General features: G+C 59.4%; 105 protein-coding genes and 1 pseudogene (2 of these 106 only partly in view). 85 read left to right on the forward strand and 21 right to left on the reverse strand.

The window, feature by feature from the left end:
• Nucleotides 1-1470, reverse strand: partial view of a ribonuclease E gene (gene rne / locus LCH64_RS05060; RefSeq protein WP_226499653.1) — the beginning only. It extends 1773 nt beyond the left edge of the window; only the first 1470 of its 3243 coding nucleotides appear in the window; the start codon lies at nucleotides 1468-1470; its stop codon lies off the left edge, out of view.
• Nucleotides 1471-2169: 699 nt separating this feature from the next.
• Here rne and rluC point away from each other — a divergent pair.
• From rluC to sppA, 3 genes are read left to right on the forward strand one after another with little or no spacing between them, the layout of a single operon-like run.
• A complete protein-coding gene (gene rluC, locus LCH64_RS05065; RefSeq protein ID WP_007950779.1) occupies nucleotides 2170-3132 on the forward strand; it encodes a 23S rRNA pseudouridine(955/2504/2580) synthase RluC in 963 nt (320 codons plus the stop codon).
• The gene (locus LCH64_RS05070; protein WP_226499654.1) at nucleotides 3119-3784 is read left to right on the forward strand and encodes an HAD-IA family hydrolase; all 666 of its coding nucleotides are present in this window, start codon (nucleotides 3119-3121) and stop codon (nucleotides 3782-3784) included. The genes rluC and LCH64_RS05070 overlap by 14 nt, the downstream gene beginning before the upstream one ends.
• Before the next feature lie 21 nt (nucleotides 3785-3805).
• Entirely contained in the window at nucleotides 3806-4795 is a 990-nt protein-coding gene (sppA, locus tag LCH64_RS05075; protein WP_103520747.1) for a signal peptide peptidase SppA, read from the forward strand.
• A 48-nt stretch (nucleotides 4796-4843) separates the two neighbouring features.
• On the opposite strand, the gene LCH64_RS05080 is transcribed toward sppA, so the two are convergent.
• Nucleotides 4844-5422: a nucleoside triphosphate pyrophosphatase gene (locus LCH64_RS05080; protein WP_226499655.1), complete on the reverse strand. Its 579-nt coding sequence runs from the start codon at nucleotides 5420-5422 to the stop codon at nucleotides 4844-4846.
• A gap of 105 nt (nucleotides 5423-5527) precedes the next feature.
• On the opposite strand from LCH64_RS05080, the gene LCH64_RS05085 reads away from it, so the two are divergent.
• The 27 genes from LCH64_RS05085 to LCH64_RS05220 all read left to right on the forward strand — a co-directional run bounded on the left by LCH64_RS05085 (nucleotide 5528) and on the right by LCH64_RS05220 (nucleotide 30462).
• Nucleotides 5528-6055, forward strand: coding sequence for a YceD family protein (locus LCH64_RS05085; protein ID WP_003227058.1), 528 nt, complete (start codon nucleotides 5528-5530; stop codon nucleotides 6053-6055).
• A gap of 13 nt (nucleotides 6056-6068) precedes the next feature.
• On the forward strand, nucleotides 6069-6251 hold the full coding sequence (rpmF, locus tag LCH64_RS05090) for a 50S ribosomal protein L32 (protein WP_003179396.1): 183 nt from the start codon (nucleotides 6069-6071) through the stop codon (nucleotides 6249-6251).
• Between the two features lie 4 nt (nucleotides 6252-6255).
• Nucleotides 6256-7266, forward strand: a complete 1011-nt coding sequence (gene plsX, locus LCH64_RS05095; protein ID WP_080593259.1) for a phosphate acyltransferase PlsX — start codon at nucleotides 6256-6258, stop codon at nucleotides 7264-7266.
• Nucleotides 7267-7389: 123 nt separating this feature from the next.
• Nucleotides 7390-8328: an ACP S-malonyltransferase gene (gene fabD, locus LCH64_RS05100; protein WP_003227054.1), complete on the forward strand. Its 939-nt coding sequence runs from the start codon at nucleotides 7390-7392 to the stop codon at nucleotides 8326-8328.
• 16 nt (nucleotides 8329-8344) lie between these two features.
• A complete protein-coding gene (gene fabG / locus LCH64_RS05105; RefSeq protein WP_003227053.1) occupies nucleotides 8345-9085 on the forward strand; it encodes a 3-oxoacyl-ACP reductase FabG in 741 nt (246 codons plus the stop codon).
• Nucleotides 9086-9281: 196 nt separating this feature from the next.
• The gene (gene acpP, locus LCH64_RS05110) at nucleotides 9282-9518 is read left to right on the forward strand and encodes an acyl carrier protein (protein ID WP_003227051.1); all 237 of its coding nucleotides are present in this window, start codon (nucleotides 9282-9284) and stop codon (nucleotides 9516-9518) included.
• A gap of 108 nt (nucleotides 9519-9626) precedes the next feature.
• A complete protein-coding gene (fabF, locus tag LCH64_RS05115; protein ID WP_003227039.1) occupies nucleotides 9627-10871 on the forward strand; it encodes a beta-ketoacyl-ACP synthase II in 1245 nt (414 codons plus the stop codon).
• Nucleotides 10871-11686 (forward strand): aminodeoxychorismate lyase, encoded by an 816-nt coding sequence (gene pabC / locus LCH64_RS05120; RefSeq protein ID WP_226499656.1) that lies wholly within the window; start codon nucleotides 10871-10873, stop codon nucleotides 11684-11686. The genes fabF and pabC overlap by 1 nt, the downstream gene beginning before the upstream one ends.
• 3 nt (nucleotides 11687-11689) lie before the next feature.
• On the forward strand, nucleotides 11690-12862 hold the full coding sequence (gene mltG, locus LCH64_RS05125; protein WP_226499657.1) for an endolytic transglycosylase MltG: 1173 nt from the start codon (nucleotides 11690-11692) through the stop codon (nucleotides 12860-12862).
• A gap of 19 nt (nucleotides 12863-12881) precedes the next feature.
• Nucleotides 12882-13514, forward strand: a complete 633-nt coding sequence (gene tmk, locus LCH64_RS05130; protein WP_201136878.1) for a dTMP kinase — start codon at nucleotides 12882-12884, stop codon at nucleotides 13512-13514.
• Complete coding sequence (locus tag LCH64_RS05135; protein WP_003227032.1) at nucleotides 13507-14490, forward strand: DNA polymerase III subunit delta'; 984 nt, start codon at nucleotides 13507-13509, stop codon at nucleotides 14488-14490. The genes tmk and LCH64_RS05135 overlap by 8 nt, the downstream gene beginning before the upstream one ends.
• A gap of 42 nt (nucleotides 14491-14532) precedes the next feature.
• Nucleotides 14533-14889, forward strand: coding sequence for a PilZ domain-containing protein (locus LCH64_RS05140; RefSeq protein WP_003227030.1), 357 nt, complete (start codon nucleotides 14533-14535; stop codon nucleotides 14887-14889).
• Between the two features lie 15 nt (nucleotides 14890-14904).
• Entirely contained in the window at nucleotides 14905-15690 is a 786-nt protein-coding gene (locus LCH64_RS05145; RefSeq protein ID WP_226499658.1) for a TatD family hydrolase, read from the forward strand.
• A 341-nt stretch (nucleotides 15691-16031) separates the two neighbouring features.
• Nucleotides 16032-16670, forward strand: coding sequence for a TetR/AcrR family transcriptional regulator (locus LCH64_RS05150; RefSeq protein ID WP_045122584.1), 639 nt, complete (start codon nucleotides 16032-16034; stop codon nucleotides 16668-16670).
• A 137-nt stretch (nucleotides 16671-16807) separates the two neighbouring features.
• A complete protein-coding gene (locus LCH64_RS05155) occupies nucleotides 16808-17776 on the forward strand; it encodes a radical SAM protein (RefSeq protein ID WP_103484729.1) in 969 nt (322 codons plus the stop codon).
• Between the two features lie 169 nt (nucleotides 17777-17945).
• Complete coding sequence (locus tag LCH64_RS05160; RefSeq protein ID WP_003227024.1) at nucleotides 17946-18551, forward strand: DUF4823 domain-containing protein; 606 nt, start codon at nucleotides 17946-17948, stop codon at nucleotides 18549-18551.
• Nucleotides 18552-18567: 16 nt separating this feature from the next.
• Nucleotides 18568-19128, forward strand: coding sequence for a DUF1285 domain-containing protein (locus tag LCH64_RS05165; RefSeq protein ID WP_003227023.1), 561 nt, complete (start codon nucleotides 18568-18570; stop codon nucleotides 19126-19128).
• Between the two features lie 192 nt (nucleotides 19129-19320).
• Nucleotides 19321-20037 (forward strand): FadR/GntR family transcriptional regulator, encoded by a 717-nt coding sequence (locus tag LCH64_RS05170; RefSeq protein WP_045122583.1) that lies wholly within the window; start codon nucleotides 19321-19323, stop codon nucleotides 20035-20037.
• A 132-nt stretch (nucleotides 20038-20169) separates the two neighbouring features.
• Nucleotides 20170-21045, forward strand: coding sequence for an SMP-30/gluconolactonase/LRE family protein (locus LCH64_RS05175; protein WP_226499659.1), 876 nt, complete (start codon nucleotides 20170-20172; stop codon nucleotides 21043-21045).
• 270 nt (nucleotides 21046-21315) lie between these two features.
• A complete protein-coding gene (locus LCH64_RS05180; RefSeq protein WP_226499660.1) occupies nucleotides 21316-22134 on the forward strand; it encodes an SDR family oxidoreductase in 819 nt (272 codons plus the stop codon).
• A 278-nt stretch (nucleotides 22135-22412) separates the two neighbouring features.
• Nucleotides 22413-23417 (forward strand): substrate-binding domain-containing protein, encoded by a 1005-nt coding sequence (locus tag LCH64_RS05185; protein WP_103484723.1) that lies wholly within the window; start codon nucleotides 22413-22415, stop codon nucleotides 23415-23417.
• Nucleotides 23418-23450: 33 nt separating this feature from the next.
• Nucleotides 23451-24995, forward strand: a complete 1545-nt coding sequence (gene araG / locus LCH64_RS05190; RefSeq protein WP_226499661.1) for an L-arabinose ABC transporter ATP-binding protein AraG — start codon at nucleotides 23451-23453, stop codon at nucleotides 24993-24995.
• A gap of 12 nt (nucleotides 24996-25007) precedes the next feature.
• Nucleotides 25008-25976, forward strand: coding sequence for an L-arabinose ABC transporter permease AraH (gene araH / locus LCH64_RS05195; RefSeq protein WP_045122821.1), 969 nt, complete (start codon nucleotides 25008-25010; stop codon nucleotides 25974-25976).
• A gap of 186 nt (nucleotides 25977-26162) precedes the next feature.
• Nucleotides 26163-26876 carry a GntR family transcriptional regulator gene (locus LCH64_RS05205; RefSeq protein WP_045122582.1) on the forward strand — a complete coding sequence of 238 codons (714 nt, stop codon included), beginning with the start codon at nucleotides 26163-26165 and terminating at the stop codon, nucleotides 26874-26876.
• A complete protein-coding gene (locus LCH64_RS05210; protein WP_226499662.1) occupies nucleotides 26873-27871 on the forward strand; it encodes an ADP-ribosylglycohydrolase family protein in 999 nt (332 codons plus the stop codon). The genes LCH64_RS05205 and LCH64_RS05210 overlap by 4 nt, the downstream gene beginning before the upstream one ends.
• A 202-nt stretch (nucleotides 27872-28073) precedes the next feature.
• Nucleotides 28074-29540 carry a cytosine permease gene (locus LCH64_RS05215; RefSeq protein WP_226499663.1) on the forward strand — a complete coding sequence of 489 codons (1467 nt, stop codon included), beginning with the start codon at nucleotides 28074-28076 and terminating at the stop codon, nucleotides 29538-29540.
• Nucleotides 29533-30462, forward strand: a complete 930-nt coding sequence (locus LCH64_RS05220; RefSeq protein WP_226499664.1) for a PfkB family carbohydrate kinase — start codon at nucleotides 29533-29535, stop codon at nucleotides 30460-30462. The genes LCH64_RS05215 and LCH64_RS05220 overlap by 8 nt, the downstream gene beginning before the upstream one ends.
• Before the next feature lie 153 nt (nucleotides 30463-30615).
• On the opposite strand, the gene LCH64_RS05225 is transcribed toward LCH64_RS05220, so the two are convergent.
• The 3 genes from LCH64_RS05225 to LCH64_RS05235 form a co-directional block, all read right to left on the reverse strand.
• Nucleotides 30616-30870, reverse strand: coding sequence for a hypothetical protein (locus LCH64_RS05225; RefSeq protein ID WP_103484720.1), 255 nt, complete (start codon nucleotides 30868-30870; stop codon nucleotides 30616-30618).
• Nucleotides 30871-30914: 44 nt separating this feature from the next.
• The gene (locus LCH64_RS05230) at nucleotides 30915-31259 is read right to left on the reverse strand and encodes a hypothetical protein (RefSeq protein ID WP_226499665.1); all 345 of its coding nucleotides are present in this window, start codon (nucleotides 31257-31259) and stop codon (nucleotides 30915-30917) included.
• Between the two features lie 97 nt (nucleotides 31260-31356).
• Nucleotides 31357-32010, reverse strand: coding sequence for an HD domain-containing protein (locus LCH64_RS05235; RefSeq protein WP_226499666.1), 654 nt, complete (start codon nucleotides 32008-32010; stop codon nucleotides 31357-31359).
• A gap of 215 nt (nucleotides 32011-32225) precedes the next feature.
• On the opposite strand from LCH64_RS05235, the gene LCH64_RS05240 reads away from it, so the two are divergent.
• The 6 genes from LCH64_RS05240 (at nucleotide 32226) to LCH64_RS05265 (ending at nucleotide 38057) form a co-directional block, all read left to right on the forward strand.
• On the forward strand, nucleotides 32226-32705 hold the full coding sequence (locus LCH64_RS05240) for a GNAT family N-acetyltransferase (RefSeq protein ID WP_003226995.1): 480 nt from the start codon (nucleotides 32226-32228) through the stop codon (nucleotides 32703-32705).
• A gap of 198 nt (nucleotides 32706-32903) precedes the next feature.
• On the forward strand, nucleotides 32904-33893 hold the full coding sequence (locus tag LCH64_RS05245) for a 2-dehydro-3-deoxygalactonokinase (RefSeq protein WP_226499667.1): 990 nt from the start codon (nucleotides 32904-32906) through the stop codon (nucleotides 33891-33893).
• A gap of 19 nt (nucleotides 33894-33912) precedes the next feature.
• Nucleotides 33913-34533 (forward strand): 2-dehydro-3-deoxy-6-phosphogalactonate aldolase, encoded by a 621-nt coding sequence (locus tag LCH64_RS05250; RefSeq protein ID WP_226499668.1) that lies wholly within the window; start codon nucleotides 33913-33915, stop codon nucleotides 34531-34533.
• A gap of 33 nt (nucleotides 34534-34566) precedes the next feature.
• Nucleotides 34567-35715, forward strand: coding sequence for a galactonate dehydratase (dgoD, locus tag LCH64_RS05255; RefSeq protein ID WP_003226991.1), 1149 nt, complete (start codon nucleotides 34567-34569; stop codon nucleotides 35713-35715).
• 173 nt (nucleotides 35716-35888) lie between these two features.
• Nucleotides 35889-37193 (forward strand): MFS transporter, encoded by a 1305-nt coding sequence (locus tag LCH64_RS05260; protein WP_226499669.1) that lies wholly within the window; start codon nucleotides 35889-35891, stop codon nucleotides 37191-37193.
• A 60-nt stretch (nucleotides 37194-37253) separates the two neighbouring features.
• Entirely contained in the window at nucleotides 37254-38057 is an 804-nt protein-coding gene (locus LCH64_RS05265; protein ID WP_045122581.1) for an IclR family transcriptional regulator, read from the forward strand.
• Here LCH64_RS05265 and LCH64_RS05270 read toward each other — a convergent pair.
• Entirely contained in the window at nucleotides 38054-39106 is a 1053-nt protein-coding gene (locus tag LCH64_RS05270) for an NAD(P)-dependent alcohol dehydrogenase (protein ID WP_095668610.1), read from the reverse strand. The genes LCH64_RS05265 and LCH64_RS05270 overlap by 4 nt on opposite strands.
• 190 nt (nucleotides 39107-39296) lie before the next feature.
• Here LCH64_RS05270 and LCH64_RS05275 point away from each other — a divergent pair, with 190 nt between their 5' ends.
• The gene (locus LCH64_RS05275; RefSeq protein WP_003226986.1) at nucleotides 39297-40187 is read left to right on the forward strand and encodes an AraC family transcriptional regulator; all 891 of its coding nucleotides are present in this window, start codon (nucleotides 39297-39299) and stop codon (nucleotides 40185-40187) included.
• Between the two features lie 185 nt (nucleotides 40188-40372).
• Here the strand turns inward: LCH64_RS05275 and LCH64_RS05280 are convergent, their stop codons facing one another.
• Nucleotides 40373-42037, reverse strand: a complete 1665-nt coding sequence (locus LCH64_RS05280; protein ID WP_226499670.1) for an electron transfer flavoprotein-ubiquinone oxidoreductase — start codon at nucleotides 42035-42037, stop codon at nucleotides 40373-40375.
• Between the two features lie 524 nt (nucleotides 42038-42561).
• On the opposite strand from LCH64_RS05280, the gene LCH64_RS05285 reads away from it, so the two are divergent.
• The 10 genes from LCH64_RS05285 (at nucleotide 42562) to LCH64_RS05330 (ending at nucleotide 52003) form a co-directional block, all read left to right on the forward strand.
• On the forward strand, nucleotides 42562-43311 hold the full coding sequence (locus LCH64_RS05285) for an electron transfer flavoprotein subunit beta/FixA family protein (protein ID WP_003226982.1): 750 nt from the start codon (nucleotides 42562-42564) through the stop codon (nucleotides 43309-43311).
• A complete protein-coding gene (locus tag LCH64_RS05290; RefSeq protein ID WP_226499671.1) occupies nucleotides 43312-44241 on the forward strand; it encodes an FAD-binding protein in 930 nt (309 codons plus the stop codon).
• Between the two features lie 80 nt (nucleotides 44242-44321).
• Nucleotides 44322-45143, forward strand: coding sequence for a transporter substrate-binding domain-containing protein (locus LCH64_RS05295; protein WP_103521832.1), 822 nt, complete (start codon nucleotides 44322-44324; stop codon nucleotides 45141-45143).
• Nucleotides 45144-45152: 9 nt separating this feature from the next.
• Nucleotides 45153-45509: a DUF4398 domain-containing protein gene (locus LCH64_RS05300; RefSeq protein ID WP_226499672.1), complete on the forward strand. Its 357-nt coding sequence runs from the start codon at nucleotides 45153-45155 to the stop codon at nucleotides 45507-45509.
• Nucleotides 45506-46318, forward strand: coding sequence for an OmpA family protein (locus tag LCH64_RS05305; protein WP_103484710.1), 813 nt, complete (start codon nucleotides 45506-45508; stop codon nucleotides 46316-46318). The genes LCH64_RS05300 and LCH64_RS05305 overlap by 4 nt, the downstream gene beginning before the upstream one ends.
• 201 nt (nucleotides 46319-46519) lie before the next feature.
• A complete protein-coding gene (locus tag LCH64_RS05310) occupies nucleotides 46520-47959 on the forward strand; it encodes a PLP-dependent aminotransferase family protein (RefSeq protein ID WP_003226969.1) in 1440 nt (479 codons plus the stop codon).
• A gap of 78 nt (nucleotides 47960-48037) precedes the next feature.
• The gene (locus LCH64_RS05315) at nucleotides 48038-48529 is read left to right on the forward strand and encodes a translation initiation factor 2 (RefSeq protein ID WP_226499735.1); all 492 of its coding nucleotides are present in this window, start codon (nucleotides 48038-48040) and stop codon (nucleotides 48527-48529) included.
• Between the two features lie 164 nt (nucleotides 48530-48693).
• Nucleotides 48694-48948, forward strand: a complete 255-nt coding sequence (locus LCH64_RS05320) for a YkgJ family cysteine cluster protein (protein WP_045122579.1) — start codon at nucleotides 48694-48696, stop codon at nucleotides 48946-48948.
• A 41-nt stretch (nucleotides 48949-48989) separates the two neighbouring features.
• On the forward strand, nucleotides 48990-49595 hold the full coding sequence (locus tag LCH64_RS05325) for an START domain-containing protein (protein WP_003226964.1): 606 nt from the start codon (nucleotides 48990-48992) through the stop codon (nucleotides 49593-49595).
• A gap of 314 nt (nucleotides 49596-49909) precedes the next feature.
• Entirely contained in the window at nucleotides 49910-52003 is a 2094-nt protein-coding gene (locus LCH64_RS05330; protein WP_226499673.1) for an LTA synthase family protein, read from the forward strand.
• A 56-nt stretch (nucleotides 52004-52059) separates the two neighbouring features.
• On the opposite strand, the gene LCH64_RS05335 is transcribed toward LCH64_RS05330, so the two are convergent.
• A complete protein-coding gene (locus LCH64_RS05335; RefSeq protein WP_169432680.1) occupies nucleotides 52060-52218 on the reverse strand; it encodes a DUF3309 family protein in 159 nt (52 codons plus the stop codon).
• 258 nt (nucleotides 52219-52476) lie between these two features.
• Between LCH64_RS05335 and LCH64_RS05340 the strand changes: the two genes are divergently transcribed.
• The 3 genes from LCH64_RS05340 to csrA all read left to right on the forward strand — a co-directional run bounded on the left by LCH64_RS05340 (nucleotide 52477) and on the right by csrA (nucleotide 54020).
• On the forward strand, nucleotides 52477-53292 hold the full coding sequence (locus LCH64_RS05340) for an SDR family oxidoreductase (RefSeq protein WP_003226958.1): 816 nt from the start codon (nucleotides 52477-52479) through the stop codon (nucleotides 53290-53292).
• Nucleotides 53293-53355: 63 nt separating this feature from the next.
• Nucleotides 53356-53688, forward strand: a complete 333-nt coding sequence (locus LCH64_RS05345; protein WP_003226957.1) for a YnfA family protein — start codon at nucleotides 53356-53358, stop codon at nucleotides 53686-53688.
• A 146-nt stretch (nucleotides 53689-53834) separates the two neighbouring features.
• Nucleotides 53835-54020 carry a carbon storage regulator CsrA gene (csrA, locus tag LCH64_RS05350; protein WP_003226955.1) on the forward strand — a complete coding sequence of 62 codons (186 nt, stop codon included), beginning with the start codon at nucleotides 53835-53837 and terminating at the stop codon, nucleotides 54018-54020.
• A gap of 5 nt (nucleotides 54021-54025) precedes the next feature.
• Here csrA and LCH64_RS05355 read toward each other — a convergent pair whose 3' ends face one another.
• The 5 genes from LCH64_RS05355 to mnmC all read right to left on the reverse strand — a co-directional run bounded on the left by LCH64_RS05355 (nucleotide 54026) and on the right by mnmC (nucleotide 61430).
• The gene (locus tag LCH64_RS05355) at nucleotides 54026-54253 is read right to left on the reverse strand and encodes a YheU family protein (protein ID WP_003192759.1); all 228 of its coding nucleotides are present in this window, start codon (nucleotides 54251-54253) and stop codon (nucleotides 54026-54028) included.
• A gap of 170 nt (nucleotides 54254-54423) precedes the next feature.
• Nucleotides 54424-55614, reverse strand: a complete 1191-nt coding sequence (locus LCH64_RS05360) for an osmoprotectant NAGGN system M42 family peptidase (RefSeq protein ID WP_003226953.1) — start codon at nucleotides 55612-55614, stop codon at nucleotides 54424-54426.
• 162 nt (nucleotides 55615-55776) lie between these two features.
• Nucleotides 55777-57525: an N-acetylglutaminylglutamine synthetase gene (gene ngg / locus LCH64_RS05365; RefSeq protein ID WP_226499674.1), complete on the reverse strand. Its 1749-nt coding sequence runs from the start codon at nucleotides 57523-57525 to the stop codon at nucleotides 55777-55779.
• 3 nt (nucleotides 57526-57528) lie between these two features.
• Complete coding sequence (locus LCH64_RS05370; RefSeq protein ID WP_226499675.1) at nucleotides 57529-59301, reverse strand: N-acetylglutaminylglutamine amidotransferase; 1773 nt, start codon at nucleotides 59299-59301, stop codon at nucleotides 57529-57531.
• A gap of 149 nt (nucleotides 59302-59450) precedes the next feature.
• Nucleotides 59451-61430, reverse strand: a complete 1980-nt coding sequence (gene mnmC, locus LCH64_RS05375) for a bifunctional tRNA (5-methylaminomethyl-2-thiouridine)(34)-methyltransferase MnmD/FAD-dependent 5-carboxymethylaminomethyl-2-thiouridine(34) oxidoreductase MnmC (protein WP_226499676.1) — start codon at nucleotides 61428-61430, stop codon at nucleotides 59451-59453.
• Nucleotides 61431-61787: 357 nt separating this feature from the next.
• Here mnmC and pap point away from each other — a divergent pair, with 357 nt between their 5' ends.
• Nucleotides 61788-63302, forward strand: a complete 1515-nt coding sequence (pap, locus tag LCH64_RS05380; RefSeq protein ID WP_003226946.1) for a polyphosphate:AMP phosphotransferase — start codon at nucleotides 61788-61790, stop codon at nucleotides 63300-63302.
• A 102-nt stretch (nucleotides 63303-63404) separates the two neighbouring features.
• A complete protein-coding gene (locus LCH64_RS05385) occupies nucleotides 63405-64589 on the forward strand; it encodes a thiolase family protein (protein WP_226499677.1) in 1185 nt (394 codons plus the stop codon).
• A 119-nt stretch (nucleotides 64590-64708) separates the two neighbouring features.
• Here the strand turns inward: LCH64_RS05385 and LCH64_RS05390 are convergent, their stop codons facing one another.
• On the reverse strand, nucleotides 64709-64903 hold the full coding sequence (locus LCH64_RS05390; RefSeq protein WP_226499678.1) for a DUF6316 family protein: 195 nt from the start codon (nucleotides 64901-64903) through the stop codon (nucleotides 64709-64711).
• A gap of 209 nt (nucleotides 64904-65112) precedes the next feature.
• Between LCH64_RS05390 and LCH64_RS05395 the strand changes: the two genes are divergently transcribed.
• On the forward strand, nucleotides 65113-66072 hold the full coding sequence (locus tag LCH64_RS05395; RefSeq protein WP_226499679.1) for a DMT family transporter: 960 nt from the start codon (nucleotides 65113-65115) through the stop codon (nucleotides 66070-66072).
• Nucleotides 66073-66185: 113 nt separating this feature from the next.
• Here the strand turns inward: LCH64_RS05395 and LCH64_RS05400 are convergent, their stop codons facing one another.
• On the reverse strand, nucleotides 66186-67580 hold the full coding sequence (locus tag LCH64_RS05400) for a class II fumarate hydratase (protein WP_003226940.1): 1395 nt from the start codon (nucleotides 67578-67580) through the stop codon (nucleotides 66186-66188).
• Between the two features lie 193 nt (nucleotides 67581-67773).
• On the opposite strand from LCH64_RS05400, the gene LCH64_RS05405 reads away from it, so the two are divergent.
• The 5 genes from LCH64_RS05405 to LCH64_RS05425 all read left to right on the forward strand — a co-directional run bounded on the left by LCH64_RS05405 (nucleotide 67774) and on the right by LCH64_RS05425 (nucleotide 72231).
• The gene (locus LCH64_RS05405; protein WP_003226938.1) at nucleotides 67774-68292 is read left to right on the forward strand and encodes a DUF2059 domain-containing protein; all 519 of its coding nucleotides are present in this window, start codon (nucleotides 67774-67776) and stop codon (nucleotides 68290-68292) included.
• A gap of 12 nt (nucleotides 68293-68304) precedes the next feature.
• Entirely contained in the window at nucleotides 68305-68604 is a 300-nt protein-coding gene (locus LCH64_RS05410) for a BolA family protein (RefSeq protein ID WP_003226935.1), read from the forward strand.
• A gap of 237 nt (nucleotides 68605-68841) precedes the next feature.
• Entirely contained in the window at nucleotides 68842-69783 is a 942-nt protein-coding gene (locus LCH64_RS05415) for a rhodanese-related sulfurtransferase (RefSeq protein WP_027612407.1), read from the forward strand.
• A 35-nt stretch (nucleotides 69784-69818) separates the two neighbouring features.
• On the forward strand, nucleotides 69819-70421 hold the full coding sequence (locus LCH64_RS05420; protein WP_171061881.1) for a DsbA family protein: 603 nt from the start codon (nucleotides 69819-69821) through the stop codon (nucleotides 70419-70421).
• Complete coding sequence (locus LCH64_RS05425) at nucleotides 70414-72231, forward strand: ABC transporter ATP-binding protein (protein WP_003226931.1); 1818 nt, start codon at nucleotides 70414-70416, stop codon at nucleotides 72229-72231. Before LCH64_RS05420 ends, LCH64_RS05425 begins: the two co-directional genes overlap by 8 nt.
• Here LCH64_RS05425 and LCH64_RS05430 read toward each other — a convergent pair whose 3' ends face one another.
• On the reverse strand, nucleotides 72232-76854 hold the full coding sequence (locus LCH64_RS05430; protein ID WP_226499680.1) for a deaminase domain-containing protein: 4623 nt from the start codon (nucleotides 76852-76854) through the stop codon (nucleotides 72232-72234).
• 175 nt (nucleotides 76855-77029) lie between these two features.
• Between LCH64_RS05430 and LCH64_RS05435 the strand changes: the two genes are divergently transcribed.
• A complete protein-coding gene (locus LCH64_RS05435) occupies nucleotides 77030-79489 on the forward strand; it encodes an EAL domain-containing protein (RefSeq protein ID WP_003226926.1) in 2460 nt (819 codons plus the stop codon).
• A gap of 46 nt (nucleotides 79490-79535) precedes the next feature.
• Nucleotides 79536-80330: an iron-containing redox enzyme family protein gene (locus tag LCH64_RS05440; protein WP_045122577.1), complete on the forward strand. Its 795-nt coding sequence runs from the start codon at nucleotides 79536-79538 to the stop codon at nucleotides 80328-80330.
• Between the two features lie 139 nt (nucleotides 80331-80469).
• Here LCH64_RS05440 and LCH64_RS05445 read toward each other — a convergent pair whose 3' ends face one another.
• From LCH64_RS05445 to LCH64_RS05465, 5 genes are all read right to left on the reverse strand, one after another.
• Nucleotides 80470-81396 carry a GGDEF domain-containing protein gene (locus tag LCH64_RS05445; protein ID WP_226499681.1) on the reverse strand — a complete coding sequence of 309 codons (927 nt, stop codon included), beginning with the start codon at nucleotides 81394-81396 and terminating at the stop codon, nucleotides 80470-80472.
• A 362-nt stretch (nucleotides 81397-81758) separates the two neighbouring features.
• A complete protein-coding gene (locus LCH64_RS05450; RefSeq protein WP_226499682.1) occupies nucleotides 81759-82499 on the reverse strand; it encodes a YciK family oxidoreductase in 741 nt (246 codons plus the stop codon).
• A 181-nt stretch (nucleotides 82500-82680) separates the two neighbouring features.
• Nucleotides 82681-83352: an N-acetylmuramic acid 6-phosphate phosphatase MupP gene (gene mupP / locus LCH64_RS05455; RefSeq protein WP_003226921.1), complete on the reverse strand. Its 672-nt coding sequence runs from the start codon at nucleotides 83350-83352 to the stop codon at nucleotides 82681-82683.
• Nucleotides 83353-83356: 4 nt separating this feature from the next.
• The gene (gene ubiG / locus LCH64_RS05460) at nucleotides 83357-84055 is read right to left on the reverse strand and encodes a bifunctional 2-polyprenyl-6-hydroxyphenol methylase/3-demethylubiquinol 3-O-methyltransferase UbiG (protein ID WP_003226919.1); all 699 of its coding nucleotides are present in this window, start codon (nucleotides 84053-84055) and stop codon (nucleotides 83357-83359) included.
• A 58-nt stretch (nucleotides 84056-84113) separates the two neighbouring features.
• The gene (locus LCH64_RS05465) at nucleotides 84114-85448 is read right to left on the reverse strand and encodes a TRZ/ATZ family hydrolase (RefSeq protein ID WP_226499683.1); all 1335 of its coding nucleotides are present in this window, start codon (nucleotides 85446-85448) and stop codon (nucleotides 84114-84116) included.
• A gap of 108 nt (nucleotides 85449-85556) precedes the next feature.
• Between LCH64_RS05465 and mtnA the strand changes: the two genes are divergently transcribed.
• From mtnA to LCH64_RS05585, 25 genes and pseudogenes are all read left to right on the forward strand, one after another.
• A complete protein-coding gene (gene mtnA / locus LCH64_RS05470; protein ID WP_003226912.1) occupies nucleotides 85557-86633 on the forward strand; it encodes an S-methyl-5-thioribose-1-phosphate isomerase in 1077 nt (358 codons plus the stop codon).
• A 425-nt stretch (nucleotides 86634-87058) separates the two neighbouring features.
• Nucleotides 87059-89713 (forward strand): DNA gyrase subunit A, encoded by a 2655-nt coding sequence (gene gyrA, locus LCH64_RS05475; protein ID WP_103484385.1) that lies wholly within the window; start codon nucleotides 87059-87061, stop codon nucleotides 89711-89713.
• A gap of 231 nt (nucleotides 89714-89944) precedes the next feature.
• Entirely contained in the window at nucleotides 89945-91030 is a 1086-nt protein-coding gene (serC, locus tag LCH64_RS05480) for a 3-phosphoserine/phosphohydroxythreonine transaminase (protein ID WP_103484384.1), read from the forward strand.
• Nucleotides 91030-92124: a prephenate dehydratase gene (gene pheA / locus LCH64_RS05485; RefSeq protein ID WP_003226907.1), complete on the forward strand. Its 1095-nt coding sequence runs from the start codon at nucleotides 91030-91032 to the stop codon at nucleotides 92122-92124. The genes serC and pheA overlap by 1 nt, the downstream gene beginning before the upstream one ends.
• Nucleotides 92125-92136: 12 nt before the next feature.
• Nucleotides 92137-93249 (forward strand): histidinol-phosphate transaminase, encoded by a 1113-nt coding sequence (gene hisC / locus LCH64_RS05490; protein WP_003226905.1) that lies wholly within the window; start codon nucleotides 92137-92139, stop codon nucleotides 93247-93249.
• A gap of 28 nt (nucleotides 93250-93277) precedes the next feature.
• The gene (locus tag LCH64_RS05495) at nucleotides 93278-95485 is read left to right on the forward strand and encodes a bifunctional prephenate dehydrogenase/3-phosphoshikimate 1-carboxyvinyltransferase (protein WP_260524992.1); all 2208 of its coding nucleotides are present in this window, start codon (nucleotides 93278-93280) and stop codon (nucleotides 95483-95485) included.
• A complete protein-coding gene (gene cmk, locus LCH64_RS05500) occupies nucleotides 95482-96171 on the forward strand; it encodes a (d)CMP kinase (protein WP_003226900.1) in 690 nt (229 codons plus the stop codon). The genes LCH64_RS05495 and cmk overlap by 4 nt, the downstream gene beginning before the upstream one ends.
• 119 nt (nucleotides 96172-96290) lie before the next feature.
• Nucleotides 96291-97979, forward strand: coding sequence for a 30S ribosomal protein S1 (rpsA, locus tag LCH64_RS05505; protein WP_003226898.1), 1689 nt, complete (start codon nucleotides 96291-96293; stop codon nucleotides 97977-97979).
• 211 nt (nucleotides 97980-98190) lie between these two features.
• Nucleotides 98191-98469 (forward strand): hypothetical protein, encoded by a 279-nt coding sequence (locus LCH64_RS05510; RefSeq protein ID WP_226499685.1) that lies wholly within the window; start codon nucleotides 98191-98193, stop codon nucleotides 98467-98469.
• Nucleotides 98470-98621: 152 nt separating this feature from the next.
• Entirely contained in the window at nucleotides 98622-98912 is a 291-nt protein-coding gene (gene ihfB / locus LCH64_RS05515; protein ID WP_039770552.1) for an integration host factor subunit beta, read from the forward strand.
• Between the two features lie 30 nt (nucleotides 98913-98942).
• Nucleotides 98943-99182 (forward strand): LapA family protein, encoded by a 240-nt coding sequence (locus tag LCH64_RS05520; RefSeq protein ID WP_226499686.1) that lies wholly within the window; start codon nucleotides 98943-98945, stop codon nucleotides 99180-99182.
• A 154-nt stretch (nucleotides 99183-99336) separates the two neighbouring features.
• Nucleotides 99337-99534: pseudogene (locus tag LCH64_RS28340) on the forward strand (GDP-mannose 4,6-dehydratase); the annotation flags it as partial.
• Nucleotides 99535-99891: 357 nt separating this feature from the next.
• Nucleotides 99892-100854: an SDR family oxidoreductase gene (locus LCH64_RS05525; protein WP_226499687.1), complete on the forward strand. Its 963-nt coding sequence runs from the start codon at nucleotides 99892-99894 to the stop codon at nucleotides 100852-100854.
• Nucleotides 100851-101861: a glycosyltransferase family 4 protein gene (locus LCH64_RS05530; protein WP_226499688.1), complete on the forward strand. Its 1011-nt coding sequence runs from the start codon at nucleotides 100851-100853 to the stop codon at nucleotides 101859-101861. Before LCH64_RS05525 ends, LCH64_RS05530 begins: the two co-directional genes overlap by 4 nt.
• A gap of 526 nt (nucleotides 101862-102387) precedes the next feature.
• The gene (locus tag LCH64_RS05535; RefSeq protein ID WP_226499689.1) at nucleotides 102388-103242 is read left to right on the forward strand and encodes an SDR family oxidoreductase; all 855 of its coding nucleotides are present in this window, start codon (nucleotides 102388-102390) and stop codon (nucleotides 103240-103242) included.
• Nucleotides 103243-103258: 16 nt separating this feature from the next.
• Entirely contained in the window at nucleotides 103259-104269 is a 1011-nt protein-coding gene (locus tag LCH64_RS05540) for a polysaccharide biosynthesis protein (protein WP_226499690.1), read from the forward strand.
• Nucleotides 104262-105383 carry a UDP-N-acetylglucosamine 2-epimerase (non-hydrolyzing) gene (gene wecB, locus LCH64_RS05545; protein ID WP_226499691.1) on the forward strand — a complete coding sequence of 374 codons (1122 nt, stop codon included), beginning with the start codon at nucleotides 104262-104264 and terminating at the stop codon, nucleotides 105381-105383. Before LCH64_RS05540 ends, wecB begins: the two co-directional genes overlap by 8 nt.
• Nucleotides 105384-105423: 40 nt before the next feature.
• Nucleotides 105424-106419 carry a class I SAM-dependent methyltransferase gene (locus LCH64_RS05550; RefSeq protein ID WP_226499692.1) on the forward strand — a complete coding sequence of 332 codons (996 nt, stop codon included), beginning with the start codon at nucleotides 105424-105426 and terminating at the stop codon, nucleotides 106417-106419.
• Nucleotides 106416-107630: a glycosyltransferase family 4 protein gene (locus LCH64_RS05555; protein WP_226499693.1), complete on the forward strand. Its 1215-nt coding sequence runs from the start codon at nucleotides 106416-106418 to the stop codon at nucleotides 107628-107630. The genes LCH64_RS05550 and LCH64_RS05555 overlap by 4 nt, the downstream gene beginning before the upstream one ends.
• Nucleotides 107627-108850 (forward strand): glycosyltransferase, encoded by a 1224-nt coding sequence (locus LCH64_RS05560; RefSeq protein ID WP_226499694.1) that lies wholly within the window; start codon nucleotides 107627-107629, stop codon nucleotides 108848-108850. Before LCH64_RS05555 ends, LCH64_RS05560 begins: the two co-directional genes overlap by 4 nt.
• Complete coding sequence (locus LCH64_RS05565; protein WP_226499695.1) at nucleotides 108847-109644, forward strand: ABC transporter permease; 798 nt, start codon at nucleotides 108847-108849, stop codon at nucleotides 109642-109644. The genes LCH64_RS05560 and LCH64_RS05565 overlap by 4 nt, the downstream gene beginning before the upstream one ends.
• Nucleotides 109645-109652: 8 nt before the next feature.
• Nucleotides 109653-111044: an ABC transporter ATP-binding protein gene (locus LCH64_RS05570; RefSeq protein ID WP_226499696.1), complete on the forward strand. Its 1392-nt coding sequence runs from the start codon at nucleotides 109653-109655 to the stop codon at nucleotides 111042-111044.
• A 7-nt stretch (nucleotides 111045-111051) separates the two neighbouring features.
• Nucleotides 111052-112098 (forward strand): acyltransferase family protein, encoded by a 1047-nt coding sequence (locus tag LCH64_RS05575; RefSeq protein WP_226499697.1) that lies wholly within the window; start codon nucleotides 111052-111054, stop codon nucleotides 112096-112098.
• 53 nt (nucleotides 112099-112151) lie between these two features.
• Nucleotides 112152-112955: a glycosyltransferase family 2 protein gene (locus LCH64_RS05580; protein ID WP_226499698.1), complete on the forward strand. Its 804-nt coding sequence runs from the start codon at nucleotides 112152-112154 to the stop codon at nucleotides 112953-112955.
• 29 nt (nucleotides 112956-112984) lie between these two features.
• Nucleotides 112985-115343, forward strand: partial view of a hypothetical protein gene (locus tag LCH64_RS05585; RefSeq protein WP_226499699.1) — the 5' portion only. 74 nt of this gene lie beyond the right edge of the window; 2359 of the gene's 2433 nt are visible here — the first part of the coding sequence; it begins with the start codon at nucleotides 112985-112987; its stop codon lies beyond the right edge, outside the window.

The raw sequence follows: 115343 nt of genomic DNA on the forward strand, positions 1-115343 counted from the left end.
CGGGCTGTCGTCACGCAGACGCTGAACTTCGAAGTGCGGGGTTTCCAGGTGATCGTTCGGCAGAATGACGATACGGGCACGGGTGCGCAGTTCGATCTTGGTGATCGAGTTGCGTTTTTCGTTGAGCAGGAACGCGGCGACCGGGATCGGCACCTGCGCGCGCACTTCGGCAGTGCGGTCTTTCAGGGCTTCTTCTTCGATCAGACGCAGGATTGCCAGCGACAGCGATTCGACGTCACGGATGATGCCGGTGCCGTTGCAGCGCGGGCAGACGATGCCGCTGCTTTCGCCCAGCGATGGACGCAGGCGCTGACGGGACATTTCCAGCAGGCCGAAGCGCGAGATGCGGCCGATCTGCACGCGAGCGCGGTCGGCTTCCAGGCATTCGCGGACTTTCTCTTCCACGGCGCGCTGGTTCTTGGCTGGGGTCATGTCGATGAAGTCGATGACGATCAGGCCGCCGATGTCGCGCAGGCGCAACTGACGGGCGATTTCTTCGGCGGCTTCAAGGTTGGTCTGCAGCGCGGTTTCTTCGATGTCGCTGCCTTTGGTGGCGCGCGCCGAGTTGATGTCGATGGACACCAGGGCTTCGGTCGGATCGATGACGATGGAGCCGCCGGAAGGCAGTTCGACGACGCGCTGGAAAGCGGTCTCGATCTGGCTTTCGATCTGGAAACGGTTGAACAGCGGCACGCTGTCTTCGTACAGCTTGATCTTGCTGGCGTACTGCGGCATCACCTGGCGGATGAAGGTCAGGGCTTCGTCCTGGGCTTCAACGCTGTCGATCAGCACTTCGCCGATGTCCTGGCGCAGGTAATCGCGGATGGCGCGGATGATCACGTTGCTTTCCTGGTAGATCAGGAACGGCGCGGAGCGATCCAGCGAGGCTTCTTTGATGGCGGTCCACAGTTGCAGCAGGTAGTCGAGGTCCCACTGCATTTCTTCGCTGCTGCGGCCCAGGCCGGCAGTGCGCACGATCAGACCCATGTCGGCTGGAGCAACCAGACCGTTCAGCGCTTCACGCAGTTCGTTGCGCTCTTCGCCTTCGATGCGACGGGAGATACCACCGGCACGCGGGTTGTTCGGCATCAGCACGAGGTAACGACCGGCCAGGCTGATGAAAGTGGTCAGGGCGGCGCCCTTGTTGCCACGTTCTTCTTTTTCGACCTGAACGATGACTTCCTGGCCTTCGCTCAGGACGTCCTTGATGTTGACGCGGCCTTCAGGGGCTTTCTTGAAGTATTCGCGGGAGATTTCTTTGAGGGGCAGGAAGCCGTGGCGCTCGGAGCCGAAATCGACAAAGGCAGCCTCAAGGCTTGGTTCGATGCGAGTGATACGGCCTTTGTAGATGTTGGCCTTTTTCTGCTCGCGTGCACCGGATTCGATGTCCAGGTCGTAGAGGCGTTGGCCATCTACCAGTGCAACACGCAACTCTTCGGGTTGAGTTGCGTTAATCAGCATTCTTTTCATGTAGTACCGTCGGTTTCCGGGCTGCCGGAAACGGCGTTCGGCACACACGACTTCTCACGGTCGGTGTCAGGTGCGTCGGGAGTGGTTGGCCATTCCCGTGTCCAGCGATGTCAGGCCAATTGGGCCGATATCGCGACGTACGCGTCCTGCTTGCTGTGGCTACTTAAGCACTCAGTCAGGAGGAGGAATCAACCAGCGGCTGTGGACGAGATGAAGCGTCTTGATAAAGCCTATTGCTACACAGTCCGGCGGTTGTGCATCTCCACCCTACACGTATCCCTGATAATTCGGGTGCTGCCGCGCGCAGAATCCGCAGCGGGTTGGCATTTACCGTGAGCTCCGAAAGGGGAGGTCACGCATCATGGCTAATTCAGGCGATGTTTCCGAAGCCTTCGCTCGGGGTCATCTGCAGCTGACTGCACTTTGTGAACTGGCCTCGAATATTTGCCTGTCAGGCGAGTGAAAACTCTGCTCGACGGTGTAATTCAGGCCTCATGTCACCTGCGCTTGTTACAACTGCAAACTCCACCGTTACGTAGCGAAAGCCCCGTAGGACGGCCTCGCGTCCTGGTGAATTGCGTTGGTCAGGGCCGGTTTTTGACCGTGGTTCCGCTGTCCAGGCCGCTTTTGGCGGCGTTCGCGACTATAGCAGCAATGATTAAGTGCTTCAATTCCATAAAAATTGTTATCATCCGCGACATGACAACTACTGCCCCTTCGACTCCAGGCGTTCAACTGCTTGAAGTCTCGCCGGAGTATGCCGGCCAACGAATCGACAATTTCCTCCTTGCCCGGCTCAAAGGCGTGCCCAAGACCTTGATTTACCGCATTTTGCGTAAAGGCGAAGTGCGTGTGAACAAGGGGCGGATCAAGCCCGAATACAAGCTGCAGGCCGGCGATATCGTGCGCGTGCCACCGGTTCGCGTGCCTGAGCGCGACGAGCCGGTGCCATTGGCCCAAGGTCTGTTGCAGCGCCTGGAAGCCTCGATTGTCTACGAAGACAAAGCCCTGATCGTGATCAACAAGCCCGCCGGCATTGCGGTTCACGGCGGCAGCGGCTTGAATTACGGTGTCATTGAAGCCTTTCGTCAGTTGCGCCCCGATGCCAAGGAGCTGGAACTGGTTCACCGTCTCGATCGTGATACCTCCGGTCTGTTGATGATCGCCAAGAAACGCAGCATGTTGCGCCACTTGCACGCCGCATTGCGCGGTGACGGCGTCGACAAGCGCTACATGGCACTGGTTCGCGGCAACTGGGCGACTTCGATCAAGCAAGTCCGTGCGGCGCTCGGCAAGAGCAATCTGCGCTCCGGCGAGCGCATGGTCGAGGTCGACGAGGAGGAGGGCAAGGAGTCGGTGACCGTGTTCAAGGTCCTGCGCCGCTTTGGCGACTTTGCCACCCTGATCGAAGCCAAGCCGATCACCGGCCGTACGCACCAGATCCGCGTCCACACGTTGCACGCCGGGCACTGCATTGCCGGTGACACCAAGTACGGCGATGACGGTTTCAGCAAGGAAATCCGTGATCTGGGCGGCAAGCGCCTGTTCCTGCACGCCTATATGCTGACCGTGCCGCTGCCTGATGGCGGTGAGCTCAAGTTGCAGGCACCGGTCGATGAAATGTGGGCCAAGACTGTGGAGCGATTGAGTGCGCCCATCTGACTACAAGCTGCTGATTTTCGATTGGGACGGCACCCTCGCCGATTCCATTGGTCGGATTGTCGAGGCGATGCATTCTGCGTCCGGGCGTTCCGGTTTCGAGTTGCGCGATGATTTTGCTGTCAAGGGCATCATCGGTCTGGGCTTGCCCGAGGCGATCCGCACCTTGTATCCGGACATCAGCGATGCCGAGATGACCTTGTTTCGCGAGTACTACGCCGATCACTACATCGCGGCAGAAGCCGTGCCTTCGCCGCTGTTCGAGGGTGTAGTCGAGTCGATGGTGTCCTTTCGTGAGCAGGGTTTTCATCTGGCGGTCGCGACCGGCAAGAATCGTCGCGGACTGGATCGGGTGCTGAAGGCCAATGGCTGGGAAGATTTTTTCGATATCACCCGCGCCGCCGACGAGACCGCGAGCAAGCCGCATCCGTTGATGCTGGAACAGATTCTCGACCACTGCGGCGTGCATCCCGAGCAGGCGCTGATGGTCGGGGACTCGTCCTTCGATCTGCTGATGGCGCGCAATGCAGGCATGGCCTCTGTGGCGGTCAGCTACGGCGCGCAGTCGATTGACTCGCTGCAGCAGTTCGAGCCGCGCCTGTCGATCGACCATTTTAGTGAGTTGCATGCCTGGCTGGGGCAGCAGGCCAAATAAGTTTTTTCTGGGGTGGACTGGATGACCGACGAATGGAAAGCACCGGCCAAGGCAAGTGCCGACGACGGTGACGCGAAAAGCTGGAAGCTGTTGGAAAAGACCTTGCTCGCCGGTGTGCAGGAGCAGCGTCGCTCGCGGCGCTGGGGGATTTTCTTCAAACTGCTGACTTTTGTTTATCTGTTTATCGCTCTGATTGCGTTCACGCCGCTGATGGACATGGAAAAGAGCGCCACTCGCGGCCCGAACTACACCGCACTGATCGACGTCACTGGTGTGATCGCGGACAAAGAGCCGGCCAGCGCCGACAACATTGTCGGCAGTCTGCGTGCAGCCTTTGAGGACAAGAAGGTCAAAGGTGTAATCCTGCGGATCAACAGTCCTGGCGGCAGCCCGGTGCAGTCGGGTTACGTGTACGACGAAATCAAGCGTCTGCGCGGTCTGCATCCGGATATCAAGGTTTATGCGGTGATTTCCGATCTCGGGGCGTCCGGTGCCTATTACATCGCCAGTGCGGCAGATCAGATCTATGCCGACAAGGCGAGTCTGGTCGGTTCGATTGGTGTGACGGCGGCCGGTTACGGCTTCGTCGGTACCATGGACAAGCTCGGCGTTGAGCGTCGCACTTACACGTCTGGCGAGCACAAGTCGTTCCTCGACCCGTTCCAGCCGCAGAAGCCAGATGAAACAGCGTTCTGGCAGACGGTGCTGGATACCACGCACAACCAGTTCATCAATAGCGTCAAGCAGGGGCGTGGCGATCGTCTGAAGGACAAGGAGCATCCGGAATTGTTTTCCGGTCTTGTCTGGTCAGGTGAGCAGGCTCTGCCGCTGGGTTTGATCGATGGTCTGGGCAATACCAGTTCGGTGGCGCGGGATGTGATTGGCGAGAAGGAGTTGGTGGATTTCACCGTGCAGGAATCGCCGTTCGATCGCTTCTCGAAGAAGCTCGGTGCCAGCGTGGCTGAGCAGTTGGCGATGTGGATGGGTTTCCACGGGCCTTCGTTGCGCTGACAGTTCGTCTGATAAACAAACCGGCCTTGATGGCCGGTTTTTTGTGCGTCACGGAATTTGCACGCCCTCGGCCAGTAGCATGTCAATCAGGCGGATGAGTGGCAGGCCGATCAGGCTGGTGGCGTCAGGCCCTTCGGTGGACTGAAACAGGCTCACACCCAGGCCTTCGGCCTTGAAGCTGCCGGCGCAGTCGTAGGGCTGCTCGAGGCGCAGGTAGCGTTCGATGCGTGCTTCGTCGAGTTGGCGCATGTGTACGGTAAATGGCACACAGTCGACCTGGCAGAGGCCGGTCTGGCTGTTGAGCAGGGCCAGGCCGGTGAGGAAGGTCACACTGGCGCCGCTGGCCGCCAGCAGTTGCTCGCGAGCCTTGTCGAAGGTGTGTGGCTTGCCGATGATCCGCTCGCCGAGCACGGCAACCTGGTCCGAGCCGATAATCAAGTGAGCAGGGTGGCTGGCAGCCAGTGCCCGGGCTTTCTGTTCGGCGAGGCGCTTGACCAGATCGATGGCGGATTCGCCGTTCTGGTGGCTTTCGTCGATATCTGGCGAGCTGCAGACGAACGGCAGGTGCAGGCGGGCGAGCAATTCCCGGCGATAAGTCGAGCTTGAGGCGAGTAATAAAGGCAGCATTGGCGTCTCCTGAGGCAGGTGCGAATTCTAGCGGAGGCACGCAAGTGACGGACAGGGCACAATTTCCTTTGACATGGGTGGGTGCATCCCTATAATGCTGCGCCTATGTTGAATGACCCGATTCCACCTCACGTTGACCCGCGCAAATTGGCTGACCGTGGCACCACCCTTCAAGGTGAACTGCTGCTGGCCGATTTGAAGAGACTCTGCGACCCGCTTTCCGACGATGTCGGTAAGGTGCAGGCCAAATTCGTTTTTGAACGAGATGAACGTAAATCTGTGGTGATCCACAGCTTTATCGACACCGAAGTCAAAATGGTCTGCCAGCGTTGTCTTGAGCTGGTCACCCTGCCGATCCACAGCGAATGCAGTTACGCTGTAGTGAAGGAGGGTGCGAATACCCAGTCGTTACCGAAAGGTTATGACGTGCTGGAACTGGGCGAAGATCCATTGGATCTGCAGTCACTGATCGAGGAGGAGCTTCTGCTCGCCTTGCCCATTGTGCCTGCTCATCATCCGGAAGAATGCCAGCAGCCGGCGGGAGCAGATGAACCCGAACCGAGCGAGGACGAGGTAACGCGGTCCAACCCGTTCAGTGTATTGGCGCAGTTAAAGCGTGACCCAAACGTTTAGGAGTTAATCAATTATGGCTGTTCAGCAGAACAAAAAATCCCGCTCCGCCCGTGACATGCGCCGTTCGCACGACGCTCTCGAGGCTAGCACCCTGTCTGTAGAAAAAACCACTGGTGAAGTTCACCTGCGTCACCACGTATCGCCAGAAGGCGTATACCGTGGCCGTAAAGTGATCGACAAGGGCGCTGACGAGTAATCACTTGTCCGCTCAAGTCATCGCGATTGACGCAATGGGCGGGGACTTCGGTCCCCGCAGCATTGTTCAGGCCAGCCTTGCTTGCCTTTCTGCTACGCCCTCGCTGCACCTGACCCTCGTCGGTCAATCCTCCCTTCTTGAAGAACTGATCCACGGCCAGTCGGCTGCCGATCGCGCGCGCCTGACGATTGTTCCGGCGTCTGAAGTCATCACCATGGACGAAAAGCCGACTCAGGCCTTGCGTGGCAAGCCGGATTCGTCGATGCGTGTCGCCCTGGAACTGGTGCGTGACGGCAAGGCTCAGGCCTGTGTCAGCGCCGGTAATACCGGTGCGTTGATGGCGCTGTCGCGTTTCGTGCTCAAGACCTTGCCGGGGATTGATCGGCCGGCGATGGTGGCGGCGATTCCGACGCAGAAGGGCTATTGCCAGTTGCTCGATCTGGGTGCCAACGTCGATTGCAGCGCCGAGCATCTGTTGCAGTTCGCGGTGATGGGCTCGGTGGCGGCGCAGACGCTGGGCATCGCCCGGCCGCGTGTCGCGTTACTGAATATCGGCACCGAAGACATCAAGGGCAATCAGCAGGTCAAGCTGGCCGCGACCTTGCTGCAGGCTGCGCGCGGCATCAACTACATCGGTTTTGTCGAGGGCGATGGTCTTTATCGCGGCGAAGCGGATGTGGTGGTCTGTGACGGGTTTGTCGGCAATATCCTGCTCAAGTCCAGCGAGGGCCTGGCGACGATGATCGCTGCGCGCATCGAGGCCTTGTTCAAGAAAAACTTCGCTTCCCGCGTGGTAGGTGCTTTGGCCCTGCCATTGATGAAGCGCTTGCAGGCGGATCTGGCGCCGGCGCGACATAACGGCGCAAGCTTTCTCGGCTTGCAGGGCATTGTGGTGAAAAGTCATGGTTCGGCCGGGGTTCAGGGGTTTCAGAGTGCGATTCAGCGTGCACTGATCGAGATTCAGGAGAATCTGCCCGAACGTCTCCATGGTCGTCTGGAGGATTTGTTGTCTTAGGCGATTTCGTCGGACAATGCTTAAATGTGACCGCCCGGTTCAAAGGGCCATCCAACTGTCAGTTTCTTGCGTCCCTCGGTGGGGCGTCATTTTCCGACGACAAGATCATTAGGGGCTTGTTACATGTCTGCTTCCCTCGCATTCGTCTTTCCAGGACAGGGTTCGCAGTCCCTCGGCATGCTGGCCGAGCTGGGCGCGGAACATCCGCTGATCCTCGAAACCTTCAAAGAAGCATCCGATGCTCTGGGCTATGACCTGTGGGCGCTGACCCAGCAGGGTCCGGAAGAGCTGCTCAATCAAACCGACAAAACCCAACCGGCCATTCTGACTGCTTCGATCGCCCTGTGGCGCCTGTGGCTGGCTCAAGGCGGTGCGCGTCCGGCATTTGTTGCCGGTCACAGCCTGGGTGAATACAGCGCGCTGGTTGCCGCCGGCAGCCTGAGCCTGGCTGACGCGGTGAAGCTCGTTGAGCGTCGCGGTCAGTTGATGCAGGAAGCCGTTCCGGCCGGGCAGGGCGGCATGGCTGCCATCCTCGGTCTGGAAGATGCCGACGTGCTGGCAGCCTGTGCCGAAGCGGCGCAAGGCGAAGTGGTCAGCGCGGTCAACTTCAACTCGCCGGGCCAGGTAGTGATTGCCGGGGCCAAGGCAGCCGTTGAGCGCGCCATCGAGGGCTGCAAGGCCCGTGGCGCCAAGCGGGCCATGCCGTTGCCGGTGAGCGTGCCTTCGCACTGCGAGCTGATGCGTCCGGCGGCCGAGCGCTTTGCCGAATCCATTGCCGCCATTGACTGGCAGGCGCCGCAGATCCCGGTGGTCCAGAACGTCAGTGCGCAAGTGCCGGCCGATCTGGAAACCCTCAAGCGTGATCTGCTCGAACAACTGTACAAGCCAGTACGCTGGGTTGAATCAGTCCAGACCCTGGCTGCCAAAGGCGCCACCAGTCTGGTCGAGTGCGGCCCGGGCAAGGTACTTGCCGGTCTGAACAAACGTTGCGCCGAAGGCGTTTCGACTTCCAACCTCAATACCCCAGACGCTTTCGCTGCCGCCCGTGCAGCGCTGGCCTGAATCAGGAGAAACTTGCATGAGTCTGCAAGGTAAAGTTGCACTGGTCACCGGTGCAAGCCGCGGTATCGGCCAGGCTATCGCACTGGAACTGGGTCGTCAGGGCGCCGTCGTCATCGGCACTGCGACTTCCGCCAAAGGCGCCGAGGCGATTGCTGCCACCCTGAAAGAACACGGCATTCAGGGCACCGGCCTGGAACTCAACGTCACCAGCGATGAATCTGTCAGCAAGGTTCTGGCGAGCATTCAGGAACAGTTCGGTGCGCCGGCGATTCTGGTCAATAATGCCGGCATCACCCGCGATAACCTGATGATGCGCATGAAAGACGATGAGTGGTACGACGTGATCGATACCAACCTGAACAGTCTGTATCGCTTGTCCAAGGGCGTTTTGCGCGGTATGACCAAGGCGCGCTGGGGCCGAATTATCAGTATTGGCTCGGTGGTGGGTGCCATGGGCAACGCAGGCCAAGTAAACTATGCAGCCGCCAAGGCCGGTCTGGAAGGTTTCAGCCGTGCGATGGCGCGTGAAGTCGGTTCGCGTTCGATTACGGTCAACTCGGTAACCCCAGGGTTCATCGACACCGATATGACTCGCGAACTGCCGGAAGCACAGCGTGAAGCCTTGCAGACGCAGATTCCGCTGGGTCGTCTGGGGCAAGCTCAAGAGATCGCCTCGGTGGTCGCTTTTCTTGCATCCGACGGTGCGGCATACGTCACTGGGGCTACAATCCCGGTGAACGGTGGGATGTACATGTAAGTAAAATGTGACGGATTGCTTCAAAAAAATGTCATACGAGCTGTCTAAAATCCGTTATAAAGCTGCAATCTATTTATAGGCAGAGGGCCGCAGGGTTTGAGGAGTGAAGCTTTCAGTTGAAAAGCTGAAAAGCCTTTCTATACACTTACCCACTGGCCAGCTGCCTGAATTTGTCCATTAGGAGTGAAAACAAGGTATGAGCACCATCGAAGAGCGCGTCAAGAAAATCGTTGCCGAGCAACTGGGTGTTAAACAGGAAGAAGTGGTCAACACTGCTTCCTTCGTTGAAGACCTGGGTGCCGACTCCCTTGACACCGTTGAGCTGGTGATGGCTCTGGAAGAGGAATTCGAGACCGAAATCCCTGATGAAGAAGCTGAAAAGATCACTACTGTACAAGCTGCAATCGACTACGTTACTAGCCACCAGGCGTAATAGTTTGTAATCGTTGTCTGCTGTCATGGAAAAACCGCACTGCCATCATGGCGTGCGGTTTTTTCTTTAGGCCTGATGCAAAGTCGTCATTTGAAAAAGGAGAGTGCTGTGTCGCGTAGACGCGTCGTAGTCACCGGTATGGGTATGTTGTCGCCACTGGGCACGGATGTGCCGAGCAGTTGGCAGGGCATTCTGGCTGGCCGCAGTGGCATTGGTCTGATCGAACACACCGACCTTTCTGCCTATTCCACCCGTTTTGGCGGCTCGGTAAAGGGCTTCAATGTCGAGGAATACCTGTCGGTCAAGGAAGCACGCAAGCTCGACCTGTTCATTCAGTACGGTCTGGCCGCGGGTTTTCAGGCTGTTCGCAACGCCGGTCTGGAAGTCACCGACGCCAACCGTGAGCGCATTGGCGTAGCCATGGGTTCGGGCATCGGCGGTCTGACCAACATCGAAGAAACCAGCCGTACCCTGCATGAGACGGGCCCGCGTCGAATCTCGCCATTCTTCGTGCCAGGCTCGATCATCAATATGATTTCCGGTTTTCTGTCCATCCACCTGGGTGCACAGGGGCCGAACTACGCCATTTCCACTGCCTGTACCACCGGTACGCACTGCATTGGCATGGCGGCGCGCAACATCATGTACGACGAGGCCGACGTGATGATCGCTGGCGGTGCCGAGATGGCCGCGTGCGGTCTGGGCATGGGCGGCTTCGGCGCGTCCCGTGCGCTGTCGACCCGCAACGACGAGCCGACCCGCGCCAGTCGTCCCTGGGACAAGGGCCGTGATGGCTTCGTGCTGTCTGACGGTGCCGGTGCACTGGTACTCGAAGAACTCGAGCACGCCAAGGCTCGTGGCGCCACGATCTACGCCGAGCTGATCGGCTTCGGCACCAGCGGTGATGCGTTCCACATGACCTCGCCACCTGCGGACGGTGCCGGTGCGGCTCGCTGCATCACCAATGCCCTGCGCGATGCGAAGATCAACATCGACCAGGTGCAGTACATCAACGCCCACGGTACCTCGACCCCGGCCGGCGACCTTGCCGAAGCCAACGCGATCAAGACCGTGTTCGGTGATCACGCCTACAACCTGGCGGTCAGCTCCACCAAGTCCATGACCGGTCACCTGTTGGGTGCGGCGGGCGCGGTCGAGGCAATCTTCAGCGTGCTGGCGATCAACAGCCAGGTGGCACCGCCGACCATCAACCTCGACGAGCCGGATGAAGGCTGCGATCTCGATTTCGTGCCGCACACTGCGCGCAACATGGACATCGACGTCGTACTCTCCAACTCCTTCGGGTTTGGCGGCACCAACGGCACGTTGGCGTTCCGCCGGTTCGCAGGCTGATGGACAGCTGGGTCGACGGTCAGCCGGCTGACGCTCTGTCGCTGAAAGATCGCGGCCTGGCTTACGGCGATGGTCTGTTCGAGACCATCGCTGTGCACGGCGGCCAGCCAGTATTGCTGGATCGTCACCTGACGCGTTTGGCCGAGGGTTGCTCGCGTCTGGCCATCGTGGCCGATATCGAGCTGGTTCGCACCGAGCTGCTGGCCTATGCCGTGGCGATGGGCGACGGCGTCCTCAAGCTGATCCTCACCCGAGGTGACGGCTTGCGCGGCTATGCGCCCGATCCTGCGGCGCAGGGCCGACGCATTCTGCAAGGCAACCCGCCCGCTGCTTATCCTGCTGTGCATGGCGAGCAAGGCGTGCGCCTGTTTCCCTGCGTCACGCGGTTGGCTAACCAGCCCTTGCTGGCTGGTCTCAAACATCTGAATCGTCTGGAGCAAGTGCTCGCCCGTGCCGAATGGCGCGACAGCGAACACGCCGAAGGCTTGATGCTCGATCAGGCCGGGCGCGTCATCGAAGGCGTGTACAGCAACCTGTTTCTGGTGCGCGACGGCGCACTGATCACCCCGGATCTGAAGCGCTGTGGCGTGGCCGGCGTAATGCGTGCGGAAATTTTGTTTCAGGCCGAGTCCCTGGGGATTCACACGCAAATCACCGACATCAGCCTCGAACAGCTGCAATGGGCTGATGAAGTCTTTGTCTGCAACAGTGTGTATGGCGTCTGGCCGGTACGCGCCTACGCTGCACTGAGCTGGCCGGTTGGCAAACTCACCCGTAAACTGCAAACCATTTCCCGCGCCCTACTGGATGCCTGATTCGTGAGACGTAAACTCTTGCTGCTGCTGGAAACCGGACTGGTTCTCGCAGGGCTTTTGCTGGGCGCCAGCGCCTGGAAAATTCATTCCGCGCTGGAACAGCCGCTGAACATCACGCAGGAAGAACTGCTGGATGTGCCAAAAGGCTCGACGCCGACCCGTACCTTTCTTGAACTCGAAACCGATGGCGTCATCAAGGACGCCTTCTGGTTACGCATCTATTGGCGCTTCAACCTGACCGGTACGCCGATTCATAGCGGTGAATACCGCATGCAGCCGGGCATGACCGTCAACGGTCTGATCGACTTGTGGAAGCGTGGTGAAGTGGTGCAATACAGCCTGACGCTGGTCGAGGGCTGGAACTTCCATCAGGTACGCGCCGCGCTGGCAAAAGATGAAAAGATCGAGCAGACCCTCAAGGGCTTGAGCGACAGCGAAGTGATGGAGAAAATCGGCCATCGCGGTCTGTTCCCCGAAGGTCGTTTCTTCCCGGACACCTACCGCTTCGTGCGCGGGGTCTCCGACGTCGAATTGCTGAAGAAGGCCTTTGATCGACTCGACGAGGTATTGGCCAAAGAGTGGGAAAATCGCTCGGCCGACGCTCCGTACAGCGAGCCTTACCAGGCGCTGATCATGGCCTCGCTGGTCGAGAAGGAGACCGGAGTGCCGCAGGAGCGTGGGCAGATTGCCGGCGTGTTCGTGCGCCGCATGGCGCTGGGCATGCAGTTGCAGACCGATCCGACCGTGATCTATGGTCTGGGCGACCGCTACACCGGCAAGCTGACGCGCGCGCATCTCAAAGAGCCGACGCCCTACAACACCTATGTGATTCCGGGGCTGCCGCCGACGCCGATCGCAATGGTCGGACGCGAAGCGATTCATGCTGCGCTGAACCCGGTGCAAGGCAACAGCCTGTACTTTGTCGCCCGTGGCGATGGCAGCCATGTGTTCTCCGATGACCTGGACGCGCACAACAGCGCGGTGCGTGAATTCCAGCTCAAGCGCCGCGCCGATTACCGCTCCAGCCCGGCACCGGCGGGGACACCGGCTGCTGCGCCAGCCACCGAAGCGACTCCTGCGGCTTCGCCCGATACTGCACCGCAGGCGCTGCCGGAGGTTCCTCCTCAGGAACCCACACCGACACCGGATGCCGCCGTTCCGCAAAACGCGCAATGACTTTGATTAAGGACTGCCTGTGACTGGCTTGTTTATTACCCTGGAAGGCCCGGAAGGCGCCGGCAAGAGCACCAACCGCGAATACCTCGCCGAGCGCCTGCGCGCCGAAGGTATCGAAGTGCTGCTGACCCGCGAACCCGGCGGTACGCCTCTCGCCGAGCGGATCCGCGATGTGCTGCTGGCCCCGGCCGACGAGGTCATGAACCCCGACACCGAGCTGTTGCTGGTGTTCGCCGCGCGTGCCCAGCATCTGGCCGAAGTGATCCGCCCGGCGCTGGCTCGCGGCGCGGTGGTGCTGTGCGATCGTTTCACTGATTCGACATACGCTTATCAGGGGGGCGGTCGCGGTTTGTCGCTGGAACGCATCGCCGCGCTGGAGACTTTCGTCCAGGGTGACCTGCGTCCGGATCTGACGCTGATTTTTGATCTGCCGGTGGAAATCGGCCTGGCCCGCGCCAGTGCCCGTGGCCGTCTGGATCGTTTTGAGCTGGAAGGTCGAGCGTTTTTCGAAGCGGTACGCAATGCGTTTCTCGAACGCGCCGAAGCCGACCCGGCGCGCTATGTGCGCATCGATGCCGGTCAGCCATTGGTCAAGGTTCAGCAATCGCTGGATACCTTGATTCCGAACTTGCTGGAGCTGATTCGTGGCTGAGGCCTATCCATGGCAGGACAGCCTCTGGCAGCAACTGGCCGGACGTAGCCAGCACGCCCACGCGTATCTGCTGCATGGCCCGGCCGGGATCGGCAAACGCGCGCTGGCCGAGCGCCTGATGGCCAGCCTGCTCTGTCAGCGTCCGACGCCCGAGGCGTGCGGCGAGTGCAAGTCCTGCCTGTTGCTCAAGGCTGGCAGCCATCCGGACAATTACATCCTCGAGCCGGAGGAGGCCGACAAGGCGATCAAGGTCGATCAGGTGCGCGATCTGGTCAGTTTCGTGGTGCAGACTGCGCAACTGGGCGGGCGCAAAGTGGTGCTGATCGAACCGGTGGAGTCGATGAACATCAACGCCGCCAACGCACTGCTCAAGAGCCTTGAGGAGCCTTCCGGCGATACTGTGCTGTTGCTGGTCAGTCATCAGCCGAGCCGTTTGCTGCCGACGATCAAGAGCCGCTGTGTGCAGCAGGCGTGTCCGCTGCCCGGTGAGGCCATGAGCCTGCAATGGCTGGCGCAGGCGTTGCCGGAGTGCTCTGAAGAGGAGCGCGTCGAATTGCTGACGCTGGCCGCCGGCTCGCCGTTGATGGCGGTCAGCCTGCAGTCCCAGGGCGTGCGCGAACAGCGGGCGCAGGTGGTCGAAGGGGTGAAAAAGCTGCTCAAGCAACAGCAGTCGCCGACGCAATTGGCCGAAGAGTGGAAAAACATTCCGATGCTGCGCCTGTTCGACTGGTTCTGCGACTGGTCGAGCCTGATCCTGCGCTATCAGTTGACTCAGGACGAAGCCGGCCTCGGTCTGACCGACATGCGCAAGGTCGTGCAGTACCTGGCGCAGAAGAGCGCACAGGGCAAAGTCCTCGATATTCAGGACTGGATTCTCGCCCAGCGGCAGAAAGTCCTGAGCAAAGCCAACCTCAATCCGGCACTGCTGCTGGAAGCGTTGTTGGTGCAATGGGCGGGATTGCCTGGTCAAAGATAAGAATGTGTACCTAGACTCTGAACATCAGCAGTGGAGGTCAACATGAATGAAGCCATCAGCCCGGGGCCGCGCAACGGCATCCTGTCCCTGACCATCAAGGACAAATCGGTGCTTTACGCCGCCTACATGCCGTTCATCAGGAACGGTGGCCTGTTCATCCCGACCAACAAAAGCTACAAGTTGGGCGATGAGGTGTTCATGCTGCTGAACCTGATGGACGAGGCGGAAAAGATTCCGGTGGCCGGCAAAGTTGCTTGGATCACCCCCAAAGGCGCCCAGGGCAACCGCGCCGCCGGCGTCGGCGTGCAATTCAACGAGGGCGACAACACCGCCCGCAGTCGCATCGAAACCCATCTGGCCGGAGCACTGAAGTCCGACCGTCCCACTCATACGATGTAAGTAGCCGTCTTTTTTATGCTCGTAGATTCCCATTGTCACCTTGATCGCCTCGACCTCGCCGCCCATGACGGTTCGCTGGATGCTGCACTCGATGCTGCGCGCCAGCGCGGGGTAGGGCACTTTCTGTGCATCGGCGTGAGTGCGGACAATGCCGCTGACGTCAAAGCCCTCGCCGATCGTTATGACGACGTCGATTGCTCGGTCGGTGTGCATCCATTGGATGTGCAACCGGGCGCCGCGCCGGCGCTCGACTGGCTGCTGCACGAACTCAATCACCCGAAAGTGGTGGCGATCGGCGAAACCGGTCTGGATTATCACTACGAGCCGGAGGCCGCCGAGCTGCAGCAGGAATCCTTCCGCCTGCACCTGCAAGCCGCCCAGCAGACCGGTAAGCCGGTGATCATCCACACCCGAGGCGCCCGCGCCGATACCCTCGAACTGCTGCGTGAAGCGGCGTTGCCCCAGGCCGGTGTGCTGCATTGTTTCACCGAAGACTGGGACATGGCCAAGGCTGCGCTGGACATGGGTTATTACATTTCCCTGTCGGGCATCGTCACTTTTCGCAATGCCGACGCCCTGCGTGATGTGGCCAGCAAGGTGCCGGCCGATCGCCTGCTGGTGGAGACCGATTCGCCGTATCTGGCGCCGATCCCTTATCGCGGCAAGCCGAACCTGCCGCAGTATGTGCGCGAAGTGGCAGAGTTTCTGGCGATGCTGCGCGGAGAAAACTATGAGCGGTTTGCCGAGCAGACCACCGAGAACTTCAAGCGGCTGTTCCCGTTGGCTTATGTAAAAGCCTGAATCGCAGGCAAAAAAAACCCGGGTTCTGGGGGGTGAATCCGGGTTAAGACCATTAGGAGTAAAACAAAGGCACGCGGTCCCTTGGTACCTTTATCGGCACGGCACTTGGGGGAGATGCCGTCCGACAGTTCAAGTATTGATCAGTCTGGCGTGCAGTCCAGTTGGCCGGTCGGGGTTTTTAAACAAATTTGGAATACATGCGCTTCAGATGAGTTCTCATTGCGCCACAAACGTTCCCGAAATGAACAACAAACACAGATATGGTCGGATGATCCGTGCATTTTTGCGCAAGTTAGGCATAATACGCGGCTTCGAATTTTGACCCCTACAGACCTTTTCTTATGCACAAAGAACCTCGTAAGGTCCGTGAGTTTCGTCGCCGCGAGCAAGAAATTCTCGATACCGCGCTCAAGCTGTTCCTCGATCAAGGTGAAGACAGTGTCACCGTCGAGATGATTGCTGATGCCGTGGGTATCGGCAAAGGCACGATCTACAAGCACTTCAAGTCCAAGGCCGAGATCTACCTGCGCCTGATGCTCGATTACGAGCGCGATTTGAACGAGCTGCTGCATTCGGCCGATGTCGACAAGGACAAGGAAGCGCTGTCCCGTGCCTACTTCGAATTCCGCATGCGTGACCCGCAGCGCTATCGCCTGTTCGACCGCCTCGAAGAGAAGGTCGTAAAAGGCAATCAGGTGCCGGAAATGGTCGAGGAGCTGCACAAGATCCGTGCCTCGAACTTCGAACGCCTGACCCTGCTGATCAAGGGCCGGATCAGCGAAGGCAAGCTCGAAGACGTGCCGCCGTACTTCCACTACTGCGCATCCTGGGCGTTGGTGCACGGCGCGGTGGCGCTGTATCACTCGCCGTTCTGGAGCAATGTGCTGGAAGATCAGGAAGGTTTCTTCCAGTTCCTGATGGACATCGGCGTGCGCATGGGCAACAAGCGCAAGCGCGATCCGGAAATCCCAAGCAGCTGAGCCATTCAGCTGCCTTATTGCGCCATGATTTCGCTACATGGCGCAGTAGCGCAGGAATATACTCAGGCATAGGGCTTGCTAAAACTTGATTTGTGAGTCAAGTTTTAGTCGCTCGATTTTCTATCGCCGGAGTGATCATGATCGTTGACCGTCAAGGCAGGCGTTTTCGCAATTTGCGCATCAGCCTGACCTCAGCCTGCAATTACGCCTGTACCTACTGCGTGCCCAACGGCAAGCGGTTGGTGGCTGCGCAGGATGAACTGTCGGCCGAGGCCATGGCCCGTGGCGTGGCTTATCTGATCGAAGCCGCCGGCATCGAACGCTTGCGCATCACCGGTGGCGAGCCGCTGGTCAGCCCCAAACTCGAATCTTTCATGAGCGCCGTCGGCAAGATGGGTCTGGAAGACATCAGCCTGACCACCAACGGTCAACTCCTCGCGAAAAAACTGCCGCTGCTGGTGGATGCCGGTCTGCGCCGGATCAACGTGTCCCTCGATACCCTGGATGCCGGCGCCTTCCGCAGCATCGCCCGTGGCGGCGATCTGGCGACCGTGCTCGATGGCATGGACCAGGCAAAAGCCGCCGGACTGAAGATCAAGGTCAACATGGTGCCGTTGCGCGGGCAGAATCTGGATCAGGTGATGCCGCTGCTCGATTACTGCCTGGAGCGCGGCTACGAGTTGCGCTTCATCGAGTTGATGCGCATGGGCCACCTCGCCACCGACTCCAACGCATTCCTGCAACAGTTCGTCAGCCTGCAGCAACTGCTGAGCCTGATTGGCGAGCGCTACGAATACGCCCAGGCCGATGCGCCGGTGGATGCTACGGCCGTGCGCTATGCGATCCCGGGGCTCGGCCATTTCGGCGTGATCGCCAACGAAAGCGTGCCGTTCTGCCGAACCTGTTCGCGTCTGCGTCTGTCCTCGACCGGTTGGCTGCATGGCTGCCTGTCATCGAGCAACCGCCACTATGTCGGCGATCTGCTCGACAAGCCGCGCCATCAGGCACTGCCGGCATTGCAGCGTCTGCTGGTCAAGGCGTTGGGCGACAAGCAGGAAGTGGCGTTCTCCGGTGGCGCGACCGTCATGAAGATCATCGGCGGCTGATTCCTCTTTTTCGCGAGCAGGCTCGCTCCCACAGGGTTTTTCGCAATCCTGTGGGAGCGAGCCTGCTCGCGAAAGCAACTCATCATTCGACGAAGATCCTGAGCTGGCGCAAAAGCTGCATCCAACGGCCATTCGCCGGTTTTCCGTCACCGGCTTCTGGAGGATGAGGATGCGTAGCCTGGTTTTGCTGCTGGCCGTTTTGGCGCTTGGCGGCTGTATGACTGTCAGCGATATGGCCGAAGGCACTCGCTATCAGATGAGCGACGCGGGGCTGCTGGATCACAGCGACAGCCGGCGGGTGAACAACTTCCGCATTCAGCCGGACTCATTCATCTACATCGCCCAGGGTGCATTCGCGCCGCCGGGTGGTTCCTACCCGCGGCCGAACGTAGTGGCCGAAGAGGCCTTCAAGGGTTTTGTCGAATACTTCCCGATGGTTCGCCGTGCCCGTGCACCGGAAGGACTCGATCAGGCGTTGGGCGAAGCTCGCGATGCTGGCGCGCACTACCTGCTGTACACGCGTTTCGCCAGGTCTGACGACCGGATCGGCAACTCCGATGAGTGGCTCGATCAGGAAGCCGTGGATCGCCTGGGCATCGACAGCGGCGTGATTCAGATCATGTTGATCGAGACCAGCACCCAGTATTTGATTGATACTGCACGGATCAAGAGTCGTGGCGGTTTACTGACGTTCCACGACAACAAACCGGAAGACCTGATCGGCCCGCCGCTGGCGCAATACGCGCGCAGCCTGCTGGGGATCAGCGACCAATAAACCCAAGGAGTACGCCATGAGTGGCCCGCAAAAAGCCAATGACCTGTTGGGACAGATCCCCAAAACCAAAGGCTTACCGCCGGTGCACTTGTGGAATCCGGACTTCTGCGGCGACATCGACATGCGCATCGCCCGCGACGGCACCTGGTATTACCTGGGCACGCCGATCGGGCGCAAGCCGATGGTCAAGCTGTTCTCCACCATCATCCGCCGCGACGGCGATGATTACTTCCTGATTACCCCGGTCGAAAAGGTCGGGATCAAGGTCGACGATGCGCCGTTCGTGGCGATTGCTGTGGAAGTCGAAGGCGAGGGTGAGGCGCAGGTACTGCGCTTCACCACCAATGTCGAGGAGACCGCCGAGGCCGGGCCGGAACATCCGATCCGCGTCGAGATCGATCCGGCGACTCAAGAGCCCGCGCCTTATGTGCATGTGCGCAGCAACCTCGAAGCGCTGATTCACCGCAATGTGTTTTACCAACTGGTGGAGCTGGCGGTCAGTCGTGAAATCGACGGGCAACGCTGGTTGGGCGTGTGGAGCGGCGGCGAGTTCTTCCGCATCGGCCTCGAACCCTGACAATGAATCGAATGTGGGAGGGGGCTTGCTCCCGAAGGCGGTGTGACAGTCACCCTATGCAGTGACTGATGTATTGCCTTCGGGAGCAAGCCCCCTCCCACATTGATCTATGTACATCCGCAAAATCTGATTTGACTCCCAATCATATGATCATTAGCGTGGACACCCATCGCCACCCGCTTTGAGGTCTCCATGTCCAGCAGCTTTCATGCATCAACGGTCGATTGGCTGGGCAGCTGGATTGCCGCCGGCCAGGTCAAGCCGGGGCAGGCGATCAAGGTCGAGGCAGATCTGGGCCAGCAGCTCGGTGTCAGCCGCACCGTGATCCGCGAAGCGATCAAGACCCTCGTCGCCAAAGGCATGCTCGAAGTCGGGCCGAAAGTCGGTACCCGCGTGTTGCCGGTGCGGCGCTGGAATCTGTTCGATCCGCAAGTCGTCGGCTGGCTGTCGCGCAACGGTCTGCCGGAAAACTTCGTCGATGACCTGCTCGACCTGCGCCGCACCATCGAACCAATGGCCGTGCGCTGGGCCTGCGAGCGCGCCACGCTTGAGCAGATTCAGGCCGTGCAACTGGCCTACAACGCGCTGGAGCGGGCTGTCGACAGCGGCATCGATTACAACCGCGCCGACCAGTCCTTCCACGAATGCATTCTGGCGGCCAGCCACAACCAGTTCATCGAGCAAATGGTCCCGGCCCTCGGCGCCTTGCTTGCTGTGTCGTTTGAAGTCTCCGCTGCCGACCCCGACGAACTGCGTCGCACATTACCGATCCACAAGGACATGGCCGACGCCATCGCCACCCGCGATGCCGCGCGCGGGGTGTGGGCCTGCATGACCCTGATCGACAACGCCGACCTGGCGATCAAACGCTTTTACCCGCAGGTGATGGCCGACAAAAAAGCCAGCTGAAAACACACATCCCCCTGTAGGAGTGAGCCTGCTCGCGATAGCGGTGGGTCAGTCACAATCGTCGTCACTGACCCACCGCTATCGCGAGCAGGCTCACTCCTACAGTTAAAACAACAACATGAAGGATTCAATATGCCGTTGACCGCCGTAACCCAACATCGCGCCAAACTCGGTGAAGGGCCATTCTGGGACGCTCCCACCCAGGCGCTGTACTGGGTCGATATCGCCGGCCAGCAAGCGCTGCGGCTGATCGGCAACAATGTGCAGATCTGGCAGATGCCCGAGCACGTTTCGGCGTTCATTCCGTGTGCCAGCGGCGATGCGCTGGTGACCCTGAGCAGCGGCGTGTATCGCCTTGATCTCGATTCCCCCGGCCTCGAACCGCGCCTGACGCTGTTCTGCATCGCCGACCCGCAACCGGGCAACCGGCCCAACGAGGCGCGCTGCGACGCACTGGGCCGACTGTGGCTTGGCACCATGCAGAACAACATCGGCGAAAATGGCGAAGACCTGCCAATCGTGCGCCGCTCCGGTGGCCTGTTCCGTATCGATCCCGATCAGCGCGTCACGCCATTGCTGCGCGGTCTGGGGATTCCCAACACCCTGCTATGGAGCGATGACGGCACCACGCTGCTGTTCGGCGACAGCCTCGACGGGGCGCTCAATCGCTATTTCATTCACACCGACGGCAATCTCGGCAGCCCCGAGGCCTGGTACGGCGCAGACGGGCAGGGCGGCCCGGACGGTTCGGCGATGGACGCCGAAGGTTATGTGTGGAACGCCCGCTGGGATGGCAGTTGCCTGCTGCGCCTGAGCCCGGAGGGCAAGGTCGAGCGCACAATCGATCTGCCCGTCAGCCGTCCGACCAGTTGTGTATTCGGCGGTGAAGACCTGAAAATCCTGTACATCACCAGCGCCCAGAGTCCGCACAACCATCCACTGGATGGCGCGGTGCTGTCGATGCGGGTCGACGTGCCGGGCAAACTCTGCACGCGGTTTGCGGGTTAAATCCCATAATATGGGATGCAAAATTATATATTGAGATTATTCGGCGGTCGGGTTTATAGTCGGTTCCAGCAGTAACACGCACTCACACTTAAAAAGAACAAAACAGGTGAAGTGATGCAGCGAATCTCTATCGCACTCCTCAGCGGAGTCAGCGTCTCGCAACGGCCCAGCGTCGCTCGCCGCGCCTGCCTGTTTTGTTTTCACAATCTTCCAGACCGGACATCGGCAGATGCCCGGTTTTTTTGTGCTGACGAACAGGAGTCATGATCCATGGCTGAACCTCTTTCCTTGCCGCCGGTGCCCGCGCCGCCGAAGGGTGAGCGCCTGAAAAACAAAGTCGTGCTGCTGACCGGCGCCGCTCAAGGCATCGGCGAAGCCATCGTTGCCACCTTCGCCTCGCAGCAGGCCAGACTGGTGATCAGCGATATCCAGGCAGAGAAGGTCGAAAAGGTTGCCGCCCACTGGCGCGACAAGGGCTACGACGTGCAGGCGATCAAGGCCGACGTTTCGCGTCAGCAAGACCTGCACGCCATGGCCAGACTGGCGATCGAACTGCACGGACGCATCGACGTGCTGGTCAACTGCGCCGGGGTCAACGTGTTCCGCGATCCGCTGCAAATGACCGAAGAAGACTGGCATCGCTGCTTCGCCATCGACCTGGACGGCGCCTGGTACGGTTGCAAAGCCGTGCTGCCGCAGATGATCGAGCAGGGCGTCGGCAGCATCATCAATATTGCCTCGACCCATTCCAGCCAGATCATTCCCGGTTGCTTCCCGTACCCGGTGGCCAAGCACGGCCTGCTCGGACTGACGCGGGCGCTGGGCATCGAATACGCATCGAAGGGCGTTCGGGTCAACGCTATTGCCCCGGGCTACATCGAGACGCAACTGAACGTTGATTACTGGAACGGCTTTGCCGATCCGCACGCCGAGCGTCAGCGCGCGTTTGATCTGCACCCGCCGAAACGCATCGGCCAGCCGATGGAAGTGGCGATGACCGCCGTGTTCCTGGCCAGTGATGAAGCGCCGTTCATCAACGCCTCGTGCATCACCATCGATGGTGGGCGCTCGGTGATGTACCACGACTGAATGGATTCGGTTTCAGGCGATGAACTCCGTCTGAAATCCAATCATCATACGATATGACTATTTTCAACAGGCTTTGCAGCAGTACGTGTCACGCCACCACACCTGTGGCGAGGGAGCTCGCTCCCGCTCGGCTGCGCAGCAGTCGTAAATTCGGGCTGCGCGGTGTGTTTGATTGACCGAGGTAACCGGTTTTAGGGCCGCTTCGCAGCCCAGCGGGAGCAAGCTCCCTCGCCACAAACTGTTTAATTTGCTCAAAAAAAATAACAAGGAGTCAGCTTATGAAACGTCGTTTCGGGATTCGTACCCTGTGCAGTGCCGCGCTGGCGGTCACCGCGTTCAGTCTGAGCAGCTCGCTGCTGGCTGCCGACACCGTGAAAATCGGTTTTCTGGTCAAGCAGGCTGAAGAACCGTGGTTCCAGACCGAGTGGGCCTTCGCTGAAAAAGCCGCCAAGGACAAAGGCTTCGAACTGATCAAGATCGCCGTGCCGGACGGCGAGAAAACCCTCTCGGCCATCGACAGCCTTGCGGCCAATGGCGCGAAAGGCTTCGTGATCTGCCCGCCGGACGTCTCGCTCGGCCCCGCGATCATGGCCAAAGCCAAACTCAATGACCTCAAAGTGATCGCCGTGGACGACCGCTTCGTCGACGCCAACGGCAAGTTCATGGAAGACGTGCCGTACCTCGGCATGGCGGCGTTCGAAGTCGGCCAGAAGCAGGGCAACGCGATGGTTGCCGAAGCGAAGAAACGCAACTGGGACTGGAAAGACACCTACGCGGTGGTCAACACCTACAACGAGCTCGACACCGGCAAGAAGCGCACCGACGGTTCGATGAAGGCGCTCGAAGACGCCGGCCTGCCGAAAGAGCACATCCTGACCGCCGCGCTCAAAACCCTCGACGTGCCGGGCAGCATGGACGCCACCAACTCGGCGCTGGTCAAGCTGCCAAGCGCGGCGAAGAACCTGATCATCGGCGGCATGAACGACAACACCGTGCTCGGCGGCGTACGCGCTACCGAAGCCGCCGGGTTCGCTGCGGCCAACGTGATTGGCATCGGCATCAATGGCACCGACGCCATCGGCGAACTGAAAAAGCCCAACAGCGGTTTCTTCGGTTCGATGCTGCCTAGCCCGCACATCGAAGGCTACAAGACCGCCGAGATGATGTACGAGTGGGTCACCACCGGCAAAGAGCCGCCGAAGTACACGGCGATGGACGACGTCACCCTGATCACCCGCGAGAACTTCAAGCAAGAGCTGGAAAAAATCGGCCTGTGGAATTGATGGCTGCTCGATCGGAGTGAAGAGGTGACTCAGATGCACGCGCAAGTACAGACACATGCAAGCAGCGCCGGCGGCAGCCTGCGCTTCAACGGAATCGGCAAGACCTTCCCCGGGGTCAAGGCGCTGGACGCCATCAGCTTCGTCGCTCACCCGGGGCAGGTGCACGCCTTGATGGGCGAGAACGGTGCCGGTAAATCGACTCTGCTGAAAATCCTCGGCGGCGCCTACATCCCCAGCAGTGGCGAGTTGCAGATCGGCGAGCAGACCATGGCGTTCAAGTCGACGGCCGACAGCATTGGCAGCGGCGTCGCGGTGATCCACCAGGAGCTGCACCTGGTGCCGGAAATGACCGTCGCCGAGAACCTGTTTCTTGGCCACCTGCCGGCCAGTTTCGGCCTGATCAATCGTGGCGTCCTGCGCCAGAATGCCCTGGCCTGCCTCAAGGGCCTGGCCGATGAAATCGATCCGCAAACCAAGGTCGGGCGCCTGTCGCTCGGTCAGCGGCAACTGGTGGAAATTGCCAAGGCGCTGTCCCGTGGCGCGCATGTGATCGCCTTCGATGAGCCGACCAGCAGCCTCTCGGCGCGCGAGATCGACCGTTTGATGGCGATCATCAGTCGCCTGCGCGATGAGGGCAAAGTGGTGCTCTACGTCTCCCATCGCATGGAAGAAGTGTTCCGTATTTGCGATGCAGTGACGGTGTTCAAGGACGGCCGTTACGTGCGCACCTTCGACGACATGAGCCAGTTGACCCACGATCAACTGGTGACCTGCATGGTCGGGCGCGACATTCAGGACATCTACGATTACCGCAGCCGTCCACGCGGCGCGGTGGCGTTGAAGGTCGACGGTTTGCTCGGCCCGGGGCTGCGCGAGCCGGTGAGTTTCGAGGCGCACAAGGGCGAGATTCTCGGCCTGTTCGGTCTGGTCGGGGCCGGGCGCACCGAGCTGTTTCGCTTGCTCAGCGGGCTTGAGCGCAACAGCGCCGGACGCCTCGAATTGCGCGGTCATGAATTGAAATTGCGCTCACCGCGCGACGCGATTGCCGCCGGGATCCTGCTGTGCCCCGAGGACCGGAAAAAAGAAGGGATCATCCCGCTGGCCAGCGTTGCCGAGAACATCAACATCAGCGCGCGCGGCGCCAATGCCAGCCTCGGCTGCCTGCTGCGCGGGCTGTGGGAGAAGGGCAATGCCGACAAGCAGATCAAGGCGCTGAAAGTCAAAACCCCGCACGCCGGGCAGCAGATCAAATTCCTGTCCGGCGGCAATCAGCAGAAGGCGATTCTCGGTCGCTGGCTGTCGATGCCGATGAAGGTCTTGCTGCTCGACGAGCCGACTCGCGGCATCGACATCGGCGCCAAGGCCGAGATCTACCAGATCATCCATAACCTGGCCGCCGATGGCATTTCGGTGATCGTCGTTTCCAGCGACCTGATGGAAGTCATGGGCATTTCCGACCGCATTCTGGTGCTTTGCGAAGGCGCGCTGCGCGGCGAAGTCAGCCGCGACCAGGCCAATGAATCCAACCTGCTGCAACTGGCTTTGCCGCGCCATCGCGCTGACGGCGTGGCAAACTGAGAGGTGAACATGATGACCATCCAAAACAAGGCGCTGCCGACCCCCCGCAAACCGCTGGACCTGCGGCGCTTCCTCGATGACTGGGTCATGCTGCTGGCGGCCATCGGTATCTTCCTCGCTTGCACCTTGCTGATCGACAACTTCCTTTCGCCGCTGAACATGCGCGGGCTGGGGCTGGCGATTTCCACCACCGGCATTGCCGCGTGCACCATGCTCTACTGCCTGGCGTCAGGGCATTTCGACCTGTCGGTGGGCTCGGTGATCGCCTGCGCCGGGGTGGTTGCGGCGGTGGTGATGCGCGACACCAACAGCGTGTTCCTCGGCGTCAGTGCGGCGCTGGTGATGGGCCTGATTGTCGGGCTGATCAACGGCATCGTGATTGCCAAGCTGCGGGTCAATGCGCTGATTACCACACTGGCGACCATGCAGATCGTCCGTGGCCTGGCCTACATTTTTGCCAACGGCAAAGCGGTGGGTGTGTCGCAGGAATCGTTCTTCGTCTTCGGCAACGGCCAGTTGTTCGGCGTGCCGGTGCCGATCCTGATCACCATCGTCTGCTTCCTGTTTTTCGGCTGGCTGCTGAACTACACCACCTATGGGCGCAACACCATGGCCATCGGTGGCAACCAGGAAGCGGCGTTGCTCGCTGGCGTCAACGTTGACCGGACCAAGATCATCATCTTCGCCGTACACGGCGTGATCGGTGCGCTGGCCGGGGTGATTCTGGCGTCGCGCATGACCTCCGGGCAGCCGATGATTGGCCAGGGTTTCGAGCTGACGGTGATCTCGGCATGTGTGCTCGGCGGCGTGTCGCTGAGCGGCGGGATCGGCATGATCCGCCATGTGATTGCCGGGGTGCTGATTCTGGCGATCATCGAGAATGCGATGAACCTGAAGAACATCGATACGTTTTATCAGTATGTGATTCGCGGTTCGATTCTGCTGTTGGCGGTGGTCATCGACCGCCTCAAACAACGGTAATCACAATTCCCCTGTGGGAGCGGGCTTGCTCGCGAATGCGGTGTATCAGTCGCCGAAAATGTTGACTGACACTCCGCATTCGCGAGCAAGCCCGCTCCCACAATGGACTGCGTCATCCCCCGCCTTCTGTCTGCCCCCGCAAATTTCCCTTGCTCGTCCGCGCCCGTTTCGGTTATCACTTTGTACATGATTAGACAGGTACGATTTGACAAGAAACAACGGGTGGTCGACGAACTCGTCCGGCGCATCGAAAGCGGCCTCATGGAGGACGGCTTTCTGTTGCCCGGCGAGCATCAGTTGGCTCAGGAATTCAATGTCAGCCGTGGCACGTTGCGCGAAGCGCTGGCCGAGCTGAAGCGGCGCAATTACATCGCCACGCAAAGCGGGGTCGGCTCGATCGTCACGTTTGACGGTGTGGTGCTCGATCAGCGCAGTGGCTGGGCGCAGGCGCTGGCCGACAGCGGGGCGCTGATCAACACCGAAGTGCTGCGTCTGGAAGCCGTGACCCGGCCCGATCTGCTCTCGCGCTTCGGCACCGAGCAATTCATCACCCTCGACCGGCGCCGTCGTTCCAACGATGGCACCCTGGTGTCCCTCGAACGCTCTTTGATGCCGGCGACCGGAGGCCTGGAAAGCCTGCCGCGGGTTGGTTTGATCGACAACTCCCTGACCATCACCCTTGCTGCGTACGGCTACATCGGCGAGCGCGGTGATCAGTGGATCGGCGCCGAACCGCTGAATGCCGAAGACGCCGAACTGCTCGGGCGCCCGGTCGGCACCGTTTTCCTCAAGGCCCTGCGCACCACCTACGACCGGCAGAACCGTTTCATGGAGCAGGTCGAAAGCCTGCTCGACCCGGTGCATTTCCGCCTGCACCTGCAATTTGGAGAATCGAAATGACCGCGCTCAACCGTGCCCTCGGTGCGTTTTATGGCCTGGCCCTCGGTGATGCGCTGGGTATGCCGACGCAATCGCTGAACCGCGAAACGATCAGGACCCGCTTCGGCAAAATCACTGATCTGCAGGACGCTGGTCCCCTGCAACCGATCGCCGCCAACATGCCCAAGGGTTCGATCACCGATGACACCGAACAGGCGATTCTGGTCGGCGAGTTGCTGATTGAAGGCAAGGGCCGCATCGAACCGGCAGTCCTCGCCCAGCGGCTGATCGAGTGGGAAGCCGAGATGCAGGCCAAGGGTTCGCAGGACCTGCTCGGGCCATCGACCAAACGCGCCATTGAAATGATCCTCGCCGGTCACTCGCCGGAGGAGGCCGGGCGTTACGGCACCACCAACGGCGCGGCCATGCGCATTACTCCGGTGGGCATCGCGGCAGACGTCGCCGATCCCGAGCGTTTCATCGCAGCCGTGGTTCAGGCCTGTCAGGTCACGCACAACACCACACTGGGAATTTCCAGCGCGGCGGCGGTCGCGGCAGTGGTCTCGGCCGGGATCAACGGCATGGATCTGGGCGAGGCGTTGAACCTCGGCCAGCAGATTGCGCAACAGGCGGAAGCGCACGGGCACTGGGTCGCCGGTGGACGTATTGCTTCGCGCATCAGTTGGGCGCGAACCATCAGCGTCGACAGTGACAAGGCACTGCTGGCGGATCTGCTGTACGACGTGATCGGCACTTCGGTGGCATCGCAGGAATCGGTGGTGGTGTCGTTCGCTTTGGCGCAGCAAGTGGCGGTCGGCGAGATGAGCGCATTCGATGCGTTGTGCATGGCCGCCAGTCTTGGCGGCGACACCGACACCATCGCAGCGATTCTTGGCGCCATGCTCGGGGCCTGCCTGGGTCTCGAGAGCTGGCCGGCGCCGATGATTGCCACGGTCAAAGCGGTTAATCATCTGGAGCTTGAACCGTTGGTGCAGGGGCTGTTGGCCTTGCGCTGACCACATAACTGTGGCGAGGGAGCTTGCTCCCGCTGGGCTGCGAAGCGGCCCCAAACCCTGCCGACACACTGTGTCAGACATACCCCATTGTTTGGATTTACGACTGCTTCGCAGCCGAGCGGGAGCAAGCTCCCTCGCCACAAAAGCAAGTTTTATTGAGTCATTGCCACAACCACAATAAAGGCAAACAGGAGCACTGTTCATGAGTTCATCAAACGCCGGGCCAAGCGCCGGGCAGCTGGAAACACGCGGTATCGAGCCGGTACCGGAAGCCGAGTGCAACGGTCATCCGCTGCAACTGTTCTGGGTCTGGTTCGCCGCCAACATTTCCATTCTCGGTCTGCCGCTGGGTGCCACGCTGGTGGCGTTTCGCGGGTTGGCGATCTGGCAGGCGATCATCGTCGCGATTGTCGGCGCCGCCGGTTCGTTCGCTGTAGTCGGGATCATCTCGATTGCCGGCCGCCGAGGCCGTGCGCCGAGCCTGACGCTGTCGCGGGCGATCTTCGGCGTACGCGGCAACATCGGCCCGACGCTGGTCTCGCTGATGTCGCGGCTGGGCTGGGAAACCGTCAACACCACCACCGCCGCGTTCGTGTTGCTGTCGTTGTGCTCGATCCTGTTCGGCTCCCCAGTGGAAGCGAAAAGCGCGCCGGTGCTCACGCTGATTTTCATCGCGATTTTCGTGCTGCTGACCCTGTCGGTTTCCGGCCTCGGCCACGCCACCTTGCTGGTGATCCAGAAGTGGGCGACCTACGTGTTCGGTGCGTTGAACATTCTGGTCGGTGGCTTCCTCTGCGCCACCATCGACTGGAGCGCCGTATTCAACGCCACCCCTGCGCCGATGAGCGCGATGATCATCGGCATCGGCACCATGGCCGCCGGCACCGGGATCGGCTGGGCCAACGCCGGCGCCGACATGTCGCGCTATCAGCACCGCAGCGTCAAGGCTGTGCGGCTGGTCGCTTCGGCAGCGTTCGGCGCGGGGATTCCGCTGGTGTTGCTGATCACCCTCGGCGGCCTGCTGTCGGTCGGCAACAACGATCTCGCCTCGGCGACTGATCCGATCGTGGCCATCCGCGACATGCTGCCGACGTGGATGGCCGTGCCGTACCTGATCACCGCATTCGGTGGCCTGCTGCTGTCGAACAACCTCTCGGTGTACTCCGCCGGTTTGACCACGCTGACCCTCGGCCTGAAGGTCAAACGCGTCTACGCGGTAGTGGTCGACATCGTGGCGATCTTCGCCGGTTCGATCTACTTCATGCTGATTGCCGACAGCTTCTACGGCCCGTTCATCACCTTCATTTCGCTGCTGGCGGTGCCGATCACCGCGTGGGTCGGGATCTTCGTCGTTGACCTGCTTCATCGTCACTACTACAGCCCCAAAGACCTGCTCGACGTCAGCCCGAGCAGCGCCTATTGGTATCGCGGCGGCATCGAGTGGCGCGCGTTCAGCGCGTGGGCGATTGCCATCGTGCTCGGCTTCAGCTTTACCACCATCGGCACCACGGCCGAGAACGTCTGGTTCAAGGGCTTCTTGTCCGACTCGTGGCTGGGCCACAACGGTCTGGGCTGGATCGTGACCTTCGTGGTGGCCGGTGGCATTTACCTGGTCCTCGGCGGGGCAAAAGATCGCCGCGCCGCGCAAGTCGAGAATGCTCATGCCTAAGATGTTGCACACCGGCCAGGTCATCATCGACCTGGTCATGGCCGTGGATCAGCTACCGCAAATCGGTGGCGATGTGCTGGCGCAGTCTGCCGCGTTCGAGGCTGGCGGCGGTTTCAACGTGATGGCGGCTGCCGTGCGTAATGGTTTGCCGGTGGTCTATCTCGGTCGCCACGGTACCGGGCGTTTCGGTGATCTGGCGCGCCAGGCGATGACCGCTGAAGGCATCCACATCGGCATCGAACAAGCGGCGCAGCGCGACACCGGTTTGTGTGTGGCGCTGACCGACTCATCGGCCGAACGCAGTTTCATTTCCTACATCGGCGCCGAAGGCGAGGTGACGCCGGACGACCTGAACAGCGTGGCCGCCGAGGCGGGCGATTATGTCTACGTCAGCGGTTACAGCCTGCTGCATGCAGGCAAGGCGCAATCGCTGCTGGACTGGACGCTGGCGCTGCCGCAGGCGATCAACGTGGTGTTCGATCCGGGGCCGTTGGTCGAGTCGCCGGACTCGCCGTTGATCCAGGCGCTGCTGCCGCGCATCGATGTGTGGACCAGCAACAGCGTCGAAGCGCTGCGCTTTACCGAGGCGACTGACATTGCTCAAGCGCTGGACCGGTTGGCGGATCATCTGCCGAAGGATGTGCTGATGGTGGTGCGCGACGGGCCGCAGGGCTGCTGGATTCAGCAGCGTGGCGAGCGTCGGCATGTGCCGGGATTTGCCGTGAAAGCGCTGGACAGCAACGGCGCGGGTGATGCCCATGCCGGGGTGTTTGTCGCCGGATTGGCGCAGGGTTTGAACGCGCACGAGGCGGCGCGGCGGGCGAATGCGGCGGCGGCTTTGGCGGTGACGCGTTGGGGGCCGGCGACAGCGCCGGGGGCTGCCGAGGTGGACGCGTTTATCAGTGAGTCCTGCGGCGATTGATCGACCGCCTTCGCGAGCAAGCCCGCTCCCACATGGGATTCGCGTCGATCACAAAACCCACTGTAGAAGCTGCCGCCGGCTGCGATCTTTTGCTCTTGAAAGATCACATCCTGCAGCAGCTCCAACAGAACTCAGCTGCTTGCAGATCTACCGTCAGCTTTCGAGCTTTCTCGCCGCTTCAACCCCTGCCGCACTGAGCTTGATCGGCAAATTCAACGAGTGTTCGCCGGCCTCGTTGCAGGTCACATGACCATGGTGGATCAGTCCGCGATCCTGCAAGGAGGCGAGGGCGCTGGCCACGACTTTCTCACCGCGATAGTTGTCCAGCACCTCTTTGCCCAATCCGCTCGGATGGGCATGCAGCAGGCGGGTGAGGACTTCTTTTTCCAGGTTTTTATCGACGTTCATGGTTACCTCTTCATGGATGTGAATAGGACGCTCGCGTCGGCGAACTACTGGCCGGACCCTTCGGAGCCCGACCCACCAGTGGTGGTTTTGGAACCGATTCCAACGCCCGAGTTGTCAGGCGTAGCAGGGGAATCTGGCGTATTCATGCCGCCCTGGCGACCGGGATCACTGCCTTGGGTGCGCGGATCGGTGCCGGTGGCGGGTGGCTGGTTGATCAACGGCACGCCCGAGCCATCGGTGTTCATGCCGGGGGCACTGTTGATGGCGGGTGCGCGTGGCGGTGGAACCGGGTCGGTGGGGCCTGTGCCCGCTGCGGTGGTGGACGCGGCGAACACCGCTGGGCAGAGCAGGGCGCTGAATACGAGGGCAGTCAACCTTGACGAGATCATAGGGCTTCTCCAGTGATTGGAATCCTTACCTGTTGTTGGTCTGCCCTTGAATCGGATTGGTGCCTGATGAACGACGAACGGTCGTGACGCAGGACTGTCAGTCGAGGCCGATTTCTTCCTTGAACTGCTCCATGAAACCCTTCAGGCGCTGATGCCGGACCTGTGCCTGACGCTGACCGGCGACGGTCTGGAAACCATCGGCCAGGTGCAGCAGTTTGGTCTGGAAGTGGTCGAGGCAAAAGCGCGTGTCGTCGTAGTCGCGTGCTTTGGCTTCGGGGTCGACAGGGTCATACAACGCACTGCCCATGCGTCCGGCGACGTAGAAGGTGCGGGCAACGCCGAGCATGCCCAGCGAGTCGAGACGGTCGGCGTCCTGGACCAGTTTCGCTTCGAGGGTCAGCGGGGTGATGTTGGCGGAAAAACTGTGGGCTTCGATGGCGTGGGTGGCGGCGCTGATTTTGCTTTCGGGCCAATCCAGATCGGCCAGCACATTGGCGGCTTTTTCTGCGGCGAGACGCGAAGCCTGCGAGCGCAGCGGCGAGTTTTTTTCCACGGACACGCAGTCGTGCAGCAGCACGGCGGCGAGCAACACTTCCAGGTCGCCACCTTCCTCAGCCTGCAAGGTGCGCGCGTTGTGCCAGACCCGTTGCAGGTGGGCGAGGTCGTGGGCGCCGTCGTCGCCGGGTTCGAGGGCGTGGGGCAGCAGTGCTGCTGCGAGCGCCTCCACGGGCATAAAAATCTCAGTGTTCATGAGCATCCTTTCAGATTGTCGAAGTTCCCTGTGGGAGCGGGCTTGCTCGCGAAGGCATCAATCCAGTCACCATCATTGTTGTCTGTCAGACCGCATTCGCGAGCAAGCCTGCTCCCACATTGCACTAGCGGAGCAGGATATTCTCTGTGTTGCCATGTGACGAGCGCCGTCCACGGCCTTAGTATGGCGTTTTCCTTTTCCGACAAGGCCCGTCCATGACGATCGAAATCCGCCCGGCGACCCCCAGCGATGCACCGCAAATCCTCGCCTTCATCACCGAACTGGCAGATTTCGAAAAGGCCCGCCACGAAGTCATTGCGAGTGTCACCGACATCGAGCGCAGCCTGTTCAGCGAGGGCGCCACCGCCCACGGCCTGATCTGCCTGCGTGACGGTGTGCCGATCGGTTTTGCGGTGTTCTTCTTCAGCTATTCGACGTGGCTCGGCAGCAACTGCCTGTACCTCGAAGACCTCTACATCACCCCCGAGCAACGCGGCGGCGGCGCCGGCAAAACCCTGCTGCGGCATCTGGCGAAAATCGCCTGTGCCAATGACTGCGGACGCTTCGAATGGAGCGTGCTGGACTGGAACACCCCGGCCATCGAGTTCTACAAATCCCTCGGCGCGCAACCGCAGGAAGAGTGGGTGCGCTATCGCATGGATGGCAAGGTGTTGCGTGAGTTTGCCGAAGGGTAGGTGATCCTTCAGGAAAAGATCGCAGCCTTCGGCAGCTCCTACAGAAGACTTGACCAGCCTCTGTAGGAGCTGCCGAAGCCTGCGATCTTTTTTTGTTAATTTCCCACAATATGGGAATGATATTTATATATTGAGATGTTCCTGCGCCAAGGTTTATAGTCCATCGCACTCACTGCCAAAAACAAAACAGGTGAAGCGATGCAGGCGCAATTGATCGCGCTCGACTGGGGGACGACCTCATTACGTGCTTACAAACTCGCGGCGGGCGCAGTGGTGCTGGAGCAGCGTGCGCTGTCGTCCGGGATCATGCAGTTACCGCAGACGCCGCGAGTCATCAACGGTCGTGAATGCGCCGACGGTTTTGAACTGGCCTTCGAAGACGCGTGCGGCGACTGGCTCGATGCGCAGCCGGATCTGCCAGTGATCGCTTGCGGCATGGTCGGCAGCGCTCAGGGCTGGCGCGAAGCGGCCTACTGCGAAACGCCGGCGAACGTCGCCAATCTCGGAAACTCCCTACAAACCCTGGTCAGTCTGCGCGGCACGCGGGTGCACATCGTGCCGGGCGTGATTCAGCGTTCGCACTTGCCCAACGTGATGCGCGGCGAAGAAACCCAGGTCCTCGGCGCACTGCAGAATTTGCCGCTCGAGGCGGGCGACGATCTGTTGATCGGTCTGCCGGGCAGCCATTCAAAGTGGGTGGAAGTGGTCGATGGCTGCATCACTCATTTCGACACCTTCATGACCGGCGAAGTGTTCGCCGTACTCAGTCATCACAGCATTCTGGGTCGTACCCAACAGCACGGCGGGGCTTTCGATGGCCCGGCGTTTGACCGTGGCGTGCAAGTGGCGCTGTCGGCGGACGGCGAGCTGGGCGTGCTATCGACGCTGTTCAGTGCCCGCACGCTGGGCCTGACCGGCGAACTCGACGCCAGTGCACAACCTGACTATTTGTCCGGCCTGTTGATCGGCCATGAACTCGCTGCACTCGCCACGGCTCAGCGCCGCCGACGCAACAGCGTGCATCTGCCTTCGATCGTCCTCATCGGCAACGCGCAACTCTGCGCCCGCTACGGCCGGGCCCTCGATGCCTGCGGTTTCGCCCGGATCACGCTGGCCGAGCAGGCCACCGAGCGCGGTCTGTGGCAACTGGCGCTGGCCGCCGGACTGCTCGATTCCTCATCCCGTTAACCCTGACTGGAGGCCTGACATGCTCAAACAAGCACTGGCACAAAACGGTCTGATCGCGATCCTGCGTGGCCTGCATCCGCAGGAAGCCGCCGCTGTCGGAGAAGTCCTGTATGCAGCCGGATTTCGCGTCATCGAAGTACCGCTCAATTCCCCGTCGCCGTACGAAAGTATCCGCATCCTGCGTCAGACCTTGCCCGCCGATTGCCTGATCGGTGCCGGCACGGTGCTGACCCCGGAGCAGGTCGAGTTGGTGAAAGAGGCCGGCGGCCAGGTGATCGTCATGCCACACAGCGATGCCAGGGTTCTGCGCGCAGCGAAAGCGGCGGGACTGTACCTGTCGCCGGGTGTCGCGACACCGACCGAAGCGTTCGCGGCGCTGGTGGAGGGCGCGGACATTCTCAAGCTGTTCCCGGCCGAGCAGATGAGCCCGGCGGTGGTCAAGGCGTGGCTCGCGGTGTTGCCGTCCGGGACGGTGCTGGCGCCGGTCGGCGGGATCACCCCGGACAACATGCAAGCGTTCATCGACGCTGGCGTGAAAGGTTTCGGCCTCGGTTCCGGACTGTTCAAACCGGGCATGAGCGTTGAGCAAGTTGCCGTCAATGCCAAGGCTTACGTCGCCGCCTGGAAAGCCCTTCGCTAACCTTTCTGGCGCATCTATAAGAGAGACAAGAAGATGAAAATCACCAAACTCACCACCTTCATCGTCCCGCCGCGCTGGTGCTTCCTCAAGGTCGAAACCGATGAGGGTGTGACCGGTTGGGGCGAGCCTGTGGTCGAAGGCCGCGCGCACACCGTCGCCGCTGCCGTTGAAGAATTGTCCGACTATCTGATCGGCAAAGACCCACGCAATATCGAGGACATCTGGACCGTGCTGTACCGCGGCGGCTTCTACCGCGGCGGCGCGATCCACATGAGTGCGCTGGCCGGTATCGATCAGGCGCTGTGGGACATCAAGGGCAAGGCCCTCGGCGTCTCGGTCAGCGATCTGCTTGGCGGTCAGGTGCGCGACAAGATTCGCGTGTATTCGTGGATCGGTGGCGACCGTCCGGCCGACACCGCACGCGCCGCGAAAGAGGCGGTGAGCCGGGGTTTTACTGCGGTGAAAATGAACGGCACCGAAGAGCTGCAGTTCCTCGATTCCTTCGAGAAAGTCGATCTGGCCCTGGCCAACGTCGCCGCTGTGCGTGATGCGGTCGGGCCGAACGTCGGTATCGGCGTCGACTTCCATGGCCGGGTGCACAAACCCATGGCCAAGGTGCTGATGAAGGAACTCGACCCGTACAAACTGATGTTCATCGAAGAGCCGGTGCTCAGCGAAAACTACGAAGCGCTGAAAGAGCTGGCGCCGCTGACCAGCACGCCGATTGCCCTGGGTGAGCGGCTGTTCTCGCGCTGGGATTTCAAGCGGGTGCTGAGCGAAGGCTACGTCGACATCATCCAGCCGGATGCCTCGCATGCCGGCGGTATCACCGAAACCCGCAAGATCGCCAACATGGCCGAAGCCTACGACGTGGCGCTGGCGCTGCATTGTCCGCTGGGGCCAATCGCGCTGGCGGCGTGCCTGCAGCTGGATGCGGTTTGCTATAACGCGTTCATTCAGGAGCAAAGCCTGGGCATCCATTACAACGAGAGCAACGACTTGCTCGACTATGTGAAGGATCCACGGGTGTTCGACTATGACCAGGGCTTCGTGAAGATTCCGAACGGGCCGGGGCTGGGCATCGAGATCAATGAGGAATACGTGATCGAACGCGCGGCGGTCGGCCACCGCTGGCGCAACCCGATCTGGCGCCATGCCGATGGCAGTTTTGCCGAGTGGTGAGTCCCTTTTGACCCACCACAAATCTCCTGTATGAGTGAGCCTGCTCGCGATGGCGTCTTGTCTGACACATCAATGCCGGATGTGCCACCGAATCGCGAGCAGGCTCACTCCTACAGGGATTAGTGCAAGGCCTCAGGCCGACCTCAAATAATCATAAAAAGAGGCACCCCCCCATGCCAACGCAAACCCTCACCGGGCAGGCGTCATTAGTCACGCCTAGCCGCAAGCGGTTTTTCATCATGGTGTTGCTGTTCATCACCGTGGTCATCAACTACCTCGACCGCAGCAACCTGTCGATTGCCGCGCCCGCGCTGACCAGCGAGCTGGGCATTGATCCGGTTCACGTCGGGCTGATTTTCTCCGCGTTTGGCTGGACCTACGCCGCGATGCAGATCCCCGGTGGCTGGCTGGTGGATCGGGTGCCGCCGCGCATTTTGTATAGCGTCGCGCTGCTGCTGTGGTCGCTGGCCACGGTGCTGCTCGGCTTCGCCGCGAGCTTCATTGCCCTGTTCGTCTTGCGCATGGCGGTCGGCGCGCTGGAAGCACCGGCCTATCCGATCAACAGCCGCGTGGTGACCACCTGGTTTCCCGAGCGTGAGCGGGCCACGGCGATTGGTTTCTACACCTCCGGGCAGTTTGTCGGCCTGGCGTTTCTGACTCCGGTGCTGGCCTGGCTGCAACATGAGTTCGGCTGGCACATGGTGTTTGTCGCGACCGGTGTGGCGGGCATTATCTGGGCGGCCATCTGGTACGCGGTGTATCGCGAACCGCGTGATTTCAAAGGTGCCAACGACGCGGAAATCGATCTGATCCGTGAGGGTGGCGGACTGGTGGATATTCAAGCGCAAACCGTCAAGGCCTCGTTCAGTTGGACCGATCTCGGCATAGTCCTGAGCAAGCGCAAGTTGTGGGGCATCTACCTTGGCCAGTTCTGCCTGAACTCGACGCTGTGGTTCTTCCTGACATGGTTCCCGACTTACCTGGTGAAATACCGTGGCATGGACTTCATCAAGTCCGGCCTGTTGGCCTCGCTGCCGTTTCTCGCGGCGTTCGTGGGTGTGCTGTGCTCGGGGTTCTTTTCCGACCTGTTGATCCGCCGTGGCTGCAGCGTGGGCTTCGCGCGCAAGTTGCCGATCATTGGCGGACTGTTGATTTCCACTTCGATCATCGGCGCCAATTTCGTTGAATCGACACCGTTGGTGATTGCCTTCCTCGCGCTGGCGTTTTTCGGCAATGGTCTGGCCTCGATCACCTGGTCGCTGGTCTCGACCCTGGCTCCGGCGCGTTTGCTCGGCTTGACCGGTGGGGTGTTCAACTTCATCGGCAACCTGTCGGCGATTGCCACGCCGATTGTCATCGGGTTCCTCGCCAGCGGTGATTCGTTCGCTCCCGCGATCACCTACATCGCGGTGCTGGCGCTGATCGGTGCATTGTCCTACGTGCTGCTGGTAGGCAAGGTCGAGCGTATCGAGTTGTAGTCGTCTGCGTCGGGCGACCATAATGCCGCCCGTTCCCTCGCTCAACGGTAAAGGCTGGATATGCAGGAAGACGCCCCGGAAAAAACCAAGGACGCCGCGCCCACCGGCACCCAGACGCTGCTTCGCGGACTGGGTGTGGTGCAGGCGGTGGCCAGTGGCGCCCGCGATCTGAAAGAGATCGCCCGGCTGATCGGCACCACGCGCAGCACCACCCATCGTCTGGCCAGTTGCCTGGTCGACGAGCGCTATCTGCGCGTGGTGCCGCAAATCGGCTATCTGCTGGGGCCGAAGCTGATCGAGCTGGGGTTTCAGGCGCGCGAAGAGTTGCCGCTGGTGAGTCTGGCCGGGCCGTACCTGGACGAGTTGTCGGCGCTGACCGGGGACACCGTGCACCTGGGCATTCGTGAGGGCGACGAGGTGTTGTACCTGCTGAAGAATCCGGGGCGTAACGGCCCGGAAATGCGTTCGCGGGTCGGCCACCGGATGCCGCTGGCGCGCACCGGGATCGGCAAGGCGTTGATGCTCGATGATTCGCCGCAGGATTGGCAGCGGCTGTACGACATCAGCCTGCCGGCGGGTGGGAAAAGTCAGTTCTGGCCGCAGCATCCGCAGCAGTCGTGGGAACAGCTCGAACAGCGCATGACCGAGTACGTGGCCGGCGGCTACGCGTTCGATCTGGAAGACAACGAACCGTCGATCCGCTGCGTGGCGGCGCCGATTCGCGATGCGAGCAAGCGGATTGTGGCGGCGATCAGCATCGCCAGCACCGTGCCGTACATGCCGCTGGAAAAAATGGCCGAGCTGATTCCCCTGATCAAAGGGGTCACAGCCCGGCTCTCGGCAGAACTCGGTCTGAAGGTTTAAAGCTTCAGCGTCGCCATGTCGATCACGAAGCGATACTTCACGTCACCGGCGATCATCCGCGCGTAAGCCTCGTTGATCTGGCGGATGTCGAGCATTTCGATGTCGCAGGTGATGTTGTGCTCGGCGCAGAAATCCAGCACTTCCTGGGTTTCGGCGATGCCGCCGATCAGCGAACCGGCCAGCACGCGGCGTCCCAGCACCAGGTTGGCAGCATGTACCGGCGGGTCGATCGGTTCGATCAGGCCGACCAGAATGTGCACGCCATCAAAGCGCAGGGTTTGCAGGTACGGGTTGAGGTCGTGCTGCACCGGAATGGTGTCCAGCAGGAAGTCGAACCGGCCTGCAGCGGCAGCCATCTGTTCGGCATCGGTGGAGACGATCACATGATCGGCGCCCTGCCGACGACCTTCCTCGGCCTTGCTCGCCGAACGGGTGAACAGCGTCACTTCCGCGCCCAGCGCCTTGGCGAACTTGATGCCCATGTGGCCGAGGCCGCCCATGCCGAGAATCCCGACCTTGTCACCGGCCTTGACGCCGTAGTGCTTGAGCGGCGAGTAGGTGGTGATGCCGGCACAGAGAATCGGCGCAGCGCTGGCCAGATCCAGCTTTTCAGGGATGCGCACGACGAAGTGCTCGCTGACGACGATGCTGTCCGAATAGCCGCCCATGGTGTTGCTGCCATCGACCCGGTCCGGGGTGGCGTAGGTCATGGTCGGGCCTTCGAGGCAGTATTGCTCGAGGTTCTGCTGGCAGGCGGCGCAGGTGCGGCAGGAGTCGACCATGCAGCCGACGCCGACCAGATCGCCGACTTTATGTTGGGTGACATTCGCACCAATGGCGGTGACTTTGCCGACGATCTCATGGCCGGGCATCAACGGATAAACGGCGATGCCCCATTCGTTGCGCGCCTGGTGGATGTCGGAGTGGCAGACGCCGCAGTAGAGGATCTCGATCGCCACGTCGTCAGCGCGTGGGCTGCGGCGTTCGAATTTCATCGGGGCGAGGGGAGTGGTGGCCGATTGGGCGGCATAACCGATAGCGGTGTACATGAGGAACCTCGCAGAAGCAGTGACAGGTGAGGTGGCGCATTTTGGGCGCCGTCTGCTGCTGCGGCCATGACGATTCCTCCGGGTCTCATGCCTAATCCTCCGGCATGCAGGTCTGGGCAAGCGCATTGGCAAAAGGATCTGCGATGATGCTTGCATGCCTTTTTCCGTGACTTTTTTGAAGACCCCTCCGATGCAGTTGACCCGTCACCTTGATGCCAATGCCACGCTGGTTTCGCTGATCGAGCCGCTGGCGCTCCGCGATGGTTACAGCCAGACCGGGCTGCCCGGCGTGCAGGTATTGCGTGCCAGTTGCGACGTGGCGCGTGGCCCGCACATTTATGAGCCGAGCCTGATGATCATCGCTCAGGGCAGCAAACTGGCGTTCCTCGGCCCGCGCACCATGGAGTATGGCGCCGGGCATTACCTGATTCAGGCGCTGCCGGTGCCGTTCGAGTGCGAAACCTTTGCCTTGCCGGATGCGCCGTTGCTCGGAGTGTCGGTGGCCATCGACCGGGTGTTGCTCGGCGAACTGGTGCTGGCCATGGGGCTGGCGCCGGGGCGGCACATTCCGGCGCAGACCCCGGAGTCGATGACCTCCGTGGTGCTCGACGATGACATGCGTGGTTGTGTCGAACGCTTGCTGCGTTGCCTGCATGATCCGCTGGAGCGGCAGATTCTCGGGCCGGCGCGGGTGCGTGAATTGTTGTTCACCGCGCTGCGCGGGCCGCAGGCCGATGTGTTGCGCGCGTTGGTGGAACAGCAGGGGCAGTTTGCCCGGGTGGCGGCGTCGATCAGCCATCTGCATGCGCATTACACCGAGCCGCTGAATGTCGAGACATTGGCCGGGTGCGCCAACATGAGTGTTTCGTCGTTCCATGAGCACTTCAAGCGCAGCACGCTGTTGTCGCCAGTGCAGTATCTGAAGCGCTTGCGGTTGCTCAAGGCGCAGACGTTGCTGGTGGCCGAAGGGCTGGGCGTGGCGCAGGTGGCGCATCGGGTGGGGTATCAGAGTACGTCGCAGTTCAGTCGTGAGTACAAGCGCTACTTTGAGCGTAGCCCTGGTGATGAGCGCGTAGCCTGAGTCTGCGCAAATCCCTTGTAGGAGTGAGCCTGCTCGCGATAGCGGTGTGTCAGTCAGCATCATCGTTGACTGACACACCGCTATCGCGAGCAGGCTTACTCCTACAGTGATTTTGTGGTGCAACAAGAAATGGTGGGCAACAAAAAGGCCCCCATTTCGGGAGCCTTGATGTTCAGCGGTTCAGCTTACATGTTCGGGTAAGTCGGGCCGCCAGCGCCTTCCGGCGTGACCCAGGTGATGTTCTGCGAAGGGTCCTTGATGTCACAGGTTTTGCAGTGCACGCAGTTCTGGGCGTTGATCTGGAAGCGTTTTTCGCCGTCTTCCTTGGTGATCACTTCGTACACGCCGGCCGGGCAGTAGCGCTGCGCCGGTTCATCGTACAGCGGCAGGTTCTTGCTGATCGGGATGCTCGGGTCGGTGAGCTTCAGGTGGCACGGCTGTTCTTCTTCGTGGTTGGTACCGGAGATGAACACCGAGCTCAGTTTGTCGAAGCTGAGTTTGCCGTCCGGCTTCGGATAGTCGATCTTCTTGCAGTCGGCCGCGAGCTTCAGGCAGGCGTAATCCGGCTTGGTGTCGTGCAGGGTGAACGGCAGTTTGCCGCCGAAGATATTCTGGTCCAGCCAGTTGAAACCGCCGCCGACGATCGCGCCGAACTTGTGGATCGCCGGGCCGAAGTTGCGGCTGGCGAACAATTCGTCGTAGAGCCAGCTCTTCTTGAACGCATCGACGTAGGAGGTCAGCTCTTCAGTGCCATCCTTCTCGGCGAACAGTGCGTCGGCCACCGATTCAGCGGCGAGCATGCCGGACTTCATCGCAGTGTGGCTGCCTTTGATCTTGGCGAAGTTCAGGGTGCCGAGGTCGCAACCGATCAGCGCGCCGCCCTTGAAGACCATTTTCGGCAGCGAGTTCAGGCCACCCTTGCAGATCGCGCGGGCGCCGTAGCTGACGCGCTTGCCGCCTTCCAGGTACTGAGCCAGCACCGGGTGATGCTTGAGGCGCTGGAACTCGTCGAACGGCGACAGGTAGGTGTTGCTGTAGGACAGGTCAACGATCAGGCCGACGACCACCTGGTTGTTTTCCAGGTGATAGAGGAACGAGCCACCGGTGTTTTCGGTGCCCATGATGTCCAGCGGCCAACCGGCGGTGTGCACCACCAGGCCTGGCTGGTGTTTGGCCGGGTCGATTTCCCAGATTTCTTTCAGGCCGATGCCGTAGTGCTGGGCGTCGGCATCGCTGTCGAGGTTGTAGCGTTTGATCAGTTGCTTGCCGATGTGACCACGGCAGCCTTCTGCGAACAGCGTGTACTTGCCACGCAGTTCCATGCCCGGGGTGTACATGCCTTCTTTCGGATTGCCTTCGCGATCGACGCCCAGATCACCGGTGATGATCCCGCGCACGATGCCGTTTTCGTCGATCAGCGCTTCCTGAGCGGCGAAACCCGGGTAGATTTCTACACCCAGGTTCTCGGCCTGCTGGGCCAGCCAGCGGCACAGGTTGCCGAGGGAAATAATGTAGTTGCCTTCGTTGTGCATGGTCTTGGGCACAAAGAAGTCAGGAATTTTCTGCGCGCTTTCGGCGTTTTTCAGCACGAAAATGTCATCGCGGGTGACCGGGGTGTTCAGCGGGGCGCCGAGTTCTTTCCAGTCCGGGAACAGTTCGTTCAGAGCGCGTGGTTCGAACACGGCACCGGAAAGGATGTGTGCGCCGACTTCGGAGCCTTTTTCGACCACGCAGACGCTGATTTCCTTACCGGCTTCGGCGGCCTTCTGCTTCAGACGGCAGGCGGCGGACAGGCCAGCGGGGCCGGCACCGACGATGACCACGTCGAATTCCATGTATTCGCGTTCCACAGGCTATCTCCTACTCAAGGCTCAACAGTTTTTTTTCTAATTTGGAGGTTCGGTGTCGCATCCGTTATTGCCTTTACGTTAACGTCAAGGGTAATAATGGGAAACCACCTTTCTCTCTAGGCGGCGCATTATATCTACACCACTCTGAGCGTCCAATACAAACGTTTGTTTGAATCTGCTCCAGCCCAGAGAAATCAAAGAAGCGCGGCTTATGAACGACCATTTTGCCGTATTGACCGGAATAGGCGTTCCGGTCAAGATACGGGCGGTTTTGCGCTCGCCGTAGGCAGACTGGCGGTTTCAAGAGCACCTCTAAAGACAGGGCACAGGCAGTACAAGGTGATGCGCAGCGCAAGTCCGGCGCGCAGTTTACACACCGTGCGACTCAATGACCCGTTGGTCACCACTGACGAACGGTCATCGCCCCCAGCCGGCGTTTTTAGAGGTGCCCTTGTGCCCGATGAGCATCAACCGCCAGGTTCGCCTAGGCGACTTTCTTTTCACCGGAGAGTAACGAGGAATCCATGAAGGTTCTTGTAGCTGTCAAACGCGTTGTGGATTACAACGTCAAGGTCCGCGTCAAGGCGGACAATTCCGGCGTAGACCTCGCCAACGTCAAGATGTCGATGAACCCGTTCTGCGAAATCGCAGTGGAAGAAGCCGTACGCCTGAAAGAGAAAGGTGTTGCGACTGAAATCGTCGTCGTCTCCATCGGCCCGTCCACCGCTCAGGAACAGCTGCGTACCGCACTGGCTCTGGGTGCCGACCGCGCCATCCTCGTCGAATCCGCTGAAGACCTGACTTCGCTGGCCGTGGCCAAGCTGCTCAAGGCAGTGGTCGACAAGGAACAGCCTCAACTGGTGATCCTGGGCAAACAGGCCATCGACAGCGACAACAACCAGACCGGCCAGATGCTCGCTGCACTGAGCGGCTACGGTCAGGGCACTTTCGCCTCGAAAGTCGAAGTCTCCGGCGACAGCGTTGCCGTGACCCGCGAAATCGACGGCGGCGCGCAGACCGTTTCTCTGAAACTGCCAGCGATCGTCACCACCGACCTGCGTTTGAACGAGCCGCGTTATGCGTCCCTGCCAAACATCATGAAAGCCAAGAAGAAGCCTCTCGAAGTGCTGACTCCGGACGCTTTGGGCGTTTCCACCGCCTCCACCAACAAGACCCTGAAAGTCGAAGCGCCGGCTGCACGCAGCGCAGGCATCAAGGTCAAGTCGGTGGCTGAACTGGTCGAGAAACTGAAAAACGAAGCGAAGGTAATCTAAATGACTATCTTGGTTATTGCTGAACACGACAACAAAGTGCTGGCCCCGGCCACACTGAACACCGTGGCTGCGGCTGCCAAAATCGGCGGCGACATCCATGTGCTGGTTGCAGGTCAGGGCGCTGGCGCCGTGGCTGAAGCCGCTGCGAAAATCGCTGGCGTGAGCAAAGTCCTGAACGCTGACAATGTCGCTTACGCGCATCAGCTGCCGGAAAACGTTGCTCCGCTGGTTGCAGAGCTGGGCAAGGGCTACAGCCACATCCTGGCTGCCGCCACGTCCAACGGCAAAAACATCCTGCCGCGCGTTGCCGCTGCACTGGACGTTGACCAGATCTCCGAGATCATCTCGGTAGAAAGCGCCGACACCTTCAAGCGTCCGATCTACGCCGGTAACGCCATCGCTACCGTGCAATCGACCGCTGCGATCAAAGTGATCACCGTGCGTGCCACCGGTTTCGACCCGGTTGCCGCTGAGGGTGGTTCGGCGGCCGTTGAAGCGGTTGCTGCTGCGCACGACGCCGGCACTTCCAGCTTCGTCAGCGAAGAACTGGCCAAGTCCGATCGTCCAGAGCTGACCGCTGCCAAGATCGTCGTTTCCGGCGGCCGCGGCATGCAGAACGGTGACAACTTCAAACACCTGTACGCCCTGGCCGACAAGCTGGGCGCTGCCGTCGGTGCTTCGCGCGCTGCGGTCGACGCAGGTTTCGTACCGAACGACATGCAGGTCGGTCAGACCGGCAAGATCGTTGCGCCACAGCTGTACATCGCCGTCGGTATCTCCGGCGCGATCCAGCATTTGGCCGGCATGAAAGACTCCAAAGTGATCGTTGCGATCAACAAGGACGAAGAAGCGCCAATCTTCCAGGTAGCCGATTACGGTCTGGTGGCGGATCTGTTCGAAGCGGTACCTGAGCTGGAGAAGCTGGTCTAATCCGGCGGCTTCACTTATAAAGAGCCCGACCTTCTGGTCGGGCTTTTTTTTGTCTGGGATTTGAGTGGGAGCGTTTTGCCATGGATCTGCGCCGCAGGTTGTTATTGGGATTGATCCTGTTGCCGGGGATGGCTGCGGCTGCCGGCAAGTGTGAACGCCTCGTCGTCACCGGCAGCCCGGATGCGCCGCCGTACCTGTGGCAGGACCCGCAGAATCCCAGGCACTTGATCGGCGCCAGTGCCGACCTGTTGCAGCAAGTGGCCAAGGATCTGGGGATCAAGGTCGAACTGCTCTACGCCGGCAAACGCTCGCAGGCCCTCGATGAGGTGCGCAGCGGGCGCATGGACATGCTGGCCGACACGCCGCTGATGTTCAACGAGCTGGAAAACCTCGACTACATCTATCCGCCGTTGCTGGAAAACGACTATCTGGTGTGGACACGCAAAGGCTCGACGCTGGTCTACAGCGAAGCCAAGGATCTGCACGGGCACACCGGCGGGTTGTCGGAAAAGTCTCGTATGACCCAGGCATTCGGCACTTTCGCCGAGCAGAATCTGACCCTGACCCGGACGGCAAACATCACCCAGGCCTTTCAGAAACTTCTGCTGGGTGAAGTCGAATATGTACTCGCCGGGCGCTACTCGGGCATGGCTGCCGCGCAGGCATTGGGCATGGCCAATGATCTGCTGGCGTTCGAGCAACCAATCGACCGACCCGGGCTGTTCCTCGCGGTTTCGCACAACTCGGCCTGCAACGATCCGTGGTTGCGCGGACAGCTCGCTAAAAAGATGACAGAATTGCCCGCGTCCGGACTGACCGAAGCCGCGCTGCAACGCAACATCGAGCGCTGGAAGGCTCAGCAGCAACAGCCGCAGCCATCTGTCAGTGCCCCAAAACAGTAGGGATTCTTAGTGAGTATTCGACCTCTTTTCGCGGCCATGGCCGTTCTGGCCCTGGCCGGCTGCGCCAACGATCCGGCACCCATCGAGCAAATGCGCCTGACCGAGCAGGCCATCACCCAGGCCAAGGCTGTCGGTGCGACCGCCGATGAAATGCCGGAAATGAAACTGGCTGAAGACAAGTTCAACCGGGCCAAGGGCAACATGGCCGACGAGTCTTACAAGAACGCCCGCATGCGTTCCGAACAGGCCGAGCTGGACGCACGTCTGGCAGAAGCCAAGGTGCTGACGCAAAAGAGCGAAGAGCAACTGAACGTGCTGAACACCCGCATCATCCGCCTGCGCAAGCAACTGGGAGATGCCCAATGAGCCTCAAGTCCAAAGCCCTTGGCGGGTTGGTTCTGGCTGGCTGCGTGAGCCTTTTCGGGTGTGCCGGTCAGCACAGTGAAAGCGCATTGCAACAAGCCAGCAGCGACTTCCAGAAGGTCAAGGAAGACTCCAATGTGCTGCGCATCGCTCCCAAGGATGTGATCCGTGCCGGTGAGTCCCTGGCCCGTGCCGATCGCCTGTCGACCTATTGGGGCAGTGGCTCCGACGTGGTGCATTACGCCTACCTGAGTCAGCGTTACAGCGAAATCGCTCGCGAACACACCAACCTGGTGCTCAACGAAGAGCGCGCGGCGAAGCTCGAGCTGGAACGCCAGCGTCTGCAACTGGCTCTGCGTGAGTCCAAACTGCTGAGCGTGCAGCAGCAGGGCAAGTGGCTCGAAGAACAGATCGTCGCGCTGGCCACCACGCAAACCGATCGCGGGCTGGTGATGACCCTCGGTGACGTGCTGTTCGATACTGGCGAGGCGGAGCTGAAGAACTCGGCCAATCGCGTGGTGTTGAAGATCGTGCAGTTCCTGCAGCTCAACCCGAAACGCGTGGTGCGTATCGAGGGCTACACCGACAGCACCGGTGGCAAACAGGAAAACCTCAAGCTGTCGCGTGATCGCGCGCAAGCGGTGGCCGATGTGTTGATGGACCTCGGAATTGAGGACAAGCGCATTCAGGTCGAAGGTTACGGCGACGAGTACCCGGTGGACGCCAACGCTTCCGAGCGCGGGCGGGCACAGAACCGTCGGGTGGAAATTGTGTTTTCCGACGAAAAAGGCCAGCTCGGCGCCGCCCGCTGAGGGCTGCGTCTCTGGAAAGCCCGGCCTGTCATGCAGCGCCGGGCTTTTTTACGTCTGTCGAATAGCGCGCAAATCCGTACAGTTGTAGCTGACACTGCACTGTACGGTCGACTATGGTGGCAACTGTCCCAGTACACTTCTAAACTGTTCCGGTATTGTTTCACACAAGAATAAAATGCCCGTGAAATCGAGTGCTGCGTCATGACCAACCTCTTGCTCTACCAACGTATTGCTCAACAACTGGCGGAAGATATCCGGCGCGGCGTCTATCAGCCCGGCGAACGCGTGCCGTCGGTGCGCAAGATGAGTTCGCAGCTCAATGTCAGCCATGCAACGGTGTTGCAGGCTTACGCCAATCTCGAGGATCAGGGGCTGATCCGCGCACGGCCGCAGTCCGGTTACTACGTGCACCAGACCCCGGCCCTGACGGCGCCGACACCGGATATCGCCCGGGTCGAACGCCCAGGCCTGGTCACCCGCGCCAGCATTATTCAGCAAGTGTTGGTCGAATCGCGGCGCGAGGGGGTTTTCCCGTTGGGCGCGGCGGTGCCGAGTGTCGATTACCTCCCGGTGCGCGCATTGCATCAGCAGTTGGCCAAGGTCACCCGATTCCATAGCCCTCGCGCTTTCAGCTACATGTTCAGCCCCGGTTTCGAACCGCTGCGCCGGCAAGTGGCGATCCGCATGCGCGATGCTGGCGTGGTGGTCGATCCGTCAGAAGTGGTGATCACCCACGGTTGCGTCGATGCGCTGCAGATGTCGCTGCGGGTGCTGACCCGTCCGGGTGATTTGATCGCTGCCGAGTCGCCAACCTATTACGGCCTGCTGCAACTGGCCGACCTGCTGGGCCTGAAAGTGATCGAGATTCCCAGCGACCCGGCCACCGGCATGAGCCTGGAAGCCTTGCAACTGGCCGCCAACCAATGGTCGATCAAGGCGCTGGTGCTGACCACCCGGCTGAGCAATCCGCTGGGTGGCACCATGCCCGAAGAGCGGCAGAAACAACTGCTGCGTCTGGCTTCGGATTTCGATATCCAGATCGTCGAAGACGACATCTATGGCGAATTGATGTTCGAACAGGGCCGCACCAAAGCCCTCAAGGCCTACGATCGGCTGGATCGGGTGATCTACTGCTCGAGTTTTTCCAAGACCTTGTCGCCGGGCGTGCGGGTCGGCTGGATGATCGCCGGCAAGTATCAGCAGGAAATCCAGCGTCTGCAGACGTTCACCACGCATTCGGCGTGCAGCGTCACGCAGATGGCGATTGCCGCTTATCTGGAAAATGGCGGTTATGACCGGCATTTACGGTACATCCGCCAGGAATACCGGAAAAACCTCAGCGCGTTCCAGCTGGCGGTGCAGCAGTACTTCCCCGAAGGCACGCAAATGACCCGGCCCACGGGCGGTTTCATCCTCTGGGTGAGCCTGCCGGGCAGGGTCAATACCCAGGAATTGCACGTGCGTGCATTGCAGCAGGGCATCAGCATTGCACCGGGGTTGATCTTCAGTAATACCGAGCAGTTCAACCACTGCATCCGCCTGAACTGCGGCACGCCGTGGAATCGCGAGGCGGAAAGGGCGCTGATGACCCTCGGCTTGCTGGCGACTCAACTGTGTCAGGAAACGGCTGGCGGATTCTGAACGAGTGGCGCGTCATGCTTGTCTTGTGACGCTCAACAGGCGAGCATATGGCCCTCTGCCGTTAGTGTTGTAGGGCTCATGAAAGCGATTTTGCCTGCTGCCTGGATTTTGTTTGGTGTGTTGACGATGGGACATGCGCCCGGTGTCATGGCAGCCGCCGTTCAGGAAAAGCCTGCGGAGTCAGCACCGGCGAGCAAAACGGCCAGCAACAAAGCCGTTGCGGATAAGAAAGCTCAAGTTAAAAAAGCCCCGCAAAAGAAGGCCGCCCCGGTGAAGAAACGGCCCCCGGTCGCTTCCAAGTCGAAACCGGCCAGTGAGGTGGCGAAAACCCGATTGCCGCCGGCCAAGCTCGATCTGAGCCTGCCCAAGGACATGGTGCAGCAGCTCAAACCGGCCGGTACCGTCACGTTACCTAAACACGACGCTATCCTGCCGCAGATGTTCGGCGAGAAGAACAGCGGCTTCCAGCTCAACGGCCGTCTGCTCAGTAACGAAATGCAGCTGCAACTGCGCAACGAAGAGCGTCGTGAAGTCGAAGGCGCGGCGCTGGATTTCGAATTCAAGCAGTAAATCAAATCGATCCGTGACCCGCAGACCAGACGCTTTGTCGGAGACTGGTCAGTCACTTTCGTTTCTGCGTAAAAACCCCGGTTCAGGGAATTTGAAACAACCGTTTTAGCGGTTACTCTGTGGCCGTCCCTTTAACACATTGCCCGTCGCGAGGACTCGTCGTCATGAAATGCCGTGAAGGCTGTGGCGCTTGCTGTATTGCCCCCTCCATCAGTTCTGCCATCCCAGGCATGCCCAATGGCAAACCTGCCGGCGAACGTTGCGTGCAACTCTCGGTCGAAAACCTGTGCAACATTTTCGGTCAGCCGGAACGCCCGGCGGTCTGCTCGGGATTTGCCGCCGATGTCGAAGTCTGTGGCAGCAGCCGGGAAGAGGCGATCAGGTTGATCGGCTGGTGGGAGCAGATGACGGCGGCGTGATGTGTCAAACGAACGGAACTTCAACAATAAGGAATAAGACTATGGGTTCGCTGCATCGTATCGCTGTGTTGTGTGGTTTGACGGCTGTGCTGGCCACTTCGGTTGCTCAGGCTGAGGACTGGAAAGTCGCCAAGGAGCAGGACGGGATCAAGGTCTCGCTGGCCGAAGTGCCGGGTTCGGATTACAAGTCCTATCAGGGTGTTGCCCTGATGAAGACCACCGTTGCCAAACTGCGTGCCTTGCAGGAAGACGTGTCCGGAGCCTGCGCCTGGATTCACGAGTGCAAAACCCAGAAGCTGCTCAAGCACGAGGGCGATCAGAGCTGGACCTACACCCAGTTCAATACGCCGTGGCCAGTGACGCCGCGTGATTCCGTGCTGCACATCACCACCGTCGAAGGCGCTGATGGCAGCCTGACCCGCAACCTCGAAGGCGTGCCGAAGTACATTCCCGAAGAGAAAGGCTTTGTCCGTGTCGCCCAGGTCAAAGGCTTCTGGAAGTTCGTGCCGAAAGGCGATCAGGTCGAAGTGACCTATCAAGTACACACCGAGCCAGGCGGCAGCGTGCCGAGCATGATTGCCAACAAGTTCGTGGTCGACGCGCCATTCAACACCCTGAAAGCCCTGAAAGAACGCGCCGAGAAGTAATTCGCGCGCTGACAGCAAAACGCCCCGACTGATTCGGGGCGTTTTGTTTTGTCGTTATATTGTGTTTCCAGATATGCGCTGCACGAAATTTTCACAAAGCGTTCCAGACAATTCGCCCGCGCTCTCTGCAGTTGTCCCCGTATCCCCGCGCCTTGAATGAAAGAGTCCGGCAGTGGGACAGTAATCAATGGCAATGCTGCCGTTGATCGTGCAACATTTGCGCACCGCGCACGCCCCGGGGCCTGGAATGGCCAATAGAGGGCATGGCGCCGCCGTATTTTGCAACTTCAACTTCCAATGGGTCCTAAAACGACATGGCAAACCCGGACGCCCTGAATCAGCAGCGATCTTCCACTCGCCTGCTGCAACCGACCGTCAAATCGCATCTGGCCTACACACTGCTGTGTGCCCTGGTCATGATGGTGATGTTTTCCGTGCTGCGCCTCGCGCTGCTGGTCTACAACCGCGAGATGATCCTCGATACCCCGGCTTCGACCTTCCTCGAAGCTTTCGCCAACGGCCTGCGTTTCGACCTGCGCCTGGTGGTCTACATCTGCGTTCCGCTGGTGCTGGCACTGTTCAGTGCCCGGGCGATGGCCGCGCGCGGCTTTTTCCGTCTGTGGCTGACCGTCGCCTCGAGCATCGCGCTGTTCCTCGGCTTGATGGAGATGGACTTCTACCGTGAGTTCCACCAGCGCCTCAACGGCCTGGTGTTCCAGTACGTGAAAGAAGACCCGAAAACCGTGATGAGCATGCTCTGGTACGGTTTCCCGGTGGTGCGCTACCTGCTGGCGTGGGTCGTCGGCACCGTGATCCTGACCCTGGCCTTCAAGGGCGCCGACCGTGCGACCCGTCCACGTGGCCCGTTCAGCGGCGGCAACGTCGGCACCCGTCAGGTAGCTCCGTGGTACACGCGTCTCGCGGTATTCGTGGTCTGCCTGCTGATCTGCGTCGTCGCTGCCCGTGGCACCCTGCGTCAGGGCCCGCCGCTGCGTTGGGGGGACGTCTACACCACCGAATCGAACTTCGCCAACCAGTTGGGTCTCAACGGCACGCTGTCGCTGATCGCCGCCGCCAAGGACCGCATGGGCGAGGATCGCAACAACATCTGGAAAGCCACACTGCCGCAGGAACAGGCGCAGAAAGTGGTGCGCGAGATGCTGGTGATGCCGGACGACAAACTGGTCGACGCCGACATCGCTGCCGTGCGTCGTGACTACACGCCACCGGCCGACAAGACCCTGCCGATCAAGAACGTGGTCGTGATCCTGATGGAAAGCATGGCGGGTCACTCGGTCGGCGCCTTGGGCGCACCGGGCAACATCACGCCGTACCTCGACAAACTGTCGAAGGAAGGCCTGCTGTTTGACCGTTTCTTCTCCAACGGCACCCACACCCACCAGGGCATGTTCGCCACGATGGCGTGCTTCCCGAACCTGCCGGGCTTCGAATACCTGATGCAGACACCGGAAGGCAGCCACAAGCTGTCCGGCCTGCCGCAGTTGCTCAGCGCGCGCAAGTATGACGACGTGTATGTCTATAACGGCGACTTCGCCTGGGACAACCAGTCGGGCTTCTTCAGCAACCAGGGCATGACCAACTTCGTTGGCCGTAACGACTTCGTCAATCCGGTGTTCTCCGATCCGACTTGGGGCGTGTCCGACCAGGACATGTTTGACCGTGGTCTGCAGGAGCTGAAGGCACGGGAAAACGGCAAGCCGTTCTATGCGCTGCTGCAAACCCTGTCCAACCACACGCCGTACGCCTTGCCGACGCCATTGCCGGTGGAGCGCGTGACCGATCGTGGCAGCCTCAACGAACACCTGACCGCCATGCGTTACGCCGACTGGGCACTGGGTCAGTTCTTCGAGAAGGCGCGTAAAGAGCCGTACTTCAAGGAAACCCTGTTCGTGATCGTCGGCGACCACGGTTTCGGCAACGAGCGCCAGATCACCGAAATGGACCTGGGCCGCTTCAACGTGCCGATGCTGATGATTGCTCCGGGCATCCAGGAGAAGTTCGGCACCCGCGACCACACCGTGGGCACCCAGATCGACATCGTGCCGACCATCATGGGTCGTCTGGGTGGCGAAGTGCGTCATCAGTGCTGGGGCCGCGACCTGCTGAACCTGCCGGCCGGCGACACCGGTTTCGGTGTGATCAAACCGTCGGGCAGCGAGCAGACCACGGCCATCGTCACCGCCGACCAGATCCTGGTGCTGCCGAAAGAGAAGGAAATGGCGCCGAAGATCTACCAGTACCAACTGGGCGCGAACCCTTCTGCCGAGATCATTCCGGACGCACCGCGTACCGCCGAACTGAAGCTCAAGCTTGAAGCGTTCCTGCAAACAGCGACCAAGAGTCTGATGGACAACACAGCCGGTGTCGTCAACGGCAAGCCTGACTGATAAAACCGCTGCATGAAAAAGAGGCCCCAGAGGGCCTCTTTTTTTTGTCTTGGGTTTTATATCCTGCCAAGTAACAGCAAGACCAGCAGCACCACCAACACCACGCCGATAATGCCCGAAGGACCATAACCCCAACTTCTGGAGTGCGGGAAGACCGGCAGACCACCGATCAGCAACAGGATCAGGATAATGATAAGAATTGTGCCCATGTCGATTTTCCTTGTTAAAAGTGTTCGAGAAGTCTTGGTGTTCAAGGGCGACTGGAGGCTAACTAATTCCAGACGGCTTACAAATTCCGACTGGTGCGAATGAAAGAAAATTCAATGTTTTTTTAATGTATTTGGGCCGCAGACTTATTTCCTTTAAGCGCAAGATCTTTTGATCCTGTATTCAGCATTCTGATGGAGCGTGGGATACCCAGGTTCCTTCGCTACACTCCGCGTATCTCCTACGAAACAACAAGGCTGTCGGCTATGCAAAATCGCATGATGATCACTGGCGCGGGTTCAGGTTTGGGTCGCGAAATCGCGCTGCGCTGGGCGCGTGAAGGCTGGCAGTTGGCTTTGTCGGATGTCAGCGAGCCCGGCCTGCTGGAAACCCTGAAACGGGTGCGTGAAGCTGGTGGCGACGGTTTCACCCAGCGTTGCGATGTGCGTGATTACAGCCAGCTCACCGCGTTTGCCCAAGCCTGTGAAGTGAAGCTGGGAGGCATCGATGTCATCGTCAACAATGCTGGTGTGGCGTCAGGCGGATTTTTCAGCGAGCTGTCGCTGGAGGATTGGGACTGGCAGATCGCGATCAACCTGATGGGCGTGGTCAAGGGCTGCAAGGCGTTCCTGCCGCTGCTGGAACAGAGCAAAGGCAAGATCATCAACATCGCCTCGATGGCGGCCTTGATGCAAGGCCCGGCGATGAGCAACTACAACGTGGCCAAGGCCGGTGTGGTGGCGTTGTCGGAAAGTTTGCTGATCGAACTGGCACAGCAGGAAGTCAGCGTGCATGTGGTTTGCCCGTCGTTCTTTCAGACCAACTTGCTCGATTCGTTCCGTGGCCCGACGCCGGCGATGAAAGCCCAGGTCGGCAAGTTGCTGGAAAGTTCGCCGATCACTGCTGCTGACATCGCTGACTATATCTATCAGCAAGTATCCGCGGGCGAGTTCATGATTCTGCCGCACGAGCAAGGGCGCATGGCCTGGGCGATCAAGCAGAAGAACCCGCAACTGATCTACAACGAAATGACCACCATGGCCGATAAAATGCGCGCCAAGGCCAAACAAACCAACGGTTGAACTTGCCCGGCGGGTATCGCGTCGTTAGGGTGGCCGCATTGGTCACCCTGTCGAGACGCATCAATGCTCAATTACCTGTGGTTCTTCCTCGCGGCGCTGTTTGAAATCGCCGGTTGTTTCGCCTTTTTCATGTGGCTGCGTCAGGGCAAAAGTGCCTTGTGGGTGATCCCGGCACTGCTCAGCCTGACCCTGTTCGCGCTGTTGTTGACCCGGGTCGAAGCGGCTTACGCCGGGCGCGCCTATGCCGCGTATGGCGGAATCTACATCGTCGCGTCGATCGGCTGGCTGGCGGTGGTCGAGCGCGTGCGCCCGCTGGGTTCGGACTGGATCGGCGTGGCGTTATGTGTGATCGGTGCCAGTGTGATTCTGTTCGGGCCGCGATTTTCCGCCGCTTGAGGCGAGACTGTTTAGCCATTTGCATGAAACGTCTGAAGGGCGCAGCGACTCACGGTGTAGGGCAAGACTGAATTGCTCGCGACCCATTGTAGAGCGCCCGTCCGCCGCGCATCTTCAGGGCTGGCTAACCCTGAAGGACGAACTCCATGCTTGTACTCAGCCGTGTTGTGGGCGAGTTGATTTCCATCGGTGACGATATTTCCGTGCGCGTATTGTCAGTCAACGGTTCCAGCGTGCGCTTCGGCGTCGAGGCGCCGCAGAAGGTCAATGTGCACCGCTCTGAAGTTTACGAGCGGATCCAGCGCAAACAGATCAGCGAAAAGGCTCGCTGAGGTTTTCAGTCGAACAGATGCTTGGGCACATCGTGCTTGAGCATCAACTGGCATTGCTCGCTTTCCGGGTCGAAAACAATCAGCGCCTGGCCTTTGGTCAGTGCCTGGCGGACGCGCAGTACACGGGTTTCCAATGGGGTGTCATCACCGTTGTCGGTACCGTCGCGAGTGACGAAATCCTCGATCAGGCGGGTGAGGGTGTCGACTTCAAGAGCGTCGTAGGGAATCAGCATGGGCACCTCGGCTAAATCAATGGCGGGATGCTACGGCGATTGAGGGTTGGCTGCCAGTTTTGTGTGGTTTGTACCGGCCTCATCGCGAGCAGGCTCACTCCTACAAGGAAATGCATTCCAACTGTAGGAGTGAGCCTGCTCGCGATAGCCATAGTTCAGATAACAAGGATTCAGCTGTCCGAGCGCTGCCCCACCAGACTGTCCACCGACGGCACCCGCGTATCGCTCTCCATCTGCGTCTCATGCTCGATCTGATGACTGAAGCGATCCAGCGAAGCATTGGCCGGCGCCGCATCGCTGGCGAATACCGGCGGACTCAGAATGTACGCCCCAAGCAAACGACTGAGCGCCGCCAGACTGTCGATGTGCGTACGCTCGTAACCATGGGTCGCGTCGCAGCCAAAGGCGAGCAGGGCGGTGCGGATATCGTGCCCGGCAGTCACCGCCGAATGCGCATCGCTGAAGTAATAGCGGAACAGGTCGCGCCTTACCGGCAGTTCGTTTTCGCTGGCCAGACGCAGCAAATGCCGCGACAGGTGATAGTCATAAGGCCCGCCGGAATCCTGCATCGCCACGCTCACCGCGTGTTCGCTGGAGTGCTGGCCCGGCGCAACCGGCGCGATGTCGATGCCGACGAATTCGCTGACATCCCACGGCAATGCCGCCGCCGCGCCACTGCCGGTTTCCTCGGTGATGGTGAACAGCGGGTGACAGTCGATCATCAACTCCTGACCGCTGTCGACGATGGCCTTGAGCGAGGCCAGCAGCGCGGCAACGCCAGCCTTGTCATCGAGGTGACGGGCGCTGATATGGCCGCTCTCGGTGAACTCCGGCAGCGGGTCGAACGCCACCACGTCGCCGACGCTGATGCCCAGCGATTCGCAATCGGCCTTGGTCGCGCAGTAGGCATCCAGACGCAGTTCGACGTGATCCCAACTGATCGGCATCTCGTCCACCGCGGTGTTGAACGCGTGCCCGGACGCCATCAGCGGCAGCACGCTGCCACGAATCACGCCGTTGTCGGTGAACAGGCTGACCCGGCTGCCCTCGGCAAACCGGCTCGACCAGCAACCGACCGGGGCCAGAGTCAGACGACCGTTGTCTTTCACCGCACGCACGGCGGCGCCGATGGTATCGAGGTGCGCGGAGACAGCGCGGTCGGGGCTGTTTTTCTTGCCCTTGAGCGTGGCGCGGATCGTGCCGCGACGGGTCATCTCGAAAGGGATGCCAAGTTCTTCCAGACGCTCGGCGACGTAACGCACGATGGTGTCGGTGAACCCGGTAGGGCTGGGAATGGCGAGCATTTCCAGCAGGACTTTTTGCAGGTAGTTGAGATCCGGTTCAGGGATTTGAGTGGTCATGGAAACTCCTGATGAGTTGAGGCGCATCGATGGTTTCGATGAGGGGTGATTTAGGGTGTCTGTTGCGGCCCCTTCGCGAGCAAGCCCGCTCCCACATTTGGAATGCGTTCAACCTGTGGGAGCGGGCTTGCTCGCGAAGGCGTCAGTCCAGACGCCTCGGAATCAAGAAACAGCCGGCTGACTGTGCGGAAACAACAAATCGACAAAGCGCTCCGCCGTCGGCTGCGGCTCATGATTGGCCAGCCCCGCGCGTTCGTTGGCTTCGATAAACACGTACTCCGGTTGGTCCGCCGCCGGCACCATCAGGTCGAGGCCGACCATCGGAATGTCCAGCGCTCGCGCCGCACGGACGGCGGCATCGACCAGAGTCGGGTGCAGAATCGCCGTAACGTCTTCCAGCGTGCCACCGGTGTGCAGATTGGCCGTGCGGCGCACGAACAGATGTTCGCCCGCCGGCAGGATGCTGCTGTAGTCATAACCGGCCGCATGCAGGGTGCGCTGGGTTTCTTGATCCAGCGGGATCTTGCTCTCGCCACTGGTGGCGGCTTGCCGACGCCGGCTCTGTGCCTCGATCAATGCACCGATCGAATGATGGCCGTCACCGACCACTTCCGCGGGACGGCGAATCGCTGCGGCCACCACTTCAAAACCGATCACCAGAATCCGCAGGTCGAGACCTTCGTGAAAGCTTTCGAGCAGCACACGGCTGTCAAAATGTTTGGCGGCTTCGATGGCCTGCTGCACCTCTTCGATGCTCTGCAGATCGACCGCCACACCCTGGCCCTGTTCGCCGTCGAGCGGCTTGACGACGACGCGCTGATGTTCATCGAGGAACGCCAGGTTGTCGTCGGCGTTACCCGCCAGTTGCTGCGAAGGCAGTTTCAGCCCGGCGGCCTTCAACACCTTGTGGGTCAGGCTCTTGTCCTGGCACAGGCTCATGCTGATTGCGCTGGTCAGGTCGCTCAGCGATTCGCGGCAACGCACCCGGCGCCCACCGTGGCTGAGGGTGAACAGCCCGGCTTCGGCATCATCCACTTGCACGTCGATGCCGCGCCGATGCGCTTCCTCGACGATGATCCGCGCATAAGGGTTGAAGTTGGCTTCCGGGCCGGGACCGAGGAACAGCGTCTGGTTGATGCCGTTCTTGCGTTTGATCGCGAAGGTCGAAAGGTTGCGAAAACCGAGTTTGGCGTAGAGGTTCTTCGCCTGGCGGTTGTCATGCAGCACCGACAGATCCAGATAGCTCAGGCCGCGACTCATGAAGTGCTCGATCAGATGCCGCACCAGCACTTCACCGACACCGGGCCGCGAGCACTGCGGATCCACCGCCAGGCACCACAGGCTGCTGCCGTGTTCCGGATCGTTGAAGGCTTTCTGGTGATTGAGGCCCATGACGCTGCCGATCACCGCGCCGCTGTCTTCGTCCTCGGCGAGCCAATAAACCGGGCCGCCCTGATGATGCGGAGTCAGCCGCGTGGCATCGATCGGCAGCATGCCGCGTGCCTGATACAGCAGATTGATCGCCTGCCAGTCGGCTTCGCTCTGTGCCCGGCGAATGCGGAAGCCGCGAAATACGCGGGTGGCCTGGCGGTAATCGCTGAACCACAGGCGCAGGGTGTCGGACGGGTCGAGAAACAGTTGGGTCGGTTCAAGACCGAGAATCTGCTGCGGCGCGGCGACGTACAGGGCAATATCGCGCTCGCCGGGTTGTTCGTTGAGCAGTTCCTGCGCCAGCGTCGCCGGGTCAGGAAAGGTGTGACCGATCAGCAGTCGGCCCCAGCCGCAATGCACGGCAATGGGGTCGGCGCCGAGTTCGCTGCCGTCTTCGGCCAGACGCGCCTGCAAGCGTTCATACGAGGGTGTCTGACCGCGTAACAGACGTTGGTTGATCGCCGTGGCGTGAGGTTTCATCAATCAGATTCCTTGTTCACTGAGCCACAGGTTCAGGGCCGCCAGTTGCCACAGTTTCGAACCGCGCAGCGGCGTCAGTTGGCCTTGCGGATCAGTCAGCAGTTTGTCGAGCATGGCCGGGTTGAACAGGCCGCGATCCTGGCTCGGATCCAGCAGCAGTTCACGCACCCAGTTCAGCGTGTCGCCCTCCAAGTGCTTGAGGCCTGGTACCGGGAAGTAACCTTTCTTGCGGTCGATCACTTCGCTCGGAATCACCAGGCGCGCGGCTTCTTTCAACACTTGTTTGCCGCCATCGGGCAGCTTGAACTGGCCGGGAATTCGCGCCGACAGTTCCACCAGGCGATAGTCGAGAAACGGCGTGCGCGCTTCCAGGCCCCAGGCCATGGTCATGTTGTCGACGCGTTTGACCGGGTCGTCCACCAGCATCACCGTGCTGTCCAGACGCAGGGCTTTATCCACCGCCGCATCAGCGCCGGGCTGGGCAAAATGCTCTTTCACGAAGTCGCCAGCGGCGTCATTCGCGGTCAACCATTTCGGCTGCACGGTGGCCGCGTAGTCGTCGTAGCTGCGGTCAAAAAACGCCGCACGATAGGCCGCGTATGGATCGGTCGCGCCATCGACTTGCGGGTACCAGTGATAACCGGCGAACAGCTCATCCGCGCCCTGGCCGCTCTGCACCACTTTGCAGTGCTTGGCCACTTCGCGGGACAACAGGTAGAAGGCGATGCAGTCGTGGCTGACCATCGGCTCGCTCATCGCACGGAACGCGGCGGGCAGTTGCTCGATGATCTCTTTTTCGTCGATGCGCAATTGATGGTGCTGCGTGCCGTAGTGCTTGGCGATCAGATCGGAATACTGGAATTCATCGCCACGCTCGCCGCCGGCATCCTGAAAACCGATGGAAAAGGTCGACAGGTTCTCCACGCCGACTTCGCGCAGCAGGCCGACGAGCATGCTCGAATCGACACCGCCGGAAAGCAGCACACCGACATCCACCGCCGCCCGTTGCCGAATCGCTACCGCTTCACGGGTGCTGTCGAGCACACGGTCGCGCCAGTCTTCAAGGGTCAGGTTTTTCTCGTCGTCGTGTGGGCCGTAGGGCAGGGTCCACCAGGTTTTCTGCTCGGTGCGGCCATCGGCTTCGACGCGCATCCAGGTCGCTGGCGGCAGCTTTTCGATGCCCGCGAGCAAGGTGCGTGGAGCCGGCACTACCGCATGGAAATTCAGATAGTGATTGAGCGCCACCGGATCGAGGATCGGGTTGATATCGCCGCCCTTGAGCAGCGCCGGCAGGGCCGAGGCAAAGCGCAAACGCTGGCCGGTGCGCGACAGGTACAAAGGTTTCACGCCGAGACGGTCACGGGCGATGAACAGGCGCTGGGCGTCGCGCTCCCAGATGGCGAACGCGAACATGCCGTTGAGCTTCGGCAGCAGTGCTTCGCCCCAGGCGTGATAGCCCTTGAGCAGCACTTCGGTGTCACCGCCGGAATAGAACGCATAGCCGAGCGCTTCGAGCTCGGCGCGCAGTTCCGGGAAGTTGTAGATCGCGCCGTTGAAGGCCAGCGACAAGCCCAATTGGCTGTCGATCATCGGCTGCGCCGAGCCGTCCGACAGGTCCATGATTTTCAGGCGACGATGGCCTAGGGCAATCGGCCCTTGAGCATGGAAGCCCCACGCGTCGGGGCCGCGAGGGGCCAGGTGATGGGTGATTCGCTCAACCGCTGCAAGGTCTGCAGGTTGATGATCAAAACGTAACTCGCCAGCTAGTCCGCACATAAAGTCCTTACCGGTTTTTCCGTTGGGGAGGGGTGATTCAAGTCTGGCCAAAATGGCCGGTACTCAGAAACTGACCCGCTGCAGATGTGGGAGTTTTAGAACGATGAGTTATAAGAGGGGGCGACTGACCAGCGGCCAGTCGCGATTTTTCATTTGCCGCGAATCAACGTGCGCAGTGCAAAACGATTGGGGTGGCAGGCTTCGGCGACGCTTCTGGGCAGTGGCAGCGGCTCGTTGTCCAGCCACGCCGCGAGCAGTTCGCCAGACAGCGGCGCGGTGATCAGCCCGCGTGAACCGTGGCCGCTGTTGACGTACAGGCCATCGAGCCACGGGCAGGCAATGTCCGGCACTTGTCGTGCATCCTTGCTCAACGCGGCATAGGCCTGAGCGAAAGCTGCGCGGTCGGCAAGCGGGCCGACGATCGGCAGGTAGTCGGGGCTGGTGCAGCGGAACGCGGCGCGTCCCTCCAGGGTTTCCGGGGGCAGTTCATCGATGTGCAGGCGCGCCACCAGATCGCTGGAAATCTCTTCGAGCATCGCCAGATTGCCCAGATGCTCGGCGGTGGTCGGGGTCAAGTCGTCACTGTTGAAGTCGAAACTCGCGCCGAGTGTGTGTTCGCCCAAGCGAGCCGGCGCGACATAACCTTCGGCGCAGACCACGGTGCGCAGCGCCTGACTCTCGGCAGTTTGCGGCAGGCGCGTGATCTGCCCGCGGATGCGTTTTAGCGGCAGCTCGGCACTTTGCGCAAAGCGTTTTATTTCCGCAGCACCGGCCAATACCACGACCGGGGCGCTGGCGAGCAGGCGGTCGCCGTCGAAGGCTTGCCATTGATCATCGACCCTGCGCAGTTCCAGCACGTCATGATGCTTGAGCAGTTCGATGTTCGCTTGCGCGGCTTGTGCCTGGCACAGCGCCGGCGGATGCACCCAGCCGCCTTCGGGGTAGAACAAGCCGCCGTGCGCCACAGCAATCCCGGCTTGAATTTCGGCTTGCGGCTGATCGAGCCAATGCACCAGATCTTCCGGAAACGCCGCGGCCAGTTGTGCCTGACGCTCGGCTTCCTTGGCATTGAAGGCCAATTGCAGCACACCGCAATCGTCCCAGTCCGTGCCGCGTTGCAGGGTTTCCAGCAGGCGGCGGGTGTAGCCGAAGCCGCTGACGATCAGTTGCGACAACGCGGTGCCGTGGGCCGACAATTTCAGATAGAGCACACCCTGCGGATTGCCCGACGCCTCTTGCGCCACGGCCTCGTGACGCTCCAGCAGACTGACTTGCCAGCCGCGTGCGGCGAGGCTGGCAGCGGTCGCACAACCAGCCAGCCCGGCGCCGATCACCAGCGCGCGCCGCTCACCGGTCAACGGGGCAGGGCGGGCGAACCACGGTTTGTCCGGTGCCGGTGGCGCAACGTCGTGTGGCCAGCCAAGAAACTCGCCGCGCAGGATCTCCCACTTGTGGCCGATGCCCGGGGTGCGTTTCATCTTGAACCCGGCGGCGTTGAGCAAGCGTCGCACCCAACCGGTGCTGGTGAAGGTGCTGATGGTCGAGCCGGGCGCGGCCAGTCGCGCGAGTTCGGCGAACAGTTCGGCGGTCCACATGTCGGGGTTTTTCGCCGGGGCGAAACCGTCGAGAAACCACGCGTCGATCTGCGCATCGAGTTGCGGCAGTTGCTCCAGCGCATCGCCGATCAGCAGCGTCAGGGTCACCCGGCCATTGCCGAGAATGATCCGCTGGAAGCCCTGATGGATCGCCACGTAATGGGTCAGCAACTGATCGGCCAGCGGCTTGAGATCCGGCCACAAGGCCAGCGCTCGTTGCAGGTCGGCCGGACTCAGCGGGTACTTTTCGACGCTGACAAAATGCAGCCGCGCACCGGCCACCGCATGCTGCTCGAACAACTGCCAGGCGCAGAGAAAATTCAGCCCGGTGCCGAAGCCGGTTTCGCCGATTACCAGTCGCCCATTGGCCGGCAGCGCGGCAAAACGCTCGGCCAGACGGTTCTGTTCGAGGAACACGTAACGGGTTTCATCCAGCCCCGACTGGTCGGAAAAATACACATCATCGAACACCCGCGAGCGCGGACGTCCGTGGTCATCCCAGTCGAGTTGGGCGTGGGGCAATACAGGTTTCATGGCAGGCTCGGCAACGACAAGGCGGCCATTCTAGCTGATCGGGCGCAGGGTGCTTGATCCATGGCAAGGCCCGGCTGTGCAGCCTCGAAGACAATCAACGATTTGAGACGAAAGGCGGGTTTCTTTGTGGCGAGGGAGCTTGCTCCCGCTGGGTTGCGAAGCAGCCCCGAAACCTGCTACCGCAATTTGTCTGGAGGACCGTGGTTGCAGGTCTTGCGACTGCTGCGCAGCCGAGCGGGAGCAAGCTCCCTCGCCACAGTTTGTTCATTCATCCCACTTGCCATGGTGAGCGGAATTTCTCCGCCGCGCCCATGCCCAATCCGCTAGTCTTGCTGAATCCTGGAAGGAGCCGTCCCCATGTTTGAATCCGCCGAAATCGGCCATGCCATCGACAAAGAGACTTACGACGCGGCGGTGCCTGCGCTGCGTGAAGCACTGCTGGAAGCGCAGTTCGAGTTGCAGCAGCAGAAACGTTTTCCGGTGATCGTTTTGATCAACGGCATCGAGGGCGCCGGCAAGGGCGAGACCGTCAAGTTGCTCAACGAGTGGATGGACCCGCGCCTGATCGAGGTGCGCACCTTCGACCAGCAGACCGATGAAGAACTGGCGCGGCCACCCGCATGGCGTTACTGGCGGATGCTGCCGGCCAAGGGCCGGATGGGGATTTTCTTCGGCAACTGGTACAGCCAGATGCTCCAGGGCCGTGTGCATGGATTGTTCAAGGATCCACGTCTGGATCAGGCAATCAACGCCGCCGAGCGTCTGGAAAAAATGCTTTGCGATGAAGGCGCGCTGATCTTCAAGTTCTGGTTCCACCTGTCGAAGAAACAGATGAAGGCGCGCCTCAAGGCGCTGGCCGACGATCCACTGCACAGTTGGCGCATCAGCCCGCTGGACTGGCAGCAATCGCAGACTTACGACAAGGTCGTCAAATACGGCGAGCGCGTGTTGCGCCGTACCAGTCGCGACTATGCACCGTGGCACATCATCGAAGGGATGGACGCCAATTACCGCAGCCTCGCGGTCGGCAAGATTCTGCTCGAAGGTCTGCAGAACGCCCTCAAGCGTCCGCAAGTAGAGGCCGATGAGGTCAATGCCGCGCCGCTGAGCACGGCTGTCGATCAGTTGAACCTGCTCGACAGTCTTGACCTGACCCAGCGGCTGGAAAAGAAAGACTATGAAGAACAATTGATCACTGAGCAGGCGCGGCTGTCGGGGCTGATGCGCGACAAACGCATGCGCCGGCACGCTTTGGTGGCGGTGTTCGAAGGTAACGACGCAGCGGGCAAGGGCGGGGCGATCCGACGGGTGGCGGCGGCGCTCGATCCGCGTCAGTACAACATCGTGCCGATTGCTGCGCCGACCGAAGAGGAGCGCGCGCAACCGTATCTGTGGCGCTTCTGGCGACACCTGCCGGCACGGGGCAAATTCACCGTGTTCGACCGTTCCTGGTATGGCCGGGTGCTGGTCGAGCGGATCGAGGGCTTTTGCAGTCCGGCCGACTGGCTGCGGGCCTACAGCGAGATCAACGACTTCGAAGAGCAGATCGCCGACGCCGGGGTGATCGTGGTCAAGTTCTGGCTGGCCATCGACAAGGACACGCAGATGGAGCGTTTCCAGGCCCGCGAAGAGATCCCGTTCAAGCGCTTCAAGATTACCGAGGACGACTGGCGCAATCGCGAAAAGTGGGATGCCTACCGCGCCGCCGTGGGCGACATGGTCGACCGCACCAGCACCGAGATCTCGCCGTGGACGCTGGTCGAGGCCAATGACAAGCGCTGGGCCCGGGTCAAGGTGCTGCGTACGATCAACCGGGCGCTCGAAGAGGCGTTCGCGAAGTCCGACAAGCACGCGAAAAAACACAAGGACTGAAGCGATGGACACGCATACGCGGGGTGAATGATTGTCGCGGTCGGCGGCAGGGTGGACTTATGCTCGGTTGACTCTCTCCGACAACAACAATTGAGGTATGCCATGCGTGAAGTGGTGATCGTCGACAGCGTGCGGACCGGCCTGGCCAAGTCCTTTCGCGGCAAGTTCAACCAGACCCGTCCCGACGACATGGCGGCCCATTGCGTCAACGCGCTGCTGTCGCGCAATGACGTCGATCCGGCCAGCGTCGAGGATTGCATCGTCGGTGCCGGCTCCAACGAGGGTGCGCAGGGTTACAACATCGGGCGCAACGTCGCAGTGTTGTCGCGTCTGGGCACTGGTGTTGCCGGCATGACCCTTAATCGCTTTTGCTCCTCGGGGTTGCAGGCGATCGCGATTGCCGCCAACCAGATCGCTTCCGGTTGCAGCGACATCATTGTTGCCGGTGGCGTCGAGTCAATCAGCCTGACCCTCAAGAGCGTCAACACCGATCACCTGATCAACCCGCTGCTCAAGCAGCAGGTGCCGGGCATCTACTACACGATGGGCCAGACCGCCGAAGTGGTCGCGCGCCGTTATGGCGTCAGCCGCGAGGCACAGGATCGCTACGCACTGCAAAGTCAGTTGCGCACCGCCCAGGCGCAGGCGGCCGGGCTGTTCGATGATGAAATCGTGCCGATGGCGGTCAAGTATCGGGTCGAGGACAAGAACAGTGGCGATGTACAGATCCTCGACGGCATTGTCGATCGCGACGACTGCAACCGTCCGGATACCACTTATGAAAGCCTCGCCGGGCTGAAACCGGTGTTTGCCGAGGACGGCTCGGTAACGGCCGGCAACTCGTCGCAGCTGTCGGACGGCGCGTCGATGACCCTGGTGATGAGCCTGGAAAAAGCCCTGCAACTGGGACTGAAACCGAAGGCGTTTTTCCGTGGCTTCACCGTGGCCGGTTGCGAGCCGGACGAAATGGGCATCGGCCCGCTGTTCTCGGTGCCGAAACTGCTCAAGGCCAAGGGCTTGCAAGTGGCGGATATTGATCTGTGGGAGCTGAACGAGGCGTTTGCTTCGCAATGCCTGTATGCCCGCGATCGTCTGGAGATCGATAACGGCAAGTACAACGTCAATGGCGGCTCGATTTCCATCGGCCACCCGTTCGGCATGACCGGGTCGCGGCAGGTCGGGCATCTGGTGCGCGAGTTGCAGCGGCGTGATTTGCGTTACGGCATTGTGACCATGTGCGTGGGGGGCGGGATGGGGGCGACGGGGTTGTTTGAGGCGGTGCGCTGACCCTGCAGACTTGTATTGCCTGTCAGGATGCCTTCGCGAGCAAGCCCGCTCCCACATTGGTACGGTGTACACCGATCAAAATGTGGGAGCGGGCTTGCTCGCGAAGGCTTCAACTCGGTTCATCGGTTGGAGTCCACACTCTGCATCCGCGCGATATACGCCTGAATTTCCTGCTCAGCCTTTTCGGCGCTGTCGAACGGCCCCTCAAGGGTGTTCTCCCGCGTGCAGAAAAACAGCTCTCCATTGACCCGACACATTCGCTCGCTGCGAAAGTGTGTGGCGGGGGCGCTGTCCTGGGCGCGCATTCCGTACATGATCCGGCTCCTTGAGTGATCCGTTGCAGGGATCCAATAAGCTTATGCCTGAAGCACTTGGCGCGCCTCACCAGCCGATCAACGGCAAAGCGTCAATTTAATGCTGCGACCTGCACAGTTTCATTAGCGGCCTGGCCCGAACTGTCCCTGTGTTGCATCTGGCGCCGGGCCTAGAATGATCGCTCTCGTCAGCAGGCATTGGGGTTCGCATGCACATTTCATCCGGTCGCTGGGTCTACGGTCTGTTCCTGGCACTGCTGACGGCGGTTTTGTGGGGCATCCTGCCGATCAAGCTCAAGCAGGTGCTGCTGGTGATGGACCCGATCACGGTGACCTGGTTTCGCCTGTTGGTCTCCGGCGGCTGCCTGTTCATCTACCTGGCGGCCACGCGCCGCCTGCCGAGCCGCAAGGTGCTCGGTCCCCGCGGCGGCTGGCTGGTGTTGATGGCGGTGCTCGGACTGGTGGGCAACTACGTGCTATACCTGATGGGCCTCAATCTGCTCAGCCCCGGCACCGCGCAACTGGTGGTGCAGATGGGACCGATCATGTTGTTGATTGCCAGTCTGTTCGTATTCAAGGAGCGCTTCAGCATCGGTCAGGGCATCGGGCTGGCGGTGTTGCTGATCGGCTTCGTGCTGTTCTTCAACCAACGGCTGGCCGAATTGCTCACCTCGTTGTCGGACTATACCGCCGGCGTATTGCTGGTGCTGTTGGCCTCGACGGTCTGGACCTTCTATGCGCTGGGCCAGAAGCAATTGCTCACGGTGTGGAATTCGTTGCAGGTGATGATGGTGATCTACCTGTTCTGCGCGCTGTTGCTGACACCGTGGGTGCATCCGCTCGAAGCACTGGAACTGAGCCCGGTGCAGGGCTGGCTGCTGCTGGCGTGCTGCATGAATACCCTGATTGCCTATGGCGCATTTGCCGAGGCGCTGGCGCACTGGGAGGCTTCAAGGGTCAGTGCGACGCTGGCGATCACGCCGCTGGTGACCTTTGGCGCGGTAGCGATTGCCGCCGGGGTGTGGCCGGAATATGTGCATGCCGAGCAGATCAATGGACTGGGTTATGGCGGGGCGGTGCTGGTGGTGCTGGGGTCGGCGCTGGTGGCGTTGGGGCCGTCGTTGATTGCCGGGTTGAAGGCGCGGCGGATGCGGATTGCAGCCAGTTAGACCGCGCTGCTCCCATTCGCGAGCAGGCTCGCTCCCACATTGGTACGGCGTACACCGATCAAAATGTGGGAGCGGGCTTGCTCGCGAAGACGGACTTTCAGGCGCTACAAATCTCAGCCCTTGGCGCCAGCCTCGATCATGTTCTCCGGCCGCACCCAGGCATCGAACTCTTCACTGGTCAGATACCCCAGCTGCAGCGCCGCCTCGCGCAGGGTCAGGCCTTCACCGTAAGCCTTCTTGGCGATTTCCGCCGACTTGTCGTAACCGATGTGCGGATTCAGCGCGGTCACCAGCATCAGACCGCGTTCCAGATGCTGGGCCATGACCTGCGCATCCGGTTCAAGTCCGGCGATGCAGTGCTGCTGGAAGTTGCTGCAGCCATCGGCGAGCAGGCGGATCGATTGCAGCACATTGTGGATGATCACCGGTTTGTAGACGTTCAGTTGCAGGTGACCCTGACTCGCCGCGATGCCGATGGTGACATCGTTGCCCAACACCTGACAGGCCAGCATCGACAGCGCTTCGCACTGGGTCGGGTTGACCTTGCCGGGCATGATCGAACTGCCCGGCTCGTTGGCCGGCAGCCTCACTTCGGCCAAACCTGCGCGAGGACCGGAGCCGAGCAGACGCAGGTCGTTGGCGATTTTCATCAGCGCCACGGCGAGGGTCTTCAGGGCGCCGGACAGGCTGGTGAGCGGCTCATGCCCGGCCAGCGCGGCAAACTTGTTCGGCGCGGTGACGAACGGCAGCCCGGACAGCGCGGCGAGTTCCGCGGCAATCGCTTCGCCAAAGCCGTGCGGCGAATTCAGACCGGTGCCGACGGCAGTGCCGCCCTGCGCCAGTTCACACACCGCCGGCAGTGCTGCGCGGATCGCCCGTTCGGCGTAATCCAGCTGCGCGATGAACCCTGACAGCTCCTGACCGAAGGTGATCGGCGTCGCATCCATCATGTGCGTGCGGCCGGTCTTCACCAGTTTCATATGACGTGCGGCCAGTTCGGCCAGACCGCCGGACAGCTCGGCGATCGCCGGCAGCAATTGCTCCTGCACGGCTTTGGCGGTGGCGATGCTCATGGCAGTGGGGAAGCAGTCGTTGGAGCTTTGCGAGCGGTTGACGTGATCGTTCGGGTGCACCGGCGACTTGCCGCCGCGCGGGTTGCCGGCCAGCTCGTTGGCACGACCGGCGATCACTTCGTTGACGTTCATGTTGCTCTGGGTGCCGCTGCCGGTCTGCCAGACCACCAGCGGAAACTGGTCGTCATGCTGACCGTCGAGCACTTCGTCGGCGGCTTGTTCGATCAGGCGGGCAATGTCGGCGGGCAAATCGCCGTTGCGGTCGTTGACCCGGGCAGCGGCTTTCTTGATCAGGGCCAGGGCGTGCAGTACCGGCAGCGGCATGCGTTCCTGACCAATGGCGAAGTTGATCAGCGAGCGTTGCGTCTGAGCACCCCAGTAGGCGTCGTCCGGGACTTCGATCTGGCCCAGGCTGTCGGTTTCGATACGGCTCATCGTGCACACTCCTGTTGGTCTGTTTGCGCAGTTTAGGCCCGGTCGGGGCCAGGTGGTTCCATCGAGCCGATTGTTGACCGCTGCGGCATGGCCAATCAAGCGCGGCAAGGCTCGGGGGTTGAGCCGTGGCGTTATTCAGGCGCAGAATGGGCGCCCTTGGGGTTTTACCTCGCCTGCTAGAAAAGGAAACTCGATGACTCGTCTTCGTGCCATCTGTACCGCGGTTGCACTGGTTTGCGCCAGCGGCCAGGTGCTTGCCGATACCGCCAGCCACAACGCCAGTGCCGAAGCTTTCCTGACCCTGGCGCACGCGGACAAACTGGGTACGCCGGTTTACATGCAAGTGCAGCAAATGTTCGCCCAGCGCTTTGAACAGACCAAAGCCCCGGAATCCAAGAAAGCCGTACTGGAAACCTACCAGGCCAAGGCCAATGCCGCTCTGGACCAGGCCATCGGCTGGAACAAGCTCAAGCCTGACATGGTCAAGCTCTACACCAGCAACTTCAGCGAATCCGAGCTGAAAGATCTGGTCGCGTTCTACCAGTCGCCACTGGGTAAGAAAGTCCTGGAAAAAATGCCGCAGCTGACCCAGCAATCGGCCCAGATGACCCAGGCCAAGCTGGAAAGCGCCGTGCCGGTGGTCAACAAGCTGCTCGACGACATGACCAACGAGCTGGCACCGAAAGGCGCAGCCCCGGCCAAGAAGAAGTAAGCGGAGTTCGTGATGACCATGCAACAACGCATCGAATCGACGCTGGGCCTGCTGCAGCCTGAGCATCTGCAAGTGCTGGACGAAAGCCACATGCACAGTCGCGGGTTACAGACGCACTTCAAGGCAGTGGTGGTCAGCGCGCAGTTCGAAGGCCTGAACCGGGTCAAGCGCCACCAGAAAGTCTACGGCACGCTCGGCGAGCTGATGGGCGAGTTCCATGCGTTGGCGCTGCACACCTACACCCCGCAGGAATGGGCAGAAGTCGGCGCCGCCCCGGCGTCGCCGACCTGTGCCGGCGGTAGCAAACACTGAGGATTGCGAGGCTGCTGTGGCGAGGGAGCTTGCTCCCGCTGGAGTGCGCAGCACTCCCAAGATCCGATTTTTGCGACTGCTGCGCAGCCGAGCGGGAGCAAGCTCCCTCGCCACAGGGTTTCGACAGATCCTAAAACTGCTGTGTTTTTGCTAGAATCCGCAACGCGCCGCTCAGCCGGCGCGTTTTTTTTGAATCCGGTTCACCCTTTGCGAGGGTAGCCACCTGGAGAATTACCCATGACACAACCGATTGTCGTGGCGGCACTGTATAAGTTCGTCACCCTCGAAGATTACGTTGACCTGCGCGAGCCACTGCTGCAAGCGATGGTCGACAACGGTATCAAAGGCACGCTGCTGATCGCCGAAGAAGGCATCAACGGCACGGTGTCCGGCAGCCGCGAAGGCATCGATGGCCTGCTCGCCTGGCTGAAGAACGACCCGCGCATGATCGACATCGATCACAAAGAGTCGTACTGCGACGAGCAGCCGTTCTACCGCACCAAGGTCAAGCTGAAGAAAGAGATCGTCACCCTCGGCGTCGAAGGCGTGGACCCGAACAAAAAGGTCGGCACCTACGTTGAGCCGCAGGACTGGAACGCGCTGATCAGCGACCCGGAAGTGCTGCTGATCGACACCCGTAACGACTACGAAGTGGCGATCGGCACCTTCGAAGGCGCCATCGATCCGAAAACCACCAGTTTTCGCGAATTCCCTGATTACATCAAAGAACACTTCGACCCGGCCGTGCACAAGAAGGTCGCGATGTTCTGCACCGGCGGCATTCGCTGCGAGAAAGCCTCCAGCTACATGCTGGGCGAGGGTTTCGAAGAGGTTTACCACCTCAAGGGTGGCATCCTGAAGTACCTCGAAGAAGTGCCGCAGGAAGAAACCAAGTGGCAGGGCGACTGCTTCGTGTTCGACAACCGGGTGACCGTGCGTCACGACCTCAGCGAAGGCGACTACGATCAATGTCATGCCTGCCGCACACCGGTCAGTGTTGAAGATCGTGCTTCCGAACATTACGTGGCCGGCATCAGCTGCCCGCATTGCTGGGACAAGCTGAGCGAGAAAACCCGCCGCAGCGCCATCGATCGGCAGAAGCAGATCGAACTGGCCAAGGCGCGCAACATGCCGCACCCGATCGGCTACAACTATAAACAAGCATCCACCGAGGCTTAATCATGTCTGCGCGCCTGCTCTATGTGATGGATCCGATGTGTTCCTGGTGCTGGGGGTTCGCCCCGGTCGCCAAGGCATTGGTCGAGCAGGCGCAGGCAGCCGGCGTCGAGCTGCACCTGGTGGTTGGCGGGCTGCGCACCGGCAGCGGTGCGGCGCTGGAACCGACCACGCGGCGCTACATCCTCGAGCACTGGCAAGCGGTCACCGAGGCCACCGGCCAGCCGTTCAAATTCGACGGCGCGTTGCCCGACGGTTTCGTCTACGACACCGAGCCAGCCTGCCGGGCGATCGTCACCGCGCGCAGTCTGGCGCCGGATTGTGCGTGGACACTGGTCGGCCTTATCCAGCAGGCGTTTTACGCTGAAGGTCGCGATGTCACCCAGGCCAGCGTGTTGGTCGAGCTGGCGGAGCAGGCCGGCGTGCCGCGTATCGAATTTGCCGCGTTGTTCGATCATGCCGATCAGCACAAAGCGACTCAGGCTGATTTCAGCTGGGTGCAGGATCTGGGCATCGCCGGGTTCCCGACCCTGCTCGCCGAGCGCAACGGCCAACTGGCGCTGTTGACCAACGGCTATCAACCGCTCAGCGAACTCTCGCCGCTGCTTGGTCGCTGGCTGGAGCGCGCCGCCTGTGCCTGACCTGGCCGATGACACGCCAGCCGTAAAGCGTGTCGACCGGCTGAGCTGGGCAGAAGTCCGGCGTCTGGCACTGCATCACAAAAAATCCCTGTGGATCGCCAACGGCGTGGCCGTGCTGGCGACGCTGTGCAGCGTGCCGATTCCGTTGCTGCTGCCATTGCTGGTGGACGAAGTCCTGCTCGGCCATGGCGACGCTGCGTTGAAAGTCATGAACCATGTGTTGCCGTCGATGTGGCAACAGGCGGCGGGTTACATCGGCCTGATGCTGGTGGTCACTCTGACCTTGCGTTGCAGTGCCCTGTGCTTTGGCGTGTTGCAGGCGCGGCTGTTTGCGCGGCTGGCCAAGGACATCGTCTACCGCATTCGTGTGCGGCTGATCGAGCGCCTGAAAAGGATTTCCCTCGGCGAATACGAAAGCCTCGGCAGCGGCACCGTGACCACGCATCTGGTCACTGACCTCGACACTCTCGACAAGTTTGTCGGCGAAACCCTCAGTCGTTTTCTGGTGGCGATGCTGACCCTGGTCGGCACCGCGAGCATCCTGATGTGGATGCACTGGAAGCTGGCGCTGCTGATCCTGCTGTTCAACCCGTTGGTGATTTACGCCACGGTGCAACTGGGCAAACGGGTCAAGCACCTGAAGAAACTGGAGAACGACAGCACCTCGCGTTTCACTCAGGCCCTGAGCGAAACCCTCGATGCGATCCAGGAAGTGCGCGCCGGCAACCGTCAGGGTTTCTTCCTCGGCCGCCTCGGTCTGCGCGCGCAGGAAGTGCGCAACTACGCGGTCAACTCGCAGTGGAAAACCGACGCTTCGAACCGTGCCAGCGGTCTGCTGTTCCAGTTCGGTATCGACATCTTCCGCGCAGCGGCGATGCTCACCGTGCTGTTCTCCGACCTGTCGATCGGGCAGATGCTCGCGGTGTTCAGTTACCTGTGGTTCATGATCGGTCCGGTCGAACAACTGCTCAATCTGCAATACGCCTACTACGCGGCTGGCGGGGCGTTGGCACGGATCAACGAACTGCTGGCGCGGGCCGACGAGCCGCAATATCCCGGTGGTGTCGATCCGTTCAAGGGCCGGGAAACCGTGGGCATTGAGGTGCAGGGGTTGAGCTTCGGTTACGGCGACGAGCTGGTGGTGGACCAGATGAACCTGTCCATCGCCCCCGGTGAAAAAGTCGCGATTGTCGGCGCCAGCGGCGGCGGCAAAAGCACTTTGGTGCAACTGTTGTTGGGGTTGTACACGCCGTTGTCCGGGACCATTCGTTTCGGTGGTTCTACCCAACAGGAAATCGGCCTGGAGCTGATTCGTGAGAACGTCGCGGTGGTGCTGCAACACCCGGCGCTGTTCAACGACAGCGTGCGCGCCAACCTGACCATGGGCCGTGATCGCAGCGACGAAGCCTGCTGGCAGGCGCTGGAAATCGCCCAACTGGAAGCGACGATCCGCGCCTTGCCCGACGGTCTGGACAGCATCGTCGGACGTTCCGGTGTACGCCTCTCCGGTGGTCAGCGCCAGCGTCTGGCGATTGCGCGGATGATCCTCGCCGAACCGAAAGTGGTGATTCTCGACGAGGCTACTTCGGCCCTCGACGCCGCCACCGAATACAACCTGCATCAGGCCATGGCGCGCTTCCTCAGCGGCCGCACCACGCTGATCATTGCCCATCGCCTGTCAGCGGTGAAGCAGGCAGACCGCGTGCTGGTGTTCGACGGCGGGCAGGTGGCCGAGGATGGCGACCACCAGCAACTGATCGCCGATGGCGGTCTCTACGCCAAGCTTTACGGCCACTTGCAGCGCCTGTAATCAGGCCCAGAGCACTTGCAATGCGGCATCCCCGCCGTCATGGGCGAACTGTTTCATCAGCACCGAACAGGACCTGCACGGCTCCAGGGTCGTCGCGATGTCGATGGAGCGGTACTCCGCGGGATCGGGATATTTTTCGCGCAGGACCCGAATCAGCTTGCTTTCACTGTCCAGTGAAGTCGGGCGAAAGGTTTTTGTCTGCTCATAGGCCTCCAACTCCTTGATCGTCAGCGGCACGGCCAGCAGGTGCTCCTGTTCGTTCACGTCCAGCGAGGTTCGCGGAAAGCTCGGGTTGTAGTCGATATTGATGTAGGTCGTTTGGCCAATGCGCACAGATTCGGGGCCCAGGTGCCGAAACAACGGCAAGCGCTGGGTGGTGCCCTGGGCACCGGAAACGCTGACGTAGATTTCCCGCTGGCCGCTCGCAGTGATGACTTCGGCGTAGGCAATGTTGCGCATGTTGGACGTTTTTTCACTCACAGGCAGCAGTTTCTGTAGCTCGCGCATGGCGTTATCGATGCGCAGCGCTGTTTTTTTGATCCCGGTAATGGTCGACGACAAGAACAGGGTTTCGAAAATTTCTGCGGTTTTGAGTTGAAAGGCTGCCGGTGCGTCTTTTTTACGCGACCAGGTCGCGGCCCCTTCAGGCAACTGGGCAACGATCATCCGGGTCAATTCATCGAACATCACCGCCTCGCCCGGGCTGGTGTCGAGCTTCAGCCATTTCATGTTGGCGGGAGGATTGGCCGTGCCGCCGATGGGGATCGCGATCCGTTCCATGGTGCGCACCGCACGCTGCACTTTTTCCAGGCCGTGCAGGCGCACCATGGTGTTGGCATGCAGCGAGCCGGAGTAGGCCCTCACCAGTTCCGAGCCGCATGTGCCCTCGGCCAGCTCTTGCTCGGAGAGACGATTAAAGGTCAATCGATTGGGCGGTACTTCGCCTTTGGCGATGGTGGCCTGGTAGTTCTCCATGCGATTGACCCGGAAGAATACGTAGTCGGCCGAGTCGTCGATGGCCGGCACCAGGATTGCGCCGACCTGATGCGAATCATCGATCCCCTCATACGTGCCGCCAGTCTTGATCCGGGCAAAAATCCCTTTGCGAAACTGCTGCGTCGCTTGAATCTGCTGCCTCGGTACCAGACTGCTACTACCGAACCCAAGGTGCTTGAGGTCGCCAGTGAGCAGTTTCGGTCTGTTGTCGATGATCTGGTAAAGCTTGGCATCGACCGCGAGGAATGTGCCTCGTTGTCCGGACAAGTCGCCAGGCTCCGAGATTCGCTCGCCGAACCATGGCGCGTAGCCTTTTTCCTTGTCGATGAAGCCGAGCGGTGGCACAGGTGCCGGCTCGCCGGTGATGTAACTGACGCGGCAATCACCCCCGCTACCCGGCGCACGGCGGATTCGGCAGGGCAGTGCGGTCCAGTGCGCACTTTCGTCGAGCAGATCGACCCGGCGCAGTTCATCGCCGTCGAGTCGGTAGGGCACGTCGTCGATCAGCAACGTGGTACGCCCGTCGACCTCAGGCAGGTGCTCTATTCGGCTGTTTTGCGGGAGTTCGATGACGATCTGCTCATCGCCTTTGCGGGTGCCACTGTAATGCGAGCGACCCAGCGACAGGTCGTGGTCCTGCACGGTCAGCCGGGGGCCGTAGGGCTGGCCAGAGAATGGATCGAGCACGTGATGGCGCGTGCCGTCGACCGCCACATTGCGCACCGGTACGTCATCAATGCCCTTGACCACCGCGAGTTGGTCGGCCTGACTCAGCGGTTTCCAGTGTCCCGCCTCAAGCGTCTGCGGCAACCCCTGCAAAAGATCATAGCTGCCGCTCCTGCCGGCGAGTCTTTTCAGGCGCGACACGGCGAGGCGTTCGGCATGCGCCACGGCCCGCACCGCACCGTGGGTACCGCGCAACGCGAGCTTGAGCAGGGCGGGGGCGGCGTCCAGTGGATTGAGGTTGCGCAGGCTGGAAACCAGCAGGGTTTTGCTCAGTTGCGCCATGCTCGGCAGCGCCGCGCGAATCGCCAGTTTGCCGGCCGAGACCGCCAGGCGAATACTGCCGGCGACGAATTTGCCCAGGGGGATCGCGAACGAAACGATGTCGAGCAGCAAGCCGATGGCCCCCAGCAGGCGTGTGCCGGGCTTGTCCGATTGCAGATCGTCGAGGCTGCCCCAGAACGGAATGAACGCTTTGAGTGCGTGGATCCAGTGTTGCTTTTTGTCCTCTCGCTCGAAGCGGGTTTCTCCCCATGCTTCGCGGCGCAATGCCTGCTCGTCGATGTAGAGCAACCGGGTGGCGATGAAACGGCTGATCTGTGCGGTCCGGGCCGAGGTGAAGGTCAGACTCGGCAGGCTTTCGTGATGGACGGGAGGCAGCGCTGACGCTTTGAGGGCGTCGCCCAGCGGCTCAAGAATCGCCGTGCATTTGGCGCCGGTTTTGGGGGGCGCGCCGTCCTTGTGCGCATTGCGATCGAACGGCAGCGTGCGTGCGACAATGCGGGTGATGCTCTGGCCTTTGGTTCTGCCGCGTTTTGGCGGCAGGGGCGGTATGCGTTGACCACCGATATGCCACGTCGTCACGTCCCCGCGCTTGCGGATGATGCCGGCGCGAGGCAGGCATTCGTAGAAATGTGAGACTGTCTGATAAGTCGCCTGCAGCACGAAGCCCATGCGCATGCGCAGCGGCAGGTGAATCTCGGCGGTTTCGAGGTCGGCATGCAGGTGCCGGGTCTCGTTCCTGAGGCTGAGAATCCGTACTTCGCCGTGCTCCAGGGCGCGTCGGTCGGCCGAGGGCAGGGTGACCAGCAGGCTTTTGATCAGGTATTCATAAGCGGCTCGGGTATCGCTCAGGTATTTGTCGAACTGCGCGTCGAATGCTTTTTTGACATCGGGCAATTTGCGCTTGCGTGGAAATCGCGACAGCGGCCGCCCCGGGCCTTTGCTGGCGACGAAACCGCTGTCGAGTGTGCGTTCGGCGCTCAGACTGATCCATTCCTGGGCGGTCTTGCCGTCGTCGCTGACATACCACTTCATGTCGGGTTCGAGCCCGCCGCTGGCATAGACCTCCAGCAGCGGCCAGACGGGCTGCTTCACGTCCGGGGTGTCGATAATGCTGCGGCGCACGCGCCCGGTGTCTTGATGAGGGTGGCGCTTGAGCTGAATGCTGCTGTGTTCGTACAGGTCGTTGGCCAGCGCGCGCTCCAGCATTTGTTTCGCCAGGGGCAGGCGTTGCGGTGGTTCGACATCCAGTTGCAGGATCGCCGTGTTCATCTGCTTGCGGTGATCCTCCAGCGCTTGCAGGGCGAGGGTCGCGGTGGTTGCTTGCTCTGAAGGTGCCAATGCGCCGGTCGCCAGTGCCCAGGTCTGCGCAGCCGCCACGCGTGAAACGGCGATCAGGGCTTGCAGGTCATTGCTGGCGTGTTCGCTTTTCTTCAGCGGCAGGCCGACCAATTGTTCAAAGTTCAGAAAGTGCAGCAGCTCTGGATCAAGGGCATGGGCGAGGTGGACGCCATGCACGAAATTGACCCAGACCGCCGAGCTGGCGTAGGGCAAGTCGTCCGGAATGTCGCGCACCTGAAACTCCAGCGGAAACCGCGTCAGGCAAAGCCATCCCAACAGGTGTTGCTCGGTTTCTGTCGAAGTCCGCTTTGAGGTATCGAGATGGAACAAAAAATCCCGGCGGATGGCTGCGTAGCTTTTCCCGTATTGCTCGCGAGATTGCGGGGCGAAACCGGCGACTTGGGGCGAGCCGCGCTCTTCGGGCACCTCGTACCACAGGCACAGCGCTTCGAGCAGCAGGCGCGCGCCGATGTCCGGGACGGTCTGTTCATCGGCTCGGGCGCCGTACCACTGCAGTTTTTGCAGCAGGCGCTGGCCCAGATCCCGGGCCTGGGCGCTGTCGAGCAGGCGTTCCAGGCAAGTGGCGGGATGCCTGGCAATCTGCATGCGCGTCAGCGAGGGGGTTGTCGCGTTTGCGAGGCAGTCGAGGGCTGACAGGGTTTTACCGTTGAGCCAGTCGCCGATTACATCGTGGATCGCCGCTTTATCGTCCGCACTCATCAATATTGCGAGCGCCGGGGCCTGGCGCAGATTCAGGCGGTGGCTGGCGCGCTGTTCTTCGACGGCGTCGATCAGGCTGGTCAGCGCCAGGGCATCCACGGTGCCCGGCAAGGTGAACCCGGACTCGCGCAACAGCTGCGACAGCGGCAGCAGCCTGTCGGAACGCAGGTGTGCGCCTATACTCAGCAACGCTTGGTGGAAGCGGCGAATCGCCACCGATGCCTTGGCCATGTCCTTGAGGGTGTGGCTGGCAATGCTTTGATCGCGACGGGTGAAGGTAAAGCAGCATTGATCGGCCACGGCGCTGACTTGCAGCAGTGAGCCTTTGGACGCTTGCAGATGCGCGGTCAAGGCGGGTGCGCCGCTGTCTGCGAACAGTGCTTGCAGCAGGTTTTGCGCCTGCTCATGGGCTGTACCCAGGCGTGAATGGGTCTGGGGCGCGAGGTAATAGGTCTCCAGTGAACTCGAAGCGCTGAGCACGGCGCGCAGGGCGCTGGTCATTGCGCGGTATTCGCTCTGTTGGGCAGTATGGCGTTGCAGCGCGGAAGCAGGTGACGGCATGGGAAACGGCTCTTGAATGATTGAAAGCCGTCAGTGTCGAAGTATCGCTGACCCGGGGTGCGGTACATATGTATCGTCGCTTGAAAGTGTTCCGGCTTGCCGGAAGGGGGATCGCCCCCTAGTCTGGCTCTAGCGGTCTCCTCTTGATGATGGCAGTGCATGTGCAAAGGACCTCATGAAGCAAAAAAGGACTCTCGGAACGCCACGGTTGTTGGGCATCGTCTGGCCATTTATTGCCGTCGTGTTATTTCAGGCTTTATTGGGGGGCGTGAGTCTTTACGTCCTGTCGGCCGTTCGCGGCTATGTCGCCGGTGAAAGTCTTTGGTCCAAGGGCCAGAAGGACGCCATCTATTATCTGAACCTCTACGCCGACAGCCGTGACGAGGCGATCTTCCTCAAGTACAAGGAAGCGATTGCCGTGCCGCAGGGCGGTCATCAGTTGCGCCTGGCGCTGGATCGTCAACCGCCGGATCTGCAGGCAGCGCGCGAAGGGATTCTCAAGGGCGGCAACCACCCCGACGACGTCTCGAGCCTGATCTGGCTGTACCTCAATTTCCGTCATTTCAGTTATCTGGAAACCGCGATCGACCGTTGGACGATTGGCGATGCCTATCTGGTCGAGCTGGACAATGTCGCTCGCGAGATGCATCAGCGCATCAGCGACAACGCTGCGACGCCGGCTGACATTCAGCGCTGGAAGGCGCGGATTTTCGCCATCAATGACGGTGTGACACCGGCGGCCAGAGCGTTCAGCGATGCCTTGGGCGAAGGCTCGCGGATGATCCTGCGCCTGCTGTTGTTCACCAACCTGGCCACAGCGCTGGGATTGATCGTGCTGGCATTGTTGCGCACCCACAAACTGCTCAAGCAGCGCCATGCCTTTGCCCAGGCGCTGCAGCTGGAGAAGGATCGGGCGCACATCACTCTGCAATCGATTGGCGACGGGGTGATCACCACCGATGTCAACGGCGCGATCGATTACATGAACCCTGCGGCCGAAGCCATGACGCACTGGAAGTCCGAGCACGCAGCGGGCCTGCCTCTGGCCGCGTTGTTCAATCTCCTGGACGACAACGCGCAGGCCGAAGGGCTGACGCTGATCGAGCATATTCTCAGCGGCCAACTGGTCGGCGGCAGCGAGCACTCCAAGCTGATCCAGCGCCTGGACGGCAGTACGGTTTCTGTGACGCTGGTGGGCGCGCCGATCCGCAATGCCGAGAAAGTCAGTGGCACGGTGCTGGTGCTGCATGACATGACTCAGGAACGGCAGTACATCGCCAACCTGTCGTGGCAGGCGACCCACGATGCCCTGACCGGTCTGGCCAACCGCCGCGAATTCGAGTATCGCCTGGAGCAGGCTTTGCACAACCTGACGCGCCAGCCCGGTCGGCACGCGCTGATGTTCCTTGATCTGGACCAGTTCAAACTGGTCAACGACACCTGTGGTCACGCCGCCGGCGATGAGTTGCTGCGGCATATCTGCACACTGTTGCAATCGGGCTTGCGCGAGAGCGACACCCTGGCGCGGCTGGGCGGTGACGAGTTCGGTATTCTGCTGGAGAACTGCGCCCCGGAAGCCGCCGAGAAAATCGCCGAGAGCCTGCGCCAGACCGTGCAGAACCTGCACTTCGTATGGAAGGGGCGGCCGTTTCTGACCACCGTGAGTCTCGGCCTGGTGCACATCGCCCAGACCCCGACCACCCTCGAAGCGTCATTGCGCGCGGCCGACATGGCTTGCTACATGGCCAAGGAAAAGGGCCGCAACCGGGTGCAGGTCTATCACGCCGATGATTCCGAACTGTCCCTGCGTTTCGGCGAAATGGCCTGGGTGCAGCGCCTGCACATGGCACTGGAAGAAAACCGCTTCTGCCTTTATGCCCAGGAAATCGCTCCGCTGGGTTCCACGGCGGAGGGCGGCGGGCACATCGAAATACTCTTGCGTCTGCATGACGAGGCCGGGCGGATGATCCTGCCGGACAGTTTCATCCCGGCGGCCGAACGATATGGCCTGATGAGTCAACTGGACCGTTGGGTCGTCGAGAATGTTTTTAAAGTCATTGCCCAATGTATTGCCGAACAACATGAAGGTCCGTTGGCAATGTGTGCGATTAATCTTTCAGGCATTACTATCGGAGATGACGCGTTCTTGCACTTCCTGCGTGAACAGTTTGTTGTTTACGCCATACCACCTGAAATGATTTGTTTTGAAATTACTGAAACCAGTGCAATTGCAAATCTTGGGAGTGCAATTCGATTTATTAATGAACTCAAAGGCTTAGGTTGTTACTTCTCCCTTGATGACTTTTGTGCCGGAATGTCTTCATTCGCTTATTTGAAACATTTGCCTGTAGACTTCCTGAAGATCGACGGGAGTTTCGTAAAGGATATGCTGGACGACCCGATTAACCGCGCTATGGTCGAAGTGATCAATCACATCGGGCATGTCATGGGTAAGCAGACAATTGCCGAGTTTGTCGAGACAACCCAGATCGAGCAGGCATTGCTTGAAATCGGGGTGGATTACGCTCAGGGTTATGTCATCGAACGCCCGCAGTTGTTTACCTGCGACAGTTTGCAAAGTCGGCCCGCCAGACCGCAGCCGTTGTTGTTCAAGGCGCCTGGCACGTTCCGTTGAAATCTCTTGCCGATCCTTACAATCACAAATCAAAAGGAGCCGAACAGTGATCGACACATTCAACCGAACCGGACCACTCATGGAAGCTGCAAGTTATCCTGCCTGGGCACAACAGCTCATTACGGATTGCAGCGAGAGCAAGCGCCGGGTTGTCGAACATGAACTGTACATGCGCATGCGCGATAACAAGCTCAGTGCGAAAACCATGCGCCAGTACCTGATCGGGGGCTGGCCAGTCGTTGAACAGTTTGCGTTGTATATGGCACAGAACCTGACCAAGACCAAGTTTGCCCGTCATCCTGGGGAGGATATGGCGCGCCGCTGGCTGATGCGCAACATCCGCGTCGAACTCAATCATGCCGACTACTGGCTGAACTGGAGTCGCGCGCATGGCGTCAGCCTGGAGGATCTGCAGGCCCAGCAAGTCCCGCCGGAACTGCATGCCCTGAGTCACTGGTGCTGGCATACGAGCTCGGCCGATTCGCTGATCGTCGCTATCGCCGCCACCAACTACGCCATCGAGGGGGCGACCGGGGAGTGGTCGGCGCTGGTCTGCTCTACCGGGGTGTACGCCGCGGCGTTCCCGGAAGAAGACCGCAAGCGTGCGATGAAGTGGCTGAAGATGCATGCCCAGTACGACGACGCCCACCCATGGGAAGCGCTGGAAATCATCTGCACGCTGGCAGGCATGAACCCGAGCAAGGCGCTGCAGACCGAACTGCGTCAGGCGGTGTGCAAGAGTTACGACTACATGTACCTGTTCCTTGAGCGCTGCATGCAACTGGAAACCGCCGAGCGGGCGTTGCATGGACGTGAGCGTCGGGCACTCGTAGAGAGCTGATCCAAGGTCTTACCCAAAGCAAAAATGTGGGAGCGGGCTTGCTCGCGAAAGCGTTGTGTCAGTCAGCAATTGTTTGACTGGCACAGCGCTTTCGCGAGCAAGCCCGCTCCCACAGTGGTTTTTGGGTGTCTGGAAGAACTCAGCCAGCCATCGCCAGGCGGTTACGCCCCTCGCGCTTGGCCACATACAGCGCACTGTCGGCCCGGCGCAGCAGGCTGTCGGCCGATTCCCCGGGCAGCAGCGTCGAGCAGCCAAGGCTCACGGTCAGGTCGATCAACTGGCCGTCCGCGAAGTATTCCGCAGCCTGTGCGGCATGGCGCAGACGTTCGCCCACCATGGCCGCCGCGTCCCGGCCGGTGTTGGACAGCAGGATCACGAACTCTTCCCCGCCATAGCGAAACACCATGTCGACGTTACGCAACTGACCCTTGATCGACGCCGCCACCGCTTTGAGCACGTCATCCCCGGCGCTGTGCCCGTGGCTGTCGTTGACCCGTTTGAAGTGGTCGATGTCGAGCATCAGCACCGACAACGGTTGCAGGTGTCGACGTGACATGTCGATCTCGCGTTGCAGGGTCTGCTCCATGGCAATGCGGTTGCCGGTTCCGGTCAACGGGTCGCGCAGCGCACTTTGCGTCGCGGCGCGATAGAGCAGGGCGTTGCGCATCGGGAACAACAGCGACGACAGCAGGGACTCGAGGTTGCCCTGGTCCTGCTCGCTGAAACGCTGGTTGCGGCGAAACACCAGTTCGCCCAAGTGCTCACCTTCGTGGCTGAGGCTGTAGCTGACCGAGTGGTGACCGCGCGCACCGAATTCCAGGCGCAGATCGCTGGCCGAATGCACATACATCAAGGCATCCAGCGGCACAAGGCGCTGAACTTCGCGAAAAAACAGACCGAGTATTCGTTGCGGCTCAAGACTGGTTTGCAGTTGCAGGCTCATTTGCTGACGCAATTGCGCCAGACTGGCCGGGCGATCCAGAAGCGGAGGCAGCTGACCAAAGCCCAGGCGTTGCAATTTGGCACTGTCAAAGTCAATTGCATTGGTCTGGGAAGGTGATTTCATATGGCGTGAGCCCCTAAGCAGTAAGTCTGTCTTACAGGCTGGGTGAGAGCGGCTATGGGCTGCGCGTCATACTGATCCATCAGTCCCGTAGGACATTTGGCGTAAGTTTAGTCTGCCTGATGACGATTAGTCAGCTATCGAAATCGGCCTTGCCCCAGTGCCTTCACACGGCATGCTTTGAGGAAAATTAGAGCGAAAGTCGTGCCATTCGGTTCATCTAAATTAAAACCGTTATGAATCAACAGGATGGCGTTTTTATTTGGGGGTGGGTGGCGGATATTTGACTGGAATGTGACGCTGGCAGGCGGCAAATGTATGCCGCGACGGGAATCCGCCACGGCAACAAAAGCGACGTATGGCAGTTATTGCGCGTTGAACGCCTGGCCGTTGATGCCCGTGCTTTCCGGGCCCATCAGGTACAGATACACCGGCATGATCTCTTCCGGAGTCGGATTGTTCAGCGGATTTTCCCCTGGGTAGGCTTGAGCGCGCATGCTCGTACGAGTGCCGCCCGGGTTGATGCTGTTGGCGCGTACCGGTGCCACGCCGTCGACTTCGTCGGCCAGCGTCTGCATCAGGCCTTCGGTGGCGAACTTCGAAACACCGTAGGCGCCCCAGTAAGCGCGACCCTTGCGCCCGACGCTGCTGGAAGTGAACACCACCGAGGCATCCTGCGACAGCTTGAGCAGCGGCAGCAGAGTGCTGGTCAGCATGAACATGGCGTTGACGTTGACCTGCATGACGCGCATGAAGTTTTCGCCCGACAGCTGTTCGATCGGCGTGCGTGGACCAATGATCGAGGCATTGTGCAGCAGGCCGTCGAGGTGGCCGAACTCGGTTTCAATCATCGCCGCCAGTTCATCGTACTGATGGGGCAGGGCGGTCTCGAGGTTGAACGGGATCACCGCTGGTTGCGGATGGCCCGCTGCTTCGATCTCGTCGTAGACCTGAGTCAGGTTGGCCTCGGTCTTGCCCAGCAGCAGCACGGTGGCGCCATGGGCGGCGTAGGTTTTGGCGGCAGCCGCACCGATGCCACGACCGGCACCGGTGACCAGAATGACCCGATCCTTGAGCAATTCGGGACGGGCGGTGTAATCAAACATAAAAACCTCTCCATAAGGCGAATGCTGAACTCTGTGGCGAGGGAGCTTGCTCCCGCTCGGCTGCGAAGCAGTCGTAGCGCCAGCCAGTACGGTGTGCCTGAGAAAATGCGGACTCAGGTAAAAAAGGGGCCGCTACGCGGCCCAGCGGGAGCAAGCTCCCTCGCCACAGGGGTGTGTCAGGTCAGCAGCTGCACAGCGCGCTGTCGAGCACCTTGCGCAATTCCAGCGGATGATCCACCACCACGTCCGCGCCCCAGTGCCGCGGGTTGTCGTCCGGGTGGATATAGCCGTAGGTCACGGCGCAGGTCTTGGTGCCGGCATCGCGGCCCGATTCGATATCGCGCAGATCATCGCCCACAAACAAAACCGTCGATGGATCCAGATCAAGCATCTTACACGCGAGGATCAGCGGCTCCGGATCCGGCTTGCTGTTCTTCACGTGATCCGGGCAGATCAGCAGCGCCGAGCGCTCGGCCAGCCCCAGTTGCTGCATGATCGGCTCGGCAAACCGTACCGGTTTGTTAGTGACCACGCCCCAGATCAGGTTGGCCCGCTCGATGTCGGCCAGCAGCTCGCCCATGCCGTCGAACAGCTTGCTGTGTACGGCGCAACCGGCCAGGTAGCGTTCGAGGAATTCCTGGCGCAGTTCTTCGAAGCCCGGCGATTCCGGGTCCATCGAGAACGTCACCGCGACCATGGCTTTGGCGCCGCCGGAGATCTCGTCGCGGATGTGCTTGTCGTTCATCGGCGGCAAGCCGCGATCCGCGCGCATCGCCTGACAGATGGCGATGAAGTCCGGCGCGGTGTCGAGCAGGGTGCCGTCCATGTCGAAAAGGACTGCTCTGATGGCCATCGGCTTACTCCTCGCGCAGGGTCTGGATCATGTAGTTGACGTCAACGTCGCTGGCCAGCTTGTAGTGTTTGGTCAGCGGGTTGTAGGTCAGGCCGATGATGTCTTTGACGGTCAGGCCGGCAACGCGGCTCCAGGCGCCCAGCTCGGACGGACGAATGAATTTCTTGAAGTCGTGGGTGCCGCGCGGCAGCAGCTTCATGATGTATTCGGCGCCGATGATGGCGAACAGGTACGCCTTCGGGTTGCGGTTGATGGTCGAGAAGAACACCTGGCCGCCGGGCTTGACCATGCGGTAGCAGGCACGGATCACCGACGACGGATCCGGTACGTGCTCGAGCATTTCCAGGCAAGTGACCACGTCGAACTGCTCAGGCATTTCCTCGGCCAGGGCTTCGGCGGTGATCTGCCGGTATTCGACGCTGACGCCAGATTCCAGCTGATGCAGTTGCGCGACCGCCAGTGGCGCTTCGCCCATGTCGATGCCCATGACCGTGGCGCCGCGCTGGGCCATGGCTTCGCTGAGAATGCCGCCGCCGCAACCGACGTCGAGGACTTTCTTGCCGGCCAGGTTGACCCGCTCGTCAATCCAGTTGACCCGCAACGGGTTGATGTCGTGCAGCGGTTTGAATTCGCTCTCACGATCCCACCAGCGATGGGCCAGGGCTTCGAATTTGGCGATTTCGGCGTGGTCGACGTTGCTCATGATCTATTCCTCGAAAAACTTGAAAAGGGCTGTAGCCGCAGAGTCTGCTCCGCGGTGTTTACGATTCGGTGTGGCCGCTGATGCGCTGGCCCCAGGCCCGGGCAGTGGCGCCCAGCTGTTGTTCGTCCAGGCGGGTCAGGCGCCGGTCGTCGAGTAACTGTTTGCCGGCGACCCACAGGTGTTTCACGCAGTCGCGGCCGGTGGCATAAATAAGCTGCGATACCGGGTCATAGACCGGCTGCTGGGCCAGACCGGACAGGTCGAACGCGACGATGTCCGCAGCCTTGCCGATCTCCAGTGAGCCGACCTGCGCCTCGATGCCCAGGGCACGGGCGCCGTTGAGCGTGGCCATGCGCAGCGCGCGATGGGCGTCCAGCGCGGTGGCCGAGCCAGCGACGGCTTTGGCCAGCAGCGCGGCGGTGCGGGTTTCGCCGAGCAGGTCGAGGTCGTTGTTGCTGGCGGCGCCATCGGTGCCGACGGCGACGTTCACGCCAGCCTGCCACAGACGCTCGACCGGGCAGAAACCGCTGGCCAGCTTCAGGTTCGATTCCGGGCAGTGGATCACGCTGGTGTTGCTTTCTACCAGCAATGCCAGATCGTCATCGCTGATCTGAGTCATGTGCACGGCCTGGAAGCGCGGGCCGAGCAGGCCGAGACGACCGAGACGGGCCAAGGGGCGCTCGCCGCGATGCTCCAGCGATTGCTGGACTTCGAAGGCAGTTTCGTGGACGTGCATGTGGATCGACGCGTCCAGCTCTTCGGCGATCACACGGATTTTTTCCAGGTTCTCGTCGCCCACGGTGTAGGGTGCATGTGGGCCGAAGGTGATCTTGATCCGTTCGTGATGCTTCAGATCGCCGAACAGCTCGACGCCCTGACGAATGGCCTCGTCGGCACTGGCGGCGCCGGGGATCGGGAAATCGAGGATCGGAATCGCGATCTGCGCGCGAATGCCGCTGTTGTGCACGCGCTCGCTGGCGACTTTGGGGAAGAAATACATGTCGGAAAAGCAGGTGATGCCACCCTTGATCTGCTCGGCAATCGCCAGATCGGTGCCATCACGGACGAAATCTTCATCGACCCATTTGGCTTCGGCCGGCCAGATGTGATTTTCCAGCCAGGTCATCAGCGGCAGATCGTCGGCCAGGCCACGGAACAATGTCATCGCCGCGTGGCCGTGGGCGTTGATCAGGCCCGGGCTGAGCAGCACGTCCGGCAACTCGCGGATTTCCGTGGCGTTACACTTCAATGCTTCGGCGCGCGGGCCGATAAACACGATGCGACCGTCGCGGATGCCCAGGCCATGCTCCTTGAGCACAACGCCTGCGGGTTCGACGGGTACCAGCCAGGTCGGCAGCAATAATAAGTCGAGCGCAATGGCAGGTTTCGGCATCGAGGGTCGGTTCCAGTGCTTTTGTAAAGGATGGCGAAGTATACCCGAGCGTCTTCGCGGGGGGATCGCTATAATCGGCGGCTTTTGTTCATGAGTGCGGGGTGAGGGATGCGCGATCGACTGTTGGCTGCGGAGAAAGTAAAGGCCATCGATTGGCGTGACGGCGCGCTTTACCTGCTGGATCAGCGTATTTTGCCGTTCGAGGAAACCTGGATTGCCTACACCAGCGCCGCCGGCGTGGCTGAGGCCATTCGCTCGATGGTGGTGCGTGGCGCGCCGGCCATCGGCATCAGTGCGGCTTATGGCATTGTGCTGGCAGCCCGTGCCCGGGTGGCCGAGGGCGGTGACTGGTACGCGGCGCTGGAGGAGGATTTCGCGCTGCTGGCCGATTCCCGCCCGACGGCGGTCAATCTGTTCTGGGCGCTCAATCGCATGCACGATCGACTGGATCGCCTGAAGGACAATGCCGATCCGCTGGCGGCGCTGGAAGCCGAGGCCATCGCCATTCATGAAAGTGATCGCGAAGCCAACCTGACCATGGCTCAGCTCGGTGTCGACCTGATCCGCAAACATCAGGGCAATGCCCAGGCGATTCTCACCCACTGCAATACCGGCGCCCTGGCCACTGGCGGTTTCGGTACCGCGCTGGGGGTGATTCGTGCGGCGTACCTGGAAGGCATGGTCGAGCGGGTTTATGCCGATGAAACCCGGCCATGGCTGCAGGGCTCGCGCCTGACCGCGTGGGAGTTGGCGAACGAAGGCATCCCGGTAACGCTCAACGCCGACTCGGCTGCTGCGCACATCATGAAAACCAAGGGCGTGACCTGGGTGATCGTCGGCGCTGACCGCATCACCGCCAATGGCGACGTGGCGAACAAGATCGGCACCTATCAACTGGCGGTCAACGCCATGCACCACGGCGTGCGTTTCATGGTGGTGGCGCCGAGTTCGACCATCGACATGCATCTGGCCAGTGGCGACGACATCCCGATCGAGGAGCGTGACGGCGCCGAGCTGCTGGAAGTCGGTGGCAAGCGCGTGGGGGCGGACGTCGAGGCGTTCAACCCGGTGTTCGATGTGACGCCGGCGGATCTGATCGATGCGATCGTTACCGAGAAGGGCATCGTCGAGCGACCGGATACGGCGAAGATGGCCCAGTTGATGTGCCGCAAGCGCCTGCATTGATGGGCTTGATGTCTGCGTCGTCCTCTTCGCGAGCAGGCTCGCTCCCACAGATTTTGTGACCACCACAGAACAATGTGGGAGCGAGCCCGCTCGCGAAGGGGCCATAAAAGTCAATAAACATCCACAAACCATGCCCCAAATCTGCATTCAAAGAAGCTCTGAGCCTCTCTCGTCCCCTTTACGCCTGTCATCGGTCAACTAACTATGCTCCATGCGCATCTGGGGGATAGGTGCGTGGCGGCTCTTGTGATAACATCCGGCGTTTTCCGAGGCAGCTTCACGGAGCTGTCTTTACTGCGCAAATCCACGGTCCGAATTGTTGATTTGTCGTAAGTCGGCGCATGGCACTCAGCCTGCCCCGACGAGCTTCGTACATCCCATATGGATATGACGAAGTTTCACCAGAAAAAGGAATCAGGCTTCTCATGGGCGAACTGGCCAAAGAAATCCTCCCGGTCAATATCGAAGACGAGCTGAAACAGTCCTATCTCGACTACGCGATGAGCGTAATCGTCGGCCGTGCACTGCCGGATGCGCGCGATGGCCTCAAGCCCGTGCACCGTCGCGTACTGTTCGCGATGAGCGAGCTGGGCAACGACTTCAACAAGCCGTACAAGAAATCTGCCCGTGTTGTCGGTGACGTAATCGGTAAGTATCACCCGCACGGTGATACCGCGGTGTACGACACCATCGTCCGCATGGCTCAGCCTTTCTCCCTGCGCTACCTGCTGGTTGACGGTCAGGGCAACTTCGGTTCGGTCGACGGCGACAACGCCGCCGCCATGCGATACACCGAAGTGCGCATGACCAAGCTGGCGCACGAGCTGCTGGCCGACCTGCACAAGGAAACCGTGGACTGGGTGCCGAACTACGACGGCACCGAAATGATCCCGGCGGTGATGCCGACGCGTATCCCCAACCTGCTGGTCAACGGTTCCAGCGGTATCGCCGTGGGCATGGCGACCAACATTCCGCCGCACAACCTCGGTGAAGTCATCGACGGTTGCCTGGCCCTCATCGACAACCCTGAACTGACCGTCGATGAACTGATGCAGTACATCCCCGGTCCGGACTTCCCGACTGCTGCGATCATCAACGGTCGCGCCGGCATCATCGAAGCCTATCGCACCGGTCGCGGCCGCATTTACATGCGTGCCCGCTCGATCATCGAAGACATCGACAAGGTCGGTGGCCGTCAGCAGATCGTCATTACCGAACTCCCTTACCAGCTGAACAAGGCGCGTCTGATCGAGAAGATCGCCGAGCTGGTAAAAGAGAAGAAGCTCGAAGGCATCACCGAACTGCGCGACGAGTCCGACAAGGACGGTATGCGCGTCGTGATCGAGCTGCGTCGCGGCGAAGTGCCTGAGGTGATCCTCAACAACCTCTACGCCCAGACCCAGCTGCAATCGGTATTCGGTATCAACATCGTCGCGCTGATCGACGGTCGTCCACGTATCCTGAACCTCAAGGATCTGCTGGAAGCCTTCGTCCGTCACCGTCGCGAAGTCGTCACCCGTCGTACCGTGTTCGAGCTGCGCAAGGCCCGCGAGCGTGGTCACATCCTTGAAGGTCAGGCCGTTGCCCTGTCGAACATCGACCCGGTGATCGCCCTGATCAAGGCATCGCCGACTCCGTCGGAAGCCAAGGAAGCGCTGGTCAGCACGCCTTGGGAGTCCTCGGCGGTGGTGGCGATGGTGGAGCGTGCCGGTGCCGATTCGTGCCGTCCGGAAAACCTCGACCCGCAATACGGTCTGCGCGAAGGCAAGTACTTCCTGTCGCCAGAACAGGCGCAAGCCATTCTGGAACTGCGTCTGCACCGTCTGACCGGTCTGGAACACGAGAAGCTGCTGGCCGAGTATCAAGAGATCCTCAACCAGATCGGCGAGCTGATCCGCATCCTCAACAGCGCCGTGCGCCTGATGGAAGTGATCCGCGAAGAGCTGGAAGTGATCCGCGCCGAATACGGCGACGTGCGCCGCACCGAGATTCTCGATGCGCGCCTCGATCTGACCCTGGGCGACATGATCCCGGAAGAGGAGCGCGTCGTGACCATCTCCCACGGTGGCTACGCCAAGACCCAGCCGCTGGCTGCGTACCAGGCTCAGCGTCGTGGCGGTAAAGGCAAGTCGGCGACCGGCGTCAAGGATGAGGACTACATCGCTCACCTGCTGGTCGCCAACAGCCACACCACGCTGCTGCTGTTCTCCAGCAAGGGCAAGGTGTACTGGCTGAAGACTTACGAAATTCCGGAAGCGTCCCGCGCCGCTCGTGGTCGTCCGCTGGTCAACCTGCTGCCGCTGGATGACGGTGAATACATCACCACCATGCTGCCGGTCGAGGAATACACCGAAGGTCACTTCATCTTCATGGCGACCGCCAACGGCACCGTCAAGAAGACCCCGCTGGAATCCTTCAGCCGTCAGCGCAGCGTCGGTCTGATCGCGCTGGAACTGGACGAAGGCGACGTGCTGATCTCCGCGGCCATCACCGATGGCGAGCGCGAAGTGATGCTGTTCTCCGACGGCGGCAAAGTGACGCGCTTCAAAGAGTCCGATGTACGTGCCATGGGCCGTACCGCCCGCGGTGTGCGCGGCATGCGTCTGCCTGAAGGGCAGAAGCTGATTTCGATGCTGATCCCGGAAGAAGGCAGCCAGATCCTCACCGCTTCCGAGCGTGGTTATGGCAAGCGCACCGCGATCACCGAGTTCCCTGAGTACAAGCGTGGCGGCCAGGGCGTGATCGCCATGGTCAGCAACGAGCGTAACGGCCGTCTGGTCGGTGCGGTACAGGTGCTCGACGGTGAAGAAATCATGCTGATCTCCGATCAGGGCACTCTGGTGCGTACCCGTGTCGACGAAGTGTCGAGCCTGGGTCGTAACACCCAGGGCGTGACCCTGATCAAACTGGCCAAGGATGAAACCCTGGTCGGTCTGGAGCGGGTTCAGGAGCCATCGGAAGTCGAAGGCGAAGAGCTGGAAGGTGAAGAGGGTGCCGTGTTCGAGGGGGATGTCGTGATCGACGACGTTGCCGAGGACCAGCAACTCGACGCCGCAGCTGACGAAGAGCCGCAGGAATAAGCGGACAAGCGAGGGGGCGGATGAAAATTCGCCCCCTTGTTATTTGTCCGGTATGAAACATCGACATCATGGAGATCCCCTGTGGGAGCGAGCCTGCTCGCGAATACAGACGCTGCGGTACCTCTGACGCACCGCGGTGATGCATTCGCGAGCAGGCTCGCTCCCACAGGGCTGTGTTGATCGGTACTGTGATTTATTGCGTGATACCACCAAATCAGAGCGAGATTGGATGTGAGCAAGCGAGCCTATAACTTCTGTGCCGGTCCTGCGGCGCTTCCTGAAGCTGTACTGCAACGTGCCCAGGGTGAACTCCTTGATTGGCACGGCAAGGGGCTGTCGGTCATGGAAATGAGCCATCGCAGTGATGAGTTCGTGTCCATTGCCACCCAGGCCGAGCAGGACCTGCGTGACCTGCTGAATATCCCGTCGAACTATAAAGTGCTGTTTCTGCAGGGTGGCGCCAGCCAGCAGTTTGCGCAGATCCCGCTGAATCTGTTGCCGGAAAACGGCAGCGCCGACTATATCGACACCGGTATCTGGTCGCAGAAAGCCATCGAAGAAGCCTCGCGCTACGGCCACGTCAACGTTGCCGCCACCGCCAAGCCTTACGACTATTTCGCCATTCCGGGCCAGAACGAGTGGAGCCTGTCGAAAGACGCCGCTTACGTTCACTACGCGCCGAACGAAACCATCGGCGGTCTGGAGTTCCAGTGGATCCCGGAAACCGGCGACGTACCGCTGGTGGCCGACATGTCGTCGGACATTCTCTCGCGTCCGGTCGATATCTCGCGTTTCGGCATGATCTACGCCGGCGCGCAGAAGAACATCGGTCCGAGCGGCATCGTCGTCAATATCATCCGCGAAGACCTGCTGGGCAAGGCGCGTTCGCTGTGCCCGACCATGCTCAACTACAAGGTCGCGGCCGATAACGGCTCGATGTACAACACCCCGCCGACCCTGGCCTGGTACCTGTCCGGACTGGTGTTCCAGTGGCTGAAAGAGCAGGGCGGCGTCGAAGCGATCGCCAAGCTCAATGACGTCAAGCAGCGCACACTGTACGACTTCATCGACGCCAGCGGTCTCTACAGCAACCCGATCAACAAGTCGGATCGCTCGTGGATGAACGTGCCATTCCGTCTGGCTGATGATCGTCTGGACAAGCCATTCCTGGCCGGTGCCGACGCGCGTGGCTTGCTCAACCTCAAGGGCCACCGCTCCGTGGGCGGCATGCGCGCCTCCATCTACAACGCCGTCGACATCACCGCCGTCAATGCGCTGGTGGCGTACATGGCTGAATTCGAGAAGGAACACGGCTGATGTCCGAGCAAGAACTCAAGGCACTGCGCGTTCGCATCGATGCTCTGGACAGCAAGGTCCTCGAGCTGATCAGCGAGCGTGCCCGCTGCGCCCAGGAAGTCGCGCGAGTAAAGATGGCCTCGCTGGCCGAAGGCGAAGTGCCGGTGTTCTATCGTCCCGAGCGTGAAGCTCAGGTGCTCAAGCGCGTGATGGAGCGCAATCAGGGGCCGCTGGGTAACGAAGAGATGGCGCGGTTGTTCCGCGAAATCATGTCCTCGTGCCTGGCGCTCGAGCAGCCGCTGAAAGTGGCTTACCTCGGCCCTGAAGGCACCTTCACCCAAGCGGCGGCCATGAAGCACTTCGGTCACGCGGTGATCAGCAAGCCGATGGCGGCGATCGACGAAGTGTTCCGTGAAGTGGCGGCGGGGGCGGTGAACTTTGGCGTGGTGCCGGTGGAAAACTCCACCGAAGGCGCGGTCAACCACACCCTCGACAGCTTCCTTGAGCACGACATGGTGATCTGCGGCGAAGTCGAGCTGCGCATTCACCATCATTTGCTGGTCGGTGAAAACACCAAGACTGACAGCATCAGTCGCATCTACTCCCATGCGCAATCGCTGGCCCAGTGCCGCAAATGGCTGGACGCGCATTACCCGAATGTCGAGCGCGTGGCGGTATCGAGCAACGCCGAAGCGGCCAAGCGGGTCAAGGGTGAGTGGAACTCGGCGGCGATTGCCGGCGACATGGCGGCAGGCCTGTATGGCCTGACCCGTCTGGCCGAGAAGATCGAAGACCGTCCGGACAACTCGACGCGCTTCCTGATGATCGGTAACCAGGAAGTGCCGCCGACCGGCGACGACAAGACCTCGATCATCGTCTCGATGAGCAACAAGCCCGGTGCGCTCCACGAGCTGCTGGTGCCGTTCCATGACAACGGGATCGACCTGACCCGGATCGAAACCCGTCCGTCGCGCAGCGGCAAATGGACTTACGTGTTCTTCATCGACTTCGTCGGCCACCACCGTGATCCGTTGATCAAGGGCGTGCTGGAAAAGATCAGTCAGGAAGCAGTAGCACTCAAAGTGCTGGGTTCCTACCCGAAAGCAGTTCTCTAAGGGCGGTAGCAAATGAGTGGCAACTTCCTCGCTCTGGCACAGCCGGGCGTGCAACAACTTTCGCCGTACGTTCCGGGCAAGCCTGTGGACGAACTGGCGCGCGAGCTGGATCTGGATCCGGCGAAAATCGTCAAACTGGCGAGCAATGAAAACCCGTTGGGCGCCAGCCCGAAAGCGCTGGCAGCGATTCGCGAAGAGCTGGCCGAGCTGACCCGTTATCCGGACGGCAACGGCTTCGCGCTGAAATCGCTGCTGGCCGAGCAGTGCCGTGTCGAGCTGAATCAGGTGACCCTGGGCAACGGCTCCAACGACATTCTTGAGCTGGTAGCGCGCGCCTATCTGGCGCCGGGCCTCAACGCCGTGTTCAGTGAGCATGCGTTTGCGGTGTATCCGATTGCCACTCAGGCGGTCGGCGCGCAGGCCAAAGTGGTTCCGGCCAAGGATTGGGGGCATGACCTGCCTGCGATGCTCGCGGCCATCGACGCCAATACTCGTGTGGTGTTCATCGCCAACCCGAACAACCCGACAGGCACCTGGTTCGGCGCCGAAGCGCTGGACGAGTTCCTGCAGGACGTGCCGGAGCACGTGCTGGTGGTGCTGGACGAGGCGTACATCGAATACGCCGAAGGCAGCGATCTGCCAGACGGTCTGGACTTCCTCGCGGCGTACCCGAATCTGCTGGTATCGCGCACGTTCTCCAAGGCCTACGGTCTGGCGGCGCTGCGCGTAGGTTATGGCCTGTCCACTGCGGTGGTGGCGGACGTGCTGAACCGCGTGCGCCAGCCGTTCAACGTCAACAGCCTGGCCCTGGCCGCGGCCTGTGCGGCGTTGAAGGACGAGGAGTATCTGGCGCAAAGCCGTCAGCTCAACGAATCCGGCATGCAGCAGCTGCAGGATGGTTTCCGTGAGTTGGGTCTGAGCTGGATCGAGTCCAAAGGTAACTTTATTTGCGTCGACCTCGGTCAGGTGGCAGCGCCGATTTTCCAGGGCCTGCTGCGTGAAGGCGTAATCGTGCGTCCGGTGGCCAACTACGGCATGCCGAACCACCTGCGGGTGACCATCGGTCTGCCAGCGGAAAACAGCCGCTTCCTCGAAGCGCTGCGTAAGGTTCTGGCTCGTGGGTGATGTCACTGCTCTGCAATCTGCTGCACCTATGATCGGTCGCCTTGTGGTCGTCGGTCTGGGATTGATCGGTGGTTCGTTTGCCAAAGGCTTGCGTGAAAGCGGTATCTGCCGTGAGGTGGTCGGGGTCGATCTCGACCCGCAATCGCGCAAGCTGGCGGTCGAGTTGGGCGTGGTGGATCGTTGCGAGGGTGACCTGATCGCTGCGTGTCAGGGCGCCGACGTGATTCAACTGGCGGTGCCGATTCTGGCCATGGAGAAGGTGCTGGCCCGTCTGGCGAGCGTCGATCTGGGTCAGGCGATTCTGACCGATGTCGGCAGCGCCAAGGGCAATGTGGTGCGCGCGGCGACCGAGGCGTTCGGCGGCATGCCGGCGCGTTTCGTCCCGGGGCATCCGATTGCCGGTTCCGAGCAGAGTGGGGTGGAAGCTTCCAATGCCGAGCTGTTCCGTCGGCACAAAGTGATTCTGACGCCGCTCGAGCAAACCGACCCGGCCGCACTGGCGGTGGTCGATCGCTTGTGGCGCGAACTGGGTGCCGACGTCGAGCACATGCAGGTCGAGCGCCACGATGAAGTGTTGGCCGCGACCAGTCATCTGCCGCACCTGCTGGCCTTCGGTCTGGTCGACTCGTTGGCCAAACGCAATGAAAACCTTGAGATCTTCCGTTACGCTGCGGGCGGTTTCCGCGATTTCACAAGAATCGCCGGAAGCGACCCGGTGATGTGGCACGACATCTTCCTCGCCAACCGCGAGGCTGTCCTGCGCACACTCGATACATTTCGCAGCGACCTCGACGCCTTGCGCGACGCGGTCGATGCAGGGGATGGGCACCAATTGTTGGGCGTCTTCACGCGCGCCCGGGTTGCCCGCGAGCATTTCAGTAAAATCCTGGCCCGCAGGGCCTATGTGGACGCTATGAATTCCAACGATCTGATTTTCCTGGCTCAACCTGGTGGCCGCCTGTCCGGTCGGATTCGCGTACCAGGTGACAAATCGATTTCCCACCGTTCGATCATGCTCGGCTCGCTGGCCGAAGGCGTGACCGAGGTTGAAGGGTTCCTCGAGGGCGAAGATGCCCTGGCGACCTTGCAGGCTTTTCGCGACATGGGCGTGGTCATCGAAGGCCCGCACCACGGTCGTGTGACCATTCACGGCGTCGGCCTGCATGGCTTGAAGCCGGCACCTGGCCCGATCTATCTGGGCAACTCTGGCACTTCGATGCGTCTGTTGTCCGGCCTGCTGGCGGCGCAGAACTTCGACAGCACCCTGACCGGCGATGCGTCGCTGTCCAAGCGTCCGATGAATCGCGTGGCCAATCCGCTGCGTGAAATGGGCGCCGTGATCGAAACCGCTGCCGAAGGTCGTCCGCCGATGACCATTCGTGGCGGTCACAAACTCAAGGGTCTGACCTACACCATGCCGATGGCCAGTGCTCAGGTGAAGTCCTGCCTGCTGCTGGCGGGTCTGTACGCCGAAGGCAAGACCACCGTCACTGAACCGGCTCCGACCCGCGACCACACCGAGCGCATGCTGCGTGGTTTCGGCTATCCGGTAAGCGTCGATGGCGCCACGGCGTCGGTCGAATCCGGCGGCAAGCTGACCGCGACCCACATCGAAGTGCCGGGCGACATCTCGTCGTCGGCGTTCTTCCTGGTGGCGGCCTCGATCGCTGAAGGTTCCGAGCTGGTGCTGGAACACGTCGGCATCAACCCGACCCGTACCGGTGTGATCGACATCCTGCGCCTGATGGGCGCTGATATCACCCTGGAAAACCAGCGTGAAGTCGGCGGCGAACCTGTAGCTGACCTGCGCGTGCGAGCGGCTAAACTGAAAGGTATCGAGATTCCGGAAGCGCTGGTGCCACTGGCCATCGACGAATTCCCGGTGCTGTTCGTGGCGGCGGCCTGCGCCGAAGGCCGTACCGTGCTGACCGGTGCCGAAGAGCTGCGCGTCAAGGAGTCGGATCGTATTCAAGTCATGGCGGACGGCTTGCTGGCGCTGGGCGTCAAGTGCCAGCCGACCCCGGACGGCATCATCATCGATGGCGGCCAGATCGGTGGTGGCGAAGTGCATGGTCACGGTGATCACCGTATCGCCATGGCTTTCAGCGTCGCTTCGCTGCGCGCCACTGCCCCGATCCGCATCCATGATTGCGCCAACGTCGCGACGTCGTTCCCGAACTTCCTCGCGCTGTGCGCGCAGGTCGGCATTCGTGTGGCTCAAGAGGCTCAGTCGTGAAAAACATTGCACCGGTCATCACCATCGATGGGCCAAGCGGTTCGGGCAAAGGCACGGTCGCCGGGATTCTGGCCAAGCGTCTGGGCTGGAACCTGCTGGATTCCGGTGCGCTGTATCGCCTGCTGGCGTTCGCTGCGCACAATCATGGTGTCGACCTGACCAATGAAGAGCTGTTGAAGAAACTGGCCGCTCATCTGGATGTGCAGTTCATCGCGGCGACCGACGGTCAACTGCAGCGCATCATTCTGGAAGGTGATGAAGTCAGCGATGTCATCCGCACTGAAAGCGTCGGTTCCGGTGCTTCTCAGGTGGCTGCATTGCCGGCAGTCCGCGAGGCGCTGCTGCAGCGCCAGCGTGCTTTTCAGGAGGTGCCGGGCCTGGTGGCCGATGGTCGTGACATGGGTACTGTGGTTTTTCCTGATGCGCCGCTGAAGATTTTCCTCACCGCCAGTGCTGAGGAACGGGCGCGCCGCCGATATTTGCAGTTGAAGGGCAAAGTCGAGGGTGTTAGTCTGTCGAGTCTGCTAGATGAGATCCGTGCACGCGACGAGCGTGATACCCAGCGCGCAGTAGCCCCGCTCAAACCGGCGGCAGATGCGATACAGCTGGATTCCACGGAGTTGTCCATCGATCAGGTGCTTGAACGCATCATGAGCGAGATCGCCATTCGCGATATCGCCGGGTGACCAAGAAGGCCGCAGGGGACCAGTCATAGTCCTGCAGCGCTTCTTTTAAATGAAACTAACCCACGCCGTCTGGGGTGTGGAGATGGGCGTATTCTTCGCCCTCATCTACAGGAATTAAAATGAGCGAAAGCTTTGCGGAACTCTTTGAAGAAAGCCTAAAGACCCTGAACCTTCAGGCAGGCTCCATCATCACCGGTGTTATCGTTGATATCGATTACCAGGCTCGCTGGGTAACCGTTCACGCTGGTCTGAAGTCTGAAGCACTCATCCCGCTGGAACAGTTCTACAACGATGCTGGTGACCTGACTATCAATGTCGGTGACGAAGTTCACGTTGCTCTGGATTCGGTTGAAGACGGTTTCGGTGAAACCAAGCTGTCCCGTGAAAAAGCCAAGCGCGCTGAATGCTGGATCGTTCTGGAAGCAGCCTTCGCAGCTGAGGAAGTGGTCAAGGGCGTTATCAACGGTAAGGTTAAAGGCGGCTTCACTGTCGACGTTAACGGCATCCGTGCGTTCCTGCCAGGTTCCCTGGTTGACGTCCGTCCAGTGCGCGACACCACGCACCTGGAAGGCAAAGAGCTGGAATTCAAGGTCATCAAGCTGGACCAGAAGCGCAACAACGTTGTCGTTTCCCGTCGCAGCGTCCTGGAAGCCGAGAACTCCGCCGAGCGTGAAGCTCTGCTGGAATCCCTGCAGGAAGGCCAGCAAGTCAAAGGTATCGTCAAAAACCTCACCGATTACGGCGCATTCGTCGATCTGGGTGGCGTGGACGGCCTGCTGCACATCACCGACATGGCCTGGAAGCGCATCAAGCATCCTTCCGAGATCGTCAACGTTGGTGACGAAATCGACGTCAAGGTTCTGAAATACGATCGCGAACGCAACCGTGTTTCCCTGGGCCTGAAGCAACTGGGCGAAGATCCATGGGTTGCTATCAAAGCCCGTTACCCAGAAAGCACTCGCGTTACCGCTCGTGTAACCAACCTGACCGACTACGGCTGCTTCGCTGAGCTGGAAGAAGGCGTTGAAGGTCTGGTACACGTTTCGGAAATGGACTGGACCAACAAGAACATCCATCCTTCGAAAGTCGTACAAGTCGGCGACGAAGTGGAAGTCATGGTTCTGGACATCGACGAAGAGCGTCGTCGTATCTCCCTGGGCATCAAGCAGTGCAAGTCGAACCCATGGGAAGACTTCTCTGGCCAGTTCAACAAGGGCGACAAGATCTCCGGCACCATCAAGTCGATCACCGATTTCGGTATCTTCATTGGTCTGGACGGCGGCATCGACGGTCTGGTTCACCTGTCCGACATCTCCTGGAACGAAGTGGGCGAAGAAGCCGTACGTCGTTTCAAGAAGGGCGACGAGCTGGACACCGTCATCCTGTCGGTTGACCCAGAGCGCGAGCGCATCTCCCTGGGCATCAAGCAACTGGAAAGCGATCCGTTCTCCGAGTACGTCTCGGTTAACGACAAAGGCGCTATCGTTACTGGCACCGTGAAAGAAGTTGACGCCAAAGGCGCCATCATCGTTCTGGCTGACGACATCGAAGCGACCCTGAAAGCCTCCGAAATCAGCCGTGACCGCGTTGAAGACGCGCGCAACGTTCTGAAAGAAGGCCAGGAAGTTGAAGCCAAGATCATCAGCGTTGATCGCAAGAGCCGCGTAATCCAGCTCTCGATCAAGTCGAAAGACGATGCTGAAGAGAAAGAAGCTATCCAGAGCCTGAAATCGGCTCCGGCAGCTGAAGGCGAAGCAGACACCACTATGGCTGCACTGCTGCGTCAAGCAATGGCCAAACAGAACTAAGTTCTGCTTGATCATGAAAAAGGGCGACTTCGGTCGCCCTTTTTTGTGCCTGCGATTTGGTGGAGAAGGGTGCTTGAGATGTATCCGGTTTGTTGTGAAACCAATCCTTCTGCCTGGTTGTCTGTTTCTTTAATCGGATCAATCGCCTATTCGCGACTAAGCTAGGTATTAGTCGTGCAGTAGTCGGGCATTGCCTGGCATAAGGAAGTGGATGAACAGATTTATTGTCTTGATGGCGTTGTTGGTATTGGCTGGCTGTACCACAAGTGCCAAAACGCATGCTGTGCGAGGTGTCAGCGGTATAGAAATTGACTGCTCTGGTCTGGGGTCAGGGTGGGAAAAATGTCAAAGGCGCGCGGCGAAGGAGTGCAAGGGGGCGGGTTACAGGGTGATCACCCGATCTGATCAGGCGAAGGATGAAGATGAATATCCGTTTGGCTTCAATCCCGCAGGCTACGTCACTCGAACCATGCTGGTCATGTGCCGTTGAGTGTGCGCTGCTTCGGCTTGTGCTTTTGTGCACTGAAAACAGGCGTTTCGGCGCCAAGGAAGATATGTCAATCCCTGGGCTGTTCAAAATCTTCCGGGCGTGCTAAAACCTTTCAAGCGCTGATCTAGCTGCTTGAAAAAGAAGGGAAAAATATGACGAAGTCGGAGTTGATCGAACGAATTGTCACCCATCAAGGGCTACTCTCATCCAAGGATGTGGAGCTGGCCATCAAGACCATGCTTGAACAAATGTCCCAGTGCCTGGCTACCGGTGATCGCATCGAGATCCGTGGGTTTGGCAGCTTTTCTCTGCACTACCGCGCGCCACGTGTGGGGCGTAATCCTAAGACTGGTCAGTCAGTCAGTCTGGACGGTAAGTTTGTTCCGCATTTCAAGCCGGGCAAGGAGTTGCGTGATCGCGTAAATGAAGAGGAGGAAGCGTGATCGTATCCGCTCATAATCAAGGAATCACGCATGCGTAACCTCAAACGTATTCTTCTTGGCCTATTTGTTTTTTTGCTTGCGCTGTTAATTTTGGCATTTGTGCTTGAGAATCAGCAGTCGGTTTCGCTGCTCTTCTTGGGGTTGGCAGCTCCGCAGATGCCCGTATCCCTGTTGATGGTGCTGGCGTTGTTAGTGGGCATGTTGATTGGTCCTCTCCTGGGGTGGTTTCTCGGACGATCGTCCAGAGCTGTACGTAAGCGTCTTACTTGATTGCGACTGCTATGACGCATCCGCTGAATAGCGCTATTTCCTGCCCGCATGCATTGGTAAAGTGTTCATTCGGCATTTGAAATGCGAGTCTTGTTTGGTAGTGGCTGAATTTCGCTTCGGCGCAGAGTGATTACGGCAGTGACCTCTGGGTGTGCATCAGTCTGATGCAATCATGCGTCTGGCCGCAGAATCCCAAGTGTAGCGCTCGATTTCCGGCCCTTCGAATTTACAGACCAATGTCATTGGCGCTTACAACTTGCTCGAGGCCTCTCGTTAGTTCTGGCAAGGCTCGTGGTCGGCTCGTAAGTCGCTGTTTCGTTTTCAGCATTTTTCCATTGCTAAAGTGTATGGGGGATGGAGGGCAGATATTAATTTCCGCGAGCCCAAGGAGAAGGTGGTCTGGTAAAGACCGGTTTCCCGTGCCAAGTGCTTCTTTTCGCAGTTCTTCGTGACGCTCCCTTAATTCCCGTCTGGATCCCGGAAAGTCTTGGAGGGATTTGCTCTGCCTTTGCCAGATTGGGAGGTTGGAGTGACTGAATGCTGATAGGAGTTCTGAATAAATGATGCCTGCCACTCGTATGGGCATTATTCTAGCTGTCGGTGCTGATGCTTGCGGGGATAAAGAGAGTGATCCGTTGAAAAACCCATGAATTGATTGCACGCCAATTTGGGATGGAAAAGGCGGAACCAGCATTAGAAGGAAGGTTGAGTGAGTAAGTCTCGGGTGCTTGTGACAGGTGCAAGCGGATTTGTTGGAAGTGCGCTGACCAAGAAACTGCTGGCGGGTGAATCTTTCATCCCTGTATGTGCTGTTCGTGACCTGGTCTCAGGAGTTTGTCACGGCGAGCGGGTTTTATATGATCTGGAAAGCGGACTCTCCTTAACTGCACTGCAGGGTGTGGATACGATTGTGCACGCCGCCGCGCGGGTTCACGTCATGAAAGCCTCGCATTCCGATGATCTGAGCGCGTTCCGCAAGGCTAATGTCGAGGGAACTCTGAAGTTGGCGCGCAATGCGGCGCAGGCGGGTGTGCGGCGATTTATCTTTATCAGTTCGGTCAAGGTCAACGGCGAACGGACTCTTCCTGGAAAACCCTATTTGGCCACGGATACGCCCGCGCCGGCAGATGCCTATGGGGTTTCCAAATCGGAAGCGGAGAGCGCGCTGCGCGTACTGGCTGCAGAGACCGGGCTTGAGGTGGTCATTATTCGCCCCCCGCTGGTATATGGGCCCGGAGTGAAGGCCAACTTTCAAAAGATGCTTGGTTGGGTTTATTCGAGGTTGCCGTTGCCATTCGGCTCCATTGCTAATCAGCGCAGTCTCGTTGCACTGGAGAATCTGCTGGATTTGATTGTTCATTGCATCAAGCATCCCGCTGCGCCCGGGAACATATTTCTTGTCAGTGATGGTGAAGATTTGTCTACGACTCAATTGCTTCAGGGAGTAGCTCAAGCGCTGGGTGTGCGCTCGGCATTGATACCTGTTCCTCAGCGGTTGTTGGCCGCGTGTTTGATACTGCTGGGCAGGCGCGCGTTGGCGACGCGCTTGTGCGGTTCATTGCAGGTCGATATCAGTCGCACCCGCGAACTGTTGGGGTGGACGCCTCCGGTTGGAAGTCAGCGGGCGTTTGAGAGTGTGGCCAAAGATTATCTGGAAAATAAAAAGAAATGATTTGGTTATTACTGGCAGGCGTGTTCCTGGCGTCGTTGTTGCTCACGTTTGTTCTGCGAAGCTACGCGTTGCGCAACAGTCTTATGGACGTGCCCAATGCCCGCAGTTCGCACAGCACTCCTACTCCCCGAGGCGGCGGTGTTGCCATCGTGGTTTCATTTTTGACCGCTATGTCGATTTCTGTGATGGCGGGGGAGTTGTCTCTGGCGCAGTTTATCGGCCTGTTCGGTGCCGGTGCGGCTGTAGCGTTGATCGGTTTTGCTGACGACCATGGGCACATTGCCGCGCGTTGGCGGCTGCTTGGGCACTTTGCCGCGGCTACCTGGATTCTGATTTGCTTTGGCGGGTTGGCATCACTGGATGTTTTCGGTTTCAGGGTTGATCTCGGATGGTTTGGAGCGGTTCTCGCCGCAATTTATCTGGTCTGGTTGCTCAATCTCTACAACTTCATGGATGGTATTGATGGTATCGCCAGCGCTGTGGCGATCTGCGTTACCGTGGCGGGAGCCAGTCTGTATTGGTGGTGTGGTTTCACGCGTGAAGTGTGGACGCCTTTGTTACTCGCTAGTGCCTGTGCCGGATTTCTAGTCTGGAATTTTCCGCCGGCTAGGATTTTCATGGGTGATGCGGGCAGTGGCTTTCTTGGCATTGTGTTGGGAGGTATGGCGCTTCAGGCGGGGTGGGTGGCACCGCAGTTATTCTGGAGCTGGCTGATACTAATGGGGGTTTTCGTCGTCGATGCCACTTACACCATGCTTCATCGGCTCATTCGTGGAGAGAGAATCTATGAGGCCCATCGCAGTCACGCTTACCAATATGCCTCTCGTATACACCGCAGCCACAAGAAGGTCACGGTGACAGTCATCCTGATCAACGTCGTCTGGCTGACTCCCCTGGCGTTCTGGGTGGGGAAGGGTGAGCTGGATGGTGTGTGCGGTCTATTGATCGCCTATCTGCCGCTTATCGTTCTGGCAATCAGATACAACGCTGGTAAAGCGGAGGCCTGAGCGAGAGCGACTGGTTTGTTCGCTTTTTTCGCTATGTGCTGCAGTTAGTGTCAAATCCTTGCAACATGGTGTGTTGCGTGGATGGCAAGCGGTCGCCCGGCTCTCAATAATAGAAAATTGTATGTTAAACTTCGCTGGTTTTTATAAGGTGATGGCATAAGGCTAGCTGCTGATGCGACTTTCTCCTTGTAAGATCCCGGTAGCGCTGCTGCCGGTATGGGTTTATGTGTGTATTCGGCAGTACCTCTTTGCAGGCGTACTCGAAGCCTGAACCGCATTACCTGGCTGCATGGATGAACAGCGGGTTCCTGGCAGGCGTTTCCCGGGGAGTGATTAACCTGAGTTTTGGTGCTTCTGGAATCGGGTCGATTTTTTGCTTTCCGGATTTGCCGAGGGGCTTTGCCTCGCATTGAGTAGAGATTCGCGATACGCCCTCCTTTGGAAGCAGCGCATCAAGACGTCCAACTGATGAGTAGGAACCAGATCACGAACAGCGGTTCTGACCTGGGAAGTGAGGAGTAAGGTAATGAAAGTTTTGGTGTTGGGTGTTTCCGGAATGCTGGGTAACGCAGCCTACCGAGTGTTGTCCGCTAACCCCGAGTTGAGGGTTTTCGGTACGGCTCGAAGTGAAGGTGCGCGCAAGTTTTTTTCACCGACCTTGGCCGAGAACATCGTGCTGGGCGTAGACGTCGAAAGTCAGGACTCTCTTATCAAGGCTTTCGGTACGGTCCGTCCCGATGTCGTGATCAACTGCGTAGGACTGGTCAAGCAACTGTCTGATGCCAACGACCCGCTGATGGCCGTCCCGATCAATACGCTGCTGCCGCATCGTCTGGCGGCATTGTGCAAGGCCAGTGGCGCTCGACTGGTGCACATCAGTACCGATTGCGTCTTCTCCGGGAAGAAGGGCGGCTACCTCGAATCCGATTTCCCGGATGCCTACGACCTCTATGGTCGCTCCAAATTGCTGGGCGAAGTGGATTACCCACACGCGATCACTTTGCGCACATCGATCATCGGTCGTGAATTGTCCGGTGCCCGCAGCCTTGTCGGCTGGTTCCTCGCGCAACAAGGCAAGGTTGACGGTTTTACCGGTGCCGTGTTTTCCGGTCTGCCGACCATGGAGCTGGCGCGAGTGATCAACGAGTTCGTCCTGCCACGACCTCACTTGCACGGCTTGTACCATGTGGCCGCAAAACCTATTAATAAGTACGACTTGCTAAAGCTTGTAGCGAACACTTACGGGAAAGACACGGAGATTGTCCCTTCCGATAGGCTGACAATTGATCGTTCGTTGAATGCAGACCGTTTTGCGGAGGCGACAGGCTACGTTGCCCCGGAATGGCCTGTGTTGATCAAAAATATGCATGACTTCAATTAAGCGCAAGGTTTAGATAATGTTTGATAATAAAGTATTGATGATTACCGGTGGCACAGGCTCATTCGGTAATGCTGTTCTTAATCGTTTTTTGAAAACTGACGTCAAAGAAATTCGCATTTTCAGCCGTGACGAAAAAAAGCAAGAGGACATGCGGATTGCGCTGAACAATCCAAAGCTCAAGTTCTACATTGGTGACGTTCGCGACTACGCTAGCATTCGTGATGCGATGAAAGGCGTTGACTACGTTTTTCACGCAGCAGCGTTAAAACAGGTCCCATCGTGCGAGTTCTACCCGATGGAAGCGGTGCGCACCAATGTACTCGGTGCCGACAACGTCATGCAGGCAGCGATCGAGAACAAGGTCGACCGCGTTATCGTGCTCAGCACGGACAAGGCTGTCTACCCAATTAACGCAATGGGCATTTCCAAGGCAATGATGGAAAAGCTCATGGTTGCCAAGGCGCGCATGCAGACGGAAGGCGAAACCGTTTTCTGCGCTACCCGTTATGGCAACGTCATGGCTTCCCGTGGATCGGTGATTCCGCTCTTTATCGAGCAACTGCGCGATGGCAAGTCGATCACCATCACCGATCCGACCATGACGCGTTTTCTGATGTCCCTGGAAGACTCCGTCGATCTGGTACTGCACGCCTTCGAACACGGCCGTCAGGGTGATATCTTCGTTCAGAAAGCGCCTGCATCGACTATCGAAGTGCTCGCCCAGGCACTTAAAGAACTTTTCCAGAAAGACAACGAAATTCGCATCATCGGCACTCGTCACGGTGAAAAACTGTTTGAGTCGCTGGTTGCACGTGAAGAGCTGGCGAAAGCCGAGGACATGGGTCAGTACTACCGCGTGCCTGCCGACAATCGCGACCTGAACTACGCAAAATTCGTGGTGGAAGGCGAGACTGAGATTTCCGCTTTCGAAGATTACACTTCCCATAATACCGAGCGCCTGGATATCGAAGGTGTGAAGAAGTTGCTGTTGAAGCTTTCCTACATTCAGGAGCAACTTAATGCTTAAGGTAATGACGATTGTCGGGACCCGTCCTGAACTGATCAAGATGTCGCGTGTGATCGCCGAATTTGACGAGCACACGAACCATATCCTCGTGCACACCGGACAAAACTTCGACTACGAGTTGAACGAGGTGTTTTTCGAGGAAATGGGTATCCGCAAACCGGATCACTTCCTCGGGGCAGTCGGCGCCAACGCCGCGCAAACCATCGCACGGGTCATCGAGAAAGCCGATGAAGTGCTGGAAGCCGAGAAGCCGGACGCCTTGATGCTCTACGGCGATACCAATTCCTGCCTGGCCGTCATTGCTGCCAAACGCAGAAAAATCCCCGTCTTCCACATGGAAGCCGGTAACCGCTGCTTCGACCAGCGTGTTCCGGAAGAGCTGAACCGCAAGGTTCTCGACCATTTGAGCGACATCAATCTGGTGTTGACCGAGCATGCTCGTCGCTATCTGCTCGACGAAGGAATTCCACCGGATCGCATCATCAAATCCGGCTCCCACATGGAAGAAGTGCTTGAGCACTTCATGCCAAAGATCGAGGCATCGCCGATCCTCGACGAGCTGGGTCTGAAGTCGAAGCAATTCTTCGTCGTGAGTACTCACCGAGAAGAAAACGTCGACACGCCGGCGAACCTGCAGGATCTGCTGGATACCTTGAAGGCATTGGTTGAAACCTACGACATGCCGGTTATCGTTTCCACCCACCCGCGTACTCGTCAGCGTCTGGAGGCTCTGGGTCTCGACGGCCTGGATTCGCGAATCCGGTTCCTCAAGCCGTTCGGTTTCTTTGCCTACATCAAGCTGCAGAAGGAAGCGTTCTGCATCCTGTCCGACAGCGGAACCATCACCGAAGAAGCTTCGCTGCTCGGTTTGACCGCTGTGACCATCCGCAATGCTCATGAGCGTCCGGAAGGCATGGACCAAGGCACGCTGATCATGAGCGGCCTGAAGTCGGAGCGGGTTCTTGATGCCGTGCGTATCGTGACCAGCCAGGATCAGGCAGGTGCCGTGCGTCGCGTGGTTCCAGACTACGAAGGTGGACTGGTATCGCAGAAAGTGTTGCGGATTGTTTTGAGTTATACAGATTTTATCAATCGGACTGTCTGGTCCAAGTAATCCGAAATTAGCGCAAGCACAAGAATTAGTGAGATTTGAAATGAGCACGAATAATCAGACGTTAGACGCAATTTATAATGAAGGTGAGCGTCTGGTGCCGGGTGAGACTCACGGCCGGGATGAAGTAGTCCGCCATAAAAGTAGTTATAAACTGTTTCGTGCTGTCATCGAAGCCGACATCCTGCGCGATCCGTCGATGCTGGTATCCGGTATCAAGATTCTTGACATTGGCTGTGGCACTGGCCACGGTACTTTCATGCTTGGTGAAATCCTCGGTGCCAAGATTGTAGGTATCGATCCGAGCATCGAGTCGGTTCAATACGCGAAAGACAATTACGGTTCGAAGAACATCGAGTACGTGAATGGTGATGCCGAGTCGTTCGTTCGCGACGCTCAAACTTTTGACTACGTTGTTTCACGCCACGCGCTGGAGCACGTAGTCGATGGTCTGAACTTTGCGCTTAAGGTGGATTGCCGGAAACGTCTGATGGTCAACGTTCCCTTCAACGAAGCGGATGGCAACCCTCATCACCTTGTTCACTGGATCAAGGAAGAGCATTTTGACGCCTACCCGAATAAAGAGTTTTTCTATGAGGGGCTGGACGGCGTTACCGAGCTCACGCGTAATGATGAAACTCCACCCAATTCGATTCTGTGCATTTCCAGCGCTACGGAGCTGAAGCCGGTACGTGAACTCTTCGATTTCCCGATTACCGAGTGGAAGCCGGAGTTTTTGCAAAACCTGGGTATCGAAGCGCTTGAGTCCGATCTGGAGCAGCGTGAACTACAAGTACAGGAACGTCTGCAGTATCTCATCGAAAAAGAAGCTCAACTTGACGCGCATTACTCCAATCTGCGTGATCTGGAAAACGACGTTCGTCGTCGCGAAGACTGGGTTGCAGAGAAAGAAGGTCAGCTGGCTAATCATGAAACGAACTTGAATGGCATTCAGGCTGATCTCGTTCGTCGCGAAAAGATCATTGCCGAGAGCCTGATTGCACGTCTTGCACTGAAACTAGGTTCTTCCCAGAAATGAAGGTTCTTCAGGTCAATGGCTACGAGTCCCCTGGTCGTCGTTTTAATGGTCTTTCCATTACGCCGCTTCTAAAAAAATACGATGTCGAATCCCGGCATCTTATTTGGGAAAAGGACACTCAAAACCCGGACGTGCTGACGTTCGAGGGGAAAAATACAAGGAAAATCAACCGGATCCTCAATCGGGTTGAGCGTTTGACCTCAATGCAATCAGTGCTCTACACGAATGCCAGGCAGATGATGAAAATGCCTGCGTTCGAGGAAGCGGATGTGTTGCACCTGCACATTATTCATTCGGGCTACATGAGCCTTGGCGACCTGCCCGAAATCACTCGTCGCAAGCCAACGGTGTGGACACTGCATGACCCGTGGGCCATGACAGGACATTGCGTCTACCCGTTCGAGTGCAAGCGCTGGATGACCGGTTGTGGCAAGTGCCCCGACCTGGACATTCACTTCCCGCTGTTGATGGACACGACACGTTTTCTGTTTCAGTACAAAAAACGTGCGTACAACAGATCTAAGTTCGATGTCATCGTGGCGTCCAAGTGGATGCGCGATATGGTTGAGGCTTCGCCTCTTTTCGAGGACGTTGATATCCATCAAGTGCCTTTTGGCCTGGACCTGGACTTCTTTAACCCGAATGCTTCGCCAGATGCGCGCAAGCGTTTTGGCATTCCTGACGACGCGTTGGTCATCTGCTTCCGGGCAGTCGATAATCAGTTCAAAGGTTTGCCTTACATCATCCAGGCGCTGGAGCGCATCAGCGCCAAGCAGCCGGTGTGCCTGTTGACGCTCAACAGCAAAGGGTTGATGGAGCAGTTCAAGGATCGATTTCAGCTCGTTGAATTAGGCTGGACCAATGACGAAGAACTGGCCCGTGATGCGTTTGTTGCATCCGACATCTTTCTCATGCCATCGATTGTTGAAGCCTTCGGTGTAATGGCCATTGAAGCGTTTGCCTGCGGCAAGCCGGTAATCGTGTTCGAAGGCACTTCGTTGCCGGAAGTGACATTCGCTCCGGAAGTCGGGGTGTCAGTGCCAATGCACGATGGCGAAGGGCTTTATCGCGCTCTGCAACATCTGATCGACAATCCGGCAGAGCGTGAAGAACGCGGTCGCAAAGGACGAGAGATTGCCGAAAAACATTATGGCGACGACTTGTACGCACAGCGGCTGGCGGAGATCTATAAAACGGTTGCTGCTAAATGAAAGTACTGCTTTTAACTGATATACCACCGTGCCGTAACTTTACCGCCGGTCTGGTGCTGGATCGGTTGGTTGGCTTTTTGCCCAAGGATCAGGTGGCCATCTGCGCAGTGGTCAACCCCGCGTTGAATCCGGAGATCCCTGCGGAGCTCGACGAAGTCCCCAAGCTTCTTCTACGCAAGCCGCGGGAAGCCGCGGTACGTGTATTGCCTCGCAAGGCCGGGATTTTGTCGGCTTTCCCGTTCGAGTTGGTCCAGGCCAACCGTGTTCAACGGGAGTTGCTTCCACAAATTGTCGAATTTGCCAAAGCACAGAAAGTTGATGCGGTCTGGGTCGTTCTGCAAGGCCAGACCATGGTGCGCCTGGCTCGCCAGGTGACCAAGGCGCTCAATGTCCCACTCCTGACTCAGGTCTGGGACCCATTCGGCTGGTGGTTGCAAGCGAATCTCATCGACGGTTTTACCCGTCGTCGCTTGCTCAAGGAGTTTGACCAGGTCATCAAAGGCAGTGCGTCGTGCGCCACCGCATCGTGGGCGATGTCCGAGAATTACACGAACAAATACCGTGTCTTGAATGCACCGGTGATCGCGGGGTTGCCTCGTGAACTGGCCTTGCAGCCAGCTACCAAAGTGCATGATCGTGATGAGTTCATCATTGCCATGGCTGGCCAGTTCTACGCGCAAGCGGAATGGGAATGTCTGCAACACGCCTTGAATGCCTGTAACTGGAAAGTTGCCGGCAAGCGTATTCGTGTGCGGGTGATGGGGGGGGCGTTCAAAGTGTTTACCCAAAGTCCCTCGAACTTTGAATATCTTGGCTGGCAAAGTCAGGATGAAACGATTCGACTGCTTGCCGATTCTGATCTTCTCTACATGCCTTACTGGTTCTCCGGTGAGTACCATGAAGAGTCGAGTAACAGTTTTCCCTCGAAGCTTGTTACGTATTTCGCTTCTGGCCGCCCGGTGCTTTGTCATGCGCCGAGTTATGCCTCTCCGGCGAAGTACATCAAGGCCAATGATGCTGGTTTTCTGTGCGAATCGCTGGATACCTCCGTCATCATCAGTCAGTTAGAAAGGGCTGTGCAGGATGGCGAGGCTTACGCTCGTTTTGCCGCCAACGGCTATTCATGCTTCATGAAGGATTTCACGCTGGAGCGCATGAAGGAGTCATTTCTTGCGTTTCTGGGAAATCACACCAAAGCATCAATAGGGCTTTCTAATTGAGTCAGAATATCTTTACTGCCCATCTCCGGCATTTCGATCTTATCAAGCAACTCATCAAGCGCGATGTCGACATGCGATTCAAGGGCGCCCTGCTGGGTGTCCTGTGGCCGCTGATCACGCCGCTGCTGACGTTGGCGATGTACGCGGTGGTGTTCGGATATTTCCTGCCTTCTCGCTGGCCTGGTGTTGAGGGTATTACCGGTTTCGCGTTGATGCTGTTTCCCGGCCTGATTGTCTTTACGTTCTTTGCCGAATGCGTAAACCGTGCGCCCAACCTGATCACTTCGAACCCCAATTTCGTCAAGAAAGTGGTGTTCCCGGTCGAGTTGCTGGTCTGGGTCCCCATTGGCTCGGCGATTTTTCAGTTGTGCCTCAGTATCGTTGCTTGGGCGGCCATTGCACTGTTCGTCAACGGCAGCCTTCAGTGGACCATCGTATTTCTGCCAATCGTCATTGCGCCGCTGGTGCTTTGCCTGTTGGGCATTACCTGGTTCCTGAGTGCGCTTGGGGTGTTCCTGAGAGATATCGCGCAACTGACGATCGTCATCACCCAGGCATTGATGTTCTTCTCGCCTGTTCTTTATCCCCTCGACAAGTTACCGCCATGGGCCAGTCATCTGATCATGCTTAATCCGTTGTCATTCATTGTCGAACAGGCACGGTTGGTGATGATTAACGGCGTGATTCCCAATTTTCCGGGCCTGTTGATCTACTCCTGCGTGAGTTTGGTTGTTTGCTGGCTCGGCCTGCGTTTCTTCAGATCTGTCAGACACGGCTTTGCGGACGTTTTATGAGTATGGACATGACTACAGAAGTAAAGCCGCAGCCTGTCATCGAGGTGGTTGGTCTAGAAAAGGCGTACCACATCTACGATGCGCCGCATGATCGTCTGAAGCAGATCTTTCTGGGTTGGAAGCGCAACTACTATCGAGACTTCCTGGCGCTCAAAGATGTCAATTTCGAAGTGCTTAAAGGGCAGTCAGTGGGTGTTATCGGGCGAAATGGTGCCGGTAAAAGTACCCTCCTGCAGTTGTTGACCGGCACCCTGACACCCACCAAAGGCTCGGTGAAAATCAACGGCAAAGTCGCCGCAGTCCTTGAGCTGGGTTCGGGATTCAACCCTGAATTCAGCGGCCGCGAGAATATCTATCTGTATGCCAGCCTGTTCGAGCTGAAGAAGTCGTGCATCGAAGAGCGCTTTCAGAAGATTGTCGATTTTTCCGAACTTGGCGATTTTATCGACCAGCCGGTAAAGGCTTATTCCAGTGGCATGCAGGCGCGCCTGGCGTTCTCGGTCATTGCCCATGTCGATGCCGATATTCTGATCATTGATGAAGCGTTGTCCGTAGGGGACGCGTTCTTCGCACAGAAATGCATGCGTTTTCTGCGTCAGTTTCAGGAGCGCGGCACGATTCTTTTCGTCAGCCATGACCTGGCCGCTGTCACCGCTTTCTGCGATCACGCGATCTGGCTGGAAGGTGGAGTCGTTCGCGATGCCGGCACGGCGAAAGATGTCTGCGAAAAATACTTTGCGCAGCTTTACATGCAGCATACCGGCGCCGAGGGTGCTGCCCCCGTCGCAGAAGTCGCCGTAGAAGACGAAGAGATCGAAGAGATCGAAGAAGTCATCGAGGAAGAGCCGGAAGGCGAGATCATCGAGCAGCGGATTGTCACGCAGGATGATGAGACGATTTGCAACGGTGTTCAGGAAATCGAATCTTTTGGCTTCAATCCGCAATCATCGACGTTTGGCACAGGTGGCGCAGAAATTCTCAACGTCAGCTTTACCAATGCAAAAGGTCGTCAACTGACCGTTTGTGAAGGCGGTGCGGACGTTGTTGTGAAAGTTACGGCCAAGGCCATTCACGACGTTGATTTGCCGATTATCGGCTTCATCATCAAAGATCGGCTGGGGCAGCCGTTGATCGGTGGCAACACCTATCACTCCTACAAGGAGTCGCCTGTCAGAGTCCGGGGCGGTAAGCGGGTCGATGCTGCGTTTCATTTCAAGTTGCCAATACTGGCGGTGGGGGATTATTCGATTGTTGCAGCGATTGCCAATGGCACGTTGCATGAACATGTGCAACTGCACTGGATGCATGACGCGGTCCTGTTCAAAGTAGTTGCTACCAGCATCGATGGAGTGATCGTCGGGGCGCCATTGGAAAAAATCATTCTTACCTCCAAGGATTGAGCCACCCATGACTCAACAACAAGATCCAGGGCGTTTAGCCTGGGCGGACGCATGCCGATTGATCGCAATGTTCGGCGTGTTGATCATTCATATTTCGGCGCCGATTTTCTACGACTTCAGAAACATCGAACTGAACAGTTTTCTGGTGGCCAACGCACTTGACTCGATTGCACGTGTAGCTGTTCCTCTGTTTGCGATGCTTTCTGGTGCGCTGCTACTGGGCCGAGACATGTCCAAAGGACTTGGAGGGATTGTTTCCAGAGTTCTAAAAGTTGCTATTCCATTAGCCTTCTGGAGTGTATTGCACGTTTTCTGGATCAACTACTGGACCGGCAAACCGATGGATATTCCGAATGCGCTGGCTCAAGCCCTGCGCGGGCCGGTGATGTATCACCTGTGGTTCGTCTACATGACTATCGGTGTCTACATCCTCCTGCCGGTCCTGCAACCAATTTCCGTGGCACTGTTGAGCAGCAAGCGGTTGGCCGCTTACTTCTTCGGAGTGTGGTTCTTGATCAACTCGGTGACGGTCTATTTCCCGGTCAGTATCCTGCCTCACCTGACGCTGACGAGCTTCCTCAATTGGCCGGGTTATTTCCTCCTGGGGTTCTACATCGTACGTTCGGATATCCTGAACAAAATTCCCGCTTGGTGCAGTGCTCTGGTCTTTTGTCTGGCAAGCCTGGCGACATTTCTGCTCAGTTGGCGCTTCAACTCGTTGTCGCCGACGCCGGACGAAACTGCATTCCTGTACTTCAGTCCTAACGTGCTGATTGCATCGTGTGCAGCATTCCATTTGATCCGGAAAATTCGCGTTGCTCCGCTACTGGTGCGGCCGGTTGCGTTTTTGTCCAGCATCGTTTTCCCGGTCTACTTCATGCACCTGCTGGTTATTGATCTAATCAAGGCAGGGATGTTCGGGTTTACGTTGAATCTTGCATCGATGTCGACATTCTCCGCGATTTTCAGCCTGTCGTTGTCCACGTTTGCGGTGTGCCTGATCTTGGCTGCACTGACTCGTGCGATACCGTACTCGGCAAAACTGGTTGGTTAACTATTTCATTCTGATAAAAGCCGCGCTTAGACGGCTTTATTTGAGAGAGCAAAATGACCGTAAACGAATCTATTCCTTCATCGCCCGAAAACGTCCAGTCACCCAGTGCTTCGGTAGAAGATCCGATCGACCTCACAATCGTTATTCCGTGTCTGAACGAAGCGGAAAACATCGTGGGTATCCTCGATAGCGTGAAGGCAGCGGTCGCCAATCAGGCGTTCACTACCGAAGTCATCGTTGTCGACGATAAAAGCGACGACGAAACCTACAGCCTGGCGATGGCCTGGGGCAATGCGAACAGAGACGAATTGCCGGTTCGAGTGATCAGCCGTTCCCTGCATCGCCGCGGGTATGGTGCAGTCGTCCGTTTCGGTGCCGCTCACGGCATCGGTCGCTACTGCATCTTTGTCTCGGCGGACGCTGTTGACCCGATCCATTTGATTCCGGCGCTTTATAACGAAATGGAGAAAGGTGCGATTCTTGCCCAATGTTCCCGTTATATTCAGGCTGGCGATGACGGCACCATTCCGTTCAAATACAAGTTCTTCCAGTTCTTCTTCCGTATCGGTGTGCGCATCGCACTGGGTCAATACATTCCCGATTCGACTTACGCATTCAAGATGTTCCGTCGTCGGGAAACCCTGGGCGTGGGTCTGAGCCAGAACCGGTTCAGCATCAGTCCTGAAATTACCTTCAAGTCGATCTTGATGGGGGGGGAAGTCAAATACATCGCCGGCGCTCAGGGTGTACGTGAACGTGGTGTATCAAAGTTCATCTTCCGCAAGGAAGGTCTTGGTTTTGGGTATTGCTTGATCCGGGCGTTTTTGCATAAAACCAAATTGGTTTACTGGTTTTGATACCTATAAATTAAGAAAATGGAAGTCCCGTGTATAATTTTTTCGCTGCCGTAAAAGATCGAGTCAGAGTTAGTCGTAAAACTGTTGAAGCTTGCCTGGTGGCCTTGTTGCTGTTGGTGGCAGCATTTCCAGACGTGATATTCAAGGATGCCAGTCTGCGATTGACCGATCAGATTACGGGAGCGTACACGGCAGTTCCCCTTAAACCCTTCTACACCATACCCAATACAACGGGATGGTGGGCTGGGTATAACGATAATGGTGGCGCGACCTATCAATCTGAACCCATGATGCAATTCATGGTTAACAGTATCCGCGATGGTCAGACCCCTTATTGGAACCCGTATTCAGCAGCCGGAGCACTGGGGCCAGAGGCCCTTGTAGATCAGAAATTTTCTGCAATGACGCTGGTAAATGCTCTGCTGGGAGGTGGGTCACTTACTTATAACATTGTTATCTTGCTGGCACTTTATTTCGGGGTGTTCTTCACTTATCGAATTGTCAGGGAGTTGTTGGGGCTTTCCGCGGTTGCGTCACTCGCTGCGAGCGTCTTTTATCTGTTAAACGGATACATAACGGCGAATCTCGGCTCGAACGTAACGCAAAGTTATCTGTATGTCCCCGTCTGCCTGTACGCGGCGATGGCATTTGTCTTGCGACTCTCGATACTGCGCTGGTGCATGGTGGTTCTCGCGTTCTCGCTGTTTTTCTCCTGCACTTTCATGCCGACCACCATTACCTCCCTGATCGCAATGGGCTGCATCATCTTCGGCTTCGTGGTCAATTGTGTGCAGAGTGGGAAGTACTCCGCGAAGACAGCAGTAACAGCTTTGTTTTTCCTGGGAATGGGTCTGCTGGGAACAATTATGCTCTTGGCACCGCTCTATTTTCCGTTTCTGGAAAATCTGAAAAGCCTCGGCACTCTTGAAGACTATTCGAAACGGCACTTTTGGGAATTACGTTTTCCCAACGCCATCATGTCGTTCTTTTCGTCGTCGCATCTGTTCGAATCGTATAACGCAGCAGAACCGCTGGCCGCGTCCTTCAATGGACAGGGTTCGTTCATCGGCAATACGGTTTTCCACAGTGGTGTTGTTGCAATCGGGCTTGCAGGGTGTGCGCTTGCCAAGCGTATGCCGCAATTCAAGTGTCTGGTCGCTATCTGTATTGCCGTGGCGGGTTTTGTCACCGTACGGCTTTTTGATCCGGTCTGGATTCAGAAACTGTTTGTCCATCTACCCATCATCGGGCATATCGGGAACCAGTACTGGTGGCCGGTCATCATGTTCCCGCTGATCATCCTGGTCGCATTCGGGGCACATAACCTGCAGGCGAAGAATGTTCGCATTCTGCCTTGTCTGGCGTTGATGGCGTTTGGTATCTGGGCGTTTATCAAGATCTACGGCGTTTTCGGCCTTCAAGAGCCACGCCTGGAATACAAGACTCAATCGCTGGAGTTATTGGCAGCGGTGGCGACGCTTATAGTCGCTGTAGCGTTGTTCGCCAGATTCATATCGAGTCCGACGATTCTGCGCGCGGTGCTGGGTAGCGTAGTGGTCGTCATGTTCGTTGAGCTCATGCTCATGGGTAAGATGGTACGTTTCGAAAGAAATGACCTGTTTTCCAACATGCCGCCCGCTCTGCAGTTTGTAAAAGACAACATTGGCAATTACCGGACAATGAACTTCGGCCAGGGTGGACTCTATCCGGAGTTGGGTTCGGCGTTCAAAATCCAGGAAGTCAGCACACTCAATCAGGGCGGCTTGCCGGAATTTCGAGATTTCTTCTACGCGTCGATCAATCTCGAGAATTCGCAGCGACTGGGTTATCACGAAACCACCCCGTTGGGCTCGTTTCCATCTCTGATCCTGATTCAGGACAAGCCGCAAACCAATACGATCAACTGGGATGCGATGAATTTCCTCGGGGTCAAGTATGTGCTCTTGCCTTTGACTTACACGGCGTACGAAACGGAACTGAAAGCGCGCGGTTTCGAAGAGGTTTATCACAGCCTGGCTACTCGAGTGATGGAGAACAAGTGTGTGTTGCCTCGTGCATTCGCCATCAGCGGCAACGATATGGCAGGGAAAGATAGTGTTGATTTGCCTTCCGACTACGCACAGCACCTTTTGCCTGTTTCCATAGATTCCTATCGAAATGGCGAGGTGATTCTTTCCGGCGAGGCGGATCACGAGTCGCTGGTGGTTCTTTCGGACACCTGGCACTCCAACTGGACTGCGGTTCTGAATGGGAAAAAAGTGTCTATTCTCAAGGTTGACAAGGCATTCCGTGGAGTAGTCGTGCCCGCTGGCAGCTTTATTATTCGAATGGAATATCAACCCAAGTCACTGCCTTGGGCGATCGGCTCTTCAATCACGATGATTGCGC

It is taken from the genome of Pseudomonas sp. MWU16-30322 (assembly GCF_020515535.1).
Classification (GTDB): Bacteria; Pseudomonadota; Gammaproteobacteria; order Pseudomonadales; family Pseudomonadaceae; genus Aquipseudomonas; species Aquipseudomonas fluorescens_H.

Bases quoted from the DNA above. Each gene is read 5' to 3' on its own strand.
- LCH64_RS05205 (WP_045122582.1), top strand. From the start codon at position 26,163: ATGATTAGACAGGTACGATTTGACAAGAAACAACGGGTGGTCGACGAA.
- LCH64_RS05360 (WP_003226953.1), bottom strand. From the start codon at position 55,614: ATGACCACTCAAATCCCTGAACCGGATCTCAACTACCTGCAAAAAGTC.
- gyrA (WP_103484385.1), top strand. From the start codon at position 87,059: ATGGGCGAACTGGCCAAAGAAATCCTCCCGGTCAATATCGAAGACGAG.
- araG (WP_226499661.1), top strand. From the start codon at position 23,451: ATGCACGCGCAAGTACAGACACATGCAAGCAGCGCCGGCGGCAGCCTG.
- LCH64_RS05535 (WP_226499689.1), top strand. From the start codon at position 102,388: ATGAAAGTTTTGGTGTTGGGTGTTTCCGGAATGCTGGGTAACGCAGCC.
- sppA (WP_103520747.1), top strand. From the start codon at position 3,806: ATGACCGACGAATGGAAAGCACCGGCCAAGGCAAGTGCCGACGACGGT.
- LCH64_RS05085 (WP_003227058.1), top strand. From the start codon at position 5,528: ATGTTGAATGACCCGATTCCACCTCACGTTGACCCGCGCAAATTGGCT.
- rluC (WP_007950779.1), top strand. From the start codon at position 2,170: ATGACAACTACTGCCCCTTCGACTCCAGGCGTTCAACTGCTTGAAGTC.
- LCH64_RS05355 (WP_003192759.1), bottom strand. From the start codon at position 54,253: ATGCTGATTCCCTACGACGCTCTTGAAGTCGACACCCTCACCCGCCTG.
- LCH64_RS05340 (WP_003226958.1), top strand. From the start codon at position 52,477: ATGCAAAATCGCATGATGATCACTGGCGCGGGTTCAGGTTTGGGTCGC.
- LCH64_RS05265 (WP_045122581.1), top strand. From the start codon at position 37,254: ATGCAGGAAGACGCCCCGGAAAAAACCAAGGACGCCGCGCCCACCGGC.
- mnmC (WP_226499676.1), bottom strand. From the start codon at position 61,430: ATGAAACCTGTATTGCCCCACGCCCAACTCGACTGGGATGACCACGGA.
- LCH64_RS05390 (WP_226499678.1), bottom strand. From the start codon at position 64,903: ATGTACGGAATGCGCGCCCAGGACAGCGCCCCCGCCACACACTTTCGC.
- fabG (WP_003227053.1), top strand. From the start codon at position 8,345: ATGAGTCTGCAAGGTAAAGTTGCACTGGTCACCGGTGCAAGCCGCGGT.
- LCH64_RS05445 (WP_226499681.1), bottom strand. From the start codon at position 81,396: ATGAAATCACCTTCCCAGACCAATGCAATTGACTTTGACAGTGCCAAA.
- LCH64_RS05325 (WP_003226964.1), top strand. From the start codon at position 48,990: ATGGGTTCGCTGCATCGTATCGCTGTGTTGTGTGGTTTGACGGCTGTG.
- ubiG (WP_003226919.1), bottom strand. From the start codon at position 84,055: ATGAGCAACGTCGACCACGCCGAAATCGCCAAATTCGAAGCCCTGGCC.
- LCH64_RS05155 (WP_103484729.1), top strand. From the start codon at position 16,808: ATGATCGTTGACCGTCAAGGCAGGCGTTTTCGCAATTTGCGCATCAGC.
- LCH64_RS05345 (WP_003226957.1), top strand. From the start codon at position 53,356: ATGCTCAATTACCTGTGGTTCTTCCTCGCGGCGCTGTTTGAAATCGCC.
- LCH64_RS05410 (WP_003226935.1), top strand. From the start codon at position 68,305: ATGACCATGCAACAACGCATCGAATCGACGCTGGGCCTGCTGCAGCCT.
- LCH64_RS05080 (WP_226499655.1), bottom strand. From the start codon at position 5,422: ATGCTGCCTTTATTACTCGCCTCAAGCTCGACTTATCGCCGGGAATTG.
- LCH64_RS05495 (WP_260524992.1), top strand. From the start codon at position 93,278: ATGATCGGTCGCCTTGTGGTCGTCGGTCTGGGATTGATCGGTGGTTCG.
- LCH64_RS05435 (WP_003226926.1), top strand. From the start codon at position 77,030: ATGAAGCAAAAAAGGACTCTCGGAACGCCACGGTTGTTGGGCATCGTC.
- LCH64_RS05550 (WP_226499692.1), top strand. From the start codon at position 105,424: ATGAGCACGAATAATCAGACGTTAGACGCAATTTATAATGAAGGTGAG.
- rpmF (WP_003179396.1), top strand. From the start codon at position 6,069: ATGGCTGTTCAGCAGAACAAAAAATCCCGCTCCGCCCGTGACATGCGC.
- pap (WP_003226946.1), top strand. From the start codon at position 61,788: ATGTTTGAATCCGCCGAAATCGGCCATGCCATCGACAAAGAGACTTAC.
- LCH64_RS05450 (WP_226499682.1), bottom strand. From the start codon at position 82,499: ATGTTTGATTACACCGCCCGTCCCGAATTGCTCAAGGATCGGGTCATT.
- LCH64_RS05245 (WP_226499667.1), top strand. From the start codon at position 32,904: ATGCAGGCGCAATTGATCGCGCTCGACTGGGGGACGACCTCATTACGT.
- hisC (WP_003226905.1), top strand. From the start codon at position 92,137: ATGAGTGGCAACTTCCTCGCTCTGGCACAGCCGGGCGTGCAACAACTT.
- dgoD (WP_003226991.1), top strand. From the start codon at position 34,567: ATGAAAATCACCAAACTCACCACCTTCATCGTCCCGCCGCGCTGGTGC.
- LCH64_RS05580 (WP_226499698.1), top strand. From the start codon at position 112,152: ATGACCGTAAACGAATCTATTCCTTCATCGCCCGAAAACGTCCAGTCA.
- LCH64_RS05160 (WP_003227024.1), top strand. From the start codon at position 17,946: ATGCGTAGCCTGGTTTTGCTGCTGGCCGTTTTGGCGCTTGGCGGCTGT.
- LCH64_RS05235 (WP_226499666.1), bottom strand. From the start codon at position 32,010: ATGAACACTGAGATTTTTATGCCCGTGGAGGCGCTCGCAGCAGCACTG.
- LCH64_RS05165 (WP_003227023.1), top strand. From the start codon at position 18,568: ATGAGTGGCCCGCAAAAAGCCAATGACCTGTTGGGACAGATCCCCAAA.
- rpsA (WP_003226898.1), top strand. From the start codon at position 96,291: ATGAGCGAAAGCTTTGCGGAACTCTTTGAAGAAAGCCTAAAGACCCTG.
- LCH64_RS05385 (WP_226499677.1), top strand. From the start codon at position 63,405: ATGCGTGAAGTGGTGATCGTCGACAGCGTGCGGACCGGCCTGGCCAAG.
- LCH64_RS05225 (WP_103484720.1), bottom strand. From the start codon at position 30,870: ATGAACGTCGATAAAAACCTGGAAAAAGAAGTCCTCACCCGCCTGCTG.
- LCH64_RS05240 (WP_003226995.1), top strand. From the start codon at position 32,226: ATGACGATCGAAATCCGCCCGGCGACCCCCAGCGATGCACCGCAAATC.
- fabD (WP_003227054.1), top strand. From the start codon at position 7,390: ATGTCTGCTTCCCTCGCATTCGTCTTTCCAGGACAGGGTTCGCAGTCC.
- mupP (WP_003226921.1), bottom strand. From the start codon at position 83,352: ATGGCCATCAGAGCAGTCCTTTTCGACATGGACGGCACCCTGCTCGAC.
- LCH64_RS05285 (WP_003226982.1), top strand. From the start codon at position 42,562: ATGAAGGTTCTTGTAGCTGTCAAACGCGTTGTGGATTACAACGTCAAG.
- LCH64_RS05330 (WP_226499673.1), top strand. From the start codon at position 49,910: ATGGCAAACCCGGACGCCCTGAATCAGCAGCGATCTTCCACTCGCCTG.
- LCH64_RS05260 (WP_226499669.1), top strand. From the start codon at position 35,889: ATGCCAACGCAAACCCTCACCGGGCAGGCGTCATTAGTCACGCCTAGC.
- LCH64_RS05210 (WP_226499662.1), top strand. From the start codon at position 26,873: ATGACCGCGCTCAACCGTGCCCTCGGTGCGTTTTATGGCCTGGCCCTC.
- araH (WP_045122821.1), top strand. From the start codon at position 25,008: ATGACCATCCAAAACAAGGCGCTGCCGACCCCCCGCAAACCGCTGGAC.
- LCH64_RS05145 (WP_226499658.1), top strand. From the start codon at position 14,905: ATGCTCGTAGATTCCCATTGTCACCTTGATCGCCTCGACCTCGCCGCC.
- LCH64_RS05420 (WP_171061881.1), top strand. From the start codon at position 69,819: ATGTGTTCCTGGTGCTGGGGGTTCGCCCCGGTCGCCAAGGCATTGGTC.
- LCH64_RS05540 (WP_226499690.1), top strand. From the start codon at position 103,259: ATGTTTGATAATAAAGTATTGATGATTACCGGTGGCACAGGCTCATTC.
- LCH64_RS05415 (WP_027612407.1), top strand. From the start codon at position 68,842: ATGACACAACCGATTGTCGTGGCGGCACTGTATAAGTTCGTCACCCTC.
- LCH64_RS05140 (WP_003227030.1), top strand. From the start codon at position 14,533: ATGAATGAAGCCATCAGCCCGGGGCCGCGCAACGGCATCCTGTCCCTG.
- mtnA (WP_003226912.1), top strand. From the start codon at position 85,557: ATGCGCGATCGACTGTTGGCTGCGGAGAAAGTAAAGGCCATCGATTGG.
- LCH64_RS05560 (WP_226499694.1), top strand. From the start codon at position 107,627: ATGAAAGTACTGCTTTTAACTGATATACCACCGTGCCGTAACTTTACC.
- LCH64_RS05370 (WP_226499675.1), bottom strand. From the start codon at position 59,301: ATGTGCGGACTAGCTGGCGAGTTACGTTTTGATCATCAACCTGCAGAC.
- LCH64_RS05270 (WP_095668610.1), bottom strand. From the start codon at position 39,106: ATGTACACCGCTATCGGTTATGCCGCCCAATCGGCCACCACTCCCCTC.
- LCH64_RS05405 (WP_003226938.1), top strand. From the start codon at position 67,774: ATGACTCGTCTTCGTGCCATCTGTACCGCGGTTGCACTGGTTTGCGCC.
- LCH64_RS05520 (WP_226499686.1), top strand. From the start codon at position 98,943: ATGCGTAACCTCAAACGTATTCTTCTTGGCCTATTTGTTTTTTTGCTT.
- wecB (WP_226499691.1), top strand. From the start codon at position 104,262: ATGCTTAAGGTAATGACGATTGTCGGGACCCGTCCTGAACTGATCAAG.
- LCH64_RS05170 (WP_045122583.1), top strand. From the start codon at position 19,321: ATGTCCAGCAGCTTTCATGCATCAACGGTCGATTGGCTGGGCAGCTGG.
- pabC (WP_226499656.1), top strand. From the start codon at position 10,871: ATGGACAGCTGGGTCGACGGTCAGCCGGCTGACGCTCTGTCGCTGAAA.
- LCH64_RS05555 (WP_226499693.1), top strand. From the start codon at position 106,416: ATGAAGGTTCTTCAGGTCAATGGCTACGAGTCCCCTGGTCGTCGTTTT.
- LCH64_RS05230 (WP_226499665.1), bottom strand. From the start codon at position 31,259: ATGATCTCGTCAAGGTTGACTGCCCTCGTATTCAGCGCCCTGCTCTGC.
- LCH64_RS05315 (WP_226499735.1), top strand. From the start codon at position 48,038: ATGAAAGCGATTTTGCCTGCTGCCTGGATTTTGTTTGGTGTGTTGACG.
- LCH64_RS05395 (WP_226499679.1), top strand. From the start codon at position 65,113: ATGCACATTTCATCCGGTCGCTGGGTCTACGGTCTGTTCCTGGCACTG.
- LCH64_RS05305 (WP_103484710.1), top strand. From the start codon at position 45,506: ATGAGCCTCAAGTCCAAAGCCCTTGGCGGGTTGGTTCTGGCTGGCTGC.
- LCH64_RS05290 (WP_226499671.1), top strand. From the start codon at position 43,312: ATGACTATCTTGGTTATTGCTGAACACGACAACAAAGTGCTGGCCCCG.
- LCH64_RS05150 (WP_045122584.1), top strand. From the start codon at position 16,032: ATGCACAAAGAACCTCGTAAGGTCCGTGAGTTTCGTCGCCGCGAGCAA.
- LCH64_RS05320 (WP_045122579.1), top strand. From the start codon at position 48,694: ATGAAATGCCGTGAAGGCTGTGGCGCTTGCTGTATTGCCCCCTCCATC.
- LCH64_RS05575 (WP_226499697.1), top strand. From the start codon at position 111,052: ATGACTCAACAACAAGATCCAGGGCGTTTAGCCTGGGCGGACGCATGC.
- LCH64_RS05220 (WP_226499664.1), top strand. From the start codon at position 29,533: ATGCCTAAGATGTTGCACACCGGCCAGGTCATCATCGACCTGGTCATG.
- LCH64_RS05465 (WP_226499683.1), bottom strand. From the start codon at position 85,448: ATGCCGAAACCTGCCATTGCGCTCGACTTATTATTGCTGCCGACCTGG.
- LCH64_RS05185 (WP_103484723.1), top strand. From the start codon at position 22,413: ATGAAACGTCGTTTCGGGATTCGTACCCTGTGCAGTGCCGCGCTGGCG.
- csrA (WP_003226955.1), top strand. From the start codon at position 53,835: ATGCTTGTACTCAGCCGTGTTGTGGGCGAGTTGATTTCCATCGGTGAC.
- LCH64_RS05570 (WP_226499696.1), top strand. From the start codon at position 109,653: ATGACTACAGAAGTAAAGCCGCAGCCTGTCATCGAGGTGGTTGGTCTA.
- LCH64_RS05530 (WP_226499688.1), top strand. From the start codon at position 100,851: ATGATTTGGTTATTACTGGCAGGCGTGTTCCTGGCGTCGTTGTTGCTC.
- LCH64_RS05430 (WP_226499680.1), bottom strand. From the start codon at position 76,854: ATGCCGTCACCTGCTTCCGCGCTGCAACGCCATACTGCCCAACAGAGC.
- LCH64_RS05215 (WP_226499663.1), top strand. From the start codon at position 28,074: ATGAGTTCATCAAACGCCGGGCCAAGCGCCGGGCAGCTGGAAACACGC.
- LCH64_RS05250 (WP_226499668.1), top strand. From the start codon at position 33,913: ATGCTCAAACAAGCACTGGCACAAAACGGTCTGATCGCGATCCTGCGT.
- acpP (WP_003227051.1), top strand. From the start codon at position 9,282: ATGAGCACCATCGAAGAGCGCGTCAAGAAAATCGTTGCCGAGCAACTG.
- ihfB (WP_039770552.1), top strand. From the start codon at position 98,622: ATGACGAAGTCGGAGTTGATCGAACGAATTGTCACCCATCAAGGGCTA.
- LCH64_RS05295 (WP_103521832.1), top strand. From the start codon at position 44,322: ATGGATCTGCGCCGCAGGTTGTTATTGGGATTGATCCTGTTGCCGGGG.
- ngg (WP_226499674.1), bottom strand. From the start codon at position 57,525: ATGAAACCTCACGCCACGGCGATCAACCAACGTCTGTTACGCGGTCAG.
- LCH64_RS05180 (WP_226499660.1), top strand. From the start codon at position 21,316: ATGGCTGAACCTCTTTCCTTGCCGCCGGTGCCCGCGCCGCCGAAGGGT.
- LCH64_RS05275 (WP_003226986.1), top strand. From the start codon at position 39,297: ATGCAGTTGACCCGTCACCTTGATGCCAATGCCACGCTGGTTTCGCTG.
- LCH64_RS05510 (WP_226499685.1), top strand. From the start codon at position 98,191: ATGAACAGATTTATTGTCTTGATGGCGTTGTTGGTATTGGCTGGCTGT.
- LCH64_RS05310 (WP_003226969.1), top strand. From the start codon at position 46,520: ATGACCAACCTCTTGCTCTACCAACGTATTGCTCAACAACTGGCGGAA.
- LCH64_RS05400 (WP_003226940.1), bottom strand. From the start codon at position 67,580: ATGAGCCGTATCGAAACCGACAGCCTGGGCCAGATCGAAGTCCCGGAC.
- LCH64_RS05175 (WP_226499659.1), top strand. From the start codon at position 20,170: ATGCCGTTGACCGCCGTAACCCAACATCGCGCCAAACTCGGTGAAGGG.
- pheA (WP_003226907.1), top strand. From the start codon at position 91,030: ATGTCCGAGCAAGAACTCAAGGCACTGCGCGTTCGCATCGATGCTCTG.